Source organism: Kriegella aquimaris, from assembly GCF_900103215.1.
Lineage (GTDB): Bacteria > Bacteroidota > Bacteroidia > Flavobacteriales > Flavobacteriaceae > Kriegella > Kriegella aquimaris.
The window spans coordinates 1-115,343 of sequence record NZ_FNGV01000001.1; the positions used below are offsets into that span (position 1 = coordinate 1).

General features: G+C 38.8%; 93 protein-coding genes (1 of these 93 running past the window's edge). 55 read left to right on the plus strand and 38 right to left on the minus strand.

What is annotated here, in order from left to right; translation table 11 throughout:
* Positions 1-245: 245 nt before the first annotated feature.
* The 22 genes from BLS33_RS00005 to BLS33_RS00125 all read left to right on the plus strand — a co-directional run bounded on the left by BLS33_RS00005 (position 246) and on the right by BLS33_RS00125 (position 25,251).
* Complete coding sequence (locus BLS33_RS00005) at positions 246-701, plus strand: toxin-antitoxin system YwqK family antitoxin (RefSeq protein WP_089884006.1); 456 nt, start codon at positions 246-248, stop codon at positions 699-701.
* Positions 702-978: 277 nt separating this feature from the next.
* On the plus strand, positions 979-1,755 hold the full coding sequence (locus tag BLS33_RS00010; RefSeq protein WP_089884008.1) for a ThuA domain-containing protein: 777 nt from the start codon (positions 979-981) through the stop codon (positions 1,753-1,755).
* A gap of 497 nt (positions 1,756-2,252) precedes the next feature.
* Positions 2,253-3,059 carry a class I SAM-dependent methyltransferase gene (locus BLS33_RS00015; protein ID WP_089884012.1) on the plus strand — a complete coding sequence of 269 codons (807 nt, stop codon included), beginning with the start codon at positions 2,253-2,255 and terminating at the stop codon, positions 3,057-3,059.
* A gap of 119 nt (positions 3,060-3,178) precedes the next feature.
* Positions 3,179-4,114, plus strand: a complete 936-nt coding sequence (locus BLS33_RS00020; RefSeq protein ID WP_089884014.1) for a YHYH protein — start codon at positions 3,179-3,181, stop codon at positions 4,112-4,114.
* Between the two features lie 68 nt (positions 4,115-4,182).
* Positions 4,183-4,815, plus strand: a complete 633-nt coding sequence (locus BLS33_RS00025) for a LysE family translocator (protein WP_089884016.1) — start codon at positions 4,183-4,185, stop codon at positions 4,813-4,815.
* 509 nt (positions 4,816-5,324) lie between these two features.
* On the plus strand, positions 5,325-6,002 hold the full coding sequence (locus tag BLS33_RS00035; RefSeq protein WP_089884021.1) for a hypothetical protein: 678 nt from the start codon (positions 5,325-5,327) through the stop codon (positions 6,000-6,002).
* A gap of 331 nt (positions 6,003-6,333) precedes the next feature.
* A complete protein-coding gene (locus BLS33_RS00040) occupies positions 6,334-7,986 on the plus strand; it encodes a S41 family peptidase (protein ID WP_089884023.1) in 1,653 nt (550 codons plus the stop codon).
* Positions 7,987-8,217: 231 nt separating this feature from the next.
* Entirely contained in the window at positions 8,218-8,694 is a 477-nt protein-coding gene (locus BLS33_RS00045) for a GNAT family N-acetyltransferase (protein WP_089886104.1), read from the plus strand.
* A gap of 102 nt (positions 8,695-8,796) precedes the next feature.
* The gene (locus BLS33_RS00050; protein WP_089884025.1) at positions 8,797-9,447 is read left to right on the plus strand and encodes a peroxiredoxin-like family protein; all 651 of its coding nucleotides are present in this window, start codon (positions 8,797-8,799) and stop codon (positions 9,445-9,447) included.
* Positions 9,448-9,613: 166 nt separating this feature from the next.
* The gene (locus BLS33_RS00055; protein WP_176801290.1) at positions 9,614-10,687 is read left to right on the plus strand and encodes a ligand-binding sensor domain-containing protein; all 1,074 of its coding nucleotides are present in this window, start codon (positions 9,614-9,616) and stop codon (positions 10,685-10,687) included.
* Between the two features lie 299 nt (positions 10,688-10,986).
* Positions 10,987-11,304 (plus strand): hypothetical protein, encoded by a 318-nt coding sequence (locus tag BLS33_RS00060; protein WP_089884029.1) that lies wholly within the window; start codon positions 10,987-10,989, stop codon positions 11,302-11,304.
* A gap of 138 nt (positions 11,305-11,442) precedes the next feature.
* Positions 11,443-11,829: a hypothetical protein gene (locus BLS33_RS00065; protein WP_089884031.1), complete on the plus strand. Its 387-nt coding sequence runs from the start codon at positions 11,443-11,445 to the stop codon at positions 11,827-11,829.
* A gap of 398 nt (positions 11,830-12,227) precedes the next feature.
* Positions 12,228-12,635, plus strand: coding sequence for a nuclear transport factor 2 family protein (locus BLS33_RS00070; protein WP_089884033.1), 408 nt, complete (start codon positions 12,228-12,230; stop codon positions 12,633-12,635).
* 711 nt (positions 12,636-13,346) lie between these two features.
* On the plus strand, positions 13,347-14,540 hold the full coding sequence (locus tag BLS33_RS00080; RefSeq protein WP_089884038.1) for a M23 family metallopeptidase: 1,194 nt from the start codon (positions 13,347-13,349) through the stop codon (positions 14,538-14,540).
* Positions 14,541-15,276: 736 nt separating this feature from the next.
* Positions 15,277-15,585: a putative quinol monooxygenase gene (locus tag BLS33_RS00085; protein WP_089884040.1), complete on the plus strand. Its 309-nt coding sequence runs from the start codon at positions 15,277-15,279 to the stop codon at positions 15,583-15,585.
* A 60-nt stretch (positions 15,586-15,645) separates the two neighbouring features.
* Positions 15,646-16,518, plus strand: coding sequence for a helix-turn-helix domain-containing protein (locus tag BLS33_RS00090; protein WP_089884042.1), 873 nt, complete (start codon positions 15,646-15,648; stop codon positions 16,516-16,518).
* 98 nt (positions 16,519-16,616) lie between these two features.
* Entirely contained in the window at positions 16,617-18,134 is a 1,518-nt protein-coding gene (locus tag BLS33_RS00095) for an alkaline phosphatase D family protein (RefSeq protein WP_218129515.1), read from the plus strand.
* A 376-nt stretch (positions 18,135-18,510) separates the two neighbouring features.
* The gene (locus tag BLS33_RS00100) at positions 18,511-19,239 is read left to right on the plus strand and encodes a hypothetical protein (RefSeq protein WP_089884046.1); all 729 of its coding nucleotides are present in this window, start codon (positions 18,511-18,513) and stop codon (positions 19,237-19,239) included.
* 523 nt (positions 19,240-19,762) lie between these two features.
* Positions 19,763-21,259, plus strand: coding sequence for a TIR domain-containing protein (locus BLS33_RS00105; protein WP_089884049.1), 1,497 nt, complete (start codon positions 19,763-19,765; stop codon positions 21,257-21,259).
* Positions 21,259-21,894: a primase 1D-like protein gene (locus tag BLS33_RS00110; RefSeq protein WP_089884051.1), complete on the plus strand. Its 636-nt coding sequence runs from the start codon at positions 21,259-21,261 to the stop codon at positions 21,892-21,894. Before BLS33_RS00105 ends, BLS33_RS00110 begins: the two co-directional genes overlap by 1 nt.
* A 797-nt stretch (positions 21,895-22,691) precedes the next feature.
* Positions 22,692-23,783 (plus strand): glycosyl hydrolase family 28-related protein, encoded by a 1,092-nt coding sequence (locus BLS33_RS00120; RefSeq protein ID WP_176801291.1) that lies wholly within the window; start codon positions 22,692-22,694, stop codon positions 23,781-23,783.
* Positions 23,784-23,973: 190 nt separating this feature from the next.
* A complete protein-coding gene (locus BLS33_RS00125; protein ID WP_089884058.1) occupies positions 23,974-25,251 on the plus strand; it encodes an alpha/beta hydrolase family protein in 1,278 nt (425 codons plus the stop codon).
* A 115-nt stretch (positions 25,252-25,366) separates the two neighbouring features.
* On the opposite strand, the gene BLS33_RS00130 is transcribed toward BLS33_RS00125, so the two are convergent.
* The 7 genes from BLS33_RS00130 to BLS33_RS00160 form a co-directional block, all read right to left on the minus strand.
* The gene (locus tag BLS33_RS00130) at positions 25,367-26,920 is read right to left on the minus strand and encodes a hypothetical protein (RefSeq protein WP_089884060.1); all 1,554 of its coding nucleotides are present in this window, start codon (positions 26,918-26,920) and stop codon (positions 25,367-25,369) included.
* Between the two features lie 17 nt (positions 26,921-26,937).
* On the minus strand, positions 26,938-28,344 hold the full coding sequence (locus BLS33_RS00135) for a neutral/alkaline non-lysosomal ceramidase N-terminal domain-containing protein (RefSeq protein WP_089884062.1): 1,407 nt from the start codon (positions 28,342-28,344) through the stop codon (positions 26,938-26,940).
* 10 nt (positions 28,345-28,354) lie between these two features.
* Positions 28,355-29,476 (minus strand): sialidase family protein, encoded by a 1,122-nt coding sequence (locus BLS33_RS00140; RefSeq protein ID WP_089884064.1) that lies wholly within the window; start codon positions 29,474-29,476, stop codon positions 28,355-28,357.
* A 232-nt stretch (positions 29,477-29,708) separates the two neighbouring features.
* The gene (locus BLS33_RS00145; protein WP_176801292.1) at positions 29,709-30,665 is read right to left on the minus strand and encodes an alpha/beta hydrolase; all 957 of its coding nucleotides are present in this window, start codon (positions 30,663-30,665) and stop codon (positions 29,709-29,711) included.
* Positions 30,666-30,706: 41 nt separating this feature from the next.
* Complete coding sequence (locus tag BLS33_RS00150; RefSeq protein WP_089884069.1) at positions 30,707-31,726, minus strand: polysaccharide deacetylase family protein; 1,020 nt, start codon at positions 31,724-31,726, stop codon at positions 30,707-30,709.
* Between the two features lie 2 nt (positions 31,727-31,728).
* The gene (locus BLS33_RS00155; RefSeq protein ID WP_176801293.1) at positions 31,729-32,649 is read right to left on the minus strand and encodes an alpha/beta hydrolase; all 921 of its coding nucleotides are present in this window, start codon (positions 32,647-32,649) and stop codon (positions 31,729-31,731) included.
* Positions 32,630-34,024 carry a PhoPQ-activated pathogenicity-related family protein gene (locus tag BLS33_RS00160; RefSeq protein WP_089884073.1) on the minus strand — a complete coding sequence of 465 codons (1,395 nt, stop codon included), beginning with the start codon at positions 34,022-34,024 and terminating at the stop codon, positions 32,630-32,632. Before BLS33_RS00160 ends, BLS33_RS00155 begins: the two co-directional genes overlap by 20 nt.
* 392 nt (positions 34,025-34,416) lie before the next feature.
* On the opposite strand from BLS33_RS00160, the gene BLS33_RS00165 reads away from it, so the two are divergent.
* Complete coding sequence (locus tag BLS33_RS00165; RefSeq protein ID WP_143017545.1) at positions 34,417-35,691, plus strand: hypothetical protein; 1,275 nt, start codon at positions 34,417-34,419, stop codon at positions 35,689-35,691.
* Positions 35,692-35,752: 61 nt separating this feature from the next.
* On the plus strand, positions 35,753-36,403 hold the full coding sequence (locus BLS33_RS00170) for a hypothetical protein (RefSeq protein WP_089884077.1): 651 nt from the start codon (positions 35,753-35,755) through the stop codon (positions 36,401-36,403).
* Between the two features lie 77 nt (positions 36,404-36,480).
* On the opposite strand, the gene BLS33_RS00175 is transcribed toward BLS33_RS00170, so the two are convergent.
* A complete protein-coding gene (locus BLS33_RS00175; protein WP_089884079.1) occupies positions 36,481-37,332 on the minus strand; it encodes a glycerophosphodiester phosphodiesterase in 852 nt (283 codons plus the stop codon).
* Between the two features lie 9 nt (positions 37,333-37,341).
* On the minus strand, positions 37,342-38,190 hold the full coding sequence (locus tag BLS33_RS00180; RefSeq protein ID WP_089884082.1) for an AraC family transcriptional regulator: 849 nt from the start codon (positions 38,188-38,190) through the stop codon (positions 37,342-37,344).
* 139 nt (positions 38,191-38,329) lie between these two features.
* Here BLS33_RS00180 and BLS33_RS00185 point away from each other — a divergent pair, with 139 nt between their 5' ends.
* The 4 genes from BLS33_RS00185 (at position 38,330) to BLS33_RS00200 (ending at position 44,165) form a co-directional block, all read left to right on the plus strand.
* The gene (locus tag BLS33_RS00185; RefSeq protein ID WP_089884084.1) at positions 38,330-39,241 is read left to right on the plus strand and encodes a dihydrodipicolinate synthase family protein; all 912 of its coding nucleotides are present in this window, start codon (positions 38,330-38,332) and stop codon (positions 39,239-39,241) included.
* 80 nt (positions 39,242-39,321) lie between these two features.
* Positions 39,322-40,800: a sodium:solute symporter family transporter gene (locus tag BLS33_RS00190; protein WP_143017546.1), complete on the plus strand. Its 1,479-nt coding sequence runs from the start codon at positions 39,322-39,324 to the stop codon at positions 40,798-40,800.
* 56 nt (positions 40,801-40,856) lie between these two features.
* Positions 40,857-41,846 carry a Gfo/Idh/MocA family protein gene (locus tag BLS33_RS00195; RefSeq protein WP_089884088.1) on the plus strand — a complete coding sequence of 330 codons (990 nt, stop codon included), beginning with the start codon at positions 40,857-40,859 and terminating at the stop codon, positions 41,844-41,846.
* Positions 41,847-41,912: 66 nt separating this feature from the next.
* Entirely contained in the window at positions 41,913-44,165 is a 2,253-nt protein-coding gene (locus BLS33_RS00200; protein ID WP_143017547.1) for a ligand-binding sensor domain-containing protein, read from the plus strand.
* A gap of 82 nt (positions 44,166-44,247) precedes the next feature.
* Here the strand turns inward: BLS33_RS00200 and BLS33_RS00205 are convergent, their stop codons facing one another.
* Positions 44,248-46,227 (minus strand): FG-GAP-like repeat-containing protein, encoded by a 1,980-nt coding sequence (locus tag BLS33_RS00205; RefSeq protein ID WP_089884092.1) that lies wholly within the window; start codon positions 46,225-46,227, stop codon positions 44,248-44,250.
* Between the two features lie 406 nt (positions 46,228-46,633).
* On the opposite strand from BLS33_RS00205, the gene BLS33_RS00210 reads away from it, so the two are divergent.
* Together BLS33_RS00210 and BLS33_RS00215 are read left to right on the plus strand one after the other, a co-directional pair.
* Positions 46,634-48,838 carry a hypothetical protein gene (locus tag BLS33_RS00210; protein WP_089884094.1) on the plus strand — a complete coding sequence of 735 codons (2,205 nt, stop codon included), beginning with the start codon at positions 46,634-46,636 and terminating at the stop codon, positions 48,836-48,838.
* 104 nt (positions 48,839-48,942) lie between these two features.
* Positions 48,943-49,806 (plus strand): glycerophosphodiester phosphodiesterase family protein, encoded by an 864-nt coding sequence (locus tag BLS33_RS00215; protein WP_089884095.1) that lies wholly within the window; start codon positions 48,943-48,945, stop codon positions 49,804-49,806.
* A gap of 112 nt (positions 49,807-49,918) precedes the next feature.
* Here the strand turns inward: BLS33_RS00215 and recG are convergent, their stop codons facing one another.
* Positions 49,919-52,024, minus strand: a complete 2,106-nt coding sequence (recG, locus tag BLS33_RS00220) for an ATP-dependent DNA helicase RecG (protein ID WP_089884097.1) — start codon at positions 52,022-52,024, stop codon at positions 49,919-49,921.
* 80 nt (positions 52,025-52,104) lie between these two features.
* On the opposite strand from recG, the gene BLS33_RS00225 reads away from it, so the two are divergent.
* Together BLS33_RS00225 and BLS33_RS00230 are read left to right on the plus strand one after the other, a co-directional pair.
* Complete coding sequence (locus tag BLS33_RS00225) at positions 52,105-54,192, plus strand: M1 family metallopeptidase (RefSeq protein WP_089884098.1); 2,088 nt, start codon at positions 52,105-52,107, stop codon at positions 54,190-54,192.
* A 1-nt stretch (position 54,193) separates the two neighbouring features.
* Entirely contained in the window at positions 54,194-55,102 is a 909-nt protein-coding gene (locus tag BLS33_RS00230; protein WP_089884100.1) for a patatin-like phospholipase family protein, read from the plus strand.
* A 73-nt stretch (positions 55,103-55,175) separates the two neighbouring features.
* Here BLS33_RS00230 and BLS33_RS00235 read toward each other — a convergent pair whose 3' ends face one another.
* A complete protein-coding gene (locus tag BLS33_RS00235) occupies positions 55,176-55,694 on the minus strand; it encodes a DUF7935 family protein (protein WP_089886106.1) in 519 nt (172 codons plus the stop codon).
* Positions 55,695-55,938: 244 nt separating this feature from the next.
* On the opposite strand from BLS33_RS00235, the gene BLS33_RS00240 reads away from it, so the two are divergent.
* The gene (locus BLS33_RS00240) at positions 55,939-58,992 is read left to right on the plus strand and encodes a PVC-type heme-binding CxxCH protein (protein ID WP_089884102.1); all 3,054 of its coding nucleotides are present in this window, start codon (positions 55,939-55,941) and stop codon (positions 58,990-58,992) included.
* Positions 58,993-59,060: 68 nt separating this feature from the next.
* On the opposite strand, the gene BLS33_RS00245 is transcribed toward BLS33_RS00240, so the two are convergent.
* The 4 genes from BLS33_RS00245 to BLS33_RS00260 all read right to left on the minus strand — a co-directional run bounded on the left by BLS33_RS00245 (position 59,061) and on the right by BLS33_RS00260 (position 63,325).
* Complete coding sequence (locus tag BLS33_RS00245; RefSeq protein WP_089884105.1) at positions 59,061-59,831, minus strand: hypothetical protein; 771 nt, start codon at positions 59,829-59,831, stop codon at positions 59,061-59,063.
* Between the two features lie 31 nt (positions 59,832-59,862).
* Positions 59,863-61,470: an FMN-binding glutamate synthase family protein gene (locus tag BLS33_RS00250; protein WP_089884106.1), complete on the minus strand. Its 1,608-nt coding sequence runs from the start codon at positions 61,468-61,470 to the stop codon at positions 59,863-59,865.
* 74 nt (positions 61,471-61,544) lie between these two features.
* Complete coding sequence (locus tag BLS33_RS00255; RefSeq protein ID WP_089884108.1) at positions 61,545-62,819, minus strand: amidohydrolase; 1,275 nt, start codon at positions 62,817-62,819, stop codon at positions 61,545-61,547.
* Between the two features lie 8 nt (positions 62,820-62,827).
* Positions 62,828-63,325, minus strand: a complete 498-nt coding sequence (locus BLS33_RS00260) for a DsrE family protein (RefSeq protein ID WP_245731224.1) — start codon at positions 63,323-63,325, stop codon at positions 62,828-62,830.
* 188 nt (positions 63,326-63,513) lie between these two features.
* Between BLS33_RS00260 and BLS33_RS00265 the strand changes: the two genes are divergently transcribed.
* From BLS33_RS00265 to BLS33_RS00305, 9 genes are all read left to right on the plus strand, one after another.
* Positions 63,514-65,841: an ATP-dependent helicase gene (locus BLS33_RS00265; RefSeq protein WP_089884112.1), complete on the plus strand. Its 2,328-nt coding sequence runs from the start codon at positions 63,514-63,516 to the stop codon at positions 65,839-65,841.
* 37 nt (positions 65,842-65,878) lie between these two features.
* A complete protein-coding gene (locus BLS33_RS00270; protein ID WP_089884113.1) occupies positions 65,879-66,451 on the plus strand; it encodes a Crp/Fnr family transcriptional regulator in 573 nt (190 codons plus the stop codon).
* 320 nt (positions 66,452-66,771) lie between these two features.
* A complete protein-coding gene (locus tag BLS33_RS00275; RefSeq protein WP_089884116.1) occupies positions 66,772-67,020 on the plus strand; it encodes a hypothetical protein in 249 nt (82 codons plus the stop codon).
* Between the two features lie 72 nt (positions 67,021-67,092).
* Positions 67,093-67,473 (plus strand): VOC family protein, encoded by a 381-nt coding sequence (locus BLS33_RS00280; protein WP_089886108.1) that lies wholly within the window; start codon positions 67,093-67,095, stop codon positions 67,471-67,473.
* A gap of 28 nt (positions 67,474-67,501) precedes the next feature.
* The gene (locus BLS33_RS00285) at positions 67,502-67,936 is read left to right on the plus strand and encodes a VOC family protein (protein WP_089884119.1); all 435 of its coding nucleotides are present in this window, start codon (positions 67,502-67,504) and stop codon (positions 67,934-67,936) included.
* Between the two features lie 13 nt (positions 67,937-67,949).
* Positions 67,950-68,234, plus strand: a complete 285-nt coding sequence (locus BLS33_RS00290) for a DUF6958 family protein (RefSeq protein ID WP_089884121.1) — start codon at positions 67,950-67,952, stop codon at positions 68,232-68,234.
* Positions 68,235-68,255: 21 nt separating this feature from the next.
* Positions 68,256-68,795 carry an SRPBCC family protein gene (locus BLS33_RS00295; protein ID WP_089884123.1) on the plus strand — a complete coding sequence of 180 codons (540 nt, stop codon included), beginning with the start codon at positions 68,256-68,258 and terminating at the stop codon, positions 68,793-68,795.
* 93 nt (positions 68,796-68,888) lie between these two features.
* Positions 68,889-69,569: a hypothetical protein gene (locus BLS33_RS00300; RefSeq protein WP_089884125.1), complete on the plus strand. Its 681-nt coding sequence runs from the start codon at positions 68,889-68,891 to the stop codon at positions 69,567-69,569.
* A gap of 289 nt (positions 69,570-69,858) precedes the next feature.
* Positions 69,859-70,479, plus strand: a complete 621-nt coding sequence (locus BLS33_RS00305; RefSeq protein ID WP_089884127.1) for an L-threonylcarbamoyladenylate synthase — start codon at positions 69,859-69,861, stop codon at positions 70,477-70,479.
* Positions 70,480-70,531: 52 nt separating this feature from the next.
* Here the strand turns inward: BLS33_RS00305 and BLS33_RS00310 are convergent, their stop codons facing one another.
* The 4 genes from BLS33_RS00310 to BLS33_RS00325 all read right to left on the minus strand — a co-directional run bounded on the left by BLS33_RS00310 (position 70,532) and on the right by BLS33_RS00325 (position 75,854).
* A complete protein-coding gene (locus tag BLS33_RS00310; RefSeq protein WP_089884129.1) occupies positions 70,532-73,099 on the minus strand; it encodes a zinc-dependent metalloprotease in 2,568 nt (855 codons plus the stop codon).
* Positions 73,100-73,278: 179 nt separating this feature from the next.
* Positions 73,279-74,115: an OmpA/MotB family protein gene (locus tag BLS33_RS00315; RefSeq protein ID WP_089884131.1), complete on the minus strand. Its 837-nt coding sequence runs from the start codon at positions 74,113-74,115 to the stop codon at positions 73,279-73,281.
* Between the two features lie 100 nt (positions 74,116-74,215).
* Positions 74,216-75,220 carry a glycosyltransferase family 2 protein gene (locus tag BLS33_RS00320; RefSeq protein WP_089884133.1) on the minus strand — a complete coding sequence of 335 codons (1,005 nt, stop codon included), beginning with the start codon at positions 75,218-75,220 and terminating at the stop codon, positions 74,216-74,218.
* 178 nt (positions 75,221-75,398) lie between these two features.
* A complete protein-coding gene (locus tag BLS33_RS00325) occupies positions 75,399-75,854 on the minus strand; it encodes a type I restriction enzyme HsdR N-terminal domain-containing protein (RefSeq protein ID WP_089884135.1) in 456 nt (151 codons plus the stop codon).
* Positions 75,855-75,880: 26 nt separating this feature from the next.
* On the opposite strand from BLS33_RS00325, the gene holA reads away from it, so the two are divergent.
* Positions 75,881-76,882, plus strand: a complete 1,002-nt coding sequence (gene holA, locus BLS33_RS00330; protein ID WP_089884138.1) for a DNA polymerase III subunit delta — start codon at positions 75,881-75,883, stop codon at positions 76,880-76,882.
* A gap of 2 nt (positions 76,883-76,884) precedes the next feature.
* On the opposite strand, the gene BLS33_RS00335 is transcribed toward holA, so the two are convergent.
* From BLS33_RS00335 to uvrA, 6 genes are all read right to left on the minus strand, one after another.
* Positions 76,885-77,262 (minus strand): DoxX family protein, encoded by a 378-nt coding sequence (locus BLS33_RS00335; protein ID WP_089884140.1) that lies wholly within the window; start codon positions 77,260-77,262, stop codon positions 76,885-76,887.
* Between the two features lie 37 nt (positions 77,263-77,299).
* Positions 77,300-79,555, minus strand: a complete 2,256-nt coding sequence (locus BLS33_RS00340; RefSeq protein ID WP_089884142.1) for an aminotransferase class III-fold pyridoxal phosphate-dependent enzyme — start codon at positions 79,553-79,555, stop codon at positions 77,300-77,302.
* A gap of 97 nt (positions 79,556-79,652) precedes the next feature.
* Complete coding sequence (locus tag BLS33_RS00345; protein WP_089884145.1) at positions 79,653-82,064, minus strand: alpha-ketoacid dehydrogenase subunit alpha/beta; 2,412 nt, start codon at positions 82,062-82,064, stop codon at positions 79,653-79,655.
* A 153-nt stretch (positions 82,065-82,217) separates the two neighbouring features.
* A complete protein-coding gene (locus tag BLS33_RS00350; RefSeq protein ID WP_245731285.1) occupies positions 82,218-85,052 on the minus strand; it encodes a gluzincin family metallopeptidase in 2,835 nt (944 codons plus the stop codon).
* 28 nt (positions 85,053-85,080) lie between these two features.
* Positions 85,081-85,767 (minus strand): LOG family protein, encoded by a 687-nt coding sequence (locus BLS33_RS00355; RefSeq protein WP_089884149.1) that lies wholly within the window; start codon positions 85,765-85,767, stop codon positions 85,081-85,083.
* 72 nt (positions 85,768-85,839) lie between these two features.
* Positions 85,840-88,692, minus strand: a complete 2,853-nt coding sequence (uvrA, locus tag BLS33_RS00360) for an excinuclease ABC subunit UvrA (protein WP_089884152.1) — start codon at positions 88,690-88,692, stop codon at positions 85,840-85,842.
* Between the two features lie 122 nt (positions 88,693-88,814).
* On the opposite strand from uvrA, the gene BLS33_RS00365 reads away from it, so the two are divergent.
* Complete coding sequence (locus tag BLS33_RS00365) at positions 88,815-89,342, plus strand: hypothetical protein (protein ID WP_089884154.1); 528 nt, start codon at positions 88,815-88,817, stop codon at positions 89,340-89,342.
* A gap of 62 nt (positions 89,343-89,404) precedes the next feature.
* On the opposite strand, the gene BLS33_RS00370 is transcribed toward BLS33_RS00365, so the two are convergent.
* Positions 89,405-90,241, minus strand: coding sequence for a TIGR03915 family putative DNA repair protein (locus BLS33_RS00370; protein ID WP_317039816.1), 837 nt, complete (start codon positions 90,239-90,241; stop codon positions 89,405-89,407).
* A complete protein-coding gene (locus BLS33_RS00375; RefSeq protein ID WP_089884156.1) occupies positions 90,238-91,503 on the minus strand; it encodes a putative DNA modification/repair radical SAM protein in 1,266 nt (421 codons plus the stop codon). Before BLS33_RS00375 ends, BLS33_RS00370 begins: the two co-directional genes overlap by 4 nt.
* 97 nt (positions 91,504-91,600) lie before the next feature.
* Between BLS33_RS00375 and BLS33_RS00380 the strand changes: the two genes are divergently transcribed.
* Positions 91,601-92,356: an XRE family transcriptional regulator gene (locus BLS33_RS00380; RefSeq protein ID WP_089884158.1), complete on the plus strand. Its 756-nt coding sequence runs from the start codon at positions 91,601-91,603 to the stop codon at positions 92,354-92,356.
* Between the two features lie 6 nt (positions 92,357-92,362).
* Here the strand turns inward: BLS33_RS00380 and BLS33_RS00385 are convergent, their stop codons facing one another.
* The 3 genes from BLS33_RS00385 to BLS33_RS00395 all read right to left on the minus strand — a co-directional run bounded on the left by BLS33_RS00385 (position 92,363) and on the right by BLS33_RS00395 (position 95,138).
* Entirely contained in the window at positions 92,363-92,791 is a 429-nt protein-coding gene (locus BLS33_RS00385; protein ID WP_089884160.1) for a GNAT family N-acetyltransferase, read from the minus strand.
* Between the two features lie 83 nt (positions 92,792-92,874).
* A complete protein-coding gene (ggt, locus tag BLS33_RS00390) occupies positions 92,875-94,557 on the minus strand; it encodes a gamma-glutamyltransferase (RefSeq protein ID WP_089884162.1) in 1,683 nt (560 codons plus the stop codon).
* Positions 94,548-95,138, minus strand: coding sequence for an acyl carrier protein phosphodiesterase (locus tag BLS33_RS00395; protein WP_089884164.1), 591 nt, complete (start codon positions 95,136-95,138; stop codon positions 94,548-94,550). Before BLS33_RS00395 ends, ggt begins: the two co-directional genes overlap by 10 nt.
* Positions 95,139-95,227: 89 nt before the next feature.
* Here BLS33_RS00395 and glmM point away from each other — a divergent pair, with 89 nt between their 5' ends.
* A complete protein-coding gene (gene glmM, locus BLS33_RS00400) occupies positions 95,228-96,616 on the plus strand; it encodes a phosphoglucosamine mutase (RefSeq protein ID WP_089884166.1) in 1,389 nt (462 codons plus the stop codon).
* 54 nt (positions 96,617-96,670) lie between these two features.
* On the plus strand, positions 96,671-97,408 hold the full coding sequence (locus BLS33_RS00405) for an endonuclease/exonuclease/phosphatase family protein (protein WP_245731226.1): 738 nt from the start codon (positions 96,671-96,673) through the stop codon (positions 97,406-97,408).
* Here BLS33_RS00405 and BLS33_RS00410 read toward each other — a convergent pair.
* Together BLS33_RS00410 and BLS33_RS00415 are read right to left on the minus strand one after the other, a co-directional pair.
* Entirely contained in the window at positions 97,398-98,399 is a 1,002-nt protein-coding gene (locus BLS33_RS00410) for a sterol desaturase family protein (RefSeq protein ID WP_089884170.1), read from the minus strand. The two genes, BLS33_RS00405 and BLS33_RS00410, sit on opposite strands and share 11 nt — an antisense overlap.
* A 75-nt stretch (positions 98,400-98,474) precedes the next feature.
* Positions 98,475-99,371, minus strand: coding sequence for a lysophospholipid acyltransferase family protein (locus tag BLS33_RS00415; protein ID WP_089884172.1), 897 nt, complete (start codon positions 99,369-99,371; stop codon positions 98,475-98,477).
* A 65-nt stretch (positions 99,372-99,436) separates the two neighbouring features.
* On the opposite strand from BLS33_RS00415, the gene BLS33_RS00420 reads away from it, so the two are divergent.
* Together BLS33_RS00420 and BLS33_RS00425 are read left to right on the plus strand one after the other, a co-directional pair.
* The gene (locus BLS33_RS00420; RefSeq protein ID WP_089884174.1) at positions 99,437-100,087 is read left to right on the plus strand and encodes a rhomboid family intramembrane serine protease; all 651 of its coding nucleotides are present in this window, start codon (positions 99,437-99,439) and stop codon (positions 100,085-100,087) included.
* 158 nt (positions 100,088-100,245) lie between these two features.
* Positions 100,246-101,904 carry an LVIVD repeat-containing protein gene (locus tag BLS33_RS00425; protein WP_089884176.1) on the plus strand — a complete coding sequence of 553 codons (1,659 nt, stop codon included), beginning with the start codon at positions 100,246-100,248 and terminating at the stop codon, positions 101,902-101,904.
* Positions 101,905-101,979: 75 nt separating this feature from the next.
* Here the strand turns inward: BLS33_RS00425 and BLS33_RS00430 are convergent, their stop codons facing one another.
* Together BLS33_RS00430 and BLS33_RS00435 are read right to left on the minus strand one after the other, a co-directional pair.
* Positions 101,980-103,110 (minus strand): TlpA disulfide reductase family protein, encoded by a 1,131-nt coding sequence (locus BLS33_RS00430; protein ID WP_089884178.1) that lies wholly within the window; start codon positions 103,108-103,110, stop codon positions 101,980-101,982.
* Positions 103,111-103,216: 106 nt separating this feature from the next.
* Positions 103,217-103,711 carry a hypothetical protein gene (locus tag BLS33_RS00435; RefSeq protein WP_089884180.1) on the minus strand — a complete coding sequence of 165 codons (495 nt, stop codon included), beginning with the start codon at positions 103,709-103,711 and terminating at the stop codon, positions 103,217-103,219.
* Between the two features lie 97 nt (positions 103,712-103,808).
* Between BLS33_RS00435 and BLS33_RS00440 the strand changes: the two genes are divergently transcribed.
* Complete coding sequence (locus BLS33_RS00440) at positions 103,809-106,721, plus strand: FAD-binding and (Fe-S)-binding domain-containing protein (protein ID WP_089884182.1); 2,913 nt, start codon at positions 103,809-103,811, stop codon at positions 106,719-106,721.
* Here the strand turns inward: BLS33_RS00440 and BLS33_RS00445 are convergent.
* Entirely contained in the window at positions 106,710-107,567 is an 858-nt protein-coding gene (locus BLS33_RS00445) for a UDP-2,3-diacylglucosamine diphosphatase (protein ID WP_089884184.1), read from the minus strand. The genes BLS33_RS00440 and BLS33_RS00445 overlap by 12 nt on opposite strands.
* A gap of 189 nt (positions 107,568-107,756) precedes the next feature.
* Here BLS33_RS00445 and aroC point away from each other — a divergent pair, with 189 nt between their 5' ends.
* The 4 genes from aroC to BLS33_RS00465 all read left to right on the plus strand — a co-directional run bounded on the left by aroC (position 107,757) and on the right by BLS33_RS00465 (position 112,009).
* Positions 107,757-108,821, plus strand: coding sequence for a chorismate synthase (gene aroC / locus BLS33_RS00450; RefSeq protein WP_089884186.1), 1,065 nt, complete (start codon positions 107,757-107,759; stop codon positions 108,819-108,821).
* 64 nt (positions 108,822-108,885) lie between these two features.
* Entirely contained in the window at positions 108,886-110,211 is a 1,326-nt protein-coding gene (locus BLS33_RS00455) for a dicarboxylate/amino acid:cation symporter (protein ID WP_089884189.1), read from the plus strand.
* Positions 110,212-110,343: 132 nt separating this feature from the next.
* Positions 110,344-111,213: an alpha/beta hydrolase gene (locus BLS33_RS00460; protein WP_089884192.1), complete on the plus strand. Its 870-nt coding sequence runs from the start codon at positions 110,344-110,346 to the stop codon at positions 111,211-111,213.
* Positions 111,200-112,009 carry an alpha/beta hydrolase gene (locus BLS33_RS00465; protein ID WP_089884194.1) on the plus strand — a complete coding sequence of 270 codons (810 nt, stop codon included), beginning with the start codon at positions 111,200-111,202 and terminating at the stop codon, positions 112,007-112,009. Before BLS33_RS00460 ends, BLS33_RS00465 begins: the two co-directional genes overlap by 14 nt.
* 3 nt (positions 112,010-112,012) lie before the next feature.
* On the opposite strand, the gene BLS33_RS00470 is transcribed toward BLS33_RS00465, so the two are convergent.
* Both BLS33_RS00470 and BLS33_RS00475 read right to left on the minus strand, forming a co-directional pair.
* Positions 112,013-112,435: a thiol-disulfide oxidoreductase DCC family protein gene (locus tag BLS33_RS00470; protein ID WP_089884197.1), complete on the minus strand. Its 423-nt coding sequence runs from the start codon at positions 112,433-112,435 to the stop codon at positions 112,013-112,015.
* Between the two features lie 21 nt (positions 112,436-112,456).
* Positions 112,457-114,265: a tetratricopeptide repeat protein gene (locus BLS33_RS00475; protein ID WP_176801294.1), complete on the minus strand. Its 1,809-nt coding sequence runs from the start codon at positions 114,263-114,265 to the stop codon at positions 112,457-112,459.
* A gap of 398 nt (positions 114,266-114,663) precedes the next feature.
* On the opposite strand from BLS33_RS00475, the gene BLS33_RS00480 reads away from it, so the two are divergent.
* A protein-coding gene (locus tag BLS33_RS00480) for a thiol-activated cytolysin family protein (RefSeq protein WP_089884203.1) crosses the window boundary here: on the plus strand, positions 114,664-115,343 show its beginning. Its footprint extends 874 nt past the window's final position; 680 of the gene's 1,554 nt are visible here — the first part of the coding sequence; the start codon lies at positions 114,664-114,666; its stop codon lies beyond the right edge, outside the window.

Consider the following 115,343-nt stretch of genomic DNA (forward strand, 5'->3'; position numbering starts at 1 on the left):
GTGGTGGCCCAAATTTAGTTTCCGTAGGCTTCCAAAGGAGTGACGAAAATTTTCATGCTGACAATGAATATATGCGTATTGAGAGTTTCAAGAAAGGTCAGCGTATATACGTGAACCTGCTTCATGCATTTGTGAATCAATTGAATGAATAAATACTACTTATAACTAAGTATATGAATTCATAGCACCCTACGGGATGCAACGATTCATATACTAACCGCTACTTACAAATTAAGACCAAGATTATGGAAAAAACATTTTTACTAGCATTTTTGACCTTTACATTCTTCACTTACGGACAAAAACCGGAATTAAAAACCTGTGATTGCAATGAATTGACAATGAAAGGTAAAGATGGAAAATCTGCATTTAAAGATAAAGTCGCCTTTACAGGAAAGTGTCTTACAAACAACGTTGATGGAATTGTTACGAAAGAACTACATTATTTTAATGGTCAACTAAATGGAGAAACAAAAAACTTCCATATGAATGGAAAAATTAAAGAGGTTATTATGTACTCCGGAAATATGAAACACGGAAAATATATTCTGTATAGCAAAAACGGAAAACCACTAATCGAAGGGACTTATAAAAATAAATTGAAAGATGGAAAGTGGAATTACTATGATAAAAATACTGGGAAAATGAATAAAACAATTGACTTTGAATTTGGAAAAAAAACAGCAGGTAACAAAGCTTAAAATTCATTGCCTGCGGATTTTCTTTGCAGGAAATCCGAGCAAAAAGCTAACTTCGGGGTTCGGCTGCTCCGAAGCGTCGGGGCTTCAGACAAATCACAGCAACTAATCTTATTTGAACACGTTGGGATGGAATATTCACAAGGTTTTAAATTGAGAGACATGAAAGGCAAAATATTTAAAGTCTAATTATAGAAAAAAATCAATTCGAAATTGATAGTGATTAATTGGAGGGCAATAAACCTTTGATTACCTAGTAACTATAAAGAACTTTAATTTTATGAATCAAAAATTACATACACTATCATTTAAATATTTGTTGGTACTAATTGTATTCATACCTATTTCAATTTTTGCGCAAAAGAATAAGGTTTTAATTGTATCCGACACATGGCCTCAAATGGATGTCTTGGCAAACGGCTTGATGGAACATGGTTATGTCATCAATAAAGTAAACGAAGAAGAAATTGAATCCGATTTATCAGGTTTTGACTTTGTTTTCATGTATATTCATAAAACACACGCTCCCAGAACTGAACGCGCATTAATTGATTACACGATGAATGGTGGGTCATTAATTGTTCTACATCATGGTATTTCGTCTTCAAAAATGAAAAACCCCCAATGGCTTGACTTCTTAGGTATCGAATTATATCCAAGAGACCATAAGCAATACCCATGGAAGGTATTGGCTAATTTGACCTATTCCATGGTGAATTTGTATCCAGAACATTTTATTACTAGTAATGGGATTAAATATGAAAAAGTCACCACATTTAATTCTGAATATGATTCAATTTACGATGGGGTATTTAGTTCTTTTCAACTAATAAATACGGAGTTGTTTTTGAATCAACGTTTTAAAGATAATCAAAGAACAGTTTTATTTGGTTTTAGAACTGAAGATGGATCAAGAATTCAACCAACTTCAGGTTGGTATAGTCAAAAAGGTAAAGGAATGGTATTTTATTATCAGGCCGGGCATGAGGTATCAGATTATACAAATCCGAATTTCTTAAAGATTTTATTAAATACCCTGGAATGGAACCCGAGTTGACAACAGACCCAATGGATTAGCATATTGGAAAAAGATCTTGGTGAAATTTTTTTAATGAAACAACTAATTAATTTTTTGAAAAATAGCTCGACTTTCAGAACTGTATTATTTATTACGGCGCTGTACCTCGGAGTTTCATAGTCTTTGGAGAAAAAGTAACAATTTCAGAAATCATTACTACGCTTTTAGTTTTCTTATACTTTGTCTGGAGTTTTCGAAAAAAACCAAGTAAAAGAAATAAAAAAACGCACTACAACAAGGTGTAAGCGGAATTACGGCGTCCCTACGCTTCGGGAAGACTGTGTTCGAATCCACTCAGAGTTGCTAACAACCGTGCTAGAACAAAAATTAACACATATTAATCGGGTTACGGTTGTGCGACACCGTTGTACTCGATCTCACATGAGAGGTAATCCTTTTTATAGTTACCTTGCTATAAAAACACGCTAACTTGATACGTTCCATTTCAATATAGTGTTAACACTTTTTACTAAACTATGCTCACCAATATTTTTGCTTTCTTTCTTAAAATTTCTCCACGCCTGAAGCGGGCGGTTTGGAAGAAACTATATCAGTATCTGGCAAAGAAGTATCCAACAGGGGAGTGGACGTATATGAACTACGGTTACGAACCCGGTAACCAATCGATTCCAATCCCACTGAACGCGGAGGAAGAGATAGACCGGTATATGATTCAGCTATACCACCATGTGGCAACGGCTGTCGATCTTAGGGATAAAGACGTATTGGAAGTCGGTAGTGGACGGGGAGGAGGTTCATCGTACATCAAACGATACCTAAAACCAAAGACCATGACCGGAATTGATTATTCTAAAAACGCAATCAAATTCTGCAATAAACAGCATTCGGTAGAAGGATTGACCTTTATTCATGGTGATGCAGAAAACTTGGCGTTGGCTAATGAAAGTGTAGATGCGGTTGTGAATATCGAATCTTCACACTGCTACGGGTCCATGAAAAAGTTTGTGGAGCAAGTCTACCGCGTGCTCCGTCCTGGCGGGCATTTTTTGTTTGCCGACCTACGTCCCTCCGAACAGCTTGATGAACTTGATAAGACTTTCAGTGCTGCAGGATTTAAAGTGCTCAAAAAGGAATTGATTTCGAAAGAAGTGGTCAATGCAATGGATGCAATTCACGAATACAAGTTAGAATTCTTTCAAAATATGGTAAAAGGCTGGTTAAAAAAGCCGCTGAATGATTTTGCAGGGGTCAAGGGGTCGAACATCCATAAACAATTGAGTAATGGTGAGATGGTTTATTATCATTATGCGTTGAAAAAATGATGAACTGCGGCTTCTTTCAACGTGTTTGTATAGCTGCAGTATTAAATTGCAGAAGATAACCAAAACGTTGGCTGCAATTTACAAACCGGCTGTCAACCTAAAAGTTTAAAATAAATCAAATGAAAAAAACAGCTCTTTTGCTTCTTATCACAATCATTTTCTCTTGTAAACCAAATAGAAAAACGGATGAAAGTGTAAAAACAATTCCCGTAAACAAAGCATATTTTATTGCGGAAAATAGTATTGGACAGATAACGGAAGAAAAGATTGACCTAAACGGAGTTGAAACCTTGTGTTATATAATCAAAACACACTCACAGGCTACAGAACACCCAATGGGACCTTGGTGTCCAACTCACATAGAAGACGGGAAAGAAAAAGCAGGCATTTGGTTTGAGAATGGAAAAGTCTATGATGTTTCAGGGCATTTTATTGCTGAATTAGATGAGTTTTATAGCGATGAAAAGTGGAAATTATACAAGGAAGATGGTTCTATAAAAGTCACAGATACGAAAGAAGGATGTTTGGCAGCAGCAAAACCAGATGTAGAAGAAGCATATAAAAACCACTGTGTGGAATGCTTGCCCGAATATTTTAAAAACCAAATAACCACATTTACAATCCCTGTAAAACCGATATATCAAAATCCTCCTCAAAGATTTGGAAGAGGTGGAATTGGAATTGCTTTTAACGGAGTAAAATTTGACCCACCAGCACCGACCGAAGCCATATTGGCGGCGCATACGATTGCGCCATTAGATGACCACGGTGGACACGTAAATCCTCACGGTGGATATCATTACCACGCAGTTCGAGGTTCAACAAAAGAAATTGAACAAAATGAATCCCATTCACCAATGATCGGTTATGCGATTGACGGATTTGGAATCTACGCAACAGTAGATAAAAACGGAAAAGAGGCTACTGACTTGGACGAATGTGGTGGGCATTCAGACGAAATAAGAGGATATCACTATCATGCTGGCGAGTCTGGAGGCAATCAAATTATAAAATGTTTACACGGAATTCCAGGGAAAATTACAGTTGCAGAGTAAACATTACATGCTAGGTTTCGAAAAAAACCGTTATGTACAAGCCGATAAAAAGTAACTAATAAATACAAATGAGCGGAATTGAAAACTTTTTAGGATTTTTATTAGCGGGAATCGTTATGAACTTGACACCCGGAGCAGATTCGATTTATATAATTACGCGTAGCATTGCGCAAGGGAAAAAAGCCGGTATATATTCGGTACTCGGAATAGGAAGCGGAGCTATAATCCACATCATACTTGCTGCGTTCGGCCTATCGGTACTATTAGCCAAATCAATACTACTTTTTAATATAGTAAAATGGACCGGGGCTGCTTATCTGATTTATTTGGGCGTTAGAATGTTTATTGATAAATCTAACTTATTTGATAGTCAAAAAACTGAATTTAAGAAAGTTGATTTGTGGAAAATATATCGCCAAGGATTTCTGACTAATGTGCTGAATCCGAAAGTTGCTATCTTTTTTCTGTCGCTGCTACCTCAATTTATAAAACCTGAATACGTAAATAGTGCCATCCCTTTTCTAATTCTAGGGGGCACCTTTTTGTTAACGGGAACAATTTGGTGTTTGTTTTTAGCGTACGCCGCCTCTTTTATGACGCAAACTTTTCGAAGTAATGACCGAATTGGAAGAATAATGAAAAAAGTAAGCGGATCCGTATTTATTGGATTAGGACTTCAGCTCTTATTTAAAAGAAACTGACAAAAAGCAAGCACACAACACGTTTTAGTAAATAGCACCTACAATCAAATTAAAATACCGAAGCGCAGTTATGAGCGATGTAAGCATAAGTAACGCAATGATTGTTATCTTGATCTGTCATTTCGCAGTCCTAATAATCGGGTATAAAATGCGAAAAACAATGGTATTGATTTCTTATATAAATGCGGTTATGGTGATAGGTATTTTAGTTTTTTGGACTATCAATAGTCTTCCTATAAAACAACCTAACTTTGAGTTTAGAGAATTATTTGTAATAGGTCTGGAAGTTTGTATTTTAATATTCGCGCTGTACTCCATTATAGGTTTTTATAATAAAACTCTTGTAAAAGCCGTAAACTATATTGGTTTTGGAATTCATTTATTAGCGACCACGGGACTGCTTTATTATTTAGCGACATTCAAACTTAATAGACTTTTTTAACGCTGAATTACACTGGTGTATAAATAGCAATAGTGATGATAAGCATTACCATAAAACGTGCCTACTTATGAAGGTTTTTGAAATTAATATATTGATGCTACTACTTGCATTCATTCCATTTTCAGGCTATGCGCAATCAGAAAAGAATATGATCAACGATTCCCTTATAATACCGCTGAAAACCGGAAAAAACCCTAGTATTCAATTGGAGACATTGGTCATAGAACCTGTCAATCTATTCATTCAAACAACTCCAACAAATAATGCCTCTCCGCATATCCAATTGGAATTAAATGTAATTGAAGACACTAGAAGATATACTACTTTTCTGTGGCAATATGAAGCGTCTAACGGTAGAGAAAAAATAAACTATCCGAAAGCGTATCAAAACTACGCTTTCAATTTAAAAACTAATAAAGAGGAGGTAAAGTTGGTTGTTGAAAAATTAGCCTTCGGAAAAGCCATGTTTATTGATTTAAGACAAACAGCGGTTATCGGAAACCTATCCATTTTGTTTGAAGATTATATAGGAGAATGGTCAGTTGATGCCAATGGAAACCAGACAGATGCCTTTAATACCTATACTATTTTGTTATCGGAAGATGGGGTACAGAAGTCCATGTCGTTTATGTCACTAAATAAACAAGTTGAAAAGGAATTATCGATTGTATGGAAAGATTATAAAATTTTGATTTTGGAAGATTCTGAAAAAGCATTAAAGCTAATGGTGTTTAAAGGCGATTAAAAAACTTACGAGTAGTAACGACACCCAAAAACAATTCGGGCTTCGGCTTTCATCATAGGGTTTGTGTATTTTTATAAATTCCAAAATCTTTAGACCCAAATCGTTGGGATTACTTTAAGCAGGGAAAAGAAAACACAGAACAAAAAGAGTGTGCTATATTAGCGGCGCAAAGCAAATGCTAGTTTGCTACCGTATTGTTCATAATTAATCGGTTTGTAACAACATTGGCAAATTAAATTCAATCATTTAAAATTTTCCTAATTGGAAAATATTTAACATTCTTCGAATTAAATATATGTTCTTTTGATAGCTTCTCCAACTCAAAAATCATATGAAAAAAACAATACTCTTTCCAATAGTTCTATTGATTTTTACACATTCAATAGTCGCCCAAAATGAACTTACTGAAATTGAAAAACTGGCAGCAACCGCCAAAATTTGGGGCTTTTTAAAATATCACCACCCACAAGTAGCTGAAGGGAACTACAATTGGGACGAACAACTATTTGAGACTTTGCCAAAAGTTAACAGTGCTACAAATATGGAGCAACTATCTCAAGTTTATTTGAATTGGATTGAAAGTCTGGGAGAAGTTAAGCCATGTAGAAAGTGTAAACCTAAAAACGATGTTCAATATTTCGATAAAAACTTCGATTTGAACTGGTTGAATAATGACCAATTATTTACAACTCAACTATCTGAAAAACTAAAATATATAGAAGATAACAGGCATCAAGGGAAAAAGCAGTATGTAGCATATTATAGTAATAAACTTAAAATTGCTGATTTTACTAATGAGCTTGATTATAAAGGTTTCGATTGGCAAAATGAAAATTTAAGGCTACTCTCCTTATTCCGTTATTGGAATATGATCGAGTATTTTTTCCCATATAAATATCAAACAGATATGTATTGGGGCGATGTTTTAAACAAAATGATTCCGAAGTTTTTAAATCCGAAATCAGAAACGGATTTTCATCTTAACATGGTCGAATTAGCCGCTAGTATCGATGACAGCCATGTGAGATTTGATACCCAAAAAACATACCGCTATTTTGGTCATTATTACCTTCCTGTAAAATTTAAGCTAATAGATAACAAAGCTATAGTCACAGGTATGTATAACGATTCTTTGGCCAGAATAAATGATTTGAAAATTGGGGACATTATAACAAAAGCCAATGACAAAACGATTGAAACGATATTTCAAGAGGAAGAGAAATATATCATGGGTTCCAATACCGCTAGAAAAAGATTAAATGCCAGTTACTATATTCTTAATGGCCCAACTGATTCTTTAAAAATCGAGGTGATAAGGGATGGTACAACAGCTACAAAATCAATAAAAAGATACTTATATAGAGACTTCAATTACAAAGCTAAAGAGGAATCAGAAAAGTATAAAGTACTAGAAGGAAATATTGGTTATGTCGATATTGGAAAAGTTGAACTTAAAGAAGTTCCTAAAGTAATGGAGGCTTTAAAAAATACCACGGCCCTAATTTTCGATATTAGAAAATCAACGGGGATTACACCTTATTATTTTGCTAACTATATTACATCGCAAAGTAGAGATTTTTACAAAGTAATAGAACCTGACCTTGATTATCCGGGAAGATTTATTTGGACTAAAACATATCAGAGTGGTACTAATGGTAAATTAAAATATACCGGAAAAGTTATTTTGTTAGTGGACGAAAATTGTCAAAGCCAACGTGAGTTTACGGCAATGTGCCTACAAACCGGTGACAACGTCACCACGATAGGAAGTCAAACTTCTGGGGCTGATGGTAATGTTTTATTATTTAATATGGTAGGTGGTTTCAAAACGCAAATATCTGGAATAGGAATTTTTTATCCTGATGGCACGGAAACCCAAAGAAAAGGAGTGAAAATTGATATAAAAGTAAAGCCAACGATTGAAGGCCTTAGTGCTGGAAAAGATGAAATACTGGAAAGGGCAATCGAGTTTGTGAATAAATAAAAATACGGTTACCAACAGTACCTATAGCCAATAGGGTGAAAAAAGCTAAATTTAACGGTTGGGTTTATTTCCTAAGTCCGTCGTCCCGATAACCATCCGGATTGGCAATTAAAAAAATAAAATAATTAAAAACCAGACCCAAAGCTTAGGGGCTGACTACCTGTGCAGACGGAAATGAAAAGTTTCCTCGTCCATAGTTAGTTGCAAGCAAGAAAAGACCAGCAAATACATATGAAAATTGAGCTATTATCACAGAACCAGAATTGGCTACCCACAATTGCAAAATGGTATATTGAAGAATGGGGACCAACAAAAGATGCCGAAGCGACTCAAAAAGAAATTCGAAAACTGCAGGAGTACCTCAATGAAAAAAAGGTGCCCTTGATATTGGTAGCTTTTGAAAATGATACGTTGTTAGGCGCTGTTCAGCTTAAAATTCATGAAATGAATATATATCCTAACTACAGGTACTGGTTGGGAGGCGTTTACGTATCTAAGCATCATAGAAATAGAGGGATAGCGAAGGCCCTTGTTCTTGAAGCAATCAATAAAGCAATAGAATTGAATATCGACAAACTATATCTTCAAACAGAAAACCTAAGCGGAGGATTATATAAAAAGCTTGGTTGGTCAGCGATTGAACAAGTGAATTATAATGGTGAAGAGGTATTAGTAATGGAAAAAGAAATAGCAGCCAAGGGGAAATAAGGTCAAAAGCGATTAGGTAAGAAGGGTCATTAGATGAAGCAAGTGATAAAGAATTCCACGCTATCAACTTTGACATAAAGCTAAAGTACTTAAAAGAAAAATATGAAAAATTTAAAAGAACAAACTGATACCAAAATTGCAGCGGGCCGACAAGCTAATCCCGATTTCATGAAAGGCGTTGATGATATTATTAGCAAGGCTAAAGCCTTCCAAGAGGGTGGTGATGCTATTAAAATTGGCCAAAAAGCTCCTGGTTTCGAACTTCCTAATCCTGAAGGAAAACCGATATCGTTGGATAGCTTGTTAGACAAAGGTCCCGTGGTTGTCACATTTTATCGTGGTGATTGGTGTCCGTACTGTAACTTACAGCTTAGGGCCTTGCAAGCCCGATTAGGTGATATTCATGCATTAGGTGCTACATTGGTTGCCATCAGCCCACAAGTACCTGATGGATCGATGACAAAAGATGAAATTAGCGAAATTGATTTTATAGTCTTGTCTGACCAAGACGCAAAAGTAGCTTCACAATATGGCGTTGCATGGCAAGTGCCAGAGTTTTTAAAAGAGCATATGCGCGTAGATCGCAATCTTGAATTAGAAAAAATCAATAATGGAAACGGCAGTGTTTTGCCAATTCCGGCCACCTTTGTATTAGAACGTGACGGGGTAGTCACATGGCGCTATGTTAACGTTGATTATAGAACACGTTCAGAGCCTGAAGAGATTATCGAGGCCTTGCAAAATCTGTCTTAAAGATTCACCTAGTTAAAGAAATTGATTTTTTTGTGTTCATCAAAAACGATTCAACTTCATCGATAACATCGTTTGTTAAAAACAAGTTGTTTTATGTCGTTGAAATACAGAATGTAAAATAAACTGATGACAACCAAGTATGTATTTCATGCAAAAAAAGGAGTTGATGATTAAAATTAAACTTATTATAATATGTATCCTGTCTTTTCCCATATACTCCTGTAGTGAACAAAAAAGCAAGAATGAATTACAAAATGTAACTTCAGAAACAGACTCAGAACCCATCCGATCAAATAAAAAAAGTTTCGATAAGAGCTTACTGTCCCCTGATTTTAACGATCAGATAAATCAAGTGGTAAGAACAGTATTTCAAGACAGTAAAAGAAATATATGGTTTGGAACAGAAAGTGGAGCTTTTAAATTTAATGGTGAGTTACTTATTTACATTAGTGATATTATAAGTAAATCTGGAAAAGGAGTAACCATTAAAGATATTACAGAAAGTAGGGACGGTAAAATATGGTTTGGGCATACAGCTGGTATTAGCAGTATTCTTGGGGAATCAGTTACAAATTATTATGAATCAGATGGCTTAATAAGTAACGATGTTTGGTGCATTACTTCCGATACCATTGGAAATATTTGGATTGGTACCAAGAATGGAGTTTCTGTATTTGACGGACAGGAATTCTCTAATTTTGAACTACCCGAAGGAATAATTGATTCAACCGTTGGCGTATCAAGTACTAAAATGGTTCATAGTATAAAGGAAGATAGTAAAGGTACATTGTGGTTCAGTTCTAATGCTGGGCTCTTTTCGTATTCGAATGATATGCTCATAAATGTCACTGAAAAAGCGGGTATTCAAACTAATTTCGTCAATGAAATATTCGAAGATAAAAAAGGAGAATTATGGGTTTCAACAAAAAAGGGATTATATAATCTAAGTGGAGATAAGATAAAGAATATAACAGAAGGTAAAATTAAAGATGGAAAAGGTATAGGCAGTATTGCAGAGGATAAAGACGGGAATATATGGTTCGTTTCCAATCAACATTTTTTATACACGTATGATAGGGAAAAACTAATCGAATATCAAAAATCAGAAGTAAATAAAGGACCGGTAATCTTTCAAATTTATAAAGATCAAGACGATAGACTTTGGTTTGTCGGCTATGGAGGTACTTATCGATTAGAAGATGGAAAATTTATAAATATTACTAAGAATGGTCCCTGGTAAAAAAAGATAAGAACCCAGAACAATGTACATATATAATAGCGGTTCAAGTGATAAAAACGAAAGCATAAACATAAAATTAAGGTCAGAATAGATAAGTTTTACCGATACAGCAAAATCCGTAAAAGGTTACAGATAAGCGCTTTTGGCTTTAAAATATATGTAGATAAAGGTGCGCTAAAATGGGGATATTTATTTACTGCTTTTTTTTAGGAACAATTGGTATCTTCGTCGTATAGGGTGTACATATCATTGATCGGATACCCCCGTTAGCCGTAATTATCACTGATTAATAGAACATAGTGACTAAAAACAAGTTTAGTGGAAAACTAGGAGAATTGATAGAGAGGGCTGAACGTGGAAATGAAGAAGATGTCGATTATGTAATTAGCCATCTAACTGACGATTCTACTTTAGCAATGACTCGTTATGTCGACTTTGCTTTAAGCTTAGTTGTAAATAGAAAAGGAATTTTACGTTTAGAATATTATTTATTTAATGGGACACTTATTCAACGTAATTATTGCTGCTTGTTTTTTAACAGAAGATTAGATTATGATCTTGTAGATCAAGCATTCAGAAAAGGATTAATAGATGAAATTCAAGCATTTTCAAGATAAACTAACCTACCCAAAACTATTGATATTAGGAAGAACACAGCTAACACTATGTAAAAGCATTAAAACGACTTTTGACATTAAACGTTATAGGTATTCGCAACTTAAACATTCATCTATCTTAAATTAAATATTTGCACTATGAAATACGGACTATTGCTATTCGTACTTACTTTATTGTGCTGTTCCAAAGATGATAAACAAAGTCTGACCTCTTCTGATTTAAAGGGAAAATGGATTGAGACTGAAACTCGAAAGGATACTTTGTTTTTTGAGTCCTTGGACAATTTAGATTTCATGAATTTGAACAGGGGAAAAGAACTAAGAAATGGGAATTTGTTGCCTAAACCTAAATCAGGACCCTATAGATATAAACTTTTAGAAGAAAAAATATCTTTAAATTGGGTATTATCCAGTGATTCCAGCTTTAATGACTACTATTTGAAGGTTATTAATAATAGATTGAATATTGGAAATTTTTATGGTTCGACATTAGGCGAAACCTTGACTTTTGAAAAATTGGATTAAAAACTCCGTTGATAAGTACATGAGGACTTCATTAGGAGCAACTGTTGCGCTTATGGACTTTTTACTCCGTCGAAATACTCGACTAAAATTAAGGTTTCATGCTTACTCGGGCGTGTCACGACTAATAACAACAAAACCTATGAAGTAATGCGGGCCTAGAGTTCAATTCCAAGTTTTGTCTATATTTATAAAGGTGCAAAATCTTTCCTTAGGTTTACAAATGAAAATATAAAAGCAATACCATAAGCTTTAGCTTCGTACATAGGCAGAAACGAAAAATTTCCTTGCTTACGAACTGCGCTTAGTTCAACATTTGTATCTCACAAAACGCTATTGAGAATTAAAAAATGGGAAAGCCGAAAACCGACCAGAGTAGGCACTAAATAACAATTAAAATAATGACATCTGAAAAAAACATTCAAGTAATTAACGCTTTGTACAACGGGTTCTCAACTGGCGATATGCCATCTGTTCTGGGTTTAATGGATTCCAAAATTGAATGGAACGAAGCCGAAAGTAATTCACTTGCAGTTGGTAATCCCTACATTGGTCCAGATGCAATTTTAGAAGGCGTGTTTGCGCGTCTTGGAGCGAACCACGAGCATTTTGGTTTACAAGAGGTAAAAGTCCATGGCATGAGTGACAACATGGTCTTGGCTACGCTACGATATGATGCCAAAGTAAAAGCAACCGGAAAGAGCTATAATGCACAGGCCGCACATTTGTGGACGCTTAATGACGAAGGAAAAATTACTGCCTTTCAGCAATATGTAGATACCAAGAAGATGGCAGATGCTGAAAAGTAATTTTAAGGGCATCGACTGATATGGGATTAAAAGAATAACAAAAGCACAACAAGGTATATGACGTTTGTGCCCGGCAAAAGTTGGGCACACCGCATATACAAGCCTTTGGCGACATGCTGAAAAGGACGTTTAAGAACAATTGCTCTTTTGTGCTTAAATGAAGGTAGTTGCGGGTTCACTACTTTTAATTTTCTTGCGACACTATCTAAGTACACAAAACCATTGTAAGCAATTCTCTAAATTGTAACATCATGACATAGATATCGTTTTGCAAGCATAAAAAGAAAACCTTCACCAATAAATCAATACCCTCCGAATCAAATTCCTTTTCTCTTCTATCATAGGAATTACTATTGTTAGGGTTTTTGAATGTGGAGACAGCTATCAAGAACAAAAAGTTGACCCCAAATAGATTTTGAAAAAGCAGCAGCAGACCATGATGGGACCACATACAAATTGGGGGCCATTTCGAGTTTATATTAGTGGGCTTCTGAATCCTTTGTAAAGCCATTCATCATAGTAATAAATGTGCTTCATAGTGATGAATTTAATAAAACAGTAGAAAATTAAATTTTTTGTACATTTTAAGCAAGGTTATAATCTTGATGAATTCGAGAAATATTTCAGTCTATTTCATTTATCGACCTAACCCACGGAATTTTTTTCTGACTTATTTATGTTAAATTGCTCATAATACTAATAATCAGCGACATGAAAGCAAAAACTCGTCTAACTACGCATTCTTTTAGCAACATATTTATCTCTTTGACATTGGTTTTTATTTTTTCATTCTCCACATGGAGTTGTGGCAAGGATGATCCAAAAGAACCCATGAAAGAAGAAATGGAAGAAGAGATGGAAGAAGAGGTGGGATATAATTATCCGGAAGGTAAAATATTCTTCGACTTCCCACCCATGGATTTAGATGGAGCTTATTTTTATGAACCTATGGGATTTATGGGGGTGTTCCCCCAGGATCATGGTGGCTTTATTCACTTTGAATATGGGGTCGATGAACCAACCACGCCAATTTATGCAATGGCTGATGGTGTCGTTACAGAACTAGGGGCCAGTGGAGGTGATTTATTCATGACCGTGAAGTATAGTACAACCATAAGTGGCAAACTTGGTCATGTGGGTAGATTTGCTAATTTTATATTGGATCAAACAGAGCCAGTAATAGAAGGTAGCCCTCTAGATGTTGAAATTGAAGTAAAATCAGGGCAGATTATTGGCTACATCTCGCCATTATCAGCTTTAGATATTGGCATTCATGATTTAGAAGTGGCGGATAGTAAGTCATTTTGTTATCCAGAATTGGCCTATTTTGAAAATTTATATGCTGCAGACATTTTTGATTACTATAAGGACGAGAACCCTGTAAAAGCAGAATTTTTGAGTAAAAATGTTAGAGCACTTCCTCCCTATGGAGGGAAAAATGACTTTGACGTAAAAGGAACAATCTCTGGAAATTGGTATATCAAGGATAAATTTGAAGGCAAGGATCAGGCTACCAATTATTTTGCAATCGGATATGATCATATATATGCACAAAGAATTGCCCTTCTCGATGGATTACCAGCCCATGATCCTGATATAGCTAACACGTACTCACATTCGTGGATAAAAGGTAATAATCCCAAACCTGAAGAAGTTAATGTTGCATTTGGAATAGTTAAATATGAATTAATTCCAAAACGCCATGTAATTAAAAACCCTGATGGAACTTACGAATTATACGCGCTTGATACTATTGATGATCAAATACCAAGAGGTGTCCTTTTAATGCAAATGCTGGAACCGGAAACCATGCAGCTCGAATTTATTGCAGATAAGACCGCAATGGAAGTTGACGGATTTACTGGTAATCAAAGAATATACGTTCGTAAACCTGATTATGAGTAACTATTGATGTGCCCATTCTTGTAAAATAAGAATAAGAATACCCTGAGTCCATCATCAATAAATAATTATGGAGGTTTAAGTATGATTTTTGTTTACTGACACTTTTTAGAGAATTCCTTTTTTATACTGTAACCAGAGAATAAAAATGTCAAAATTCTTTCTGATTTCAATGCTATAATTGTAGCCAACTATGAATCAAAAACCGAAGGTACGAACACCGCTTTTTAGACAAGACTAAAACGGGCCTGTGAAAAGGTAGGAGCAAAGCCAATGTTGTCCAATAATGTAGCCTATAAAAAGCCTATCCCAGTTCTTTAAAGGTACCATTTAACAACAGGAACACCTATTAGTGAAATCTAAAAAACAGATAAGATTTACAGATACAGCAAAATTTCCAAAAAGAGTACAGATAGGCGCGTTTGGCTTTAAATAAATGCAGATAAAGCTGCGCTAAAATGGGGATATATATTTACGGCTCTTTTTTAGGAACAATTGGAGTCTTCGTCGTATAGGGTGTATATTATCGATAATCATATACATGTCTTATGTGCAGTTCCTCAAACAAATAAATCCTGTTCATTCCCGATAGTAATCTTAAAAAAATTGAGTTGAAATAGATACTTTTTTTGATTCGTCACAGAAAAAAATGTCCATCATTAATCCTAAATTGTCTATTTTCAGAAAGGGCCCTTAGCTATAGTTTTGCTGTATTATTAATCATTAAAATAATACAAATATGAAATTCGCATTATTAGTAAGACTAAAAGCAAAAGCAGGAAAAGAGCAAGAAGTGGCAAGCTTTATTACAAACGCACTACCACTAGCCATTGATGAACCAGATACAATTACTTGGTATGCTATCAAAATTGATTCTTCTACTTTTGGTATCTTCGATACTTTCCCTCACGAAGATGGAAGACAAGCACATTTAACAGGGAAAATTGCTAACGCACTTATGACAAATGCACCTGAACTTTTAGCTGAAGAGCCAACAATTGAAAAAGTGGAAATATTAGCCTCAAAAAAGCAGATGCGTGAATTTTAAATTTTTAACTGAAGATTAAGTAACTTAACTTAATCTTCAGTTATTTAAATTATTTTTAGAGTGAAAATTAAGACATCAACACTTGTCAATGAGACAAATGGAGAGCTCGCATTTAAACTATTTTCATTTAGTGATGATAGTAATTTTGACCATATACAAAGGCATAATTATTATTCTATTATACTTATTCTTAAAGGTGAGCTTCAGTTACAAATAGAACTTGAAAAATATACAATTTCTAATAAAACAGTTATTTGTATTTCACCATATCAGCCCTATTCCTTAAAGCCTGTTAAAAATGTTTCCGGAATCGTATTAAATTTTCATTCAGACTTCTTTTGTACTTATAAACACCAAAATGAGATTGAAACAGAAGGAGTCTTATTTCATAATATTTTTGGAGCCCCCTTTTTCAATCTATCAAATGAGGAAACACTTCTGAATATTATTACTCAAATGGAATTAGAAATAGCACATAATAAAATGGGACAACACGAATCACTTGTATCTTATTTGAAGATATTTCTTATTTCAATCGTAAGAATAAAAAAATCGGATACAAATAGTTCCAAAATAACATCTAAAGAAAATAGTAAACCTCAGATTTTGCAATCATTAATATATTCTATTGAAGCAAATTATAAGGAAAAACATACGCCAAAAGACTATTCGGAAATTTTAAATATTTCTTCTAGTGTATTGAGTAAACTAGTTAAAGAATATTTTAACAAAACATTGACCAAGTTAATAGTACAGCGAATAGTTGTTGAAGCAAAAAGAGAACTATATCTTACATCAAAATCTGTAAAGGAAGTGGCTTTTTTACTCGGATATGAAGATGAATATTATTTCAGTAGATTTTTCAAAAAACAAGTAGGAGTCTCTCCTAATGTTTATCGTAAAACTGTTGGTTTTGCAAAGGAAGAAAGTTGAAAAAAGCATATAACACGCTGTAAAATTAACGGCCCAAAGCAAGATTACAAATAAAGGCCACAAATCACACACCTATCGTAACCACCAAAAACCACAACATGCTAAAACCAATTTTAAGAACCCTACTGATCACCACAGTACTAGTCTCTTGCCAACCCAAGGTTAATGACATTTATCTAGGACAAGGAATAATGGCTGGCGAAGCCACTTCAACAGCTGTAATCTTGCAATCGAGATTAACGGTCTCTGATACCTTGATTAACGGTGATCTGACTGGTAAAGAAGGGATAGCAAGATTTGAAATCGCTACGGAGGCTACTTTTGACAATCCCATGTATTCCGATTTCGAGGAGGCGCGAGCTGCGAATGACTTTATTATTAAAAAGAAAATTGAAGGTTTGGAGCCCGGAACCAAATATTACTATCGGCTTCAATTTGGAACGGACAAGAATGCGCTTTTTGAAAGTGAAACAGCAAGCTTTAAAACCTTGCCCGGACCGAATAGCAGTACAGAAGTTTCCATGGTTGTCGTAACGGGTATGAACTACTATCATTTCTATTTCGGAAAATATGAAGAAGCCAATGCATATTCAGGCGATGACAAGAGTCAAGGGTATCCGGCATTGAAGGCCATCAAAGACCTGAACCCCGATTACTTCATCGGTACAGGCGATAACGTTTATTTTGACCATCCCTATAAGAAAAACTTTGACAGGGCGGTTAAAGCCGGAAAGAATCCGAATCCTGGAAGATATCAGGGGATGGAAGTTGTCGATGAAGCAGGTATGCGAAGAAAGTATCATGAACAGTTTGCTCAACCCAGGTTTCGCGAACTTTTTAGCAGCGTGGGAACCTACTGGGAAAAAGACGATCATGATTATCGATTCAACGATGCGGATCCCTATCAGAAATTTCCCATATCCCATGAATTGGGGATTAAGAATTTTAAGGAGCAACTGCCTGTTGTGGATCCAGATGACATAAATGCGAAGACGTATCGTACACATCGTATGAACCAAGATCTTCAGATATGGATGTTGGAAGGTAGAGACTATAGAAGTCCGAATAACATGAAAGATGGTCCCGATAAAACGCTTTTAGGAACCGAGCAATTAGATTGGCTAAAGCAGACCTTACTAGAGAGTGATGCCAGTTTTAAGCTCCTCATTTCTCCAACGCCCATGGTGGGGCCCGATGATGCTTATAAAACCGATAATCATGTAAACCATGAAGGTTTTAGGCACGAGGGTGAAGCCCTATTCCAATGGTTGGTTGACAATGATTTCCTTGAAAAAAATCTGTATATCGTATGTGGCGACAGGCATTGGCAATACCATGCCATGCACCCGAGTGGCATCGAAGAATTCTCTACCGGCGCCTTGGTCGATAATAATTCGCGCGCTGGGCGCCTAGCGGGTGACCCCGATTCGACGGATCCCGATGGGTTGATTAAACAATTCTATATTCAAGGGGATGCCGAGGCTGCGAGTGGTGGCTTTTTGTCGGTAACAGTAAATAGGGAAAAAAGTACGCCAATAGCATCTTTTCAATATTATGATGAAAAAGGGAATTTATTGTACGAGACAAAAAAAGAGCAGCAATTAAATAACAAATAAAACGGGCATTCGCTGGGGAAGATGATGAACAGGCCTATCTTCTTGAAAATGCAAGCAAGTACTAAAAAGTTAGGACAAGACGGCTGCACATTCTCGATCAAAAGCGGAATTAGTACGATAAAAAAGCACCCACTACGGAATTCCGTAAGACAAGTTTAAAAAAAGTCAGGAGCTTTACCAATACAGCAAAACGAATAAGAAAGACCAAATATAAAAGCCGTTAGCTATAAATAAGCTTAGAAAAAGGTGCCCTAAAATGGTGGTTTAAATGTACGGCTCCCATTTACGCGCATTCGTTATCTTAGTTATATAGTTTGTATATAATCAATGGTCATGTACAATTGTTGTACATCATTAAAAAAACATTCCGCTAAATATGAACATTCAAAAAACCAATCATCAACTACTCGAATTATATAAGAGTAAATATCCAAATCTTTCAAAATCGCTGACCGAAAAAAATAAGTCTTTAGAACATTCTGATAAAGCAACAAATCCACTTCTGCTAAAAATTGATGAGAAATATGCGAATGCGAATTTCAAAATTATGTTTTTTGGACAAGAAACAAATACGTGGCTTGGTGAACAGAATAATGGGGAATTTTCAGGTCAAATAGAACCAGTTTATAATCTTTATGAAGACTTCTTTTTAAGTGATAATTGCTATTCTTACGGTGGACAATTTTGGAACGGCGTCAGCCGAAGTGTTCAATTAGTAGAGCAAGAATTAAATGAAAAAGTCGGTGTTGTTTGGAATAATATAATTAAGGTTGGGAAATGTGGAAAGGGCGCCCCTTTCGCAAGTATTCAAGAAATACAATTTGAACATTTCAACGTGTTTAAGGAAGAAATCGAAATTTTAAAACCTGACTTGTTAGTTTTCTTTTCTGGGCCAAATTATGACAGCCAAATCAAAAAAGCGTTTGGAAAAATAGAAAATATAACAGTTGACGGATTTACTGAAAGACAACTTTGCGAAATAGAAATTCCAAATTTAGTACGAGCATTTAGGACTTACCATCCAAATTATCTATGGCGAAATGATATTAATAAATTTCTTCAACCGATTGTAGCGCGGGCAAGAAGGATTTGCATTAACGTATAACAATAATAGGCCTATTATTTGCTAAACCGAAATGTTCGAGCACTTTTTCAAAGCCCCCAAATTTTTAAATTTTGTTTTCAAAACTGAATAGAAAAAACAAAACAAAAAGCCCTGCCCCATTTTTTAAGGCACTATTTAGCAACAAAAGCACACACTACGAAATTCCGTAATAAAGGTTTATAAAAATTAAAGAAATTTACCAATATAGCAAAACGACCTCAAGAGAACAGGATGGGAAACTTCGGATAAACTCCTCTAGTGTACGGCAAGTGTGTTAGTCACTAAGATTTGTTATCTTAGTTCTTATAAGTGGGAAGGCATTTATAATAAGAATAGAAAGGCTTCGTGGTTATTAGGAATGACTAGAAATTATTTAATGTATTGTTAATTTTAGAAAAGCTGAAAACCTAAATCAAACAGTCAATATTACGCAATATATTAATAGCAAAGCAGATGATATGAATAAGTACTACTTTTAATACTATTATTGTTAGGCGCTATTTAAAATCAAATTCTGAATAACATGACTAAGCCAAGAATATTTATTGGATCTTCCAGAGAACAGTTGGTTACAGCACACGCGGTCAATCAATACCTTAATAATACATACGCATTTACAACACTATGGGATAACTCAGTCCCTCCTGGAGATTATGTTCTACCCGCCCTATACAAAGTGTTTAACGACTATGATTATGGAATCTTTATTTTTAGTAAAGATGACATACTAAATATTCGAGGGGAAGCATTCAAAACTACAAGGGACAATGTACTTTTTGAATTTGGAATGTTTTTAGGAGTTAATGGACTGAATAACGCTTTCATCCTATGTCCAGATGATTACTCCTCATCAGGTGGCAGAATCCCTTCGGATTTGTTTGGTTTAACTTTAGCAACTTTTGATTCGAAAAGACCTAAAAATGAGTTAATTGATGCTGTTAGCTCGAGTTGTCAGACAATTCTAAGTAAAATTCAAGAAGAGATTGAGCAGAAGAAATCTGAATCGAATGCTCTTATAAGTGGTGATCGAACTTATGATATCATTACGTATGAAGGAGAATTACTAGCGCGTATAGTAGAAATCTTATCAAGTGCACAAAAAAAAGTTGTCTTTGTTTTGACAAAAGATGAAAGACATTTTCTTTTTGATACCATCATTTCTGTACTATATGCAAGAATTAGAGGCGTAGAGATACAAGTTCACTATTATCCGATAACCGAAAACTACAAAACATCATATAGTATTGAATTATTTAGACAACTCGGCTGCAATGTAAAAGAATATGAAGAAGGCATTGAGCCTGAAAACGTAATTTATTTGGGTGATCCTGAATTAAATGATTTTTCGAGATTAATAATTAAACAACAGAGATATTCAAGGAAAAATATCCTAGGTTACTTTTATAAAGGAGTTTCACATTCTCACATTATTCATTCAATTTATGAAAAGATCGAGGACATTAAAGAGATAGACGCCTATACCCCAAAGATTGTAGAAATTGGAGAGGGAAAATTAGCGGAAATCATGAATGAAGTACCGCTGTATTTACAAAATAATTGCAAATTTTCGATGGAAAAGGTATTAGTGAGTGAAACATACCCTCTATCAACAAACCTTATTCGAGAACATAAAATAAACCAAATAGATTTATTAAATAAACTCTACTCAAAATTTGATTTTGAATTATATCAACTGACTGCAATTGTTTTAAAAAATGGAGAGCAACATTTAATAGTGCCACCCGTACTAGAAGTTCATGACAACAAATATATTATTGCAGAGGGTCATACCAGGTTGTTTTTGCAACAATCAAATAACGAAGGTGTGTGGTGCATTGTAATAAGAGGAATGAAAACTGCTCCAATATCTCCCACTACAACTTGGTCTAAGGTAGAAATAGCACCAATGGGAGCAATTAGAAACTTTAAGCCCAATCAAGATTATATGTCTAGACTAAGAAAAATAGAAAAGTACCTTCACAAAGGTCATTGGTACGAGGAAATTAAAAAATTCAAGTAATGAACAGTAATATTTTTGAAGACCATCCGATACGATTGATTATTGATTTAATTAAAAATAATATCATACCTGAAAATTCATTTCTAAATTTTAGTAGACATATATACTCATATAAAACTCAGTATGAAAAAAGAGAGTTATTTCAAATAAAGGCTTCTGAATTATCTCAGGAATGGTTCTTAAATGAAATCAATAAACTTGAACCTGAATGGGAATTAACGTTTCATTCTGATGTTAGCCTAATTAATGACGAAACTAAATTCCTGCCTCTAATTGATTTTAATATTGAAAACATGGATGAAGAAATAATTGACATAATTACGGATAGGTTTTTAAAACAAAAAAAGCTTAGTGATTTCCAAGATATTCTACATAATCTAGAAGTGTTTGAATCTGGTAGCTCCTACCACGGATATGCAAAAAGAATTGTTACTAAAGACCAATGGTTTAAGTTCACTATAGCAATTCTTCTTCTTAATTATACCAAATACAATTTAACAAATAATATAATAGTGGATACGAGATGGGTTGCGCATCGTTTACTTTCAGGCTATACTTGTTTAAGGTGGAGCAACAATTCTAATACAAAGAGTAAATTACCAACATTTTATAGAACGGGAATAATAAGAGGTTAACTTAACTTCTCCCGTTAAGTTGGCCAGTTTAAAATTTACAATCACTCCAAATCTAGAATAACTGCGATAAGGGCGTTATAGATAAGTATTCCTGTTTTTGGTCCTAGCGAATCTTGGGCAATATTTTAAGTCTTAAAAAGTTCATAAACTATTGAACTAACAAATAGTCTTTTATATGACCCATGAAAGTATACTCCTATTAATTGTGGGTATAGTCGCTTGGATAGTTAAACGTTCGATTTTTAATTTAAAGCGTATTCGCCGTCGTAATTATTATCGGAATGTGTACCTTAAGTCTGACGCGTGGAAAAGGAAGCGTTTTCTAGTACTCAAACGTGATAATTGGAAATGCGTTTACTGTGGTGGCCACGCTACGCAGGTTCATCATAAAAAATATGCGAAAAAAAATATAGGAAAAGAGCCTATAAAATGGTTGGTCTCAATATGTGTACCTTGTCATGAAAAGCGGCACAAATAAAGGAGGGGATAAATAGGTAGCATTTTAACTTCAAACCAGTAGTTAAAAGCTAATTTTCGATGTTCTGCACCCGTTTAATATTGAATTTCCTATCACTCAAAATTTTGAATAACCGCAACACGCTCTTTAAGTTTCTTTAAATCAGAACTGTTTAATGGTACAAGAAGAATAAAGAAAAACAGCTAATAAGACCTTTAATCATTTACTTGAAGCTAGCCTAAATTTAAATTCTTACAGATATCCCCTTCATACGCTTCATTTTTTCTAATTTAGGTGTGTAACCACTCACCGGATGATATTTACAATAAAAAGTAGGCTAGTGTATTCAAGCATTCAATTAACAGCCTTTGCCGTATTACTGCTTATTTCGGCATGTAACCCAAAGGAGAAACTACCCAACCAAGAGCCCCATAGCGCAAACGAAAACACGCTTACAAAACAGTCACGAACTTTTAATGTGCTCGATTATGGCGCCGTAGGCGACGATTCTACAGATAATACCGAAGCGTTTTCGGCATGCCTAAAGGCAGTTGTCGCTGCTGGAGGGGGGCGAATGTACCTGCCCGATGGCGTTTATCGCGGCAGTATCGTGATTCCACCGGTTTCTAAACCACTACCCAGTTGGATCACCGTCGAGATCGTAGGCGAAAGCGAGCCGACACCCGTATTTGGTACGATCGGGTCATTTCCCTTACAGAATAACGGTACGATCGTCAAAAGCCTGTCGCAAACGGGTCCTGCGGTTATTTCCGCCAGCAGTTCCTCCAACGCCCTCTATGCCGAATACTCAGCGGTCAATGTCATTATTAAGAACCTAGACGTACGCACTTATGATAATCCGCGTATCGGCGGTATCGACTTGCAGTACGCCATGCAATGTAAGATCACAAACGTATTTATCAATACCGGCGTCTATAACGTGCAGGCTTCCAAACCCAGTCATGGTACGAGCGGCCTGATCACGCCGGCCTGTAACAACGCTGCATTGACCATCGTACGCGACCTGGTCGTGACCGGCTATCATACCGGTATTCTGGTGAACGAACATACAGACGGAGACAACATCAACCTGGCCTCCAATCTGAACGGTCTAGAATTTGTCTTCGCCCATCATGCCTCGCGCTTTGGTAGGGTAGGGGCGCAACGGTGCACCAATGCCATTACGGTTACGGGCAAGCACGGTTTTTCCATCGAACAACTCGACATGGAAATTGCGGGGAAAGACCAGACCGACAGCAGTAACGCATGGCAGGCAACGGAATTTAATATCAATGACCCGAAGAATTTAGGGGCGGGCGATATCAACTACTGGGTGGTTGAAGGCAATGTGGGTGCCATTGAGGCACTTTCACGAAACGGTGGCGCTTCGATACGGGCGCGGCGGATCGGTTCAGCGCAGGCTGCCAAATGAACCTAACGGAATAAGCTATTAAGATACAGCGGGCAAATACGCAACCAATGCGATCAAAGCATAAAACACGGCCGAGGCCCGAGTAAAATAGAAAGTTGTAGCCTAGTAAAGTTTATTATGATGTAACAGTTGAGCAAGCCACAATCGGCTACTATTATATACCAAACGGTATCATTTGATAAGTATAAGGATGAAGCAATTCGGAATTTTAGTCCTATTATGCTTTGCGTTACCGGTTAACGCACAATCTTTTATTGGTCAGATCAATTACGGAAAATCTGTTATTCATTACCAGATCAAGCTGACCCAAACCGCGAACCGTACCAATGCCTTTTTCTCCAGCGTCGCGATGAATGCGTATGAAATTCCTTGTCAAAATACCACCTTCGAAAAAGACACACTCGCGTTTTACGTAGTCAGTGATTATTATACCTACGCCTACCAATACCACAAACAAAATAAAAATCTGAAAGGCCACTTAAAAGTCTACGCGAATGAAGATGAGCGCTTACTGGACACTTTTGAAACCGAATTGATTCAAGAGAACAGCACAGAACGAGATGCCGTTAATAAACAAGAGGTAAGCTTTACGTCCAATGGCTTAAAATTGTATGGAACGGTATGGAAACCTCAAAAATCCAAACAAATGGGTTTGGTTTTCGTGACCTCTTCCCAAGGAAATGACCGTAGCGGTGCCAATACCGAAGCTTCCTATTTTACAAAGCTTGGCTATACCGTTTTTAACTACGATAAACGAGGTACGGGAAAATCAGAAGGCAATTGGCAATCGGCAACATTGGAAGAACTATGTTCGGACGATAGTACTGCCATTCGCTATTTTGCGAAAATCACGAAGCTTCCACTTGCTAAAATTGGAATAAAAGGAAGTAGCCAAGGCGGTATCAAAATACCGTATATCTTAACAAAAATACCTGAACTCAATTTCGGAATTTCAGTAAGTTGCCCGAGTGGAACGCTCTTGGAGAGTGATCTGAACCATTGGAAAAACATGCATTTAGATCGGATTGGTCCAAAAAATATAGCTTTGGCCCTTAGAGTCCAAAAAGCAGCATACGATTTCTTGGCAGGTAATATAAGCTATAAGCAAATGAACGCGATTACGAATACCTATGCACATCATGATTGGTTCAAATACATCTATATTCCTGAAGAAAATATTCAAAAAGACGCAAAACTTAACTTTAGTGGACTGCCGTATTTCAAAAAAATCACGCAGCCCATACTCATAGTGCAGGGGCTATCGGATAATGTAATCCCAAAGAACAGCCATAATCTTATTGCAAAGGCCTTACAACAATCGGCTTCGAATACCCATGACATACTAACTTTAGAAAATACGACGCATGCAATGACCTATTTAGATCAAGAATTTCCCTATTTTCAAACGCTGAGTCCAAACTATTTGCCAGCGATAGCAAAATGGTTGAATACCATTGAGAATCAATAAAAGGGCTTGCTTGAATAGATGCAACCATTCAAATCTTAATTCGGGAACTGTCCCGTTAAAGAACGTTTGCGGTAGCGTGTAGCGAAGTACCAATCCAATTTTATATTATCAACTACTACAAATCTTGAATCACCTCGATAAGCGCATTATAGATAAGGGGTCCCGTTTCAGGTCCCAACGAATTTTCCTCCCCGTAGGTATCCTTTTCGTCATTATATAAATACGGTTTTCCGGTATCCCACTCACTTTTCGGAATGATATAGCCGATCTCATCGTTAGAAAGGCCGAGGTAAAATTTGTATTGGTCTTTTATTAAATCTTGTATCGGGGGAATTTCCATCGGTTGAATATCGAATTCGCGTCCCTCGGGCGCCTCGATGCCCCCAAAAACAATCTCTGGATAGATTTCTCCGGGAATACTAACAAACAACGCAGGGCCAATGCGAATAGCACCAACTTCGGTTCTGGTCTCAAAGTATTTGGGCATTCCCATTTGTATCAATCCGATGCCACTGGCGATTTTAAACGCAGTATTGTCTAAACGGGCATTTAAAGTTTTGGCACGTACCGAAATCGTGGAGGTGGCTACGGTGTCTCCTTTTTGTTGCAATGCTTTTAGCGACATGAGTGCAATATGATCCCCCAAAGCCTTTGTTTTCTCGTAGGTAGGCTCGGCATATTCCGTTCCGGTATAAGGGTCTTGAATCGAAATGGAGGGGTGGGGTGCCATTAAGCCGCCGATAACCCCGGAAAAATAGATGGCGACTCCGCCCAAGCCTTTTTCTTTTAATTCGCTACCGTTATAAACCCCGTTTTCAATAGCTTCCCGAACATAATGTGGAAAATCGGAACTGATCAATAAATTCTGGCTCCATAAGGTTTCAGGATGGTTCGACCAGTTGATCAGCGTACCCAGGGTTTGGTCGTTTTCCGCATCCAATACCTGCATCAGGTGAATGCCAGTTGCTTTAACAATCGGTTTGCGAGTGTCCTTGATCAATGCCGCATCGTCGCCGGAAAGGTCTTCTGCAAAGACCAATTTGGCAGGGCGTATTTTTTCCGCCGCTTCGACAACAGCCTTCACCGTTTGTTCTTTTACATATTCCATCATTTCGGGGTTCACCCCGGAATTGAACATGTTTTCACCCCAAATGCCGATCAGATCGTTACTTTCGTGCGTGTGGGTCGATGAAAGCAGCACATAATCAATACCGAGTGCTTCCGGTATGCGTTTTCTAATGTCGACCACATCGCCATGCAGAAAACCGATGGCATCCATAGAGATCATGGCGATTCTACTTTTTCCGTCATCCAAAACCATTACGCGCGACCAAACATCGTCGTGCACGCCTTGGGCAGGTTTGGCATTGCTCATCCCCGCGATCCAAAAAGCGTCGAACTTGCCGTTATTGTTGATATCATTATACGAATCACCATCCTTTTCATTGTATTTGTTGTCGCCATTGGCATCGTTCCAAGTATCTACAATGGTGGGGGTTATGGCTCTTTTGGCAAATCCCGCTTTTAAGATTGCCGGATCGGTATTCTCCAATTTGATATCGAGACTATAATCCGGATTTCTATCGCGCCAGTTGTAGACAAAGAGTGCAGCGACCAGCACAATGATCAGTAGGATCAAAATCCCTAGTACTTTAAAAAACTTCTTCATTTCTGATTTTTCTTAGATTATAGCCTTGAGTCGGTAAGGGCATTGGCCAATTTGAAGTTTAATTCCATCAAATAGTCGCCCATACTGGGGCCGTACCAGCCCATCAACCGCGCTTCATAGGTGTCGTAATAATAATATTTTTGAGGAACGATATAGCCTAAATATTGGCCGTTAAAGCTCGTTAAAGCCGAATTATATCCTTTGAGTTCCAGGGCATTCTTCAGATCGATACCGTATTCCCCGCTCAATTCGTACGGCATGGCAATCCAAATAAAATCATTCAATTTAATGCCTTGAAGATAGATAGATTTCATTTCGGTCAGCAATTGGCTTCCCATAAAAGGAGAAAATCGTCTGCGATCGGAAACATAAAAGGCCTGAAGTTTCGGGATCTCCAATTCGGTGGTCGCAGCGGCCATGACCAGCGTTGAATCGTAGACCATTTGGTTAAGCAATACTTTGGCGGAGTCGGCCAAGGTCTCCCCAACATATTGTGCTTTTTCAAATTTTTCGCCTTCGCCCTTGTTCGTGTGACTTCCGACGGTTCCTGCAAAAAACAGGGCCAAATCCACGCCATTTCGCTCCAGACTTCGTTGAAAATACCCCGGGTAATCGCCACTGTATTTATCGTTCCAAGTAGCAATAGTGGTGGCGTGAGCCGCATACATTGCTATTGCCGCATTTTTTCCATTATCCTGAACTATCGAGAGCATGTTCAACTTATCGTTCAGTCTCCCGGTTTCTCCAATAATGCGATTACGTACCAGATTGGGTACGTGTTTATAGCCAGAAGCTATTTTTGCGGGGCGTTTGTCATTTAAAGCTTGTCGTATAAGTTGTGTGAATTTGTCGCTTAACCAGCGTACTACCTCGGGTTGAAAATCACCGCCGAAACTCTTCCCTACAAATCCGGGAATACAGTTTCCGATACTCGAATGCGTATGGGTGGCCCCGAAAAAAAGTGACTTTCTTGAAATTTGGTCCTTTAAATTTTCCTCCACTTCAAGCACTACGGCCTCAGGGATCAAAATCATATCGGCACTGACAAAAACAATTTCTTTTCCTTCGACTTCGACGGCAACGGCCTTTGCGAAGATAGAATCGTGGACGCCAACTGCGATTTGACCGTCACCAAAACCGGCCATTTTTATGGTGTTGAATTCTCCCTTTTTAGGGTCGGCCACACCTTTGACGACCGTAGGTGTAATGTTGGTTTTGGCAAAACCGGATAAAAATGGACCGTCGACCTCAATTTTATTATGGATCGACGAATCCATTTTTTTTATGGTATTCTGGTAATAGGATGTTTCAAAATAGGGGGTGGTATCGATGGTACTGGTCGAAGCATAGAAAAGCAGCATTAATAGGAGGAACACTGTCCCAAAAACGCGAATCGATCTGCGTTGCCACCTTTTTGTCTTCATTAATGTTTCATCAAAGTTTCTTTGGATCTATAACAATGTATTTAACCGTTTTTCGGTTCCATGTATACACAATATGTACCATGCCGTCTTCTGCCTGAATAACGGTAGGATAAGAGTATTCTTCGCCTTCTTTATCGGTGTTTTCCCGTAACGGTTCTAAATCTAAAACTCTCTCCCAATTTTCTCCATCGGTGGAAAGTCCGATACTAAGCGGAACCCTGTCGCCCCAATCTTTACCGGTCGGATTATAGACCAAAAGCTGTCGCCCGTCTTTTAGCGTGACGCCATCGACACCGGAGTTGGGATTGGGTAGCGATGTGGCGGTCATTTTATCCCAAGTCTTCCCGTAATCGTTGGACCAGTTTTGTGATACTACTTCGTTTTTTGTACGGCTTAGCAATTGTAACTTCCCATTACCATAATTTAAAACAACAGGTTGAATGGCCCCGAATTCTTTGGGATCGTTTAATGGTCCTGAAGTGGTCCAGGTTTTCCCCATATCGGTACTGGTTTCCAAATGGATTGTCCAATCCCCTGATTTTGTTTCCAAACTCGAAGGCGAAAGAATCGTACCATCGGCAAGTTGAATAGGCTGATTTTTTATAGGTCCCAGAATATCTTCCGGAAGATCGATAGGTTCAGACCATGTTTTACCATCGTCATCCGAAGTCATATAAAGTCCCCACCATTCTTGCGGACTAGGTCCTACTTTGTAAAACAAATATAAAGGCGCTCCTTTGGGTTTGAACAAAACCGGATTCCAGCAAGGGTAGCGCGTGGTTTCATCTTGAACCCCGTTTACAACTTCAACAGGCGTCGACCATGAACCGTTGGTTTTCCGGGAGACCCAAATACCCACATCTTTATTCTTTTCCTCTGTGCCGCCAAACCACGAAGCGATAACAACACCATTACTGACTTCGACGGTCGAAGCATGACACTCAGGGGTTAAGGCATCTTCCATTTCATAAACGAATTCTTGCGTAACTACGGCAGCATGATCTATGGGTTGCACCTCTGGTAATTTGAAGGTTTCTTCTTTGGCGTCTTCAGTATCTTTAGCTTCATCTTTAGCTTTATCCTTACAGGATAATATAAATAATACGCAGGCAAACAAAGGTAAAAATCTCATAGTTCTAGGTTTAAATGTAATTTATACAAATTAAACTTTTTTAATGGTATAGTGCTAGTCATATATTATTTAAAATACATTAAATATTAACTTTAAATTGGAATAATTGTAATAAAATCGGATATAGAGTTAGAATAATTGAAATTTAAACCTTGTGGTTCTTTGCCTTGAATCGTTTAATCGGTGCTTTCCAATTCGTAATTAAGATACTCGGGTCGTCAGGGAGTGACTGCTAGGGTTTTGAAATATATTTTTCAAAGAAGGCATCCATATGGTATTGGGCATAGGCATTTACCTTTACGGAAGCATCCATGGTATGTGGCCAACCTTCCAGCAAATGATAATAGGAAATTGCCCCTGCTTTTTGAAGGGCCGCATGCAACCGATCGGCTTGTTCATAAGGCACCAATTCGTCAAGCGTACCATGAAAAGTAAGTATGGGCGGGGCTTGCTTTGAGACAAAAAATAGGGGAGAAGCCTCTTTGTATGCTGCCGGAGCATCAGCATAGCTTTTTCCGATCAGTGCGCTAACGGAGGGATTGTTTTTGGCATAATCCGTTGTGAGATCGGTAGGGCCGTAAAAATTGACAACCGCTTGAACGTTTGATGACAAACTATCGGCAGCAGCGTTTTCCTGAGTATTTGTAAAAGCGTTCATCATGACCAGATGTCCGCCAGCGGAGCCACCCACCGTGGCCACCTTATTTTTGTCAATATGATAATCGTCCGCGTTTTTTTTGAGCCAAATTATGGCATCTCCTACATCTTCAATCATTTCGGGGTACGTGACCTTCGGGGTAAAGCGATACTGCACCGTTGCGGTAACATAGCCTTTCTTTGCATAATCGACCAAGTACCTTAAATAATCTTGCTTGTTCCCTTTTTTCCATGCGCCGCCATGCACGAAGACGATCAACGGCGTATTTTGGGCCATAGTTTTTGAATGATAGATATCCAATTTAAGATGGGTCGAATCGACGGTCTTGTAAGTGACATCCTTGTATTCCTTGAGGTCGCTGGGAACGGGAAATTCGCTTTCGATTAACTTTAGCGCACCGGTAGCATAGGCAATCTTAAGGGTGGTATTACTGGTGTACCCATCAGGTGGTACCGATACATCATAAGGTTGGGTCTTACATGCTGTTAAACAAGTGATTATAAAAAGGGCAGTTATACATTTTTTTACCATGATCTTAGAATTACGCATTGCTATTTGAAATGCTGTTCGCCTTATTCAAATCGCTTCATGATTTCCTGCCAATTGGTAAAGATGATGCCCTCATCCTTAAAAAATTGAATAAGGTCCGGGTCAGAGAACATCTGCGCTTCCCAAGACCGTTGTTGCCAAGAATTTGTTATCGTCTTTAAATTTTCGGTCAATACAGAGGGATGAAAGATGATTTCGGTCAGTCCGGGTTCCAAAGATCGGATCAATTCTTTAAAAGCGCCAACTTTCTCTTCGTAGGTATCAGCTTTGGGGGCACTGGTGAAAAAATCCAATTTGGGAAGGGAATAGCCTTCGACCATTTTAACCACACTATCATCCAAGGGGTAACCCTTGCTTCGAAATGCAGCCAATACTTGAGGTTTTGATAGGTCTATGATATTAGCAGGAATACCATATTCTTGAGCTACCTTGATATAGGCTTTTACATAACTGGGGTCACCGAACAATGTTCCCATATGGGTGTCTATATGATCGGGGCGATGCCCCCAAGCGATGGATTGTTCGATTTGGGACCTTATCTCTTTTTCTACTTCGTCTGCCGAAGCATGTTGTACCACTTGCATGACCGAATGCCACATCATTTTGTCTTCGTCAAGTAAACCGGGTACCTCATTAGGTTCCGTCACAGTACCCCATCGATAGGTTTTCCATTCGCTGGTCAGGGTAAGGTGGAGGCCAACATCCATTGCCGGGTTGTCTTTGGCCCATGTAATAAATTCTTCGGCATTCGGGCAGGGAATCATAACCGCGGCAGATTGAATGACCCCTTCGGTCAACTGTTTTTCAGCAGCCGTATTCGCTTCAGGGCACATACCGATATCATCGGCATGAAGCATGATGACTTTTTTTCCGGCCGGCCAACCCAATCGTTCTGCCCAGGTACCAGGAGCTTCTTTAGTTTCTTCCATGGCCTGTTCTTTCTGAGCGGTTTGAATTTCGTTCTTTTTCTTTTCGTTGCAACTGCTAAAAAGAATGGAAAGACACAGCGCTGCCATCCCTTTCATTAGATGTGATTTTTTCATTTTTATAAATATTTATTAAACCAGTTTAACCCATCTCCATAGATGATTTCAAGCGGAGCATCCCGATGTTTGGCATCATACCAAATGATTTCTTTGGGCTTCTCGGCTTTATTAAAAAGCAATTTACTCATCATCGGAGGTACAATTTCGTCATTTTTCGCATTTAGCATTAAGAACGGACGCGGAGCAATCTTCTTTACGAAATTCAAAGGCTCGATGATGCTTACAAAATCCTTTGCATCTTGTGAAAGCGCTCCCGCTTCATACAGCAAGTTCATCTGGCCTCCGGCCAAGACAATTATGGGCACCTTTACGCGGTCTTCGACACCACAAAAAATTGTGCCGATTATGCCACCCAGACTAATACCGTAATCACCAATTCTATCGGCGTCGAGTTCTTTTCGGGTTTCGATGAAATCGACCGCTCTTCGCAAGTCAAAAACGGTTTGACTGATAACATCTCGAGCCCAGTATTTGTGTTTCCCTGTTAAATCGAAATCGTAGACATCACCCTTTCGGTCTCCGTGATTGCTAATATCCAATCGCAATACGGCATAACCGTTCTTTAAAAACAGTTCATTTCCGAAAGCGACGTAGTCCACCGCTTTATGGTCTCCCAGACCGTGCATTAATATAATAACAGGGAGGGGGGTGTCCACGTTTTTCGGAAGACTCAATAATGCGGTCACCTTTTTGTCATGAACGCTTTTGAAAGATATCGAGAGTACCTCAAAATCAGCAGTATCGTGAATAGACCGGACCGAATCTTTTAGCGGTACGGCGGTGTCATAATCATAATATTTAGTAACAGGAAGGCTTTCACTGGTATCGTTGGCCACAACAAAGAAGCCAATGCCTACTACAGCAAGAATACCTATACCTATCGTCCAATTTCGAAGTTTTTTAGAGAACTTCATCGTCATCGGCCAAATACATTCGTGTGCTCTTGGTGTAAGTGCCGCCATTCGGGTCGGCATATTCCATATCGATATAGAACGCTTTGTATCCTGATTTTGGAAATTCGATTTTCTTAACAGTAGTTTCTCCGTTCGCTGGACCAATTTTATTGGCACTCCAAGTCTCGTCCCTGAAATCGCGATCGTCAGAATCTGCAGACCATAAATACACCGATTTCAAATCGTCGGAATCAGAGGTTACCGAAAGTGTAGCCGATGTGTTATCGGTGCTTAGTTCGTAATCGAGATCGGTATACGGTTCTTTTCTTAACGTGTGGCCCCAAAAGGCACTCAACGATTGTAAAGCCTTTTCCCCACCATCAAGATTATGACCCGCATTTGGGGTGTAGTGTATGTAGTTTTCTCCGGGAATATCCTTGATGTAATTCTTCACGGCGTCAACGGGCCAATATTCATCGTTTGTTCCGATAAATATAAGTTTGGGCATGGTCAGTTTTTCGCGATAGGAGTAGGGGTCGATCATTTCGGTGAGTGCATTTCCATCTGGTGTATTCACTGTTTGTGGAATTTCCAGTTTAATATAATCATTGATCTGTTCGCTGTAGGCATTCCAAGCGGTAAGGTGATAATCTAAGCTTACGGGCATATTTAGAACGTCGATTACCATGGGGCCGATAGCTTCCACACGCTTATCGCTTGCCCCGGTCAACCAAGTTGTCCAACCTCGTTTCGAAGCTCCTGAAACGGTGAAACGCGTAACGTCTTTTTGTAGTTTTTCTTTGGAGAATTCTTGTACGGCATCCATAGCCCGAACCGCGCTCTTTACCATAGGAAATAACAAAGGCCAAGTAGGGTCTTTATCGTTTTTATAGTTGTGCAACGTATAGGAAATAAGTTGATCTTCAACCAAATCACCGCCATATAACGGCTGCATGGGAACTTGTCGCACTATAGATACAATAGCCTTGTTTTTTTGTGCTATTTGTGCCATTGCCGCCGATTCGCTGCCATTTTTTTCTTTGGTTTTCCAGTTGGGCATGCCATCGGTCAAGCTTCCTCCTGTGATAAATAGCAAAGAACCATCATAAGAGACTTCTTTGGGTACTAATATGGTCAATTGATGTTTCCACGTATGCTCCCTCCATTTTTGGGAGGTCAAGAGTAAATCGTAAGCAGTTACATCGCCAATCTCAAAAGTGTCTTTTACTTCCCAATCAAAAGCATCGTCTTCGATGTCGAGATAGCTTTCCAAAGCATTTTCTGGGGTTACAATTTTTTCTACCGGAATATCTTCTGCTTCGGCAGTATTTTTTTCATTGTTTCGGCAAGAGGTGAAAATTAGGAGAGGAACAAGTAGTAAAATCGAAAATGATTTTTTCATAGTGGGAGTATATTTAATGTGGTTGTCTCAAAAATAGTTAAAACACCGAAATTCGTAACATCACTTCTGATTTTTTTAAGAGAAAGACATGAAGTGTTGATTTTTAGCAGGTTGAAGTAGGGCTATTACTACCGTATTGAATCCCGTGTAGATTTTCATTGAAATTCCGATACGATTTGAAATCCGAAAAATCGATAACTTTTGATTCTTCGACAAATAGAAAAGTATTAATGTATTTATAGTAAGATTCACGAAATTTTTTAATCACCAATGATTTAGTTTTGAAAGTTTCAGAGCTTAACAAACTATGGGCCTACAATAGTTTTTTATGGCCAAGATTAAAAAATTATTAGCTAGAAGGGGCATAGCGGCAACGCTAAAACAACGATAAAATGAAAATAAGCAATCAGATTTTAGGAATTTTAATAGTGGCAATGTCACTGGCCACCGCATGGGCGATTAGAGGGCAATTTGGTCATGAACAAGGGGCTGCCTGGGCCGGTGCTATAGGTGGTCTTGCACTGGTTTTGGTGTCGAAAAGAAAAGATTGGTACGATAAAATGGTGCTCGTAGCGCTAGCCTCTGCCTTGGGGTGGGGCGCAGGAGGTATGATCAGTTACGGAATAGTGGTGGGTTACGGTCGCGCCGATAATTTTATAAATGTTTTTTATGGGCTGGGAATGCTTTTTGTCATTGGGTCCCTATTCGGTTTGTTAGGTGGAGGTTTGGTCGGAATGGTCCTCGATTCGACAGCAAAGAAAAAGGTGAAATGGGGAGCTTTGATTTCAGAAATGGTAGCGGGCGGTTTGATCTGCTATTTCTTTCTTGTGGAACAGATCGGCATCAAAATGACCCCCCCACGTTCGGAGGCTTGGGCGTTCATTTTTGGGGCAGGCCTGGCCATGTTATGGCATATGGCACGTGAAAATAGAAATTCACCTATCCGAACGGCCATTTTTTCGGCATTGGGCGGAGGTTTTGGTTTTGCCTTTGGTAATTTTCTGCAGGTTATTGGCAATACTATGGAAATACCGTTCAATATGTGGAATGTAATGGAGTACAGCATCGGTTTTTTCGGGGGCTCAGGTATGGCCTATGGGGTATTTAGCTCCAAGTGGCCCATTGATGAGACGAAAGTTAAAAACTGGACAAATAGGGCAGCACTATTTGTTCTTGTAGTGTTTATTCCCTTAATTGTGTATCGCGAATCGCTTTCTTATGAACATCTGATCAGGCGTTTGGGGGAAATTGCATCACTAGAGTCGGTAGCGTTGACCAGTACAACGTTCGTCGCCATTCTATTGGTGGTTGTAGCGGTATTATTATTGTGGAAATTAAGTGACGGACGGTATAAAAAGAAAGATGTCGCTTTCTTTCTTTTTGTTTATCTATCAACCTATGCTATATTGAGTTTTGTGGTTAAAGGGGTATTTGCCGGAAATATGGATTTAAACCATCAGTTGTATGTCGTCAATATTGTTTTAATCTTTGCCATCTTCAAGAAAGGAAGGTGGACGTGGTTTGAGTCGGTATCCGAGAAGGTGAACATTAAAAAATGGACCATATTATTTGTAACGATTGTTGTTATTATAGCCATTCTTTCTTTGATCGCAGCCAATTTTCATGATGGACTTCATGGGGCACACAATCGGTTTCCGGTGGACTAAAATTTAATGTCCTGAAGTTATATAATAGAACATTCGCTTAAAAATTCCATTATTTCAATAAATGAATAGTATATCCCCCAGAAAAGAGCTTGCAGGACCGATAATTCTTGTAACAACACTTTTATCGATTGGTTATTCCATACTTCGTTATAACGTTGTGGGGGATGTGCCATGGAAAGAAGTTCCTTTTTTTATTCTAAACAAAGGTATTTCACTCGCCGCATTGATTCTCTTGACACTTAACTTTTCCTTAGGTCCGTTGAAGAAATTGAACGTACGGATAAATGAAGAATTACTTGATGCTAGAAAGTCGTTAGGCGTCGTCGGCTTTATTCTTGCATTCGTCCATTTGATCATTAGCGTCGCTATTTTGAACCCCTCATATTACCCGGTATTTTTTTATGATGAAGGAACACTAACGACTAGGGGAGGGCTTAGTTTATTGGGCGGTGTGCTTAGTTTTGTTTTTTTATGGATTTATTATGTCAGTTTTAAACAAGACCTAAAAAAGCAATACAAGATTATAAGAATTATTACATCTCGTGAAGTAATAATGACGGTCTTGTTTTTTATTGGGGTTCACTTATTCTTTTTTAGCTACCCCGGTTGGGTAACCGTACACAAATGGCACGGAGGGCTACCGCCGATCAGTTTGATTTCGTTTATCGTTTTTTTAACGGGCTTAGTAATCAACTTAGTAGGCAGAAAGTAGTGCTAACTACTTTCTTTGGCCATGATGTATTGACCGCTCAATTTATTAGAAAGATTATTGCGATAATTGCTGCGGCATTAATTAGCCCGCGCTATACCTATGTTTTCGGCAGCTTTCATCATTTCTTCCAATTCATCGGTGAGCACAAAGTCAACACCTTTGTTGAGTAGGGCGACGCCCTCTTCGGGACTATTGCTATAGAAGTAATTTATTTTTATAGCATGACTTCTTAATTCATCCAGATCTTTAACCAAATTGTTGTCATCGCGTCTCGATAAGAGTTGTATGGCCGTAAAATTTCCTTTGACGGTATTCTTAATATATTTTTTCCGTTTCCGTGGCCTTTCCATATTACATAGCATGACATCGGCACTTACTTGTTTGACACCTTTTGCGCAGACTGCATTACAGGCAACAATCGATTGGTGGGTCCTATTTTTCTCGATAATGGTTCTGGCAACGGCCGCTCCCAATTCTTTGCCCCCTTTTAGGTGTACGTTGAGCCAAATTGTTTTCGGGAACACATCGAGTGCTTCAGCTAACAATGGTACGCTTTCTCCTTTGAAATCCGCTGATTTCCAACTGCCTGCATCCAGCGTTTTAATTTCATCCCAGGTAAGGTCCTCGACTAAACCTGTGCCATCTGTTGTTCTGTCAATTGAGGCATCGTGCATGATGATCAATTTTCCATCTTTGGTCATTCTCACGTCGAATTCGATCATTTGGGCTCCGAGTCGAACCGCCTCTTTAAATGCCGAAATGGTGTTTTCAGGATGTGTTTCGCGTGCGCCCCTATGCGCGCAAACACCTCTTTCAGGAAGTTTAGGATTTTCGCTTTGCCCTGAAATAGCTACGGGGAAAGCGTATGAAGTTTGAGTTAAGAGAATGAAAAAAAGAGCGATTCTTTTGAACTGATAAATTGCAGTCATTGTATGCTGTTATCTGAAATTTTTACGGTAATCAGATGGGGTTTTCCCCATACTGGCCTTAAAATAATGGTTGAAGTTGGCCAGATTATTATAGCCACTCTCGAAACAAATCTGAGTAATTTGTTTATCGGTTTCGGCCAATAGTTTTGCGGCGATTCCTACCCGAACATTTTTTACGTATTCCATAAAGGTCAGGCCTGTTTTCTTTTTAAAGAATCGACAGAAAGAACTTGGGGCCATATTCAAGACGGAGGAGGCTTCTTCAAGCTTTATGCCTTCCTGTATATTTTGAAAAACATATTCGTAAATTTTATTGATTTTTTCAATATTCTTGGAGAAAACCGATGATTGGTGCATCGGGTTCGATAGCTTTTCGCGATCCTCGATTTTAATTAGATTATTGAAAATTTTCAATAATCCGATATAATATTCCAATCCTTGACTTTCTGACATTACGGTTAGAATATCCCGTATTTCAGTATCATTTTCAACTTTAAAGCGAATTCCCCTATTGGATTGTTTAAGTAAGGCTACCACTTTTTCAAGCTCTGGCATTTTAAAAAAATCGGAATTGATAATATTTTCCGAAAAGTGGGTTACGATACAAGTGGGTGGTTCATTGTTTTCGGCATCGAGCAGCTCCCAACAGTGGGGTAAATCGGGGCCTAAAAGAACTAAATCTCCTGTTTCAAAGCCGGAAATATTGTCTCCTACAATTCTTCGTCCCGTGCCAGAGGTAATATAATTTAATTCGAAATTTTTATGCGAATGTATTCTGGCATTCGAAGAGAGGGGCAATTTTCTTGATATAAAAGAGTGATTATTCGGAACAAATATTTTTTCAAAAACGAATTCCATGTTTTAGTATTTTAACTCTTATCGTCAATATTACGTAATAATTTTGATATACAGGGTAATATAACATAAGATTTAAATAATATTATTGTGGCGTATCGCTTTCATTTAAATTTACTTTGTAACCTACTAAAGAAAAATCATGAGTTTAGAATTAAAAGGAATTATCCCTCCAATGATTACACCACTGACCGAAAATGGTGAATTAGATGACAAAGGTTTGAGAAGACTTATAGAGCATTTGATCTCTGGAGGCGTACACGGTATTTTTTTATTGGGAACAAATGGGGAAGCCCCCAGTTTGACCTATGAACTTCGTAAAGAGCTTATAACAAAGGCATGTGAATATATAGCGGGTAGAGTACCTGTTCTTGTTGGCATAACAGATACTTCTTTTGAAGGATCGATAGCCATGGCCCAGCATTCAAAAACTGCAGGTGCCGACGCTGTAGTTATTGCGCCACCCTATTATTTTCCGATTTCACAAGACGAAATGGTAGATTACCTTGAGAGCTTGGTGCCTGAACTGCCCTTGCCTTTTATGATGTATAATATGCCGAGCTGTACAAAATTACATTTGTCGGTGGAAACCATTAAAAAAGCAAAGGAATTAGGTGCGATCGGTGTTAAAGACAGCTCTGGGGATATTGAGTACCTCTATTCCCTTATTGAGGCATTTAAGAACTCACCGGAATTTGCTATTATTGTGGGAACCGAAGCATATTTGCCCGAGACCATAAAACGTGGTGGCCATGGGGCAGTTGCTGGCGGTGCTAATTTCTTTCCGGCATTGTTTGTAGATCTTTATAACGCTTCGGTAAATAACGATGTCGTAAAAATTGAAGAATTGAGCCAAAAGGTGAAACAAATTTACGATACGATATATAGCGTTGGTAAATATGAATCAAGGTATACAAAAGGAACAAAATGTTCTTTGGCCGTGATGGGAATTTGTGAAGATTATATGGCACTTCCGTTACGGAAATTTGAAAATAAGCAACGCGAAGAAATCAAACAGTATATTGAGAAGTTCGACAAAATCAGTATGATATAATAATGTAAACCCCTTTTGACCGGAATGCGCGCTTTTTGGAAGCGCATTCTTGGTCTGAAGCCAAACCAAACCCATTCAAAATGAATTACCAACTCGGAGCAATTGATACGGCCATTCTAGTCGTCTACGGACTTATTATGATAGGAATGGGTGTTTATTTTTTAAGAAAGACCAAAACTTCTGAAGAGTTTATGGTGGCAGGTAGGGGCATTCCCGCTTGGGCGGCCGGTATCGCCGTTATGAGTGCCTACACAAGTAGTATCTCCTATATTGCTGTTCCGGGAAAAGCTTTCGATTCGAATTGGCATCCCTTGATATTTGCACTTACCGCGCTTCCGGTGACCTGGTTCGTAACCAAGTACGTAATTCCGCATTACCGTAAGCATAAGATTATTTCGGTATATAAATATCTGGAAGAAAAAATTGGGGATTGGGGTCGCGTATATGCGTCACTGTCCTTTGTTCTTTTTATGATAGGACGAACGGCGGTAATCTTATACCTCTCGTCATTGTTGTTAACTTCTTTTATCGATATCGATATTCAAATGTTGATCTTGATTATAGGTGTTTTGACCATTGCCTATACGCTGATGGGGGGAATGGAAGCGGTAATATGGACAGATGTTATGCAATCTGTAATTATGATTGGGGGGCTTGTCTTTAGTGCTTATATTTTGACGACAGAGGTCTTTTCAGAACCTGATTTTCTGATTCAAAAAGCATTCGATGCCGATAAGTTCAGTTTGGGCGACAGTTCATTTTCATTGAGTAGCCGTACCATTTGGGTCATGATTATTTATGGGATAACTGAAAATATAAGAAACTTAATGGCCGATCAAAACTATACGCAGAAGTATAGTTCGGTCGCCACAGAGAAGAAGGCAAAAAAATCGGTTTGGATTGCCATGCTTATCTACTTACCGTTGACCATTATATTCTTGTATATAGGTACGGCCATGTTTGCCTTTTATTCCGGCTCTGCCCATGTTTTGGATCCTTCCATTGTAAAGGGTGATGAAGTGTTCCCATTCTTTATAGCCACTGAATTACCAGTTGGGCTCAAAGGCTTAATTATAGCGGCCATTCTTGCAGCATCTATGAGTACCGTAGATTCTGCTTTGAATTCGTCTGCGACCGTATTGTATCTTGATTATTATAAAAAATATTTTAGACCTAATGCTACTGAGAAGAGCAGTATCAATTTCCTGCGCATAACTACTGTAGTTTGGGGCTTTCTCGGAATCCTTTTTAGCCTTTTATTGATCAATGCAGAAAGTGCCCTTGATATTTGGTGGCAAATTTCCGGAATATTTGGTGGTGGTATTTTGGGCTTGTTTTTATTGGCCATATTCAATGTGAAAATCAAACGGTCTCAAGGCATTATTTCGGTTATTTTTAGTATCCTCATAATTATTTGGGGAACATTTTTGAGAGAATTACCCGAGAATCTCAAATGGCTCGAGTGTACTTTAGACCCTATTATCGTAGGCGCCGTGGCCACTGCAGGTTTAATCATGTTGGCGTTGGTTTTTGTACTATTCAACAAGAACAAAAAGTAAAACACTTTAACTAAATATATAAGGTAGCCGAATTTTATAAGATTTATTAGAATAGCATGGGAAGAATTAAATGGGGCATATTGGGTACGGCGACGATAGCCATGGAACAGGTTGTTCCCGCAATGCTAAAAAGTGAATTTTGTGAAGTGGTGGGTATCGCTTCACGAGGTATTGCCAAAGCGGAGAAGGCTGCCAAGCAATTTCAAATCCCGAAGTTTTACGGTTCTTATGAAGACCTGCTCAATGACGGAGAAATCGATGCAGTGTACATTCCTTTGCCTAACCATTTGCATGTAGAATGGGCTCTCAAAGCTATGAAGGCGGGGAAACATGTTTTGGTGGAGAAACCGATAGCTTTGAGTAGTCGGCAAGCCCAGTACTTAAAGGAGGAAGCCGAAAAGTACCCGGATCTTAAAATTATGGAGGCTTTTATGTACAAATTTCATCCACAGTGGATAAAGGCTAAAGAACTCATCGATCAAGGAGCAATAGGGACATTAAAAACGATACAATCTTCCTTTTCTTTTTTTGACGACGACCCGAACAGTATTGTAAATAAAAAAGATTTTGGAGGTGGGAGTTTGATGGATATCGGATGTTATCCCATTTCAATTTCACGTTTTTTGTTCGATGCCGAACCTAAAAGCGTAATGGCGTCGATAACTTACGATGCAAAGACTGAAGTAGATATTCTAGCTTCCGGAATTCTCGAATTCGATCAAGGCAGTTCGACTTTCTTTAGTGCAATTCAATTGTTCGAAGGGCAACAGGTTCGGTTGTTTGGGACTACAGGAAGCATTGAATTCCAAATACCCTTTAATCCACCCGCTGATCAGGTTGTAAACCTATCTTTGGTCAAAGAGGAAGATGAAGAGGTGATATCATTTGATATCTGCGACCAGTACACCTTACAGGTCGATGCATTTTCAAAAACCATACTAAACAATACCACCGTACCTTTCGGTATCGATGACGCTGTCAAAAATATGATTGTTATCGAGAAACTTAGGGAAAGCCATGACTTGGGCAAGCGCATAAGTTTATAGGCTCTGGTAAGGTTTATATACCCTAGTTTACTCCGAAAGGACAAACTTAATCTAATACGCAGAGTTATGAGGGTAGTTTATCTTTTAGTGTCTTGTCATTTGCTATTTTCTTGTAATCAAGGTGCCAAAGAAACTAAGGCATTGGCAACCGAGTCTTCGGTTTATCAAGATGTACCCTTTGATCAAGAATACCACGAGGGCTTTTTGGTCAATGGAAATAGTCCTGACGCAAATAATATAAGAGCCATATGTGTAGGTACCGATACCAATATTTGGATTGCGACAAAAGCTGGTGTATATCGAAAAAAAGAAACTTCCAAAGATTGGCAACTAATGATAACCGGTGCGGACCAAGGTCCGGCCTATGATGTTGCTGTAGATTCTTCAGGAACCATATGGATGGCGACATGGAATGCCGTCTACGCCTATAAATCTGGAGAATTAGTAAAAATGGATGGGCCAAAACCGCCCATTGCAAAGATTGTTTGTGCCAAAGAGGGAGTCTATGCCTTAGGGCCACATGGCACTTGGCTGTATGCCGGGGATACATGGGAGAAAAAAAACTTTGATTCTGCCAGAAGTATACGTGCTGCCCTATCGGACGGAAGAGGGGGGCTGTTGATTGGGACAGATGTAGGACTCTACCACTGCAATGATAAAGAAACGAAGGTCTATCAAAAGAATAATGAACTCGTCAGCGCTTATGTAAAAGGGCTGGATTATGATAATCAGGGTCAATTATGGGTTGGGAGCATGGGGGGTATTGCAATTCGCGATACTACTCAAAAAATCGCGGAAAAGTTGCCCGAAGATGGTATACCGAATGCCAATATCAATGTGGTCAAAAAAGCGCCCAATGGCACCATGTGGGTCGGTACGAATTACGGCATTACGCGATTTAAACCAGGGGAAAAGGCATATTCCGTTCGCTTAGGTAGGCGGTGGTTGATGAATAATGAGGTAAGGGATATTGCTTTTGACAATAATGGAAATGCGTGGGTAGCCACCGCGAATGGAGTCAGCGCCATTAAGAATAAAGAAATGACGCTTAAATCCAAAGCAGATTTCTTTTATAAGAAATTGATACAGCGTCACGTTCGGGAACCCTGGATTGTAGGTAGATCCAAATTGACAATACCCGGAGATTCGACTTCTATTGTTCCTGAAGATGATGATAATGATGGGGAATATACGGCAATGTATTTGGCGATGGAATCGTTTCGATACGCGACAACAAAAAATCCTCAGGCAAAAGAAAGAGCTAAAAAAGCATTTGATTTTTTACACTATTTACGTGAAGTGACAGAAATTGATGGCTTTTTTGCACGAACGATAATACCGATTTCTTGGGAAGAGTCACACGATATGAACCGTACCTATACGGATCGGGAATTGGCCGAGGAACTGATTGAAAACCCACGGCAAAAGTCGGTAGAACAACGTTGGCATATTTCAAAGGATGGAAAATGGAAATGGAAAGGAGACACCAGCAGCGATGAACTTTGCGGCCATTTGTTCGGTTACTATTGCTATTATACGCTCGTAGCGGATAGCGAAGAAAAAAAGCGCGTAGCCAATCATTTCAGTAAAATCATGGATCATCTGATGGCGAATGACTTTAATTTGATAGGCGTTGATGGTAAACATACAAAATGGGGGGTATGGTCACCTCAAATGTTAAACCATGATCCGGAATGGGCTTCCGAAAAAGCGTTGAATTCCCTAGAACTACTCTCCTTTTTGAAATTTACATACCATATCACCCAAGACAAAAAATATCAGCACGAATATTTAAAATTGATAAATGAGGAAGGGTATCTTGAGAATGCCAAAATGCTGCACCATACCAACCCTGCGTGGGAAACATATTTCGACATTTATATGGCATTGTATATTTATCCTCCATTGATAACGTATGAAGATAATCCCCAAATTCAAAAGGAATATAAAGACCATATGGATCAATGGTTTGAAAAGAACAGGAAAACGAATAGTCCCCTAGTTAATTTTACCTATAATTATCTTTCGGGAGGTAGTGATGAACTTGATGCTTCCATTGCTTTTTTAAAGGATGCGCCCTTAGATTTAATCGATTGGCATATTGATAATGGCAAACGGGAGGATCTAAAAGTGGTCAGGGAACCTATTTTAGAGGAACTGCAAACAGCATTGCGACCTCCAAGTGAATCGCGTGCGGTACGTTGGGACAATAATATCTATGAGGCCGTAGTCGGTAACCCTTCACAAGAAAAGGAACCTGTGTATTGGCTTTTACCCTACTGGATGGGGCGCTACCTAAACTTGATAGAAACAGAATAAGCGGACATGTCCGCTTATTCGTTGTTTACTATTTTTTTAAATGGCTATCGGTAAGCCATAATGAAGACTTTTACCTTTTCAATCAATCATTTTTCCAGTAATAAAAATAACCGTCCTCGGCGCCAAGAAGCAAATCGGGTTTTCCTTCATTGTCCCAATTAACCAGTGTCGGGTTTGTAGTATGGCCCGCTAACTTTTTATCCGATAAATCACCCTTAAAATTAAAAGTTACCGTTTTTGACTCCGCATCTTCCCCCATGTTTTCAAGAAGTCCGGCGTTTATTCCATTAATCAATATATCAACATCCCCATCATTATCCCAATCGCCAAAGGCTAATTTTCTTCTTCCGCTGGAACCATATTTTTCGGCATTTAACCGCAACGGCCCGTTGATTGAATCTACCAACTTATTTTTGCGATCAAATGTACCATTGCCGGAACTAAAAATGCGTTGCCCCGGTCTTAGCATAAGTCCATTTTCGCTTTTATACCGTTCGTAATAACTTAAATAACCCTCCGTATCCAAAACTATCAAATCCGTCAAGCCATCTTTGTTCCAGTCTATGGCTGTAGGGGTGGTTCTCCATTGTGTAGCCAAGGTATTTGGTTTGGGATCCCACCAGTACCAGTCCGGTTTTGGCGTTTCGCCTTCCCATTGCACCTGAATTGGCTTTTCAGCAGCAAGTTTGGGGTTCCCTTTTGTGCCTATATTTTCGTACCAAACAACTTTTCCCCAGATGGAGTTTAGAATAATATCCTTCAAGCCATCGTTGTTCCAATCTTCTACTGATAAAGTGGTGTAACCCCATTTAGCCTCGCAGGGACCTTGAATGGAACCACTTTCGCCAGCTTGGATCCTGATTGTTTCATCATCGGCGGACAATAATTTTGGGGCGTCCCATTTTGGAGTATCCTTTCCGTCTAGGTTTTCAATAAATGAAATATATCCTGCGGAATTCCCACAGATAAGGTCTTCATCACCATCATCATCCCAATCGGTACTAAAAGGAGTGACCAGTGCACCGAATTTTACATGTTCCGCTTTTTGCTGAAAGTACTTTGGGTCGTTAAAAACGGGCATGCCATTCTTGGTTTTACCTGTATTTTCAACGAAAGCCACCCGACCATCTTCGTCACCGACAACCAAGTCGATGTCGCCATCCTTATCCCAGTCCAATGAAACGGGCAGGATCATTTCCAAATCCATGGCTATGGTTCCTTTGTCATTTTCCAAATATTTGCCTTTGGCATATTTTGGTTTTTCGCGTGTACCGATATTTTCGAACCACGTAAATTTATCCATGAATTCCCCACAAATAATGTCCAAGTCACCATCATTATCATAGTCGTCAAAGTTTGGGGTAGGGGCTCCGTAGACATCAATAGGTTCTCCACCTGCAAGAATCTTATCTTTTAATTCATAGATGCCGTTTACGTTTTCGATCAGATAAACGAAGCCATGAAGCGGTCCGTTGGTCCAAACCCCATTTTCATCAAAGGCATTGTCCCATCCGTAATCTTCGCCATCCTGAATTCCGACAATAATATCCAAATCGCCATCATTCTCATAATCGACATATTTCCATTGATTGAAGCGAATTTTATTATGCAATTTTCCAAAAGCATCTTCAGGGTATAGTGCTTCGGATGTACCGGCAAAAGTATTTTTAAAGTCTTTCAATTCTTCCCCAGGCCGCAAAAACCGGGGCTCGCCATCAACATACGATACTTGAATGTGTTTTACGGGATCATCGCTAACTTTAACGGCGGGAGCGAAAACCGGAAATGAATCACCGCTTGTGTTTTCGAAAAAGAAAATTCCGTTGAAAGGCACATCACTACAGGAAACCAGTAGATCATAATCGCCGTCATTGTCATAATCCATAGGTAGTGGCGAGGCCCATAACCCTACACCAAGATCTACGGTTAAATCAGGATTGTTATAGGGCAATCTTTCAAATCGGGCACTTGGGGCTTCCGCAAGGTTTGAAGGTTGTTTTTGTTCTTTGCACGAGCAAAACGCCAACAGGCCTGCCAGAAAAATACTTTTTGTTACATTCATAATACTTCAATTGTACGACTATTAATAAAAGACTTGAAGAATGTAAATCTAAATAATAAAGCACAATATCGTTCCATCATTTTTGATCATAATACATAGAATATTTGCATTTATTTAACTTGTTTAATACGTTTTCGCCAGTATAAATATCCCCTATAAGTACTTTTATTCAGTAAAATAAATATTTGAATAATTACTTTTAAAATTTTATAATAATTTTAAAATGTTGTTAAACAATGGTTTAGTGGTTATTTGTGATGGTTGTTCAAGACGCTTTTACCATAACTTAATCTATTGATTAGGAAGGATTAAGAAAGGTTAATATACTATATGTATTAATCAAGAATAGTGAAAGGAGTCCGTTGCGATAGATTTAATTTTATCGCCGACATAAATATCATGTATTATGAAAAATTTGCTATTAACTTTTTGCCTTATCATATCACTTACAGCAACCGCACAACGGTATTCTGATCAAGCGTATTTACAAGATCGAGCAGAGAAATTCGATTTAAATGAAGAAACACAGAACATAGCGCTATTGCAAATAGCCAGTGATCGAAATAAAGCCATTAAAATACTTTCCGAAAATGGGTTGCTGCATCCTTATGAAAAAAAAATAAGAAAAGATTTTGAGTATCGACCGCTTACCGATATGCATATTGTGGCCTTAAGTAGGTATCAAGAGCAATTCATATACTTAACAGACAAGGCAGTTCTGAGTAATGCTTGGGCCGGTAAGTTCTATATCGATCATGGTATACAAAACCCTAAAGGGATGGCCATTGGAGCCGACTTCTTGACCTTGGTGGCGGGAAACAGCGAATTGCGTGTATTTCAGAACGGACAAAAAATTTGGAATACTTCTGTAAACAATTTAAATCCGATAGCACTGGAATATGATAAAACTACCGGTCATTTTCTTATACTCACCGAAGATGCCCTTTACCAACTGGACTTGACGCTAAAAACAATGGAAAAGGTATATGACGGCTCTAACTTAACCGCCATGTGTTATTACAATGACGAGATTGTTTTGGGTACTAAAGACGGAATTCAATCTTTGAACCGTAAAACCTTTGCGTTGAACAAATCGAACCAAAAACTGCCTTGGACGGAAATTACTAGCCTGAAAAACATTCGTGGTGCTTTATGGTTTGGATCGACCAAGGGAGCCTTCAAGCTTCGCAGTGACGGAAAATATGATTACTATGCTTCAAAACGTTGGTTGGTAGATGATCACGTAGTTGATTTGGAAAAGGGTCCGGACGATACTGTTTTGGTCTTGACTAAAGAGGGTATGAGCAAGATTAATTTTGAGCCAATGACTTTGGCACAAAAGGCCGATTATTTTCAAGAAATTCAACGGTCTCGTCATATTCGATACGGTTTCACTACAGATTTGACCTTACAAACACCAGGAGACCTTTCTACGGGATATAATCACGATACCGATAATGATGGGCTCTGGACATCAATGTACCTAGCAGGTGAATTGTTTAGATATGCGGTGACAAAATCGGAAGATGCGAAACTAAATGCTTACGAAGCATTTGAAGCCATGGAAAGGTTGACAAGCCTTCCCGACCTAAAAGGGTTCCCGGCAAGGTCTTTTGAAAGGGATGGATATGAGATTGGTCTTCATGCCAACGGATTTTCAGGAGAATGGTACAAAAAACATGTGGAAGAAAACGGAAGAATTTGGCGTTTATCAGATGATGAAATTTGGCGTTGGAAATCGACTACGAGTAGTGATGAGTCATGCGGACACTTTTTTGTATATGCACTTTTTGCTGAATTGGCACCTGATAAAGCGTGGAGAGACAGGGCAATACATCAAATAAAAATAGAGATGGACCATATTATGGACAACAATTGGTATTTAGTCGATTGGAATGGAGAGCCTACCGCCTGGGGCAAATGGAATCCGAAGTACGTGAATAGTTTTCCTACCAACGTAGGAGATCGTCGATTGAATTCGACGCTTATCTTGTCTTTCTTGCAAACGGCATATCATTTTACAACAGACGAAAAATATAAAAAGGCAGCCGAAAAACTGATACGAAAATATGGATACGATGAGAATGCAAATCGGCCCGCTACAACAATCGGTTTTGTAGAGGGCGAGGATTTAAGTGACAAGTGGAATCATTCCGATGATGAAATGTATTTTTTAACGATGCCTGGTTTTGTTAATTATTCTTTTTCTGAGGAACAAAAAACGGCACATTTTAATACCGTAAAAAGTCACTGGGAAGTAGAACGATCTGAAAAGAACCCACTGTGGAATTATCTTTTTGCCCTTTCCGGAAGCAAAAATATCGATAGTGAAGAATCTGCCTGGTGGTTGCGCGAGTTTCCAATGGATCTTATCGATTGGAAAGTGGACAACAGTCATCGTAAAGACTTGACGAAAATAGAACCGAATTTCAGAAGCCAGACGTATTCGGAGGTTTTGCCCGGAGATGAACGAACGTTGCATTTGCATAATGGGGCCTACAGAAACAACGGTGGAAGTGATGGAAATCGCGAGTATGCTCCCTATATCTATCTATTGCCATATTGGGCCGGTAGGTATGTTGATGCAATAAGTGCACCTGTACCTAACTAAAAAGATGTCTGGTTAGAAGAACCTACTTATCTACAACAATCAGTTAAGAATATTTTATTAGGTATTGTATTACCGACAAAACACAATCTAAATAGTAACGAAGAATGAGATTTATAAAGCAAGTAGTCGCTCTAATCGTCCTTTTTGTAGGACTCGCATGTTCAAGTACCAAAACGGCAACGGATATTGCAACAACCCTGACCGAATTTAAAAACCCAGCTTCCAAAACTATTTTGGTTGCAGCGCACCGTGGCGCCCACATGGGAAATTTCGAAAACTCTATTGCTTCTTCCTTGCGTGCCATTGAATTGGGGGTTGATATTATCGAAGTTGATGTGAAAACAACAAAAGACGGTCACCTAGTATTAATGCACGATAGTTCTATCGATCGTACGACTACCGGAACAGGCAAAGTTGAAGACTTGACCTTGGCAGAAATAAGGACTTTCAAATTAAAGGCCCCTTACGGCAGAATAAGCGAGGAATCGGTACCCACTTTTGAAGAATTTTTAAAAGTGGTTAAAGGAAAAATAATGATCGATGTCGATATGAAAACCGATAATGTCAAAGGAATTTTAAAAGCAGTTCATGCACTAGGAATCCAGAAAGATGTGTTTTATTTCGATAATGACTACGACCAATTGGACCTGATCAAGCAATTGGATAAATCGGCACTGCTTATGCCTCGGGCCTATTCTTTAAAGATGGCCGATTCTGCCCTTGTAAAATTTGCACCACCCGTGGTACATATTGATTCAAAATTTAATACAAAAGAGGTTGGCGATTTGTTGAAAAAGAACAACGCCCGAATTTGGATCAATACATTGGGGGAAAAAGATGCACATATACGATATGGCAGTGGGGAAGAAATGCTTCAAGAGCTTATTAAACATGGTGCTAATATTATCCAGACCGATGAACCCGAAATGCTTTTGGAACTTTTACGCTATAAGGGGTTGCACAAATAAAAACTTGAATAGTACTTCTGGCGTAGCGTGTTTATTCCTATTGCTTTTTCACTTGAGGTGAATCTATATAACCTATTTTAAATCAATATTTTGGTAATTTATTTGAAGTTGCCTAACTGATATACGTCCAAATATTTTTATGTTTCACCAATTGTGCATAGGTATGTCTAATCACCAAATTTTCAGGTTTTTCCAAAGAAGGGTCAGCCTTTAATATTTGAAGCGCATGGTGCCGTGCCGTGTGTAAAATATCATTGTCTTTTATAATATCAGCAATTTTTAGATTTAGAACACCGCTTTGTTGCGTACCCATCAAATCACCCGGTCCCCGAAGCTTTAAGTCAACATCTGCAATCTCAAAGCCATCACCGGTGCGTACCATAGTCTCTAATCTTGTTTTGGCATCTGATGATAATTTATGTCCTGTCATTAAAATGCAATAGCTTTGTTCTGCCCCACGGCCAACACGCCCTCGTAATTGGTGTAGTTGCGATAATCCGAACCGTTCTGCGCTCTCGATGATCATAACCGATGCATTAGGTACGTTTACACCCACTTCGATGACCGTAGTTGCCACCATGATTTGCGTTTCACCTTTTACGAAGCGCTCCATTTCATAATCTTTATCCGCAGGTTTCATTTGACCATGAACTATCGAAATCTGATAGTTAGGTTGTGGAAAGTCGCGGACGATACTTTCGTAACCATCCATTAAATCTTTGTAATCCAAAGCTTCCGATTCTTGAATCAATGGGTACACCACATAGATTTGCCTACCTTTATTAATTTCATCCCTAATAAACCCAAAAACCTTTAGTCGATTCGAATCAAAACGATGTACCGTTTTTATCGATTTTCTGCCGGGAGGGAGCTCATCGATGACTGAAATATCCAAATCGCCATAGAGACTCATGGCCAAAGTCCGCGGAATAGGAGTGGCGGTCATAATCAAGATATGGGGTGGAATTTCATTCTTATGCCATAATTTTGAACGTTGGGCCACCCCGAAACGATGTTGCTCATCTACAACGGCCAACCCAAGATTTTTGTATTGGACTTTGTCTTCCAGAAGGGCGTGGGTGCCAACCAAAATGTGTAATTCACCATTTTCCAACTGTTCGTGTATAAGTCTGCGTGCCGATTTTTTTACGGACCCGGTCAAGAGCGCACAGTTTACGTTCATACCTTCAAGTAGTTCTTTGATACCATTGAAATGTTGGTTCGCTAAAATCTCTGTAGGAGCCATTAAACAGGCCTGAAAACCATTGCCAATGGCCAAAAGCATGGTCATCAACGCTACAATTGTTTTGCCCGATCCCACATCGCCCTGAAGCAACCGGTTCATTTGAGCATTGCTGCCTAAATCAGCCCTTATTTCTTTGATAACCCGCTTTTGTGCACCGGTAAGATCAAAAGGAAGTCGGTTACTATAAAAGTCGTTGAAGGGTTCGCCAATCTGGTCGAAGTTATAGCCCTTTATCTTTTGTTTATGTGATAGATTTTTAGAAATCAATTGCAGCTGAATATAGAACAGTTCCTCAAATTTTAAACGGAACTGCGCTTTGGCAAGCAATTCTTGGTTTTTCGGAAAATGAATATTAAACAGTGCTTCACTTTTTGAAATTAATTTTAATTCATGCAAGAGACTTGGCGATAAGGTTTCTGTGAACTGCCCCTTGGTTTCGATAAACAATTGCTGCATTAACTTATTGGTCACACGGTTGGTAATGCCTTTTGCAGCTAGTTTTTCAGTAGAAGGATAAATCGGTTGCATAGCAATTTTCAGACCTTTTTCATGCGTGGCAAGCAATTCCATTTCGGGGTGTGGCATAGAAAATTTACCACTGTACCAATTGCATTTTCCAAAGATGACATAAGGTGTGTTTAATTTCAGATTTTCGCGGATCCATTTTTGTCCCCGAAACCAAACAAGTTCCATTTCTCCCGAATCATCTGTAAAAGTGGCAACCAAACGTTTCCCTTTTTTCTGTTCTATGGTCTTGATATGAATAATTTTGCCCACGAGCTGAACCTCGGCACTACTTCGTTGCAGTTCCCGTATTTTATAGTAATGTGTCTTATCGAGATAACGGTTCGGAAACAAGTTTATCAAATCTTGATAGGTGCCAATACCCAATTCCGATTGCAGCGTTTCTGCCCTGTTCGGGCCGACGCCCTTGAGATAGGCAATGGGGGTTTGAAGGTAATTGGCGTTCATGCGACTAAAATAGGAGTTACCCCATACAACTGCAACAAACTAAAATGCTAAATTTGAACGACAAACCATTTTATTTGTAAATGAAATATTTCTGTAGCAGTTGTTTTTTCCTTTTTTACATATTTATATTTGGCCAGCAGCAGCCTAAAGTAGACTTCTTACATGCGGAGGTATCGATTGTTCCCCTACCTCAAGAAAAACAAATCAAAGGTCAGGTCACTTATGAATTTGATGCCCTAAGTGCGGTAGATTCCGTTTTTCTGGATGCAAAGAATATGCATTTTCAATCGGTGCGCCTCAATGGTAAAGAAGTGAAATTTTCCAATGATGGAAAAACAATATCCATTAAGAAATCATTTAAAAAAGGGAAGAAATATCGATTGCTATTGGATTATACGGTGAATCCGAAGCAAACCGTTTATTTTTTAGGTTGGGATGACTCTATTACTGGCAATGAACAAATATGGACACAAGGTCAAGGGAAGTATACCAGTTATTGGTTGCCCAGTTTTGACGATATGACCGAAAAAGTAGTGTTTGATGTGAGTATCACCTTTAGTAGGGATTACCAGGTCATTGCCAATGGGAAACTCATAAATACGGAAGACAATTCACTGAAAGATACTATGAGGGTCTGGTCTTACGACATGATTCAACCTATGAGCAGTTATTTATTGGCCTTTGCTATCGGTAACTATACCAAACAAGAGTTGACGGCTACAAGTGGTATTCCTATTTTAAATTATTATTATCCAAAAGATAGTGCAAAGGTTGAACCGACCTATAGATACACAAAACGCATTTTTGATTTCTTGGAAATGGAAATCGGAGTACCCTATCCATGGCAGAATTACAAACAGATTCCTGTAAGGGATTTTTTGTATTCAGGTATGGAGAACACAGGAGCGACTATCTTTTCAGATGGATTCGTAATCGATTCCACTGCCTTTGTAGACAAGAACTATATCAACGTCAACGCCCATGAACTAGCACATCAATGGTTCGGGGATTTGGTCACTGAAGTCGACGGCCATAGCCATTGGCTGCATGAAGGTTTTGCTACCTATTACGCCTATTTGGCCGCAAAGGAAATTTTTGGTGATGATTATTTCTATTGGAAATTATATGAAACGTTATTGGAGTTGCAGGCTTTGGTCGATAGGGGAGATGCCCAAAGTCTTAATGATCCGAAGGCGGGAAGTCTTATTTTTTATGAGAAGGGCGCATGGGCTCTATTTATGTTACGTTCCCAAATTGGGGATGCCGCTTTTAAAAACGGAATACGGAACTATTTGAACAAGTATAAGTTCAAAAATGTGACGATTGCCAATTTTCTTGAAGAAATGGAACGTTCTAGCGGTGAAAATTTGTCCGCGTTTGCGAACGATTGGATAAAAAACGTAGACATTCCTTTGGCGGCGGCAAAAAAGCGTTTAGCGGACGCCTCCACCTCTTTGAGTTTGCTTTTTGAAATGGAAAAGGACTTAAAAGTTTCAAAGGATACAGATTTTGACTTTTCAAACTATTGGAATCGTTCCAACTCTACTAAATTCAAAGAGCATTTAGTGATGAACTATCAAAAGCAACTTCCAGATGAAATCATAAATCAAGTGCTAAACTCGGAAGACATCCTTGTGAAAAAGGGGTTGGTTGCCACAGTTCAGGATATTAAGGTATACCCCAAAGCAAAAATTGAAGCTTTTCTCCATGAAAAAAGTTACCTTTTGATTGAAAATACCCTTGGTAAATTATGGATGGCTTATCCCGATGATCAAAAACGATATTTAGATGCCACTAAAGACATTACTGGACTACCCAACAAAAATGTACGATTGTTATGGTTGACCTTGGCCATATTGACCAATGATTATGAAGGTCGTAATACCCAACTGTATTTTGACGAATTGAGTGGCTTTACAAGTCCGGAATATTCATCAGAAATACGAAGGGGAGCATTTGAGTACCTTAAACAAGCCTTTGGGTTTACCGAAACCAACCTTTTGGATTTAATTCAAGCATCGACGCATTATTCATGGAGGTTCAAGAAATTTGCAAGGGATTTATTAGATGAATTATTAAAAGAAGAAGTGTATAAAGACCGTATTATCGCATTGACCGGGAAACTAAACCCTGAAGAAAAGCGTTATATTGACACCAAATTAAAATAGCATGAGAGCATTGGTCATTTCAGGTGGAGGAAGTAAGGGTGCTTTTGCAGGCGGCGTTGCGCAATACCTTATTCAGGAACTCAACCATAAATATGACATTTTCTTAGGCACTTCGACTGGAAGTCTGTTGATATCCCATTTAGCCCTCGGTAAAATTGAAAAAATTAAAGAGGTATACACTTCTGTAAACCAAGATAGTATTTTTAGTAATTGCCCGTTTGTCATTCAAAAAAAGCACGGGGTCGACAATATTGCCATCAACCATTGGAATGTATTTAAAAATTTCTATCATGGCAGTAAGACTTTTGGGGAGAGCCATAATTTACTAAAACTAATTAAAAATACCCTGACGTTCGATGAGTTCGAAGTGCTAAAAAAAAGCCATAAGGATATTGCTGCTGCGGTATCGAATTTGTCACTCAATCATGTGGAGTATAAATCGATTAATGATTTTACGTACGAGGAATTTTGCGAGTGGATATGGATTTCATGTAATTATACTCCATTTATGTCTTTAGTAAAAAAGAACGGCTGTGAATATGCAGATGGCGGGTTGGGCACTATGGTACCAATAGAGGAGGCTATTAAAAGGGGCGCGACCGAAGTAGATGCCATTATTTTACAGACCGAAATCACACATTTCAATCGTATGCCTTCGAAAAACGCATTTTCACTGTTGACAACCATGTTCAGTTATATGCTTGATAGAATCGAACAACAAAATATTCGAATCGGAAAGTATGTGGCAAAACATAATAATGCCATCATCAATTTTTATTATACCCCGACGGTATTAACAACAAATTCGTTGATTTTCAATAAGGAAAAAATGACGGCTTGGTGGGAGAGTGGTTATAATTTCGCAAAGTATAAGAATACGGAATTAAATCAAATAGATCCCGAAATCTAAAGGAATTTTGAATTGAAGTATAAAACTGGAATGAACAGAAACGAGTATTGTAATGTTCGCTTAATCGAGGCAACTACCAAAGTTCCCCGATTTCTTTCTTAACAAAAGCTAGTGCAGTGGCCGAAGGTGATGACTTATCCATTGTTTCGGTCAAAACATCTTCCCTAAGTTTATCTGCCGAGTCGGTTTCACTCATTCCGGCTTTTCGAATCATTTGTATCGTGGCACTCTTTGCTGCCTTAATAACGTTCCAACATTCATCCGATAAATAAATCTGCTGTGAAAGGTTATGCTCGAACTCATTTTCGATGGTTTTTATCAGCAATTGTTCGTAAGCACCCTTGTCAGAAGTTTTGGGGGCTACCCGAACCACAAGACTTGGTATAGATATCCGTTCTAAAAATAAGGCCATGCGTTCATAGGCTTGAAGGCGAATGGGCAACGTACTTTGTTGTGTATCCTTATGAAGAAGAAATCGTCGTCGACCCTCTTCATTGTTTGTGTGCAATCTAAAAAAATAGAAGGCTATAACCCCAGTGATTATGGTTGGTATTGTATAAGCGAATAGTTGTAAAATTCCTTCTCCTGTCATTTTTGATGGTTTGATTATTGGTTTAGAACGACCCATTTTTAAAAAAAGTATTCGATTCTTAAGAATGAAATTAAAATGATATTAACATTCGCTACAGCAAAGGGTTAATAAAGTGGTCTAAGTAAAACAAACGATTGACCAGATTCAGAAGAAATATCTGCCGTCTTGAATACGATACCCAAGACATGCCATTTTTCCCTACTTTTAGAATCAAAATACAACAAACCTTTAATTTAAACCAACCATGCGTACAATTTTCAAATTGCAAACACTTCTGTTTTCGTGTTTATCAATTTTAGTTCTAAACTCATGTAAACAGGAAAAGAAAGACTCCGAAATTGATTATTCTTCTTTTTCGGAACAAGACAAACGTAAACCTGAAAATGCCCTTGCCTCAATGGATATAGCAGAGGGGTTACAACTTGAATTATTTGCTTCCGAGCCCATGGTAGTAAATCCTACGAATATGGCTATTGATGCCAGAGGACGAATTTGGGTCTGTGAAGGAAGAAATTACCGCCTTTTTGCGAATCCTGACAATACATATGACGATAAAGGAGACCGTATATTGATTTTAGAAGATACCGATGGGGATGGCGTGGCCGACAGCTCTAAAGTCTTCTATCAGGGCAAAGACGTCAATTCTGCTTTGGGTATTGCCGTACTGGGTAACAGAATAATCGTCTCGGTAAGTCCAAATGTATTCGTATTTACCGATGAGAATGGAGACGATGTGCCCGATTCAAAAGAAATTCTTTTTACAGGAATTGAAGGTGTCGACCATGATCATGGTGTTCATGCCTTTGTATTCGGTCCAGATGGCAGATTATACTTTAATTTCGGGAATAATGGAAGACAGCTAAAGGATAAAGCTGGAAACATCATTAAAGATATTCACGGAAGAGAGATTAGTAATACGGGCAACCCCTTTCGAGAAGGTATGGCGTTTCGTACCAATTGGGATGGGTCTCAAGTGGAGGTTTTAGGAAACAATTTCAGAAATCCTTTTGAATTGACAATAGATTCGTACGGAGGTCTATGGCAATCAGACAATGATGACGATGGCAATCGAGGGGTTCGAATCAACTTTTTAATGGAAAATGGCAGTTACGGTTTTAAAGATATGTTGACGGGACAAAACTGGCGAGAAAGAAGAACAGGCTGGCATGATGAAATACCAAAACGACATTGGCATTTGAACGACCCGGGCACCGTTCCAAATCTGTTGCAGACCGGTTCGGGATCTCCTTGTGGCATTATCATATATGAAGATAAACTGCTGCCTGAAATATATCAAAACCAATTAATTCATGCCGAACCGGGACACAATGTGGTGCGTAGTTACATAGTCTCAGAAAAGGGAGCCGGTTATGAGGCAAGGATTCAAAACTTGGTAAAAAGCCAAGATGATTGGTTTCGACCTGATGATGTAACTGTAGCACCTGATGGGTCGCTTTTTATTTCTGATTGGTATGATGGGGGAGTAGGTGGCCATAAGGCCGAGGATATTTCACGAGGAAGAATATACCATTTGTCCACCAAAAAGGGCTATCAACCCGTGAGATATGATTTTAACACTGGAGAAGGGGCCGCAGAAGGACTTTTATCCGATAATATGGATGTCTTTTACCAATCGTGGCAAAAACTCAATGCCATGGGAGAAAACAGTGAACCGATTTTAAAGCAATTGATAGCCAAAGGTGGTACTTCAAAAGCACGGGCGCTGTGGTTGGGCGTGAATATATCTGCAAAAGCCGATGTGTATATGGATATGGCGTTATTAGATGGAGATAGTAAATTTAGAGCTCAAGGCGTACGGATGGCAAAATTTGCGGCTGACGGTGCTTCACTGGAGGGTTATCTTGAAAAGGTAGTAAATGACCCTTCACCCCAGGTACGGCGCGAAGTTGCCATTGCGCTTGCGTATTTGGGTACACCCAAGGCAGCGCAGCTTTGGGCAATTTTGGCGGAACAGCATGAGGCCGGTGACCGCTGGTACTTGGAAGCCTTAGGCATTGGTTCGGATCAATACCCTGATCTTTATTTTAATGCATGGAAGAACAGAATCGGTAATGATTGGATAGATGCCAAAGGGAAAGACATTGTTTGGCGTGTTCGGGCCTCTGAAACGGTGCCTATGTTGGCAGAGATAATCAAAAACGAAAACGTTTCAGATGAAAGGTTGCCTTCTTATTTTAGAGCATTCAGTTTTAAAGAGCATCCTAAAAAGAATGCGATTCTCATGAACTGTTTGACGACGGAGCATCCGATCGGCAAAAAATTGAAAGCATTGGCGGTTGGGCAGTTGGATAAAGATTTTGTAAATAATTCCAGAAAGAATACCCAAGTGGTTAAAAATATTCTACCGCAAATCGAGGGAACACCGGAATGGTTGATGACCATTCAGAATTTAAAGCTTAAAGACCAGAATCAGGCTTTGTTTCGAGTTTTATCTAAAAGTAACATAGATATAGACCTTAGAAAGGAAGCGGCCGATGTGCTGTTCGATTTTGGGGGTAAATCGTTGGTTCAAGACTATCTTCAATCAGAAGTGCCAGAATCTAACAAGATGCAACTACTTGGGTTGCTCGGAAGCATTAGAAGTACCGATGCCGTCGATATATTAACAGAAAGTCTTTTTAGTAAAAATCTCTCACTTCCCCTAAAGCGCAATATCGTTGAGGGTCTTGGAAATACCTATGAAGGGCAACATAAATTGTATGATTTTCTAAAAGCGGATCAATTGGATAATGCCTATAAAAAAACGGCGGTCTTAAAATTAATGAGTAGTCGAGATAGCCTTATTCGCAATAGTGCGCCCAACTTTTTAGACGAAGATTCAGTTGGCGACCTCGATATTAATGCTTTGGTCGAGCGTACAGGGAACTCGGATAAAGGAAAAGAGATTTATAGTATGTATTGCAGTGCCTGTCATGTAGCTGGCGAAAGTGGAATAGAATTCGGACCATCACTTTCTGATATTGGAAACAAGTTGTCGAAGAACTTTTTGTATTCCAATATTATCGACCCTAGTGCAGGAATTAGTTTTGGCTATGAAGGTTATACCCTAGCAATGAAGGATGGTAAAACGTATACCGGCTATATTCTGAGCAGAACAGAAGATGAACTTACCTTGAAAATGATGGGAGGAACTCAAATTACTGTAAATTTAAATGATATTGATAAATTAACGGCCATGGAAAAATCGTTAATGACCGAAGGCTTGCACAAGGTTATGAATGAGGAAGAAATGGTCGATTTGGTTGCGTATTTGGGAACGTTGAAAACCGAAGGATAGCATAAAATATCAGCGGTATTTAGTTTAAATATCCTTTATAGCCCATATCAGGCTATAAAGGATATTTTTTAGTGGTTGTTTTTCATATTCTCACGAACGGTCAAATAGAATTTTTCAAATTGCGGATGTAACCGGAAGTTGATTCCTTCCGTAAAATTGCCGTCTTTGCTGACAGCGGTAATTCTTTCAGGTGCAATCGAAAATTGTTTTTGAAGAATGCCCCCCAAGGCTGCCGCTTGTCTAATGGCTAAATCCAGTTCGCCCGTCATACTCAGTCCCTCGATCATGATACTTATATTAGGATTGAGCGATAAAATATTCGCTATTTTCCCCAAGAGGTCGTTGGCTGCTTCCGATACATCCGATTTGGCACCATCGCCAAAAAGAGTTGTAAGCTTTTCCGAAATTACCACCGCTCCTTGATTTACTGAAATTTTGGCGTTCTCACCAAGGGTTTGCTTGGCATTGGTCAAAATAACGACTGCAGTCGAATCATTACGGGCAATCTCATCTTTGATGATTTTTAGTTGGGCTTCTTTTTCCTTGAGACTCTCAAGGGTATTCCCAATGCTCGAAGATCTTTTGTTCGAAGCTTCGGTGAACATTTTTAAATTTTGCAAAAGCAATGTGTTGGCATCACGCAATTCTGAAAGTTGCGATTCAGCGGCTTCCATTCGGGCAAGACTGGCCTTTTCGCTCCTTTGAGTACTGAGTAGCTCATTTTGAATGGAGTCACGGTAGGTTTTTATACTTTCAATTTCTGCTATAAGATCACTTTTCCGCTGCGCATGAATAAAAAGCGGGACAGCTAAAAGGATAAAAAGAATAGTTTTTTTCATAAGGGACAAATTTTATAATAGACTATTTTATTTAATTTTTGACAAAACTAACATTTTCATCCACAACGTTGGTCGAATCGAGATGTTGTTTTCCACCTAAATGTTTACAATCACTTAGTCTTTGCATACCCTCAAAGGGTACTTTTACTTTGTTATAACCATAAGTAGAGGCCAAAGATTTGTTCAGATCGTTGTCATCAACATTCACTTGAATATCATCCATCGTGTATTGACAAGGGTGTTCATAACCAGAAGCATGGGTGATTTCTAAAAACTCCTTTCTAAAAGTTTGGAAATATTGGGCAAGACGATCCGACTTTATAGGTACGTTGATTCCGTTTTGTAACCATTTGCTTTGAGTGGCCACACCCGACGGACATCGGTTGGTATGGCAAACCTGGGCCTGTATGCACCCGATGCTCATCATCGCCTCACGCGCTACATTGATACAATCGGCGCCCATAGCAAAGGCCATGGCGGCTTTTGCGGGAAACCCTAATTTACCACTTCCTATAAATACAATTCTTTCGGTCAATTCTCTTTTCTGAAAAACCTTGTATAGACTTGAAAAACCATAGACCCATGGTAAGGAAACGTGGTCGGCAAATGATGGGGGTGCGGCTCCGGTACCGCCTTCTCCACCATCAACGGTAATGAAATCAGGTCCCTTGTTCGATTTAACCATTAGGTCTGCCAGTTGTTCCCACTGGTCTAACTTGCCTATGGCCCCTTTGATACCTACGGGAAGTCCCGTGGTCTCCGCAATATCCTCTATAAGTTGCAGTAACTCTTCGATACTATTAAAAGCTGAATGTGTCGAAGGTGAAAGCACATCTTTTCCAATCGGGACACCGCGTATTTCGGCAATTTCACGTGTAATTTTAGCAGCGGGCAACACCCCACCTTTTCCTGGTTTAGCACCTTGTGACAATTTAATTTCGATTGCTTTGATGCACGGGTTATTTTCGGTCAAACTTTTTAATTTGTCTAGCGAAAAATTTCCCTCTGCCCCACGTACACCAAAATATCCGGTTCCAAAATGGAAAATAACGTCTCCACCCTGTTTATGATAGGGAGAAAGCCCCCCTTCACCTGTATTGTGGTACGCACTTGATTTTTTCACACCTTTATTCAAGGCTTCTATTGCAGCTGCCGATAACGAGCCAAAGCTCATTGCAGAAACATTAATAACCGATGCAGGTCGAAAGGGCTTCTTCCTTTTATTATAGGCGCCCATAATCTTGGCACAGGGGAGGAAGGTTTTATCCTTGGCATTAGGATGGTCATCAGGCACTTTGTAGGCCATCATCTGATTTTTGACGAAAATATGCTGATGGGCATAAATATCCCTGTCCGTTCCAAATCCTTCGTAATTATTTTCTTTTTTTGCAGAGGCATATATCCAGCTACGTTCAATACGGTTGAATGGGAGTTCTTCTCGATTATTGGATACAAAATACTGTCGCATTTCAGGGCCAATACTTTCCAAAGCGTATCGCAGGTGTCCGACAATAGGGAAATTATGTGAAATGGTATGTTTTCGTTGAAAAAAGATATCGCGAATTGCGACAAAAACCAGCACAAGAAGTATCCAGGCCCACCACGGAATATTTTTAATAAAATCTAATAATTGTTCCATAAAGTATATATTACGCCCATCCACATACTTTTGGATGATATTGCATGTACATCAACAACTGTTGGCGTCCTTTTTTATTGTTTTAGATAGTTCAAACTCATCTCGGTCAAGGTTTTGACGCCCAACAACATTCCGCTTTCATCAATTATAAAATCAGGGGTGTGATGGGGGTAGGGGGTTGTGTTTTCTGGAGTCATACCACCCAAATAGAAAAAGAAACCTGGGATTTCTCTCTGAAAATAGGAAAAATCTTCCCCACCCGTGGATGCCTTTCGAAGTTGAACGTTCTCCGACCCTGCCACTTTTTGCATAATTGGCAGCATTTGTTCTACCAAATCAGGGTCATTATAGGTAATGTCGGTATTGCTCTTGATTTCAATTGTCGCATGTCCGCCATAGGCTTTCGCAATATCCGGAACCATTTCTTGCATTCGATTGGTAATCAATTTTTGCATGTCGTAATCTAAAGTACGGATGGTACCTATCATTTGGGCACTTTCGGGAATGATATTGAACCGAACCCCACTTGTGATTTTACCGACACTGATGACTGCCGCTTCATTGGTAAGATCGGTTTCCCTACTGATAATTGTTTGTATTCCGTCAATAATCTTCGCACTTATAAGAATGGGATCGATGCCTCCCCAAGGTTGTGAACCGTGTGTCTGTTTTCCTTTAACATCAATGACAAAACGCTGTACGGCGGCCATCATTCCACCGGACTTGTAGCGTATGACGCCAACCGGAATGCCAGAATTGATGTGCAGCCCGAAAATGGCATCGACATCAGGATTTTTTAGTACGCCTTCTTTTATCATAAGCAGGGCACCGCCTTCCTCTCCCGGCGGCGGACCTTCTTCCGCAGGTTGAAAAATGAATTTTATTGTGCCTTTAATTTTATCCTTGTTTTTGGCCAGTATTTCCGCCACACCCATCAGAATGGCAATATGCGTATCGTGCCCACAAGCATGCATCACACCTACCTTTTCTCCTAAAAATTCAGAAGTTACGGCTGATTTAAAAGGCAGATCGCTACGTTCGGTAACGGGCAAAGCATCCATGTCAGCACGAAGGGCAATGACCTTCCCGGGTTTATTTCCTTTTAAAATACCCACAACACCCGTGTGTGCTACCTTAGTCTGAACTTCAATACCCAAATCGGTAAGGTGATTTGCAATTATTTCCGAAGTTTTAAATTCCCGATTACTCAGCTCAGGATGCTCATGGAAATACCGGCGCCATTCAATTACCTTACTTTCAATAGCTGTGTATTCCTTTTCTAGATTTTGCCCTTGGGTTTGAAGAGTACATCCTAAAAGAAACGCTGCCAAAATCACCAATGTTCTCATGTGTCTATTTAAAATTTAATCAATCTGTAGTTATCGTCCTGTAGTTGTATCAAAGCAGTCATAGCGGAAAGAGACAGTTGTACGCCTTTTATTAAATCTTCTTTTAAAAAGCCCTCAGAGGAAAAAGTTTGTCCGCAAAAAATAATTTCGACTCCTGCACTCATTAAATCATTCAATAATTTTTCATTCGGATTTTCTACTCCGCATTTAGCCATATAGGCTTCAGACAAAAGAAGGTCTTTGGCAGCTTTGCCATGTACTACCAATGCAACTTTCAATTGCTCCAAGGGTACACCGTTTTGTGCATGCATGTTCAGAAACCTTGCAGCAGTCCCTATACTTGCGTTTAGTTGTGAGTTATTATTGGGGGAGTACGAGATATCAAAAACGGCTTTATAAGTTTTGGCGGTATTTACCTTAAAATCTAGATTGTCTACTTTCCATACGCTGCCATAGTCTGCTATAATAGGACCACTTTGTTTGGTTTGTGCAAAACTGTGTGCCATTAGCCCCAAACATATTAGCGTTATAAAATTCGATTTCAAAGTAGTTTGGTACATACATTTGGTTATTTAGAAGCTAAATATATTCAAAATAGGTGCAATGACAATTTCATTGTTCATAAATCTAAATGAGATGATTTCTACATAACCCGAATTATGGCTAAATTCACAGTCCAAAAAAAACGAAGCGGTTGAAGAATTTTATAGATGAATTGAATGAGGCGCAAAAAGCTCCGGTCTTGCATAAAGATGGACCATTGATGGTTATCGCCGGTGCGGGGTCTGGAAAGACCCGAGTATTGACCTATCGCATTGCCCATTTGATGGCCCAAGGTGTAGATTCCTTTAATATACTGGCATTGACTTTTACCAATAAGGCTGCACGGGAAATGAAAAAACGTATTGCCGACATTGTGGGTAGTACAGAGGCAAAAAATCTGTGGATGGGTACTTTTCACTCCGTTTTCGCCAAATTGTTACGTTTCGATGGCGATAAGTTAGGGTATCCCAGTAATTTTACAATTTATGACACCCAAGATTCCCAACGCTTGATCGCTTCGATAATCAAGGAAATGGGGCTCGATAAGGATATTTATAAATACAAACAGGTACAAAATCGTATTTCTTCCTACAAGAATAGCCTTATTACGGTAAAGGCTTATATGAAAAACCCTGAGCTAGTTGAAGCCGATGCCATGGCCAAAAGACCGCGCATGGGAGATATTTATCAGAATTATGTAGACCGCTGTTTTAAGGCAGGGGCCATGGATTTTGATGACCTTTTGTTGCGAACGAACGAATTGCTGAATAGGTTTCCAGAGGTTTTGATGAAATATCAGGATCGGTTTCGTTATATATTGGTCGATGAGTACCAAGATACGAACCATTCACAATATTTGATTGTAAAAGCATTGGCAGATAGGTATCACAATATTTGCGTAGTGGGTGATGATGCCCAAAGTATTTACTCTTTTCGTGGAGCCAATATCAGTAATATTCTCAATTTTCAGCGTGATTATGAAAATGTAGGCATGTACCGTTTGGAACAGAACTATCGCTCTACCAAGAATATCGTTAATGCCGCCAATTCGATTATCGAAAAGAATAAGAACCAATTGGAAAAGGTCGTCTGGACAGACAATGATGAAGGCGCACCAATCAAAATACACCGTAGTGTTACCGATGCCGAAGAAGGTAGGTTTGTCGCTGGTTCGATTTTCGAGAATAGGATGCAGCTACAAATGCCGAACAATAATTTTGCCGTATTGTATCGTACGAATAGCCAATCAAGGGCTATTGAAGATGCGTTGCGCAAGAGAGACATTCCTTACCGTATTTACGGTGGGCTTTCTTTTTACCAACGAAAAGAAATCAAAGATGTACTATCGTATCTCCGTTTGGTAATCAATCCGAAAGATGAGGAAGCCTTAAAGCGAATTATCAATTTTCCCGCCCGTGGCATAGGTCAAACTACAATCGATAGACTTGTTGTTGCAGCAAATCATTACGGTCGTTCAATTTTTGAGGTAATGGAAAACCTCGACAAGATCAATTTGAAAATCAATTCGGGTACCAAGCGTAAATTGGAAGATTTTGTGACCATGATCAAGAGTTTTCAGATTATGAACGAAGGGACCGATGCGTTTACCTTGGCCGAGCACGTGGCAAAGAAGACAGGCATTCTTTTGGAGTTTAAAAAGGATGGTACCCCAGAAGGTATCGGTAAAATGGAAAACATTGAGGAACTGCTCAATGGTATCAAAGATTTTGTGGAAGGCCAAAAGGAATTGGCCGATGCTACGGGTGATATCGGAGAATTTATGGAAGATGTTGCCTTGGCAACCGATTTAGATAATGATACCGGTGATGATGACCGGGTTGCATTGATGACCATACATTTGGCTAAAGGATTGGAATTCCCCTATGTTTATATTGTCGGGATGGAGGAAGATTTGTTTCCCTCGGCTATGAGTATGAATACCCGAAGCGAATTGGAAGAGGAACGTAGGTTGTTTTATGTCGCATTGACGCGTGCCGAGAAACAGGCTTATTTGACCTATACCCAAAATCGGTACCGTTGGGGAAAACTCATCGACGCCGAACCAAGCCGTTTTTTAGAGGAGATCGATGAAAAATATATAGAAAACTTAACTCCCATCGAAAATACGTATCGGTATAAATCATTGATCGATACCGATATTTTTGGAGATGTGGACAAAAGTAAATTACGACAGAACAAACCTGTCAGCGCAACGCCTCCCAGTACACAAAAACCCAACCAAAACCAACTTCGTAAATTACGTAAGTTAAAACCTCAGTTAGCCGAACCCGTTGGCAACACAAATGCTGTCGACCCCAATCTTGGAGAAGGTTCGTTGGTCAACCATACCCGATTCGGTCGTGGAGAAGTTCTGAAGATAGAAGGTATTGGCAATGATAGGAAGGCCGAGATAAAGTTTGAGAAAGGGGATATTAAAAAATTATTATTGCGATTTGCTAAATTGGAGGTATTGGAGTAGTTTGTAAAAGGAAATAACGAGTTTATAAATAACCAAAATGAATTCCTTAGAACAAGTCTACAGGCATCCCCTGCTTTCCCAAGAAGATTTAAAAAACATCATCGATGTACACAAGCAGGTTACTTATACCAAGGGTGAATTTCTACTTCGCGAGGGTCAGATAGCTAACGAATATTTGATTATGGAAAGTGGATTGATGCGCTCCTTTGTCCATAATTTTGATGGCATCGACATTACCACCAATTTTTTCTCCGATTGTGATGTTGTTATAGAAGTTTCCTCACTTTTTCAACGTATACCAACAGCCGAGAACATTCAGGCATTGACCGACTGCGTGTGTTGGAAAATAGATTTTGATAGTTTTCAGAAGCTATTTCATGCTTTGGAAGGTTTTAGTGAATGGGGCCGTACTTGGATGTCGCAAAGCTTATTCGAGTGTAAACAACGATCTGTGTCCATAATCACTGATTCGGCCACACAGCGCTACCTCACCCTATTAGAAACTCGTCCGAAAGTAGTTCAACAAGCGCCACTAAAACATGTTGCGTCATATCTTGGAATAACGGATACTTCGCTGAGCAGAATACGAAAAGAAAGTGCTAAACTGTAATTATTATTTCTTGTCATAGGGCAAGAAATTCTCCCTCTTTATTCTTTATTTTTGATTGAAGCGCTAGCTGTGACGCCTATGCTTGTCATTCGTTGAAAATCAGCATGTAAAAAAAGCAAGGTGCTATTCTAGCGGTTTTTGTAGTTCTGAATCTTGGATTAGATGATTTTGAAAGCACAGTGGATAGGCTTATTCAGAAAAGAATTATTTACAAAGATTAAAAGGAGTTCAGGACTAATAAAATGGCGTTCCCCCTAATGAAAATTTGTTGGTAGCATGGCTTACATATCATTTTTATGGTATTCAATTGGTCTTAATACATGGTAGAAGTATATCGCACGAACATAAGAGACGAACGGCAGGCTGATTTTCTAGTAAAACGATTGCAAGAGAAATATCCGACTTATAAAATCAACTTCGATCTTGAAGACTGCGATAATATACTTCGGGTCGAGGGTAAAGAATTATCTGCACAAACTGAGCATATCTGTGGTATTCTCGAAGATTTTGGTTTTAAAGCCATCATCTTGGAGGATATACCTAACGAAGTAAGTAATGGAATTGAATAAGAGCAGTATTACCGATAATCTAAACCAATTATAGTTTATCATTTTTAATTTAAAAAGTCAAATACAATGGAAATGAAAAACCCGGTAGGATGGTTCGAAATCTATGTCGATGATATAAAACGGGCCCAGAAATTTTATGAAACAGTATTCCAATTAGCCCTAACAGAATTGCTGAGCCCCACTCCTGAAGAACCGCTTCAGATGTTGGCATTTCCTTCTGACATGAAAGAATTCGGATGCTCGGGAGCCTTAGTCTATATGGAAGGTTTTAAGTCTGGTGCCAACAGTACCATCGTTTATTTTTCTTGCGCCGACTGTAAAGTCGAGGAAGACAGGGTCGTGGGAGCCAATGGAACTATTTTTAAACCCAAAATGGCTATAGGCGAATATGGCTTTGTCAGTTTAGTCGTCGATACCGAAGGAAACATGATTGGGCTCCATTCCTTAAAATAAACAAACTTTTAAATTTAATATTAGAACTATGGCAACAATTAATCCTTACCTAACATTTTTAGGCAACTGCGAAGAAGCATTTACTTACTATAAATCCATCTTTGGCGGAGAATTCGATTATGTAGGCCGATTTTCCGAAATGCCTGAAGATCCGAATTATACCTTATCTGAAGAGGATAAACAGAAAATCATGCACATGTCGTTGCCTATTAGCAAAGAAACTCGTTTAATGGGAAGTGATACCGCTGGGGAATGGGCAGGCAAAACTATTGTAGGAAACAATATATCCATTTCTATAACCGCACAGACAAAGGCCGAAGCTGATCAACTGTTCAATAATCTATCGCAAGGAGGAAGAATAACAATGCCCATTGGTGAAACTTTTTGGGGTGATTATTTTGGTATGTGTACCGATAAGTTCGATGTCAATTGGATGGTAAGCTTTAATCCAGACCAGAAATAAAGAACGACGTATTATGACCAATGATGATAAAATCATGACCCTCCATCCGCAAGGCAAAACGGGAGTTAATATTTTGAAGAGAAGGTATGACATAATCAGGAATTTTATAATTGATACTATAAAAAATCATACCGAAATCACATATCAAAATCTGACCGATCTGGCCGTTGAAAAGCTATCGAATTCTTTCGATGGAAAGGTCGTCTGGTATATCGTAACCGTCAAATTAGATTTAGAAGCACGAAATATAATTGAACGAATTCCAAAAACGAGTCCGCATAAATTGAGATTGAAATAAATAAATATAAAAACCAACGTCATGAAATACCTGAAAAAAATATTGATTGTAATCGCAATTATCATTGCGATACCCATGATTTTGGCTTTGTTTACAAAAAAGGAATATGCAGTTGAAGAAGAAATTGCAATAAATAAGCCTAAGCAAGAGGTTTTCGAGTATATCAAGTATTTAAAAAATCAAAACGAATATAGCAAATGGGCGACAATGGATCCTGAAATGGAAAAATCGTTTCGGGGAACCGATGGCACTGTTGGGTTTGTATCTGCCTGGAAAAGCGATAATAAGGATGTAGGCTCTGGTGAGCAAGAAATTCTTAAAATTGATGATGGAGAACGTATCGACTTTGAACTGCGCTTTTTTGAACCTTTCGAATCCACCGAATCGGCCTATATGACAACCCAAAGTCTATCGGATAATCAAACCAAAGTCAAATGGGGTTTTAAGGGGCATATGGATTACCCGATGAACCTGATGTTACTTTTTATGGACTTTGAAGGAATAATAGGAAACGATTTGGCCACCGGATTGCAGAACTTAAAGAGAAAGCTGGAAGAGTAGAAAAGTGGGGGCAATACCTCATTTTATAACTTTTGAATAGATAGTATACGTTCCATCCATTTAATGCTACTCTATTATTAATCCAATAAATTGATGCTCGAACTTCCTTTTTATATTTATTTCATCTTTTCAGTAGCAGTGTTTTTTACTTTTATGGTATTTCTTAGCGCTGCAAATTATGGTAGAAATGTCTTAATTGTAGTTTTCTCTTGGGTAATGATACAAGGACTTTTGGCCTATTTTGGATATTATTCGGATATCAGTAAAGAGCCCGCTAAATTCCTTTTAGGCGTTCCGCCAACACTGCTGTGCATTATAGTTTTATTTCTTTCAAAAAAGGGAAGATTATGGATAAACACGTTGAACTTAAAAACACTGACTTTGGTGCATATTGTACGTATTCCTGTGGAAATCGTGTTGTATTGGCTGTTTCTGTTTGAGAAGGTTCCTGAATTGATGACCTTTGAGGGCCGTAACTTCGATATTTTGGCTGGGTTGACGGCACCGATCATTTATTATTTTGGTTTTGTAAAGAAGAAGTTAGATAGAAAGTTTATTGTTATTTGGAACGGATTAGGTTTGCTATTATTAATGAACATTGTTATCAATGCTATTCTATCGGCACCGCTACCTTTTCAACAATTTGCTTTCGACCAGCCTAATATCGCTATTTTCTACTTTCCTTTTATTTGGTCGCCAATTTTTATAGTCCCCGTAGTTCTTTTTGCCCACATGGTAGCTATTCAACGGTTTTTTAAAAAAGAATTATGGTAATCATTACGAGAACGATTTTAAAAAATCAGTTTGCTTAGAATTGTAGGGGGTCACGTTCCCGATAGCTATAACTTTATCTGCTATTTTGTTCGATGGGATTTTGCTATATTTCTTCTTTTAACTGCAAGAATGACGACATAGGATAGAACGATGATTTTTGAACACACCGTATCAAAAAATTACATTATTTTTATAAAAGGTTAGAAGGCTTGAGAGTCATTAACCATTATCGGTTTAAGAGATACTTATTAACTGGTATGAATTAAACCACATTTTTGTTGGTAATCAAATGGCAGAATTAATTAAGATATACGAAGAGAACCCTAATCCAAAGGAAATTGCTAGGGTAGTTAAGGTTCTACGAAAAGGGGGGCTGATAATTTATCCTACCGATACGGTGTACGGACTTGGTTGTGATATTACCAATTCTAGGGCACTCGAGCGAATAGCACGGATAAAAGGGGTTAAGCTTGCTAAGGCGAATTGGTCGTTTATTTGTGCTGATTTAAGTAACCTTTCCGATTACGTACGTCAAATTGAGACTTCAACGTTCAAAGTATTAAAGCGGGCATTACCTGGGCCGTACACCTTTATTCTACCCGGAAACAATAATCTTCCGAAAGACTTCAAGAAGAAGAAAACCGTAGGGATTAGAGTACCTGACAATGCGATTGCCAAGGCGCTGGTCGAAGCTTTGGGTAATCCGATAGTTTCAACTTCTATTCGTGATGAAGATGATTTATTGGAATATACCACGGACCCCGAATTGATTTTTGAAAAATGGGAGAACCTTGTCGATGTCGTAATCGATGGCGGATATGGCGATAACGTAGCTTCTACGATAATCGATTTATCTGGAGACGAGCCAATTGTTGTTCGGGAAGGAAAAGGGAGCTTAGATATCTTATAAATACTTCCGTAGCTGTAATTAATTTTCTTGGATTACCACAACGTAGGAAGGTTTATTCATTCTCTTCCGCTTTTATCGAAATATCTGGGTTTGCGGGTATATAGAAGTTCGGAGGGTCTTTTAATTCTCCAATAACCTCATCAATTTCCCTTTTAAGGTATTGCAAGTGTGCTTTCGTCATTCTATGCGTTATGACGGGAATCGTTCCTTTTATTTTGCGTTGCAATGAGGTCAAGTTATCCAAAGCAAGGGAACGAACATCAGTGTTCGAAGTATATCCCTCTGAAAGTTTTGCTAAAATACCTTCGACTATGCCTTCGGCTTCACTAGGCTTGTAAAGAGTAATCATATGGGCCACATATGCCTTTTGTATTTTTCTCTGGTAGGCGGTTGTTGAATAGAATACGTTCATATCGCCCCAAATTAATTGATTTAAGTCATCTAGATACTCCTCTGGGGCATATGTATCTTCATTGGTATACCGTTCTGCAATAAATGTCATTCGACTCATTCTACTACCTCCGATAAGATTGAGCAGAACGCTTTCCATTGTTTTGGTAATCGATTCCTTTGATTGAGGAGAAGTGGTTTTATTAAGTATTTCGTTGTTTATCAACCACTTGGGTTCCTTTAAAATGTTGTTGTTCAAGAAAACCAGAGCTTCCTTTTGCACACTTTTGGGAACGGGACAGTATACTTCACCTTGCTCCCCGACAGTTTTGGGAGTAACGTATATACCACCAATATTTTTTGACACATGAAAAAGGTAATTCTCATATTGTTTAATAAGGCTTTGGTATACTTGGTCTAGACTAGAATAATCATCACTGCTCCTGTTTTTCGTCCATTCGGTCAAGTGCGGCACAATACGCTGCAGGTTCATAATTCCATAAGTACTGGCCACCATTGCATTGTCTCCAAGATCTTCACTTTGCGATCTGGGGTCAAAATCACGCCCTTCGCCACCAAACCATAAACGAGGATTGTTAGAAACACTGTCTACAACCCATTGATTTAATAATTCCTTTTCAGTTTGACTGGAGATACCTTCAGGGATTTTACCGTAACCCCATTGTATGGCCCATTTGTCATAGTCACCAATTCTAGGCATCAAATCTTGTGATGGAATACTATCTTCAGGCTGTGCTACATAATTAAAACGAGCATAGTCCATAATCGAACTGGTGTGACCATTTTTTCGCAACCACTCCGCATCGCGCAGTTTCTCTACCGGTGTAGCATAGCTGGCTCCCATATTATGGCGAAGGCCTAAAGTGTGACCGACTTCATGCGAGGCTACAAACCGTATTAATTCTCCCATTAGCTCAGAGTCAAATTCCATATTCTGAGCTCTTGGGTCAACAGCACCGGCTTGAACCAGATACCAATTATGCAACAAGTTCATTAGATTATGATACCATCCGATATGGCTTTCCAGAATTTCACCACTTCTTGGGTCAACAATGTTGGGCCCATATGCATTTTTAAAAGGAGAGGCAAAGTAGCGTAAGACCGAAAACCTCGAATCTTCCAAGCTCATTGAGGCATCGTCTTTGGGCCATTCTTTACCGACTATCGCATTTTTAAAACCGGCTTGTTCGAATGCTTGTTGCCAATCGTTGATTCCCTGAATTAGATAACGTCTCCATTTTTTCGGTGTAGCGGGGTCTAAATAGAAAACAATTGGTTTCTTCGGAGTTACCAATTCCCCATTTTTCCACTGCTCCATATCCTCAGCTTTGGGTTCTAACCGCCATCTGTGAATATAGGTGTTGCGATCGACCTGCTGCTGGTCGTCCTCGTACTCCAAATAAGAACTTGCAAAATATCCAACACGGGGATCGTACATTCTTTTTTTCATTGGTTTCTTTGGAAGCATTATAAACGAGTTGTTGATTTCCAAAGTAACGACTCCTGATAAAATTGCAGCGGGAAGTTCTTTTTTCCTGTTTCCCTTACTTGCTTTTGCCTTATAGGTTTTGACCGTTTGTACTTCTGTATTTAAAGGGAAAGAAGAAATCCCTAGAATATAGGATTTGTCTTTTTCAATGCTAGAAAGTCCGTAAGAGTCTTTTTGTGGACTACTTAAAGCCAATAAGGTATTTTCACTGTTCAAGAAATCAGTGACTTCGATAACGGACGAATTTTCATCTTCGTTTCTAGTAGCAATTTCAAAGGATTCAAGAATAGGGGTAACGTTTGAATTGTTTACCGCTTGAGAAATTTCGTTGTCTTCACTGGCCATGCTTACCAAAGTGGAGACACGCAGAAAAATTTTGTTTTGAGGTCCTTTTTCGAAGATAATAGTCTTTTCGCCAATTTCTTCGCCACCATAATTTCGAGAACCGGCGGGAGTTTTTATAAATCGGGTTACTACTAAGATTTCACGATTTAATATACTATCGGAAATCTCAAAAAAATACTTGTCATTCACATTATGAACCGAAAAAAGCCCTTTTTGGGAAATGGCTTCCTTAGGTATGATTTTGTCGTATGACTTGGCCTTCGAAGTTTCTAGGGTCAGGTTTGCAGGTTTAGAACTAGAGCCATTTATAGATCCTACGACACCGCAGGAACTAACAAGTAATAATGCCCCAATTATTCCAACAAACAACCTCATAATTTAATCAACGTTTTATTCGAAAATATAGTATTTCTTTTTCTGTTATCTTCTGTCACATGAAAATTGTGTTAGAATATAGCTATCATAATGGTACTTTATATTTTAGATGAAACAAAATTTTTGTACAAAAAAACCGCAATGTGGTGGTTGCGGTTTTTCTGGATGTTAAATTTTGTTTAGTTAATCTTAGGGTCTTTCATACCTTCTTCGATCATACTATAGAATTGATCTATTTTCGGAAGAACTACGATTCTGGTTCTTCTGTTCTTAGATTTTTCAGTCTGGGAAACAGGAATGAACTCAGCTCTACCGGCAGCCGTCATACGCTTTGGATCAACATTATAGTCATTTTGTAGAATACGTACTACAGCAGTAGCTCGTTTAACACTCAAATCCCAGTTATCCAATAAAACACCGCTTCTGTAGGGCACATCATCCGTATGGCCTTCGACCATAAATTCAAAATCGGGCTTGTTGTTGACTACTTGTGCAACTTTTCCTAAAACTTCCTTAGCACGACTCGTTACATTGTAACTACCGCTGCTAAACAAAAGTTTGTCTGAAATTGAAACAAAAACAACACCTTTTTCAACACTGATTTCGATATCCTCATCATCAAGATTGCCCAAAACACCTTTTAAACTCTGAACTAGCGCTAAGTTGACAGAATCTCTACGTGTAATTGCATCTTGCAATTTTCTTATAGTAAGATCTTTCTCTTGAAGGCTTTCCAAAGATTTCTCCAAGTTTTCGGCTCCCTTTGTTGTTAAGGTAGTAAGGTTACCCATGTTATTTATCAATTCTTGATTATTTGCTTTTAAAAAGGCAATTTGATCTTCTAAAGTTTTCAAACGCGTATTCTCCTCCAAACAATCATTTAATTTGACAGTGGCGGAATTCAATAAATCCTGTGACTCTTTATGCTTCGCTTCTAGGTCAGCAAATTTCTTTTGCGAAACACATGAAGAAAGTAATAATGTCACTCCTAAGCATCCTAAAAATATTTTTCTCATAATAATAATTCTGGTATTAATTGTTTTTACTTGATTTTGAAGCTTGTTGATTTGTGCCGTAAAATTATATAAAATGACAGGCCATAAACATGCAAATTAGTTAATCTTTTACTAAAATGTTAAATTTATTTATATGATTTACGAAATAAGACCATACTATGGATTTTGTAACATAGTACTTTAATATAAAATTGGCTTTTTCACGCTTTTTGTACATTCTTCTAAAATTTTTATAAAAGCTAAGATGCGCACGTAAAATGGCTATACAATGATTGAATTTAAGTTGAAAAAGAAATCGTAGTGCAGCCACCCCATCTAGCAATAATCGTATGGCTATTATTAGAAAAGCTTTGCGCCTAGGCAAGTTTTTAGTTATAGAAAACAATGAATTCCTAAAATTTAAAAAAGTTTTTTTCGGATTCATATTGCTAAGCGTCGAACCTCCCAAATGATATACCTTGGAAGTACCGACATAATAAACCTTATGGCCTTCATTTTTAGCGCGCCAGCATAAATCAACTTCCTCCTGATGGGCAAAGTAATCTTCATCAAAACCGTTCAAGCTTTTAAAAACGCTACTTTTTATAAACATACAAGCGCCGGTAGCCCAAAAAATCTCTCGAATGTCATCGTATTGCCCTGAATCTTGTTCCAAGGCTTGAAAAATACGCCCACGACAAAAAGGATATCCCAACTGGTCTAGAAATCCACCTGCGGCACCCGCATATTCAAAGTAATCTGGTCGCATCAGGTCTAGGATCTTCGGTTGAACAATTGCTGCATCGGGTAATTGTTGAAATGCTTTTTTAATGGGGTCCAACCAGTTTTCTGGTACTTCGACATCAGAATTTAATAAGCACAAAATGTCGGCTTCCACTTGTTTTAGAGCTTCGTTATAACCTTGGGCGAAACCCCCATTGGTAGCGTTTTGAATAATCTTGACCGATGGATAGTTTTTCCTTACAAATTCAACAGAGCTATCTGTAGATGCGTTATCTGCCAAATATATATCGGCGTCACCAGAATATTCGACTACCGAGGGAAGGTACCTTTCCAAAAGTACCTCCCCATTCCAATTAAGTATAACAATAGCTATTTCTGACATAGAAGTACACCGTCTTCTTTCCGGCTTTTCGAGCTCTTAATTTTTAAAGTCGACAAAGTAATGAAATAATTTAGAATAGATCGTTGCCGTTGTGATATGAATTATAAATCAACTTAGTTTCTAATCCTGTATTTTAAGTCGCTTGATCGAAAAGTAAGTAAGCACTGATTTGAAAACCTTAGCGTACTCGACGCTTATAGTCTGGTATTTGCCTTAAAAACGTATATTTTTTGTGGGTAGCATCTATTTCACAATAAAAATTTTGAAGTCCGTTGGTCACCATAAGGTAGTTGGCATTCAATTTTAGATTATACTGGGCAATTTGATCAAAAACATTTTGTGTAACCTGTATTGACGGAGCTTTACATTCAACCAAAATATCAATACTACCATCAGATTTGAATACGACAATATCATATCTTTTTATCAACCCATTAAAAGTCAGCTGTTTTTCGACGTTAATTAAACTCTTCGGATAATTCTTGTCAAATAGCAAGTAATGTAATACATGTTGTCTTACCCATTCTTCGGGTTGCAGCACCACAAACTTTTTACGTATAAGGTCAAAGATGTAGGTCTTATTTTCGCTATTTTTGAAACGAAATTGATAAACTGGAAAATTAAGGGGCCCCATGCCGCAAATTTGAGGATTTTTTTTTGATGGATGAAGTAGGAAAAATATTAATTGACATTAAAAATGGGAATACAAAGCCCGTTTATTTCTTATGCGGAGAAGAAACTTTCTATGTCGATGAAATTACCAGACATATTGAAAAAGAAGTTTTAACCGAAGAGGAGCGGGGTTTTAATCAGGTGGTTCTGTATGGCAAAGATGTTACCATTGATGATATTATAGGCAACGCCAAGCGTTATCCCATGATGTCGGAAAAACAAGTGGTTATCGTTAAGGAAGCGCAACATTTGTCACGAACTATAGAAAATTTAACCTCTTATTGCGAAAATCCGCAACCTAGCACTGTATTGGTTATCTGCTACAAATACAAGAAACTCGATAAGCGAAAGAAACTGCACAAGGTTATAAATAAAATTGGCGTTGTATTCGAAGGGAAGAAATTATACGATAACCAAGTTGCAGATTGGATTCGGAAAAATTTAAAATCAAAAGGTTTTACCATATCCCATAAAGCAACGGTATTATTAGTAGAATTTTTGGGTACCGATTTAAGTAAAATTGACAACGAATTAAAAAAATTACAACTTGTACTCCCTAAAGAATCTGAAATAACCCCAGAGGATATAGAACAACATATTGGTATCAGTAAAGACTATAACAATTTTGAACTTAAAAAGGCTATTGGAGAAAAAGACATTTTAAAGGCCACGAAAATCATCAATTATTTTAGCCAGAACCCAAAAGATAACCCATTTGTTTTAACGGTTACTTTACTTCATTCTTTCTTTTCTCAATTGCTGCAATACCATGGGCTAAACGACCATTCTCCTAAAAATGTAGCTAGTGCACTTCGAATCAACCCCTATTTTGTAGATGAATTCCATACCGCGGCCCGTAATTATCCAATGAAAAAGGTCAGCAATGTTGTTGCAAGTCTACGAGAAATGGATCTGAAAGGGAAGGGAGTAGGAGCCAATGGCATCTCGCAGGCCGATTTGCTTAAAGAGCTATTAGTTAAAATAATTTGATATTATTTTCTGTCCACACTGTACCTACCAGGTCCTAATAGCATAATTACAATAAAAAAGGTCAAAAACAATAATGCCTTTTCCTTTGTTCCTATAGGGTCTGATGCATGAACTATAAAAGTGGCGACCAACATTGTAATTGCCGGGGGAACCGCTGTCCATCTTGTTTTATAACCTATAATGATAAGGACCGGACATACAACTTCTCCTATTACGGCCAAGAATAAAGAGGGTGCCGCACCAATACCTATGGGGTCACCAAATTCAAAGTTTCCGGCGATTAAGTTTTGAAACTTGGGAATACCATGGGTCATCAATAATAGCGATGGCGCAATCCGTAATATCGCTAGTCCAATGTCTTTTAAGAGGGAATTTCTCATAAAGGGGGTTATTTGTTAATTAAAGTAGTAAAAGTATCTAAATTTTTAATAAATATTCAAGTATTGTCTGCATCTTATCAATTAAAATATCAGAATCGTTTTTTGAAAAATAAAGGGGTGGTTTAATTTTCAGTACATTGTTGTAAGGTCCATCTGTACCAATCAAGATATTTTTCTCACGGAGGTGATTTTTGACCTCGTTGGCCAATTTGGTATTTGGCTTTCCTTCTTTATCCAGCATTTCTACTCCTAGAAAGAGTCCACTGCCCCTTACATCGGCAATTTCCTGATAAATGTTTCCCAATTGTTTCAGTCGATCCTTCAAATAATCACCTACTTTTTTGGCATGATTTTGCAAATTCTCCTCTTCAATAACTTCGAGTACAGCTTTTCCTATTGCACACGAAACCGGGTTTCCACCAAAAGAACTAAAAAACTCCATTCCGTTGTCAAAACTTTCGGCAATTGCAGTTGTAGTAACAACGGCACCGATCGGATGCCCGTTGCCCATCGGTTTACCAAGAATTACCATATCAGGTATCACATTGTACATTTCATAGCCCCAAAAAGCATCACCCAAACGACCGAAACCCACTTGAACCTCGTCACTAATGCATATCCCACCTTGTTCACGTATAAGCGTATATACCCCTTTCAAATATCCTTTGGCTAGGGGTACTTGACCTCCACAACCTATCATGGGCTCCGCAATATATGCGGCTATTTCCCTGTTATTTTGTTCAATTATGCTCTGGACTTTTCCGGTAAAATAAGTACCGGCCGTGCCATCATCGTCAAAACCCGACCCAAAGACTTTGGGCATAGGAGTTTCAATAACATAGTTCTGTTTGCCAGCCCCACCTTTGTGGTGGTACTTGTAATGGCTGATATCTATACCCATTCTTGTATTGCCATGATACCCATGCTCCACAACCATAATTTTATTTCTTTTAGTGTGTGCTGTTGCTAATCTGATGGCCAAGTCACTGGCCGCGCTACCGGAGTTCACAAAGAAAATTTTGTTCAGATGTGACGGAAACTTGGCTAACAGTTTTTCACTATAGCTCAAAAGTTCGTCATATACATAACGGGTATTGGTGTTTAGTCTTGCCATGGTACGCTGGCCGGCTCTTACTACTTTGGGGTGGCAATGACCCGTTAACATTATATTGTTATAGGCATCGAGAATGGTATGGCCTTGGGTATCATACATGTATTGAAATGCGGAACGGTGCATTTGAATAGGCTTATCGTAGCTCAACGACAAAGCGCCGCTAAAATGTTCTTGTCTTCGCTTCAATTGCTTTTTCAGCGGCGGTGCTTGTTTAGAGGAAAACCCTACAGCATTACGAAAATAGGTTGTCGCATAAATTGGGCTAATGGATAACCATTTATGAAGCAATGACCATGCTGGTCTTTCGCTTACCGTAATGTATTCGGAATTTGGTTTTACCGTTTTTGTGTAAGCTGAATTGCACACACTTATACATAGTCGTGCTGCCACCAAATAATATATGACTTCCACTTCCCGCTCTTCCAAAGGAAGAATTTCGTGATACGCCTTTATTATATTTTCCGCGACTTTTAAAGGTTCTTCTTTGTCCATCATCACATAGGTTATCGCTACAACCAACTCGTTTATTAACCAAGAATGGCACATGTCACCGAAATCTATGATTCCTGATAGGTGTCCATCATTTGTCAAAACGTTCCAATCATTGGCATCGTTATGAATGATGCTTTTTCTTAGAAGATGTTGTACAGGACGGATGTTTTCGTCATACTGTAGAAAAAAATAATCCACCAAACTCTTGTCTTGACGGTCTGGAATATACTTCAAATAGGAATAGTTCGTAGAAAAATGTTGAAGATCCCATTGCGTTTCCTTTGCTTTTAATGCGGGATTATAGGTATTTAAAAGCGCCTTGTCCATCTGGCCCAAGAAGTGACCAAAAGAGCTTAAAAGGGTAGGAGTGTGTTCAACATCGCCGAGAAAATTACCTTTAACAAAGGATAATAATCTGAAAATGGAATCATTCTCAATAATTAAAAACTCATTTTCATTGGAGGCGATGGGTGTGGGGAAATCATAATCCTTTTGAGAACCTAAGCGCTCAAGAATTTTATTTTCTGAACGCAGAAGTTCTAGAACCTCGTGGTTAAACGTATACTTTTTAAGAACAAATAAACCTTTGACACATTCAATCTTGTAATTTATACTTTCATATCCTTCTAAATGGGTAATAGAAGCTGTGTCTATGGAAAAGTGCTTTTTTAATATTGCATTGATCATCCCCTGTTTATTGAGCCGTTTTCATCTCAAATATAGAGCAATTTTATGGGTGTGGCGCCACCTTAAAACAGGGTGTTTGGAAAATTTTAATTAGTAGTTATCTAAGTTTAGGATAATCGGAAGGATTGGCTTCGTGGATTATGGCATACACTTTTTCGAAGATATCTTCGGCATTGGGCTTTGAGAAATAATCACCGTCAGTGCCATATGCTGGTCTATGTGCTTTCGCGGTCAAGGTTTGCGGTGCACTGTCAAGGTATTGGTACCCCCCCTGTTTTTCTAAAATTTCATTGGTCAAATAAGCGGAGCACCCTCCTGGCACATCTTCATCGATAACCAGCAATCTGTTTGTTTTCTTTAAACTTTTTACGGTATCTCCATTGATATCGAATGGCAATAGGGTCTGTGCATCGATCACTTCTGCATCGATACCTACTTCAAGCAGCTCTTTGGCCACCTGCATTACGATTCTTAGGGTAGATCCATAGGAAACTAATGTTATATCACTACCGACTTTTAATGTTTCTACCACGCCAATGGGTGTATAGTATTCTCCAAGGTTATTCGGCTTTGGTTCTTTCAGGCGGTAACCGTTTAAACTTTCAATGACCAATGCTGGTTCATCGCTTTTCATTAGCGTATTATAAAAACCGGCAGCTTGAGTCATATTTCGAGGTGATAAGATATATATACCCCTTAAAATGTGAATAAGGCTGCCCATGGGCGATCCTGAATGCCAAATACCTTCCAGTCGGTGACCCCTTGTACGTATTATTAATGGCGCTTTTTGCTTTCCTACAGTTCTATATCGTAAGCAAGCCAGGTCATCTGTCAAAGTGGCCATAGCATAGAAAATGTAATCGAGATACTGAATTTCCGCGATGGGGCGAAGTCCGCGCAAAGCCATACCAATACCCTGACCTATAATTGTTGTTTCACGAATACCGGTATCAGCCACACGATGTTTCCCGTACTTTTTTTGAAGCCCTTCCAGCCCTTGATTTACATCGCCGATTGCTCCGGTATCTTCCCCAAATACAAGCATTTCAGGGTATTTGGCGAACAACTTATCAAAATTATCACGTATGATAATTCGACCGTCGACATTGGGTGCATTAGGGTCATAAGATGGTTCGACAGGGATAATAGCTGTCGCCCTATTTGATTCCTCACTGTATAGATTTGAACTATAACGTGGTTGAGTCTCCGCTATAAACTGGTCTGCCCATCTCATCAATTCTTGCTTTTCAGGGGAATCGTTGCCAAGCAAGTATCGTAGCGTCTTTCGTGCAGCAACCAATAGGTCTTTTTTAATAGGTTCATCTATGGCAATGAGATCGTTTTTGATTTTTGTTATAAACCTTTTGTTCGAACTCTTTTCGGAAACCTTGCCTAAAAGACCAACCAGTATTTTTTTCTTGGCCTTATGTGGTTCTAAATATTCTGACCAAGCTTCTTTCTTTGCCGATCTTACTTTTTTGTTAATCTCTTTCTCTATGCTGTTCAATATTTCTTCTGTGGCAATTCCCGCCTCAAGTATCCACTCTTTGAAGCGTTGATTACAATCATTTTCTTTTTCCCAGTGTAATCTGTCCTCACTTTTATAGCGTTCGTGCGAACCTGAGGTCGAATGGCCTTGAGGTTGTGTAAGTTCGGTTACGTGGATAATGACGGGTACATGTTCTTCCCTTGCAATATCGGAAGCATTGTCATAAGCATGCATTAAAGCCGTATAATCCCAACCTTTAACTTTTAACAACTCATAACCCAATTGTTCGTCATCGCGTCGAAATCCGCTGAGTATTTCAGAAATATCCTCTTTTGTTGTGTGGTATTTAGCGGGAACAGAGATGCCATAGGCATCATCCCAAATACTGATGACCATGGGCACTTGAAGAACGCCCCCCGCATTTATAGTTTCTAAGAACATTCCTTCACTGGTACTCGCATTCCCAATGGTGCCCCAAGCGACTTCATTTCCATTTTTAGAGAATTTAGAACTGTCTACCTCTTTTAAATTACGATATACTTTTGAAGCCTGAGCCAAACCCAATAATCGGGGCATCTGCCCGGCCGTACATGAAATATCGGCGCTACTATTTTTCTGTTTGGTCAAATCTTTCCAACTACCATCTTCATTAAGGCTATAAGTCAAAAAATGACCGCCCATTTGCCTTCCGGCGCTCATAGGTTCCTTTTCTATTTCGGTAGTGGCATACAAGCCATGGAAAAACTGTTTTGGTGTTAATAGGCCCAAGGCCATCATAAAGGTTTGATCTCGATAATAACCGCTTCTAAAATCACCATCTCGAAATGATCGGGCCATTGCCAATTGCGGAAGCTCTTTTCCATCACCGAAAATTCCAAACTTTGCTTTTCCCGTAAGCACTTCTTTTCTGCCTAAGAGACTACAGGTGCGGCTAAGTACCGCAGTCTCATAGTCTTGCATTATTTGGGTTCTGAAATCCTCAAAAGAAATATCATTACTAGTTTTGGAAGATATGTCCATACTTTACGATAATGGTTACAAAAAATCTAGTTTTGGGGGAACTAGTATTTGGTGAAAAGGATTAATTTTCTTGCAAAATTAATAAAATTAAACCTATTTCGATGGCAATAGCTTAATCAATCTTTAATTGGTCAACCTAATTTTAGGAATTTATCAAAACCATTTCCTATTGAACAACCCGATCAAAGTTTTTGGGCTCAACGTAACTACAAACCGTATTTTGGTACCGTAGTCGGGCTGTGAAACTTCCCAGCCATTGTTGGAATAGACGGGAAGGTAAAGCTCAAAATAATCGGTTAATAGATTCAAACGAATACCTGAATCGTATACAAATTTCTCACTCTGTCCCTTATTTTTTACAAAACCTACATCCCCGTACACTTCTATCCATCGCCAAATGTTTGTACTGGAATTAACAGTGGTAATCCAGTCATTGGCGAAACGATAGCGCTCATCTAAAAACGATTTGAAGCCACCTTCGGCAATAACGATTTGTTGGCTAGAAAGACCAGATTCCTCCGAACGGCCCAAATAGCTATAATCGAATAGGTAATCGGTCGGTCGGTCCAATGCGAAACTAAAAAAATTGGGATCTAAATAATCTGTGGTCTTATTGCGCAAAAATTTACCGGCGAAAAACCTTAAATTGAACTGTCGGTTGTTATCGAAAAGCTTTCTGTATTCCCATTCAAACGCCAGTTTTGTAAAATCACTGGCATGCTGTGCATCTACGAACCAAGTTGAATAATCAATAATATCGTTCTTCGAATTTATATAACGTAGATTCAAAACACTGTAATCAGGTGGGGTCTCAAAATCTTCAAGGCTTTCATCTTTATTTCTAAAAACATTTACATACCTAAAATTCAGTACTTGTCTTTTGTTCGATAATAAATCAGATGGACGCCAAGCAAAGCTTACGGATGGTGTAACCGTAGAGTAACGGGAGTTTTCTTGAAAATGGGCTGTCGAACCCCTAAATGAATAATTCGACACATAAAGGCCGCTTTTTCCATGATACTTACGATATGTAAACTTACCGTAACCGACCAATGCTTTTTCTTTTACTGCATATGACGGTGCAAAATCGTAGACAAAAGGTCGCTCTAACAAAGTCTTATTGTATATGCGCATTCCGGGTGTCCAACCGTCATAAATATTAAAACCCAATACGGGTACATAGAATATCTGGTTATAGTAGGGATCTTCGGCATCTTTAAAAAAAGTGAACTTTAGTTTTTTATTGCTTGAAAGAAATCCTTTTAAAGATTTCCAATTGTCGCGTTGATTAAATTCTGGTATTTTCTGGTCATAGTTCAAAACCAACTTGTCTTCGTCATTTTTCGGAATGGTAAAAGTCTTCACCGTACTTATATCAGAAAACCAATATTTTGAGACAACGGAATCATTACTCAAACCAAAAAGTGAAATAGGGGCATCAATTCCAGTTTTATTTTTTAAGGTTACCCTTAAAGAATCCTCTGATTTTACAACTTTTTTAATTTTATAGTCGATTTTTTTATCAGTCGCAATATAGTCGTCAAAAAACCAGTTTATATCTTCCTTGGTCGACCGTTTTAAAATCGATTTAAAATCAATGCTCTTGACTTGGCTCAGTTGATAATGTTGATAGAACGATTTTATGCTGTTATCGACTTTTTCTTTGCCAATGTAGTTGGCCAAGTACGAAAGCCCGAGACCTGCCTTGTATTTATTTGCTATTTTCTGATTGAACTTTATCAGTGAATCGTTTGAGGTTAGCAGTGATTGGTCTAGATTTCTTCGTACCATAAGCATATACAGCATAGGGTATTGTTCGTTGAAATCCATTTTGGCAAGGTGAAAGCTCCGAATACCCCAGACCTTCGATAACTTACCCAAGAGCTTCTGATCGGGATAATTTTCCTCAACATAGGCAATCATCAAATAGTTGGCAATGGCATCAGACAACCATTGTTCCTTTCTGGGATCTAAATACATGGTTTCTTCAAGGATATTGATCAATGCCGTTTTGAGAAATTTCATTTCAAATTGGAACTGCTCTTCGTAAGGCCTAATAAAGGAGGGCAGCTGGTTGATGCCGTACAACTTATTTTTATCATAATCGATTTCACTGACCAGTAACTTGGTATGCGGATAAGCTCCTAAGTTTTTGAATATAAAATTGGTTACTTTATTTATTGAAAGGCCTTGGGGTACCTTGCCGTATTTTGAGGTCTCAATATCTGTTACGACCGTCAAATGTTCGGTTACGTGTGTTTCGAACCTTTTTTGTGGACTCAAAATTATTTCACAGTTTTTCTGTTTTTCTCCTTTTAATTGGGCTTGTTGGTCATTAGAGAATGGAGAACTGCCTAATACCCGAAAATTGGAAGCTAGGAAAAGACCAGTGGGATAGCTGAAATTAACCGTGGTGTTTGTAACATCGGTGTATAAGTCTTCCAGGTTTTTGTTAGAGTACAAATGCCATTTACCGTCGTAAACTGCTGGAGTAAGATACCAATCTTTAAGATAAAAATTGCCTCGGGGCCCATAACCATAGGGAGTAAATTTATTCGAGGGTAATTTTACGGTGTATGTGAAAAATATTTTTTGCTCTTCGCCGGGAGCAAGTCGTTTGTTGAGCTGAACTTTAATAATATCCTGCCCGGTAGCCCGTTCCCATCGAAGTCCTCGATAGGCATTATCAACAGCACTTACGATTTTTGTATAGCCACGTTCTTCGTCTTTGGCCAAGTGTAAACTCTTTCTATATTCTTGGGCAAACCGCTTCGCAAGACCGGTATTCTTATTGGAGTAGGCATGAGACCAATCATTGAAATAAATGGTTTCTAATATATCGTCGGAATGATTTTTATAGATAAACTCTTGTTGAATCGTGATTTCTTTCGTCTCACCGTCCAATTTAGCGGTTATGATATTTATATGCTGGGCCACAGATGTAGCCCCACCCAATAGAAAGAACAGGGAGCAGAATAAGCCGTGCATGTATATCTTTTGCTTCAATTCGGGGAAATTAAAAATTAGGACTTAAAGACCGTCCTTTATAAAAAGAATCAATAATTTCCACAACTTCTTCCGCCGTATCAGCAATTTTAATCAAATCAAGATCATGGGCGCTGACGTTTCCTGCTTCCAACATAGTATTTTTTACCCAGTCAAAAAGGCCTTTCCAAAAGTCAGAACCTACCAAGATAATCGGAAATTTTTCAATTTTATTGGTCTGTATAAGTGTGATGGCTTCAAAAAGTTCATCAAGTGTACCAAATCCGCCTGGCATAACCACAAATCCCTGAGAATATTTAACGAACATCACCTTACGCACAAAAAAGTAATCAAAATCTAAGCTTTTATCTCCATCGATATATGGATTGTCATGTTGTTCGAAAGGTAAGTCAATGTTTAAGCCTACTGAAGTTCCTCCGGCCAAATGCGCGCCTTTATTTCCCGCTTCCATAACGCCTGGACCTCCTCCAGTTATAATGCCATAACCTGCCTCTGCAATACTTTTGGCAATATTTACGGCAAGTTCGTAATATTCATTGCCTTCCTTGGTACGCGCCGATCCAAAGATGGAAACACACGGACCGATAACACTCATCTTCTCAAAGCCGTTCACAAATTCCCCCATTATCTTAAAAAGGGCCCATGAATCATTGGTTTTTATTTCGTTCCAACCTTTATGATGCTGTTCTTTCCTCATTTGGTATATCTTCTGTTTAAATCTATGTTTTTAAAAATATAAACTTGTCTTTTTTTTTCTTTAAAATGGAATTTATGCTTCCAATCTTTCTTCAGGATACAATTCCTTCTTCAAAAACTCTGCCGTATAACTTTTAGTGTCTTCTGCAACCACTTCAGGAGTTCCTTTTGCAACAACTTTACCGCCGCCGCGGCCACCTTCGTATCCGATATCAATAATATGATCGACCATCTTTATAACATCCATGTTGTGTTCAATGACCAATACGGTATTTCCTTTATCAACCAAACGGTTTAAAACTTCCATTAATACCCTGATGTCTTCGAAATGAAGTCCTGTAGTCGGTTCGTCCAAGATATAAAAAGTATTGCCAGTATCCCGCTTCGATAATTCCGTGGCAAGTTTTACCCTTTGGGCCTCTCCTCCCGAAAGTGTTGTTGATTGTTGCCCAAGTGAAATATAGCCCAAACCGACATCTTGTATAGTTTTTAATTTTCTATGGATTTTAGGAATCAATTCGAAGAATTCAACCGCCTCGTTCATCGTCATATCCAAAACATCTGCGATTGACTTGCCCTTATAACGTATCTCAAGAGTTTCCCTATTAAATCGTTTTCCGTTGCAAGTTTCGCAATCTACGTAGACGTCGGGCAAGAAATTCATTTCTATGACCCTAAGTCCGCCTCCTTGACATGTTTCACAGCGTCCTCCTTTGACGTTAAAACTGAAACGACCTGGTTTGTAACCACGAATAGCCGCCTCGGGGGTTTTTGCAAATAGGGCGCGTATTTCGCCGAAGACCCCGGTATAGGTAGCTGGGTTTGAACGCGGTGTTCGCCCTATAGGGGATTGATTGATGTCGATAACTTTATCAACATGCTCAAGACCCTTAATTTTTTTATAAGGCATTGGTTTTTTCACTCCATTGAAATAGTAGGCGTTCATAATCGGATAGAGTGTTTCATTGATCAAAGTAGATTTGCCACTACCTGAAACACCGGTAACTCCGATCATTTTTCCAAGAGGAAATTCAACGGTAACATTTTTTAAATTGTTTCCGGTACACCCCGTTAGTACAATTTGCTTACCGTTGCCTGATCTCCGTTTTGCAGGAACAGGTATTTCTTTTCTACCCGTAATATAATCGGCGGTTAGGGTATGATGATCTAGCAGTTCTTCAGGTTTGCCTTCCGAAATAATTTCACCGCCATGTCTGCCGGCCCTAGGTCCGATATCGATAACATGGTCGGCGCGTTCAATCATATCACGATCGTGCTCTACCACTATGACCGAGTTGCCAAGATCTCTTAATGCTTCAAGGGATTTAATCAATCTATTGTTATCGCGCTGGTGAAGCCCAATACTGGGCTCATCGAGAATGTAGAGTACACCTACGAGTTGCGAACCGATCTGAGTTGCCAAACGTATGCGCTGCGCCTCTCCACCGGATAATGATTTCGAACTGCGATTCAAGGATAGATAATCCAATCCCACATCGAGTAAAAACCGAATTCTTGTTTTGATTTCCTTAATTATCTCCTCCGCTATTTTTAATTGGTCACCTTTTAGCTTTTTATTTAGATCTTCGAAAAAATCAGCCAATTCGGTAATGTCAAGATGAGCGAGTTCAGCAATGTTTTTCTCCCATATTTTAAAGTTAAGTGATTCCTTTCGAAGGCGTGAACCCTCACAAACCGGACACAGAACTTTGTCCATATACTCTTTTGCCCAACGTTTTATGGATGTGGAGGCAGCTTCCTCAAACTGATTTTTTATGAAATTGGAAATACCTTCATAATCGATTTTATAGGTTCTCTTAACTCCCAAGGTTTTAGAATCTACCTCAAAACTTTCATGACCCCCATTTAAAAGAACATCTAGTGCGGCCTGAGGAATTTTCGAAAGAGGGTCGGTCAACTCAAAATCATAACGCTGCGCAATGGTTTCGATTTGTTTGAAGGCCCACGATTTTTTGTAGGGCCCCAAGGGTGCGATACCACCACCTTTTATAGACTGTTTCTTGTCAGGAAATATCTTTTTTTCATTGACTTCGTATACATGGCCCAAACCATTGCAATTCGAACACATGCCTTTGGGTGAATTAAAGGAAAATGTGTTGGGTTCAGGTTTCGGATAAGAGATTCCTGTAGTAGGACACATTAAGTCTCGGCTAAAATAGCGTGGTTCTACAGTGCCCTCTTCGAGAATCATGAGTACATCATTGCCACTGTACATGGCCGTGTTTATGGTTTCCGTGAGCCGTTTATCCAAATCTTCACTGTCATTGACTTTAAGACGATCAATAACAATCTCAATGTCGTGGGTCTTATAACGGTCGACCTTCATTCCCTTTACAAGGTCTTTAACTTCGCCGTCAACCCTCACTTTAATAAATCCCTGTTTGGCGATTTGTTCGAAAAGTTCGCGATAGTGCCCTTTTCTAGATTTGACAATAGGCGCGAGCACATTGATTTTTTTTTCGACATAGTCGCTTTTGATGAGCTCCTTTATTTGCGAATCACTATAGCTTACCATTTTTTCGCCAGTATTATAGCTGTAGGCATCGCCGGCCCTAGCAAAAAGCAGTCTTAGAAAATCGTAGATTTCGGTTATGGTACCGACCGTCGAACGAGGTGATTTTGAGGTAGTTTTCTGTTCAATGGCGATAACGGGGGAGAGGCCATCGATCTTATCAACATCCGGGCGCTCTAATCCACCCAAAAATTGACGTGCGTAGGCAGAAAAAGTTTCGATATATCTACGCTGTCCTTCGGCATATATGGTGTCAAAGGCGAGGGATGATTTACCACTTCCGGAAAGTCCGGTAATGACCACCAATTTTTCCCGTGGAATGGTAATATCTATGTTTTTGAGATTATGGACACGAGCGCCCTTGACCTCTATATTTTCCTCGTAGTTTATCATTTTTCAAAGCAAAGTTGCAAAGTTACGATTTTGAGGGTTAATAATTAATTGGTGTGCACTTATATCTTTGTTAATTGGAGTGTTAGTTCTAAATTAGAGGCCTTAACTATAAAAAAAATAATATGCAGCTTTTAGGCATAGGGTCGCGCATCGAACATTCTGAATTTGGCAAAGGCGTTGTCACTAACATTACTTCAAAACATTATTGGGTAACTTTTATTGATAAGGGATTGGAAACTATTGATTTGGATTCTGATTTCGAGGTAATTGAAGCAGTGGACGATGATGTCGATACCGTCAGTTTTTCCGAGGTAGAACAGTCGCTTATTACTATTTTGAGAAAATGGAGTGATGCCTCTTCGCTTACCCCAATTGCCGATAAATGGAAAAAAGGAAACCTTGTTCTGGAACCAGGTGACCCCAGCCTTTCCAATAAATCTATTCCCATAGATACTTTTTTTCATAAAATAGTAATGGTTCGTGATCGTATTCGTGTAATGGAACAAAAAATAAATGCCAGCAAAAACCTAGATGATCAAGAAAAAGTTGACCTGCAGCAATACATTACAAGAATCTATGGTAGCCTTACGACTTTTAATGTCTTGTTTAAAAATCAGACTGACAATTTCATTGGCGATAAATCAAAATAACTAATCTTTCATAGCACTTAGTAACCACAACAAAACACAGGAGACAAAAAGGTTGAAAATAATCAAATCGCCTTTTTTTCGCTTAAATATTTCCAATACCGTTTTGGCACGTGCTGCGTATGTAATTTTTTATTGATGCGGCTTTTGATATTGGTGCTTTTGAAGTAATTGTTCCATAGGGTTTGATAATCGTATTCTTCCTCTAAAAAACGGTCACTTTTTCGAATGCTGTTGGTATATACCTCGGCCATATCGAGCGAAATAAGTTCCATAGACGAGCCATTATAATACAAGCCATATTTACGTTTGATATCATAAATAATCCATTCTTGATCGGCATATCTATTTCGAAAATGTTTGCTTATTAATGGCAAGACATTGAAATCAGGGTCAATGTTGGCAAAATAAATCCCATCCTTGGTCAATTGAAACCGAACGAAGGCCTCCATCCGATGTTTTTCGCGGCCCACACTTTTTGACAATTGAGAAATCTTGAGTACCGTTGCATCCGAAAAATCAATATGTACGGAAGCTTTATTTACGAACATCTTTTGAATATAATGAAGTAGCATTAGTTCAATACCTTTTTTCTCGCTTAAAAAGGCAAAATATATGTTCTTAAGGGCTTGCTGATTTTTTGCCTGAATACCCTTCCATACGCGTTTAGCCTTTTCATTATTCGTGTAGACTCTTTCGTTATCCGCAAACAGGGCGTTTTGAACTTCTCCGAAGCGTTGAATATCGGATACCGTTATTTTTTCCTCATAAACCTTAAACACGGCAGTTAAAAACCCGTTGAAACTACCATCATAAGTCAATATTTTGGATTTTCCGAATACCGAGCCCTGATCTTTTACCAAGACATCCATATCTTTTCCGATTGTATTGTAGTGTGTCATGAATTGAAAAGTTTAAGTTGTGAACCAATAAGACTTCTATATTTACTTGTGGAATGTTGTAAAATCATCCCTTTAATTTTTTCTGCTGGCAGATCCCTATATTCCCAATGACGCGAATCGCAAACAATGAAATATCGAGCGCGATTAATGGCAATCCCTATTCTTTTTAAATGCTCCCAGTTCAATCTGCGAAACTGCCGCGCATTCAAGATTTTCGCGACCGATTGCATGCCAATACCCGGAATGCGCGCCAACAACGATTTATCGGCACGATTAATATCAACAGGAAAAAGATCTAAGTTTCGCAGTGCCCAACCAAGTTTAGGGTCAATATCCTTATCTAAATTAGGATGTTCACTATTTAATAGTTCTTCTACTTTAAATCCGTAAAATCGCATCAGCCAGTCCGTTTGGTACAATCTATTTTCACGTAATACGGGCACTTGAGATCCTATGGAGGGTAGACGGTTATCGTTGGCTACTGGTATATAACCTGAATAATATACCCTTTTCATGTGATAAGCTTTGTAATAGTGATTGGCGGAATACATGATATCTCGGTCCGATTCGCCTGTGGCTCCCACAATCATCTGGGTACTTTGACCTGCCGGAGCGTATCTTGGGGTAGTTTTAATGATTTTGCGTTCATCATTATACTTTATTATCTCATTACTTACCTTTCGCATAGGTTTGGTGAAATCTTCATGTTTCTTATCCGGTGCTAAAAGTTTTAAACCCGAGATAGTCGGAATTTCGATATTTACTGAAAGTCGGTCGGCATAAAGCCCAGCCTCATACATGAGTTCATCACTTGCACCGGGAATGGATTTCAAGTGAATATATCCGTTGAAATTTTCTTCCAATCGTAGTTTTTTGGCTACGGCGATCAAACGCTCCATGGTATAATCGGGATTTTTAAAAATCCCTGAACTAAGGAAAAGTCCTTCGATATAATTTCTTCTATAAAAATTAATGGTCAGGTCAACTACTTCTTGAATCTTAAAAGCAGCGCGCTTAATATCATTACTCTTTCGTGTTACGCAGTAGGCACAATCGAAAATACAATGGTTGGTGAATAAGATTTTTAGCAACGATACACAACGACCGTCTTCCGTATAACTATGACAAATGCCCATAGCACTGCTGTCACCAAGACCATTGTTGGTGTTTTTACGATTACCGCCACTACTAGCACAGGAAACATCATATTTGGCGGCATCGGCCAAGATGTTCAATTTTTCACGAATGCGTTCAAAAGACATATGAATTGGTATATAATCCAAAAATATGGAAATATTCCTAATTATGGAAATATTCCTATTAAATTTTGGATATATTCCAAAATGTGTATATTTGGATATGGAAAATGAACTTACGCTCAAGCGGTTTATAGACATTCGACGTGATTTGGGATACACACAGGCTGAATTTGCCAAGTTGTTGGGTATTTCAAGTACCACTGCCGATATTGAACGTGGCCGCACCAAATTGTCGGGAAAAGTCGTAACAGAACTATTGAAACAGTTTAAGATTAATCCATTATGGTTGTTCGGGGAAAGCGAGCAACAATATTTGGAGACTTCTAGGGTCAGTGTAATACCCAAGGTGGTGACTGTTGATTCTCAGGAAAGAGAAAATATGGTTTTGGTGAATGCCAAGGCCGCGGCAGGATATCCCCAAAATATTCAAGACACAAGTTGGTACCAACAGTTGCCTGCCTTCGATTTTCCGATACCGGAATTCCGAAACGCCACCTATCGTGGTTTTCAAGTGGAAGGGGATAGCATGCTGCCCAATTTAAAACCTGGGGAATGGGTTTTGGCAAAGGCTGTTGAAAATATTGATGAAGTGAGCCCCAATAAAATGTATGTAGTGGTACTTCAAGATGCCGTTCTGGTCAAGAAAATTGAAAAACGACCCAACTCAAACAATGTGACGTTGATTTCCTTGAACGAAACATATCCTCCATATGAAATCAAACCTTTTCAGATTCAGGAAATCTGGCAGGTTAGTAGTAAAATTACTTTTGGAGTCGATGCAACGACCGAAAAGGGACTTTTGCGACAGTTACAGGAATCAATGGAAGAGTTGAAAAGCCAATTAAGGCATAATTGAAGCGAATCAACCTACTTTTAAAGTATAAAGGCCACTGTTTTTGAGTTGAAAACCTAAGCTTTTGTAAAGAGCTATTGCGGGGAGCCGATGGTGGCCCGAAAACAAGAGAATTTCATTCAGTTGTTGTTTTTTTCCTTCTTTCAATAATTTTTGCATCAGTTTCTTTCCTATCCCCTTGCCCCGATGATCGGTAGACACGACTACATCCTCAATCATTCCCTTGTGGCCTGATATTACTTTGTAGGTAGCCATTGCCGCCATTCCGATAATTATATCGTCTTCCTTACAAATAGCAAAAACGATCGTATTGTCTGGCACGAGTACTTTATCGATAACCAACTGATTTATATCAGAATTAAGTTGATTGAAAAGGGAACGAATCTGTTGTCCGATAATTGGTGTTAGGGCCGATCTATCAAGTGTTTCAATGGTCATATGCTTTTACTAAAATTTATTATAGTGCGTATATAAATTGGTCCATTAATGAAATGCTGTAACTCCTTTTCTTTATGCAAATCTTAGTAACCGACTGCGGTATCGTCACCACGACGGTCTGCGCCCCCTTCTAGACGCCCATCTGGTAATACACGAATGGCATCTACCTTCCCGATAATCGGGGTGCGATCTTCATTAATGATATAATCTTTTTCCTTAAGTTCTTGAATCAGCTCAGGAGAGAATCCGTTTGGTTCGAAGGTGACCACATCGGGGAGCCACTGATGATGAAAGCGTGGTGCGTTTACGGCATCTTGCATGCTCATATTAAACTCATATGCATTCAGTATGGTTTGGGCAACGGCGGTAATAATAGTCGACCCGCCGGGAGTGCCCACTACTAGCCATAACTTTCCGTCTTTCTCGACAATAGTTGGTGTCATACTGCTCAACATTCGTTTTTCTGGGGCAATACTATTTGCTTCTGCTCCAACGAGTCCGAACATATTCGGAACACCTGCTTTAGCGCTAAAGTCGTCCATTTCATTATTAAGGAAAAATCCGAGTTCATTAGAATATAGTTTAGAGCCGTAACCCCCGTTTATGGTTGTGGTGGCCGAAACTGCGTTTCCGTTAGCGTCAACAATAGAGTAGTGGGTAGTCTCCATACTTTCTAAAACTTCTACTTGGCCATGCGCCACTTCTGAAGATGCCGCCGCCTTATCAAAAGAAAAATTTTGCATGCGCTCTTTCAAATATGGTTCGCTCAACAATTCTTTTAAAGGAATAGCTACAAAATCAGGATCTCCCAAAAAATAGTTGCGATCGGCATAGGCTCTCCGCGAAGCTTCCGTGAACAACTGTATGGTTTTGATGGAATTATGTCCAAATTCCGAAATATCATAAGGTTCTATCATTTTTAGAATCTGGTTGATCGTAAAACCACCGCTACTGGGTGGACTCATGGAGATAATTTTTAAATCCTTATAATTAAAAACAATGGGTTCCCGCCATTTCGCTACGTAATTTTCAAGATCATCTTCTGTAATATAGCCTCCTCCTTTTTGTACAAAGGCAGCCAGTTTTTTTGCGGTTTCACCTTTGTAAAAACCATCACGGCCATGCTCGGCAATACGTTTCAAAGTATTGGCCAAGACGTCATATTTAATGGTGTCACCAGCTTGACAAGCAATCGGAAAAGCTAGGCTATCACCGTTGACTGCCAACATTACTTCTCGATAACTTGCCAAACGGGCAGCTTGCTTTTGGGTAACGACTACCCCTTTCTCTGCCAATTGTATTACAGGTGCCAGTAAATCTTTAAAGGGTAAACTTCCAAATTTTTTATGAACCTCATAGACTCCGGCTACGGTTCCCGGAACTCCGACGGCAGTAGCCCCTTTAGTGCTCATATCAGGAATTACATTTCCCACCGAATCGAGATACATATCTTTATGGGCGGCCAAAGGAGCTTTTTCTCGATAGTCTAAACCACCGACTTCTCCATTTGATTTCCTATATACCATGAATCCGCCACCTCCCAGATTCCCTGCGAATGGGTAGGCAACGGCAAGGGCCATTTCGGTCGCCACCATAGCATCAAAAGCATTGCCCCCTTTTTTAAGAATTTCAGTGCCAATTCTAGAGGCTTCCTCGCGCGCCGAAACGACCATGGCACTTTCCGTGACCAGCCCTGTTGGTTGGGCAGGTTTTGTTTTACAACCTGTTAATAGAATGAACAAGAGAGTTAGCGCTGTTATTCGCATAATGAGATGTACTTTTGTTTGGAGTAAACGGTTAATTCTTCAAAGAATGAGGCAAATTCCTTTTCAAATTTATCATAATGTTCTTCGAGATCGACAATGGCGAAATTCATCTTTGAGCGGTTCTTTGTTCTACGGTTCATGCCTTCCAATACACGTGCTATGCCGTCTAACTCGGCATAGCTCAAAATCCAATTATCGGTAATCATGTAAGGCATCATACGTTGTACATTAAGTGGAAGAACCGAAAAATTATCTTCCAGTAAATCGTAGAAATTATCCACAAAAAGGGGCAAGGGTACAGGGGAATAATTTGCCCAATTCTTGGCAAGAAAGTGATCATAAAAAATATCCACTATGACCCCACTATAATGACTGTAATTTTTGTGGAGTCGCTTGGTACTCTTACGTACAGTGGGGTGCGCATCGGTAAACGTGTCTATGGCGCGGTGTAATATAATCCCTTTTTGAATAGGTAAGGGTAGGTGCTTATATTTTTTGCCGCGTACACTATCTGCTATAAAATTGCCGATAGTCACTTCCGCATGGTCGAATGATAAAAAAATATGCGCCAAATAGTTCATAGAATATTGAAAATTTAAATATCGAAAATACTAATAAGTAACTTAAGGTTAACCTTAGACCTGTATATTTGCAAAAACTTTTCAAATACATGACACTAATAAAATCAATATCAGGCATACGTGGAACAATTGGAGGGAAAACCAACGATAACCTTACACCTATAGATACCGTTAAATTTGCTGCGGCATACGGTACGTGGCTAAAAGATTATTCTAAAAAGGATAAATTGAAAGTGGTTGTCGGTCGTGATGCTAGGCTCTCAGGTGAAATGATTCAGAATTTGGTAGTTTCAACACTTGTCGGCCTGGGTATTGAAGTAATCGATTTAGATTTATCTACTACGCCCACGGTAGAGATAGCAGTGCCTTTGGAAAAAGCGGATGGAGGTATCATATTGACGGCGAGTCATAACCCCAAACAATGGAACGCCTTAAAGCTTTTAAACGAAAAAGGAGAATTTTTAGATGCTGCCCAAGGAGCCGTAATTCTCGAAATTGCGGAAAAGGAAGAGTTTGATTTTTCTGAAGTTGATGATTTGGGTTCAATAACAAAGAATGACGCTTACATCGACATACATATCGATGAAGTCTTAAATCTTTCTTTAGTTGATGCCGAAACGATTAAAAAGGCTAAGTTCAAGGTAGTTGTCGATGCAGTGAATTCAACGGGGGGGATTGCAATTCCGAAGTTATTGGAGGCATTTGATGTAGAAGTGATAAAACTCTATTGTGACCCTACTGGACATTTTCCGCATAACCCGGAACCTTTGAAAGAACACTTGGGTGATATCTGTGATTTGGTGGTCAAAGAAAAGGCTGATTTTGGTATTGTTGTAGACCCCGATGTTGACCGATTGGCTTTTATCACCAATGACGGTGAGATGTTCGGCGAAGAATATACATTGGTTGCATGTGCAGATTATGTTTTGGGGAAGACCAAAGGAAATACGGTGTCAAACCTGTCTTCCTCAAGAGCTTTGCGTGATATCACCGAGAAACATGGAGGAACGTATGAAGCTTCCGCCGTTGGGGAAGTGAACGTGGTTACCAAAATGAAGGAGAATAAGGCTATTATTGGTGGCGAAGGCAATGGGGGTATTATTTATCCAGAAAGTCATTATGGCCGTGATTCCCTGGTTGGCACTGCTTTGTTTCTTATGCTGATGGCGGAGCGTGGTGGTACCGTTAGGGAACTTCGTGATAGCTACCCTGGTTATTTCATGAGTAAAAAGAAAATTCAATTAACCCCAGGTTTAGATGTTGATGGTATTTTAACGGCTATGGCCGACAAGTATAAAAATGAGGATATCACTACTATCGATGGAGTTAAAATCGATTTCCCTGAGAATTGGGTTCATTTGAGAAAATCAAATACGGAACCGATTATTAGAATTTATACGGAGGCAAAAAGTCAATCGGAAGCCGATAACTTGGCAGATAGAATTATTGAGGAAATTAAGGCCGTTGCAGGTATATAAGCTATATAATTGAAAATGCGGAAGGTTCTGATAATTCTCTTTTTTGGACTGTTCATGAGTGAAAGTCAAGCTCAATCGGATACGTTGCGGGTGATGAGTTTTAATATTCTTCATGGAGCTACCGTAAAAAATGATTTTAACCTTGACACGATTGCGGGTGTAATAAATTCATATGACCCGGATCTTGTTGCTTTGCAAGAAGTTGATTTTAAGACGAACAGGGCCAAGAAATACGATTTACCTACGGAGCTGGGATATCGTACGCACATGGCTTCTTTATTTGCAAGGGCCATGTATTTCGATGGAGGGGAGTATGGAGAAGGAGTGCTTTCTAAATATAGCTTTATCAGTACCGAGAATATCGCCCTTCCACATTTACCAAATTCAGAACCAAGAGCGGCAGCGGTAGTACGGGTCAAAACAAAAAAAGGAAATATCATTCAATTTGTTGGAACCCACTTGGACCATCAAAAAGAAAAAAATGATAGAATCATGCAGGCCAAGGCCTTGGTGAAACATTTAGAAAAATCACAGTATCCTACGCTGCTTTTGGGAGATTTGAATGCCGAGCCAGATAGTGAAGCTATAACTATTATTAGGAAAGCTTTTACCAAATCGGAAATTGCAGAAGCCCAACAGGGCACGTATCCCTCAATAGGTCCCCATAAAAAAATTGACTACATTCTATACAATCAGCCCGAACACTGGAAAGTTTTGGAGTACAAGGTTTTATGCGAGAATTATGCTAGCGATCACTGTATCGTGATGGCTACTTTGGTTTTTACGCCTTGATCTTTACTTTTTGGGAATTAAAGTAGTTGGCGCGTACAATTTTTGCAGTTTTATGGTCACCCTCATGATGCCATCCTGGTGGCATTACAAGATAAAGTAGTTTGTTTTTAATTCCTGGGGCATGCCAAACATCTTTGGCCAGGGATACAATCTCACCAAAATATACATCCATAAAGTTACCCGAATTCATTTCACGGGTGATGCCATACTCGATTTTTACATCTTCTTGTTCTTCTTGATAGGTTTTAAAAACCCTGTCCCATATATTCAGAAGATTACAGAAATTAGTATCCATGTAAAGGGGGTTTCTCGCGTGGTGTACTCTGTGATGTGAAGGGGTAAGCATGAATTTCTCTAAGAATCCTAATCTAGCGTTTTTCATTAAGTTTTCACCCACATGGATAAAAGCACCGTAGGTTCCGTCAATGAACATGATTACAAAGAGCATTGTAGGCTCAACGCCCGCTAAAATACAAACAGTGGTTCTTATCGTATCGGCATAAGGTGCTTCAAGAAAAAAATGGGCATAAGTCACCGATAGATTCATTTCTTCAGGGGCATGATGTGTAGAGTGTAGACACCAAAATAAGCGAACCTTGTGGCCCCAATAATGATATAAAAAATGACCGAACTCCCATACGATATACCCATATATAAACCAATACCAGGTAAAACTGGTCTGAAAAGGAGCCAAGGGCTGAAAAAATCCAATAATCCAGGTTACCATCGCAATAGCGATAAAGCGACCTACGACCCGATTAAATATATAAATGAGAAAATTTACTTTGTATACTTTGGAGTGAGGTTTTTTATAAATTAAACCTAACGTCAGTTCCAAAAGCACCAAAAAAGGAATGATAGGGAAAATAAAGGCCGTGAAACCTTCATAGGTTTTCAACGCGGCATAGTTTCCCGTTTTTAAAATTTCCCAAGCCTGGGAAATTCCTAGAAAGCCGATTACTTCTTGATAAATTGTTTCGAGAATTTCCATAAAACAGGTAGCAATATAACTTTTTTTTAGAAAATGCAGGTAATAAAAGGGCTAACCTGAACTAAAACGATATAGCTAACTTTGCGATTTAAATTTTTCAGGAACTTTATCCCGGTGTTTCCATCGTCGATGTGTCCAAAGGTAATACTCCGGTTTTTCCCGAATCTGCTGCTCGGTCAAGCGTAGAAACTTATCGGTAATTTCATTTTTTTCCGTGTTCTTTCCCTCGCGGGTAATAGGAATAAAGGTGGCTTCGTAAAAGCCCCGCTTTACTTTCGAGACTTTTAAAAACACCACGGCCAGATTTAATTTACGCGCTAGTGATTCCGCGCCATTATAAATCGGAACGGTAACCCCCATAAACTCACTCCAATACTGGGCACGGCTCACCTGTGGTGATTGATCGCTTACCATTCCATAACCGGACTTGATTCCGTTCTTTTCGTTTTGTATTACCGTTTTAGGGGTTTCTGAAGTGGTAATCAAAGTGGTGTTCCATCGAGCCCTGACCTTTTTGATAAAGGCATCAAAATATTTGTTTCCAATCTTTTGATAAACCGCATACCCCTTGGTGTCAACATAGTTATTTATGCTAACGTTCCATTCCCAATTGGCGTAATGGGCGCATACGACCAGAACTGTTTTTTCTTTTTCGATTTCCCTAAATTCTTCCAGATTTGTTATATGATACCTTTTTTTTACTTCTGCTTTCGATAGATTCATCGTTTTAATCATTTCCAAGAACATATCGCACATATGTTTATAGAACTTTTTTTGAATGTTTTTGATTTCATCCTCCGATTTTTCCGGAAAAACTAATTCTAAATTCGCCCGTACAATTTCTTTACGATAACCGATAACGTGGTAAATCAAGAAAAACACAAAATCCGAAAAGCCGTAGAACATACGATGGGGCAATATGGAAATGAGCCATAAGAGCGGATAAACCAAGATAAAAACGAGTAGCTGCATGTATTCATTTATACTGAGCAAATATAGCTATATTTGGTGCCAAACATAAAATAACTGCTTTAACTATGTATAATCTTCATATGGCCACGATCGCCATTATCGTAGCCAATGTGCTAGTTTCTTTGAAAGGATTTAATGACACGTCTTTTTTTGAACGATATAAGTTCGGTATCGGCCCTATAAAAGCTGGACAAAAAGAACGAATGTTCACTTCAGGGTTTTTGCACGTCGATTTGGCGCACTTGTTTTTCAACATGTTCACGCTTTATTTTTTTGCCGATGTTGTGATTAGCTGGTTTGGACCCGGAAAATTCATTGCCATTTATTTTGTTAGCTTATTGGCAGGAAGTCTGTTGGCCCTTTTCTTTCATAAAGACGAGCCTTATTATAGTGCCGTTGGTGCCAGTGGTGCCGTTACGGGTGTCTTATATGCGGCCATACTACTGCAACCCGGTATGGATCTCATGCTCTTTTTTATTCCTATCCCTATTCCAGCCTATATTGTAGGTATTGGGTATTTGCTGTATTCCATTTACGGAATGAAAAGTAGGAGTGGCAATATTGGTCATACGGCTCATTTCGGGGGCGCTATAGGTGGATATGCCGTCACCTTACTTTTTAAACCTGATTTAATATTTACGGAAACACTGATGGTCATTCTTTTGGCCATTCCCATTGTTATTTTGATTGTTATGGAGAAAATGGGGAAAATTTAAGTTCTCCATACAACCGACTTAAGTATCGCTTTAACGAAATATGTTCCATACAGGCTAATTTAGCTGTGTTTTATCGAAGAAAGTAGGTTTGATATATACGCTCTACCTAATTTTGTCGTTACGTTAGAACCCAAATCTAACTGGTAAACCTACTTATTATGAAAAAAAGAGTTTTTATAGCTTCTGCTATTTTAGGCCTTGTGGCATCTTGTAGTGACGAAACAACTGTTTTTAGCGATCCACAAGATGATGTTCAACTGGAGAGCAACCAACAAGTGCTGCAGAACAGTATCATATACGACAATGCCGGTGTTCTTGATATCTTTGAAGATGACACATCCACTGCTGGAAAATCAAGCAAGGTAGTAGATGGTGAGCAAGCCGGTGATTATCCTTTGACATTGGTAGCTCAAGTCGACCCACCTTCTTATTCAGGGGCGACAAACCTTACGGCATCGCATGTACATGTTGATGGTAACTATGCCTATGTTTCCTATAACACAGTTGAAGGTGGTTATGCCGGAGGTATCGATATTATCGATATTAGTGATCCGAATAATCCCACGGTAACTTCTCGACTAAATTATAGTAATGCCGATATAAATGCCATCAAGTATGAAAATGGTTATGTCTATGCTGTCGGTGGTGTAGATGCTGAAAAGTCGGTTTCAGCAACATCAAACTCTTTTGTTGCACGTATTGCCGCCTCGAATGGTCGACTTGATATAGACGCCGGAATAACCTATGGTTTTCAGGAAGGATATAATGCTACGGATGTGGAAACAACTTCTGATGCAGTAATCGTAACTAGCGGAAAAGACGGTTTCTTGACCTCATATTCTAAGAATAACATTGAAATACAAAGTGAGGTCCCCTTTACCGATTTACGTGCAGTAGCTGTCAATAATGGAGCTATAGCCGTATTAGATGCTAGTAAGGGCGTTAGCATCTTAGATGATAGTTTTCAAATGATAAAGGAAATTGCGATAGATTCGGATTTTGGTGACAATACCAAAAGAACTTTGGCTTTTTCAGGTGATAACATTGTGGTTTCTGAAGGGTCAAAAGGCGCAGGTATCTATAGTGTATCTACCGGATCGCTGATAGAATATGTTCCCATATTTACTAACCCTGAAGGCGTAGATAGTGGAGACGTTGTGACCAATGCGGTTGTGATAAATGAAGATGTGTTGCTTATGGCTAATGGCGGGGCCGGTCTATGTTTGTCTGAAGATCAAGGTGACAATACCACTTTGGTGGGAATCATCGAATTGGAAGGATCAATAAACTATGTAGAATCAAAGGGTGATTATATTTTCGCAGCTTCTGGAAAAAGTGGACTGCAGATTGTAAAATTAAATAGGCCTGATGAAAGCCTAACCAATAGATGTGCATCATTATCTTACTATTCGGGAAGTTCAAGCTTGAAAATAGATGAAGGCCAAACTAGGGAATATAAAGGTGCAAAAAGATTTAGAAAAATAGAAGTTGATGGTTCTTTACTGTTGTGTGGCTCTTGGACCGTAAGTGGCGAAGTTGCAATCGGAGATAATGGTTTATTTGAAATGAATGGAACATTGGCAGTCGGTCGAAACAACTCAGTCGGTCAAAACAATATAGATAGCATCGTTGTTGGTAAGAACGCCACCTTTCGTGTTGAAGGCAATTTATCAGTTTATGGTAATTTGACTTTGGAGGAAGGAGCAATTATTGAATTTATCGGAGATGCTTCAATTGTCAACGTTTTTGGAGAAGTCAACAAAGCTGACGGAGCGGAAGTTTCAGGTAATTTTATTGATATTCAAAGCAAATTCTAACTGAACTTAATATAAATGAAAATGCCCTGGAAACATATGTTTCCAGGGCATTTTCATTTATATAATTAGCAACTACTATTGCAGCAGTTCGGCGACCTTTTCCTCCAAAGCATTTCCTCTGAGGTTTTTTGCTACAATAATACCATTTTCATCCAATAGAAAAGCAGCGGGTATAGCGTCTACATTGTAGAGTTTGGCGATTGCATCGTCAAAATAGGCAACGTTGGAAACATGGTTCCAGATTAAACCATCATCTTCAATAGCCTTTTTCCAGTCTTCGGCTTTCTTATCCAAAGAAACCCCGATTACGTTAAGACCTTTTTCATGATATTTTTTGTAAACTTTTACGATGTTCGGGTTTTCTGCACGACAGGGTTTACACCATGCTGCCCAGAAATCAACCAATGTTACTTTGCCTAATGCATCATTTAATGCTAATTCTTCTCCACTTGGGGTAGGGGCCGAAAAATTAGGGGCCTTGGCGCCAACTGCCGAACTTTTGGCACTTTCATCCTTGGCTTTTAATGCTTCCAAGTTCTTCAATATATCTTTGGCAACTGTCGTTTCCTTGATTTCAGGAGAAAGTCCGTCATAAAGTTCCTGAATTTTATCCGTAGCTACCATTCTTGATGCCATGGCTCTATCAATTAACAATACCGAAATTAGTCCGGTCGGATTATTCTTTATATAATCCAATTCAAAATTTTTGTATTCTTCTTGAAGCTCCATCATCTCATCACGTAAAGAATTGATCAATACCGTGTCTTTTTTCATGGCGGCACCCTGAAGGTCACCTTGAACACTTTGAGCCCGCTGTGAAATGGCCAAAGATTGCTCCATATAATCTGAGAAAAGTTCGTTTTGTGGGGTTCCTTCTAGTTTAGCAAGGCCTAAGCTATCTTTTTGTGCGCTAAGTTGAATTTCTCCATCTTCGATAATAACCACCATGTTTCCTGGTAGTTGGTCTACAAAGACATAATGCAGTTCTGGAGTTCCTGCCTCGCCGGTAAAAGTAAATTTCCCGTTTTGTACCAAAGCCGTATCAATATCGACCAATTGTCTTTCTTCTCCCATTTTTCGAAGGAAAACTTTGGTGTCATTTTCAAGGTCGCCGGTCAAAGTTCCTGCTATGGTGTAACCATCTTTTTTATCACTGCAGCTAACGATGGCCATTAATGTACAAAGGGAAATAAAAACTTTTTTCATCAAATTATTTTTTTAGATCTGCAAATGTAGTTATATAAAGGCACATAAAAAAAGTCCTTAACATTTACATGTAAAGGACTTTTGGTAAAGCTATACTTCTTTTTTTTTAAAATTGGTACCGTATACCCAAGGCGATATCGAAATCGAAACTGTCTGAAAAGCCGTCGTAGCCAACTACGCCTATTTCTGGCCTAAAGTCTAACGATAACAATAAGGGGAAGTCGAAATTATATTCGATACCGATATCTCCGGCAGCGAATACAAACAAACCACCATCTGGTGTATCATTCGGCCTAAGCGCAAAATCGACACTGCCCAGACCTCCTCCGGCCCCATAATACCAGTTAAAGCCTTGATCGATACTATGCACCCATTGATGTAGGGCCGCAAGTTTGAAGGCATCATAATAACGGCTGTCCCTCCAGCCCAAATCGAGTTCCAAGCGTGTATACCTACCCAATGATTTTTGATACGAAATCTCGGCCCCAAAACCATCACTGTCACCCAATCGGAGTCCAAGTGCATGGTCTGATATTTCTTGGGCGCTGGCAGAAATCGAAATAAAACAAACCGCAATAGCAAATAGTTTAAAAATTTTCATAAGTGTTGTATTTCTGTTTTTAAATTTAAAAAATGGCACATTAAGACACCTTGATAAAACAATAAAAACTTAATTTAGCCGTCAAAATTGTTTCGACTTGCTTAAAAATTTACTAAATCGTCTGGCTGATAGGTTTGAAGGAGAACTACGAACGGATACCCTGACCACCACTCTTTATGCCACAGATGCGTCTGTCTATCGCAAATTGCCAATGGCCGTTGCATTCCCAAAGAATACTAATGACATTAAGTTATTAATTGAATTTGCCACGGCTCATAAGGTAGGTCTTGTTCCAAGAACAGCAGGTACTTCTTTAGCGGGTCAGTGTGTGGGCGATGGAATTATTGTAGATGTTTCACGCCATTTTACTGAAATTCTAAATTTTGACGAAGAAAAAAAACAAGTCACCGTACAACCCGGGGTCATACGGGATGAATTGAATCTATACTTAGCGCCATATGGCCTTTTCTTTGGTCCCAATACATCAACTTCAAACCGTTGTATGATTGGAGGTATGGTAGGAAATAATTCTTCTGGTACTACATCTATACAGTATGGCGTAACAAGGGACAAGGTCGTCTCATTAAAAACTATTCTTTCCGACGGAAGTGAAGTGGAGTTCAAAGCGGTATCCCCTGACGAATTTAAGGCGAAGTCGACTGCAGATTCATTTGAATCATCCATTTACAGAAATATAAATAAAGAGTTATCAGACAAAGAGTTACAAAAAATTATTTCTAGTGAATTTCCAAAGCCAGAAATTCATCGTAGAAATACGGGGTACGCAGTTGACGAACTTTTAAACAATCGTATTTTTGGTGAAACTCAGGAAGATTTCAATTTCTGTAAACTCTTGGCAGGAAGCGAAGGAACCCTCGCTTTTACCACCGAAATCACCCTGCAATTAGCCGAGTTGCCGCCAAAACTTTCTGCTATGGTGGTTACACACTACAAAACTTTGGAGGACTGTTTAATCGATGTGATTCCCGTCATGCGACATAATCTCCATACCTGTGAGATGATGGATCGAGTCATTCTCGATTGCACAAAAAATAACAGGGAACAATTAAAGAACCGTTTTTTTGTAAATGGTGACCCGGCTGCATTATTGCTGTTGGAAGTAAAAGCGGATAGTGAAACTGATTTAGAAGGGCAATTGAGCGAATTGAAAGCGACAATTCAAAAATCGGGATTGAGTTATGCACACCCTGTTCTTAAGGGTAATGAGGTGAACCAAGCGATTGAACTTAGAAAAGCCGGACTTGGACTTTTAGGAAATATGGTTGGTGATCGTAAAGCGGTTGCATGTATCGAGGATACGGCGGTTGCTCTTGAGGATTTAAAACCATTTATTCTGGAGTTCAGTGCAATTATGAAGGGGTATAACCAAAACGCTGTTTATTATGCACATGCGGGAGCAGGGGAGTTGCATTTGCGACCTATTCTCAACTTGAAGAAATCTGAGGATGTTTCCCTTTTTAGAGACATTACCACCGATGTGGCAAAGTTGACAAAAAAATATAGAGGATCTTTCAGTGGTGAACATGGTGATGGTATCGTACGCGCCGAGTTTATTCCTTTAATGATAGGGGGGCAGAACTATGAATTGTTGCGACGGATAAAATCATATTTTGATCCGAACAATATATTTAATCCTGGAAAGATTGTGGATGCTTTTCCTATGGATGAATCCCTACGTTATGAAATCGATCGCGTAGAGCCTGTGATTCCGACCTTATTGAATTTTTCGGATAGTGAAGGTATTTTAAAGTCTGCCGAAAAATGTAATGGTAGCGGTGATTGCAGAAAAACAGAAAAAATGGCAGGGGCCATGTGCCCAAGTTTTCATGCCACAAGAAACGAGCAACATACTACGCGGGGTAGGGCCAATACCTTACGCGAATTTTTGACGCAGTCCGAGAAACCGAACAAATTTGACCATAAAGAGTTGAAAGAGGTTTTCGACCTTTGTCTTAGTTGTAAGGCCTGTGCTTCGGAATGCCCGAGCAATGTCGATATTGCCACTTTAAAAGCAGAGTTTTTATATCAATATCAAGAAACCAATGGCTACCCGTTGCGAAATAAATTGTTTGCCTATAACACGAAACTGAATCGTTTGGGTAGTAAAATGGCAGGTATCACCAATGCGGTATATGATTCTTCCCTTTTGGGTGGATTGTTGAAGAAATCGGCAGGGGTAGCACCAGAACGAAGTCTGCCAAAAGTTTCAAGTTTTGATTTTGGTAAACATTTACAATTATTTGACAATCAAAATAATAAGTCAAGACAAAATGTAGTTCTCTATATTGATGAATTCACGAATTATCTTGATGTTGATTTAGGTAAAGATGCAATCGAAGTATTGACTAGATTGGGTTATCAAGTGGAACTTTTTTATGCAGAAAGTGGTCGTACCTATCTTTCAAAAGGATTTTTGAAACAAGCAAAAAAATTGGCGTTGAAGAATATAACGCAATTAAAAAAGTTCGCTGATAAAAAGGTGCCTGTTATTGGTTTAGAGCCCTCGGCGATTTTGACTTTTAGAGATGAATACAAGCGTCTATCCGATGATGCCGATACTACGAATGCAATTGCTTTGAATTCGTTTTTGATTGAGGAGTTTCTTAGCTTGGAAATACAGAAAGGAGAACTGACTTCAGATTTGTTTACCAAAGAAGCTCGACAGGTTAAAATTCATAATCATTGCCACCAAAAGGCGTTGAGCAATCAAAAAGTGACCTTTGATGTATTGAATCTTCCTGAAAATTATTCAGTTACTATAATTGCCTCTGGATGTTGTGGAATGGCAGGTTCTTTTGGTTATGAAAAAGAGCATTACGAGGTAAGCATGCAAGTTGGGGAGCTCAAATTATTTCCCGCTGTTCGAAAATCTGCGGATGATATTGTTATCGCGGCGAACGGGACTAGTTGTAGACATCAAATTTATGATGGTACTAAAAGAAAGGCCTTGCATCCGATAACGATTTTTAAAAATGCGTTAGTCGATTGATTCCTTATCCTTATTTTTTTTCTCGACTGGAGCGGATATGGAAGCAATCAATTCATTGATGTCCATTTCCTTTAGTTCCTCATCCACAAAAAAGGGTAAAAGCTTGTCTTGTTTGTACCTATAAATTTTCCAGCGTTTAAAGGAATATTCCAAGGCAGTTAGGCTTTCAATCCAATCACCTGAATTTAGGTAAGTGCAACTTCCTCTTTTAGTCGTATGAACTTGCTTTTTCGGTTGATGTATGTGTCCGCAAACCACATAATCGTATCCGTGTTCAATCGCCATACGAACTCCCGATTCCTCAAAATGTTGGGTGTATTGTTCAGCCTGACTTGCACTTTTTCTTATTTTTCGAGATAAGGAATATCGTTCTTTTCCCAGTTTTATAAGCACCCAATTAGCCCACCTATTAACCAGAATAAGCAGATAATAACTATAACTGCCTAATTTTGCCAACCATTTAGCATTTTGAATAGGTAAATCAAAAACATCACCATGAAAGAACCAGGCCTTTTTGCCATGTAATTGTAATACCAACTTATCGACCACGTGCAGATTACCCATTGAAGTGCCACTAAATTTTCGGAGCATTTCATCGTGATTACCGGTAATATAAAACACCTCGGTGCCCTTTGAAGCCATGCTAATGAGTTTTCGCAATACTTTCATATGGGAAGGAGGAAAGTATCGCTTTGAAAACTGCCAAACGTCAATAATATCACCGTTCAATATAAGTTTTCCAGGATTTATACTGCTTAGATAGGAGAGTAGCTCGTCTGCACGGCTCTCCAATGTACCAAGATGAACGTCGGATATAACGGCTATTTCTATTTTTCTTTTTTTCATCGGGCAGTTTACTACAAATTAAGTCATTGGTAATAAGATAGATGTGAAGTTTAAATAAATAAAATGTTAAGTGAAGTTAAGTTTTGATTAAGTCTATAGCCTTGTGGACTTTAATATTAAATGGTCGGTTTTGGTTTTGGGGATTTTAAAAATTACCTTTGACACCTTTAATAATAAGCAGAACCGAACATGGCCGGAAATACATTTGGACACCTTTTTAAATTGACCACTTTTGGAGAATCTCATGGCAAAGCCATTGGTGGGGTATTGGATGGCTGCCCGGCAGGTCTTGAACTCGATTTCGAAGCGGTTCAAACAGATTTAGATCGAAGAAAACCTGGGCAATCGGCCATTGTAACCCAAAGAAAGGAACCGGATACAGTAGAATTTTATTCCGGGATTTTCGAGGGTAAGACTACAGGTACGCCAATTGGTTTTGCTATTCATAATACCAATCAAAAATCGAACGATTATTCGCATATTCGAGATTCTTATCGCCCATCACATGCTGATTACGTGTATGATCAAAAATATGGCTTTCGTGACTATCGTGGCGGTGGACGCAGTTCTGCTCGTGAAACGGCCAGTAGGGTAGTGGGCGGGGCTATCGCCAAACAATTTTTGCAGGGTATAGAGATTAATGCTTTCGTCTCGCAAGTCGGAGCTCTGCAATTGGAAAAGGCATACGATGAATTGGATTTCTCTTTAATAGAATCAAATCCTGTGCGCTGTCCCGACCCTGAAATGGCGCAAAAGATGGAAGATTACATCAAAAAAATAAAAAAAGAAGGCGATACCGTCGGAGGCGTCATTACCTGTGTTGCCAAAAATGTTCCTATCGGTTTGGGAGAACCTGTCTTTGATAAACTACATGCAGATCTTGGAAAAGCGATGCTATCGATTAATGCTGTGAAAGGTTTTGAATATGGTAGTGGTTTTGAAGGGGTCAAAATGAAGGGTAGTGCGCACAATGATCAATTCAATACCGATGGCACCACCAAAACGAACCATAGCGGGGGTATACAAGGCGGGGTGAGTAACGGAATGGATATTTACTTCAATGTTGCTTTTAAGCCTGTTGCAACCGTTATTCAACCTTATGAGACCATTGATAAAGAAGGCAATAAGGTGATGACACAAGGTAAAGGTCGGCATGATCCCTGTGTAGTTCCACGCGCTGTGCCTATTGTTGAGGCCATGACCGCTCTAGTTCTTGCCGATTTTATGCTTCTTGGTCGGGGATCTAAGTTGTAGTACACTTTTTAGCGGTTCTAGTTGTAATTTGTTATATTGATCGAAGAAATCTAAGAAACAATTTATGAGGAAAATGGAGCTGCATTGGAAGATTTTGATTGGGATGGTCTTGGGCATTTTGTTCGGGTTTGGCATGACACAACCAAGCTGGGGCGAACAATTCGTTGCAGATTGGATACAACCTTTAGGTACCATTTTTGTCAAACTGCTCAAGTTGATTGCTATTCCCCTTATTCTGGCCTCATTGGTAAAGGGAATCTCTGATTTGAAGGATATTTCCAAGTTCAGGAACATTGGTCTACGTACCATAGTAATCTATATCTGTACGACCATAGTAGCGATTACTATCGGTCTTGTTTTGGTCAATATCTTGCAGCCTGGGGAAGGTATCTCAGAAGAGACGATAACAAAGCTCACCGAAACCTATTCCAATGATAGTGGGGTTACTTCGAAACTGGAGGAAGCCTCAAAACAAAAAGATAGCGGACCCCTCCATTTTTTGGAAGAGATGGTGCCCGATAATGCTATTTTTGCCTTGAGCAATAATAGCTTGATGTTGCAAGTGATTTTCTTTACTATTTTTCTGGGTATTTCAATGCTCTTGATAGGGGAAGAACGCGCCAAACCCTTAAAAGATTTTTTTGACTCCCTCAATGATGTGGTGCTCAAGATGGTCGATTTGATCATGTTATCTGCACCAGTCGCCGTATTTGCGCTGCTGGCCAGTGTTGTGGCCTCCTCGAGCGATCCTGAGTTACTCGTTGCCCTTCTCAAATATGCAGGAGTAGTGGTTCTGGGTCTATTCTTGATGATTGTTTTCTATTCGATTGTCGTAGCCTCGTTTACCAAATACAATCCACTTACATTTCTACGTAAAATCAGTCCGGCGCAATTGTTGGCATTTTCAACTAGTTCGAGTGCGGCAACACTTCCTGTTACTATGGAACGTGTAGAAGAGCATATCGGCGTAGATAAGGAAGTTACAAGTTTCGTACTCCCGGTCGGAGCAACAATCAATATGGATGGCACAAGCCTTTATCAAGGCGTTGCTGCCGTTTTTATTGCGCAGGCCTTGGGGTTCGAACTTACCATATCAAGTCAATTGACCATAGTACTTACTGCATTGTTGGCTTCTATTGGTTCTGCAGCGGTACCTGGTGCCGGTATGGTGATGCTCGTTATCGTTTTGGAGGCTATTGGTTTCCCCCCTGATAAACTGGCCATTGGTTTGGCTCTTATTTTTGCAGTGGACCGACCTTTGGATATGTGCCGCACCGTTGTGAATATCACAGGTGATGCAACTGTTGCTATGATAGTAGCGAAATCGGTTGGTAAAATGGGAAAACCCAAAGTTGAAAATTGGGACGATCACTTGGATGAAGTAAAGTGATAAATTTGTTGTGCCACACGCCTTTGGTTACATTGTTATTATCCATTCTTCCGAAAGTAACGAACTGCTTTTAAGTGAAATAGAATAGGCTACTTAATTCTTTTCGCTAATTTAGAGTATCTTTAGGTAACTATGTGGGGTATTGTTCTCTTGGTGGTCTTCGTCCTCTTTGTGGCAATGAATGTCGCCACATATTTTCTGCAAGAACGTTTTATTTTCAAACCCGAAAAATTACCGGAAGATTTTGAGTTCAAATATGCCAATCAAGTTTTTGATGAATATAATATTGAGATTGACGAAGGCGTCAATTTAAATGGGGTTCATTTCAAGGTTAGGGAACCCAAGGGTGTCGTTTTCTATCTTAAAGGAAATTCCAGAAGTTTAAAGGGATGGGGGAAGTTCGCCATCGACTTTACCCGTTTAGGTTTTGATGTGGTGATGGTAGATTACCGGGGCTTTGGAAAAAGTACGGGTATCAGAACAGAAAGCGGAATTAAAAGAGATTTGCAATATGCGTACGACGAACTAAAGAAACAGGTTGATGAAAAATATATAATCCTGTATGGTCGGTCATTGGGCTCTGGCTTTGCCACCAAATTAGCATCGACCAATAATCCGCGTATGTTAATATTAGATGCCCCTTACTATAGTGTGAGTCATATTGCTAAGCGTTTTTTGCCATTGATGCCCATGTCGTTGGTACTTCGTTTTCCTATCAAAACCTATAAATGGATTCAATATGTTCAATGCCCGATAAAAATTCTTCATGGCACCAACGATAAACTTATTCCTTTTAAAACGAGTATAAAACTATCGAAAATAAAACCTGAAATTACGCGATTGTATCCTGTCATCGGCGGGGGGCATAACAATCTTCATACATATCCGCAGTTTCATCGATTTTTAGAGGAAATATTGCACGCAAAGTTGCCCAAAGAAATTGATCCCGAAAATAGTAGCCTGAGTTTTAGAAGAAAAAAAATTAAGCATGCAAAGGCTTAAAATTTTATTTTTAGGTTTTATCACATTATTAATTACTTCAATAGGTATGTTATATTTTTTTCAAGAAAGACTGCTTTTTAGAAGTACTAAACTTCCTCAAGATTATTCCTATCATTTTGATACCGACTTTCAGGAGCTTTTTTTGACGGCTGCAGATGGCGCCGCTCTTAACGGAATCCATTTTAAACAACCGAACCCAAAGGGTATCTTGCTATATTGTCATGGAAATGCCGGAGCTTTGGATACTTGGGGAAAGTGGGCGGAAGAATTATCGAATAGATATAACTACGACGTAGTTGTTTGGGATTATCGAGGCTATGGAAAAAGCCTTGGTAAAAGGCGCCCTGAACGTATGCTTGATGATGGTATGTTATTTTATGAGTATTGCAAAAGCCACTTTAAGGAAACCGATATGGTTCTTTTTGGACGGTCATTGGGTGGATTCTTCGCTACGCATTTGGCTGTGAAAAATAATCCGCTAAAGGTGATTCTGGAATCGACCCCTACGAGCATTTTAGGAATTGCCGAAGAGCAGTATCCATTTCTTCCATCAAGGCTATTACTCAAATACCAGTTTCAAAACGATAAGAATATCGAACGTATCACAAACGCGTCTACCTATTTTATTCATGGCACCCATGACGATTTGGTACCCTATGACCATCAAAAGAAGCTTTACAAATTATCGGAAGCCAAAGTCAAAAAAGCCTTTGCCATTGACGAAGCAAACCACAACGATCTTGTAGCGTTTGATACATATTTTAAGGTCTTGGATGAAATTTTTGAAAAGTTATGAATACTACAAAAATTTGGCTTTCAATTCGGGCGTGGGAATCATACATTGGTCTTTTTTACCATACCATCGATACCGATTCTTAGCAATAATATCATATACGATATTTCTGATACTCGTGGGTATCCATTTAAATACGGTAAGCGCCGACCAACCCCCTCCGATTTCGTTACAGATTTCTAATGCAGCATCCGATTTCGTATAATAAGCAACCCCAGGGTCGATTAGAATAATAGAATCTAATTCGGCAGTATCAATATTTCGCTCTGCCAATAACGATTGACCTATTTCGCTTTGTAAAGCGGCATAGCGAAAAATGTCTTTTTTATCATGCCTGATGACGAATTGAACAGAACTGTTGCACAGGTTGCAGACCCCATCAAAAAGTATTATTTTTTTATTTGTTTCCACCTGACAAAGATACACCATGGCAATTGAAACTTAAATGATTTAAAGCCTATTTAAAAAAGTAGTTAAGTCGATTTCCTTATCCAATGCGAGCTTCTTCTTTAATCGATATTTAGACTTTAAGATACTATCGGGCATTACATTAAACATGGCCGCGATTTCTTTGGTGGAAAGATTCATACGTAAAAAGGCCGCCAACCGTATTTCCTTTTCGGTTATATCGGCATAAACAGTCTTTAATTTTTGATCAAAATCGTTATGAACGTCAGCGAAATAGGTTTTAAAGACCTCCCAGTCCTTATCTTCGGCGTTCTGTTTCTTTAATAACATCACGATACGCCGAAACTCTATTTTAAATTTTTCCGGAGAATTTTTCAAGCTTTCCAAATTCTCCTTTAGTTCTTGAATAAAAGTATTCTTTTGTACGAGATGCAGGGTTTGACTGGCCAGTTCCTTCTTTTTATGTTCAATCTCCTGTTTGTAGATTTCTTCTTGTTTTTCACGGGCTATTTTATTCTTTTTCATGCGTTGGCGAAACCCGAAGAATAGCAATCCGGAAACGGCAAGCAACGAAAACATACCACCGGCAAAGAGACTTTTGGTCAACTTGTCTACCTTGACTTTTTCATTCAGTGTTTTTATTTCTTCTTCATGAAGCGCTAAGGCGGCTTCTTTTTTTTCGGTTTCGTATATGGTCTGCAACTCACTTAATTTAGTGGCCTTTTCGACATTATAAATACTATCGTTTAATTGCTTGAATTCTTCTTGGTAATACAGGGCTTTTTCTAAATCGTCGGTGCTTTTGTAGATCTTAGAAAGACTTTCATAACCGCGATTTATATTGTCGAGGATTTCGGCATCTTTAGCTATCTGAACTCCTTCAAGGGTGTTTTTTAGTGCAGTATCATAAGTGTTAAGTTCAAAATCCGCTTTTCCCAAATCGATCAAATTCGATGATTCGCCCATTTTGGTTCCAATTGAGCGCGATAGCTCCAAGGCTTTTGTAAAATAGCTTTTAGCGGCTTGGTTGTCTCCAAGTTTTAAAAGTAAGTGGCCATAATCATTGAGTGCGATTCCTTCCAATGAGGGGGCATTGATCACCAAGGCAATTTTTATGGCCCTATCTAAATAGTGCTCGGCACTATCTTTTTGCATCGGTTTTAAATTCCTGAATAGAATACCTAATTTTCTGTAGGCGATTGATTTATAATACTGGTCATTGGTGTTCTCAAATAATTTCATGCATTGTCTATAATAGTCTTCCGCCTCATTGTAATTACCCATACTTTCATAGTTATCGGCAATTTTGATTAAAGCATCTCCATATCGCGCCGAATCGTTATGTTTTTCAAATATTTTTGAAGCCTTAATGGCATTTTGTAGTGATAATATGTATTGTCCTTTCTCAAGATAGATTCCCGAAGCATGGTCATAAATACTACCTAGGCGAAGGGTGTCATTTATTTCGATAAATTTATTTTCGGCCAATTTATTGTAGTGAAAAGCACTGTCGTAAAGTCCCTGTGCTTGATGGTTGAGTCCAATGTTGAAGAACATCGAACCCATCATTCTTTTACTATTGTGTTTTTCATATATTTTCAATGCCCTTAAATATTCGCTATTAGAGGCCGAATAGTCAGATAAGTACGAATAGGCAATTCCCAATCTTTGATGGCCGCTTGATATTCCGGTGTCATACTTCAATGTATTTGAGAGTTCGATCATTTCCTTCGCATATTTTATGGCGCTGTCTACATCACTATTGATTGTAGCCCGCCATAAATCAACCAAAATATAGACGGAATTGGTGTCTTTTTTGGCGCTTTTGAATACTGAAAGTAAACTATCCATCTTTTTTTGATTCGAGCCGTATTGCGAAAACCCGATTAGAGAGCAAAGTCCAAAAGTTAATAGAAGTAGTGTAGTCTTTGGTTTCATCTTGGTCTTTGGTTTAGATTTCTAAGATAGCCAATATATCATTTCATGAAAAGGTGTCATCCGAATGGTAAAAGTTGTTTGTCCATGAGGTGTCCATCCGTTTTGTACTATAAATAAGATGAAAAATGGTTTTAAAGTGCTGAATTTGTTGTGTTTATGTATTTATTGTGGTTCTTGTAAAATTTGTCATGTCCACATTCGGTAAGGGTAAAAATCCATGGAGATGTCCATACTTTGTCCATGCCCAAAATTAGGCGAAGGCGTGTTTCACGGTTAGTTTTGAAGTGTTGAATCCTAAAAAACTTTAAGTCATGAAAGCATTTTCCAAAAAAATCAAAATTATTACGAAGCTCATTTTTATTTTTACAATGGTGGTAAATTTGTCCTGTAGTAAGGATGACGATGAAATTGATAAAGGCCAGGGCACTGACTTCAACGCCCAAGTTGCGCAGCTCCAATTTTTTGATCAGCCTGACGAATTGAAAAGCCCTGAAGAACTTAGTGAATCAAATCCAGAACGGGACATTAAAGACACTTCACTAGAATGTTATGTTAAAACATTCAAAGCAGCACCGGGATATGATGAAATGCTCTCCTTGGACCCTTCGACGGATGTTATTTTTCCGGGTGCCCTGTTGAAAGGAGAATCGATACCAACGGGAGAATATATACCCATTACCGCGAATAGGGCGCCCATTACCTTATCCGCTTCATTAACTAATATCAGTGGAAGTCCCGTTGTAGAAATTGTAGATCCCAAGCTTTCAACTGTGAGGGAAGGCATCAAAACTATTCTTGACCAAGAAGTTACAGGAGCTACTGGGGCACGGTTAAATTTTGAAGTGATCCAAGTATATTCTGAAGAGCATCTTAGTATTGCTTTGGGTGTTAATTATAGAGCAGCGGGGCAGAGCGTTTCAAGTTCATTCAACTTTGACCAATCTACATACAAAAACAAATTCGTATTAAAGTATTTACAAACCTACTACAC

Excerpts from the sequence above, each read along its gene's own strand:
- BLS33_RS00050 (WP_089884025.1), top strand. The coding sequence starts at position 8,797 with ATGAAAAATTTAAAAGAACAAACTGATACCAAAATTGCAGCGGGCCGA.
- BLS33_RS00460 (WP_089884192.1), top strand. The coding sequence starts at position 110,344 with ATGTGGGGTATTGTTCTCTTGGTGGTCTTCGTCCTCTTTGTGGCAATG.
- BLS33_RS00210 (WP_089884094.1), top strand. The coding sequence starts at position 46,634 with ATGAAAAATTTGCTATTAACTTTTTGCCTTATCATATCACTTACAGCA.
- aroC (WP_089884186.1), top strand. The coding sequence starts at position 107,757 with ATGGCCGGAAATACATTTGGACACCTTTTTAAATTGACCACTTTTGGA.
- BLS33_RS00255 (WP_089884108.1), bottom strand. The coding sequence starts at position 62,819 with ATGAGAACATTGGTGATTTTGGCAGCGTTTCTTTTAGGATGTACTCTT.
- BLS33_RS00435 (WP_089884180.1), bottom strand. The coding sequence starts at position 103,711 with ATGAAAATTTTTAAACTATTTGCTATTGCGGTTTGTTTTATTTCGATT.
- BLS33_RS00380 (WP_089884158.1), top strand. The coding sequence starts at position 91,601 with ATGGAAAATGAACTTACGCTCAAGCGGTTTATAGACATTCGACGTGAT.
- BLS33_RS00095 (WP_218129515.1), top strand. The coding sequence starts at position 16,617 with ATGCTAAAACCAATTTTAAGAACCCTACTGATCACCACAGTACTAGTC.
- BLS33_RS00280 (WP_089886108.1), top strand. The coding sequence starts at position 67,093 with ATGAAAAACCCGGTAGGATGGTTCGAAATCTATGTCGATGATATAAAA.
- BLS33_RS00340 (WP_089884142.1), bottom strand. The coding sequence starts at position 79,555 with ATGATCAATGCAATATTAAAAAAGCACTTTTCCATAGACACAGCTTCT.
- BLS33_RS00010 (WP_089884008.1), top strand. The coding sequence starts at position 979 with ATGAATCAAAAATTACATACACTATCATTTAAATATTTGTTGGTACTA.
- BLS33_RS00270 (WP_089884113.1), top strand. The coding sequence starts at position 65,879 with ATGAATTCCTTAGAACAAGTCTACAGGCATCCCCTGCTTTCCCAAGAA.
- BLS33_RS00325 (WP_089884135.1), bottom strand. The coding sequence starts at position 75,854 with ATGGGGCCCCTTAATTTTCCAGTTTATCAATTTCGTTTCAAAAATAGC.
- BLS33_RS00025 (WP_089884016.1), top strand. The coding sequence starts at position 4,183 with ATGAGCGGAATTGAAAACTTTTTAGGATTTTTATTAGCGGGAATCGTT.
- BLS33_RS00320 (WP_089884133.1), bottom strand. The coding sequence starts at position 75,220 with ATGTCAGAAATAGCTATTGTTATACTTAATTGGAATGGGGAGGTACTT.
- BLS33_RS00300 (WP_089884125.1), top strand. The coding sequence starts at position 68,889 with ATGCTCGAACTTCCTTTTTATATTTATTTCATCTTTTCAGTAGCAGTG.
- BLS33_RS00190 (WP_143017546.1), top strand. The coding sequence starts at position 39,322 with ATGAATTACCAACTCGGAGCAATTGATACGGCCATTCTAGTCGTCTAC.
- BLS33_RS00425 (WP_089884176.1), top strand. The coding sequence starts at position 100,246 with ATGAAAAAAAGAGTTTTTATAGCTTCTGCTATTTTAGGCCTTGTGGCA.
- BLS33_RS00385 (WP_089884160.1), bottom strand. The coding sequence starts at position 92,791 with ATGACCATTGAAACACTTGATAGATCGGCCCTAACACCAATTATCGGA.
- BLS33_RS00455 (WP_089884189.1), top strand. The coding sequence starts at position 108,886 with ATGAGGAAAATGGAGCTGCATTGGAAGATTTTGATTGGGATGGTCTTG.
- BLS33_RS00470 (WP_089884197.1), bottom strand. The coding sequence starts at position 112,435 with ATGGTGTATCTTTGTCAGGTGGAAACAAATAAAAAAATAATACTTTTT.
- BLS33_RS00395 (WP_089884164.1), bottom strand. The coding sequence starts at position 95,138 with ATGAACTATTTGGCGCATATTTTTTTATCATTCGACCATGCGGAAGTG.
- BLS33_RS00350 (WP_245731285.1), bottom strand. The coding sequence starts at position 85,052 with ATGCACGGCTTATTCTGCTCCCTGTTCTTTCTATTGGGTGGGGCTACA.
- BLS33_RS00290 (WP_089884121.1), top strand. The coding sequence starts at position 67,950 with ATGACCAATGATGATAAAATCATGACCCTCCATCCGCAAGGCAAAACG.
- BLS33_RS00070 (WP_089884033.1), top strand. The coding sequence starts at position 12,228 with ATGACATCTGAAAAAAACATTCAAGTAATTAACGCTTTGTACAACGGG.
- BLS33_RS00110 (WP_089884051.1), top strand. The coding sequence starts at position 21,259 with ATGAACAGTAATATTTTTGAAGACCATCCGATACGATTGATTATTGAT.
- BLS33_RS00205 (WP_089884092.1), bottom strand. The coding sequence starts at position 46,227 with ATGAATGTAACAAAAAGTATTTTTCTGGCAGGCCTGTTGGCGTTTTGC.
- BLS33_RS00160 (WP_089884073.1), bottom strand. The coding sequence starts at position 34,024 with ATGAAAAAATCATTTTCGATTTTACTACTTGTTCCTCTCCTAATTTTC.
- BLS33_RS00415 (WP_089884172.1), bottom strand. The coding sequence starts at position 99,371 with ATGCAGCTACTCGTTTTTATCTTGGTTTATCCGCTCTTATGGCTCATT.
- BLS33_RS00185 (WP_089884084.1), top strand. The coding sequence starts at position 38,330 with ATGAGTTTAGAATTAAAAGGAATTATCCCTCCAATGATTACACCACTG.
- BLS33_RS00065 (WP_089884031.1), top strand. The coding sequence starts at position 11,443 with ATGAAATACGGACTATTGCTATTCGTACTTACTTTATTGTGCTGTTCC.
- BLS33_RS00240 (WP_089884102.1), top strand. The coding sequence starts at position 55,939 with ATGCGTACAATTTTCAAATTGCAAACACTTCTGTTTTCGTGTTTATCA.
- BLS33_RS00200 (WP_143017547.1), top strand. The coding sequence starts at position 41,913 with ATGAGGGTAGTTTATCTTTTAGTGTCTTGTCATTTGCTATTTTCTTGT.
- BLS33_RS00285 (WP_089884119.1), top strand. The coding sequence starts at position 67,502 with ATGGCAACAATTAATCCTTACCTAACATTTTTAGGCAACTGCGAAGAA.
- ggt (WP_089884162.1), bottom strand. The coding sequence starts at position 94,557 with ATGCGAATAACAGCGCTAACTCTCTTGTTCATTCTATTAACAGGTTGT.
- BLS33_RS00150 (WP_089884069.1), bottom strand. The coding sequence starts at position 31,726 with ATGAAAAAATCACATCTAATGAAAGGGATGGCAGCGCTGTGTCTTTCC.
- BLS33_RS00275 (WP_089884116.1), top strand. The coding sequence starts at position 66,772 with ATGGTAGAAGTATATCGCACGAACATAAGAGACGAACGGCAGGCTGAT.
- BLS33_RS00145 (WP_176801292.1), bottom strand. The coding sequence starts at position 30,665 with ATGGTAAAAAAATGTATAACTGCCCTTTTTATAATCACTTGTTTAACA.
- BLS33_RS00260 (WP_245731224.1), bottom strand. The coding sequence starts at position 63,325 with ATGGCACACAGTTTTGCACAAACCAAACAAAGTGGTCCTATTATAGCA.
- BLS33_RS00135 (WP_089884062.1), bottom strand. The coding sequence starts at position 28,344 with ATGAAGACAAAAAGGTGGCAACGCAGATCGATTCGCGTTTTTGGGACA.
- BLS33_RS00430 (WP_089884178.1), bottom strand. The coding sequence starts at position 103,110 with ATGAAAAAAGTTTTTATTTCCCTTTGTACATTAATGGCCATCGTTAGC.
- BLS33_RS00250 (WP_089884106.1), bottom strand. The coding sequence starts at position 61,470 with ATGGAACAATTATTAGATTTTATTAAAAATATTCCGTGGTGGGCCTGG.
- BLS33_RS00085 (WP_089884040.1), top strand. The coding sequence starts at position 15,277 with ATGAAATTCGCATTATTAGTAAGACTAAAAGCAAAAGCAGGAAAAGAG.
- BLS33_RS00015 (WP_089884012.1), top strand. The coding sequence starts at position 2,253 with ATGCTCACCAATATTTTTGCTTTCTTTCTTAAAATTTCTCCACGCCTG.
- BLS33_RS00370 (WP_317039816.1), bottom strand. The coding sequence starts at position 90,241 with ATGACACACTACAATACAATCGGAAAAGATATGGATGTCTTGGTAAAA.
- BLS33_RS00375 (WP_089884156.1), bottom strand. The coding sequence starts at position 91,503 with ATGTCTTTTGAACGCATTCGTGAAAAATTGAACATCTTGGCCGATGCC.
- BLS33_RS00125 (WP_089884058.1), top strand. The coding sequence starts at position 23,974 with ATGAAGCAATTCGGAATTTTAGTCCTATTATGCTTTGCGTTACCGGTT.
- BLS33_RS00345 (WP_089884145.1), bottom strand. The coding sequence starts at position 82,064 with ATGGACATATCTTCCAAAACTAGTAATGATATTTCTTTTGAGGATTTC.
- BLS33_RS00105 (WP_089884049.1), top strand. The coding sequence starts at position 19,763 with ATGACTAAGCCAAGAATATTTATTGGATCTTCCAGAGAACAGTTGGTT.
- BLS33_RS00420 (WP_089884174.1), top strand. The coding sequence starts at position 99,437 with ATGTATAATCTTCATATGGCCACGATCGCCATTATCGTAGCCAATGTG.
- BLS33_RS00055 (WP_176801290.1), top strand. The coding sequence starts at position 9,614 with ATGATTAAAATTAAACTTATTATAATATGTATCCTGTCTTTTCCCATA.
- BLS33_RS00295 (WP_089884123.1), top strand. The coding sequence starts at position 68,256 with ATGAAATACCTGAAAAAAATATTGATTGTAATCGCAATTATCATTGCG.
- BLS33_RS00215 (WP_089884095.1), top strand. The coding sequence starts at position 48,943 with ATGAGATTTATAAAGCAAGTAGTCGCTCTAATCGTCCTTTTTGTAGGA.
- BLS33_RS00445 (WP_089884184.1), bottom strand. The coding sequence starts at position 107,567 with ATGAAAAAAAGAAAAATAGAAATAGCCGTTATATCCGACGTTCATCTT.
- recG (WP_089884097.1), bottom strand. The coding sequence starts at position 52,024 with ATGAACGCCAATTACCTTCAAACCCCCATTGCCTATCTCAAGGGCGTC.
- BLS33_RS00405 (WP_245731226.1), top strand. The coding sequence starts at position 96,671 with ATGAGTGAAAGTCAAGCTCAATCGGATACGTTGCGGGTGATGAGTTTT.
- BLS33_RS00225 (WP_089884098.1), top strand. The coding sequence starts at position 52,105 with ATGAAATATTTCTGTAGCAGTTGTTTTTTCCTTTTTTACATATTTATA.
- BLS33_RS00235 (WP_089886106.1), bottom strand. The coding sequence starts at position 55,694 with ATGACAGGAGAAGGAATTTTACAACTATTCGCTTATACAATACCAACC.
- BLS33_RS00165 (WP_143017545.1), top strand. The coding sequence starts at position 34,417 with ATGAAAATAAGCAATCAGATTTTAGGAATTTTAATAGTGGCAATGTCA.
- BLS33_RS00175 (WP_089884079.1), bottom strand. The coding sequence starts at position 37,332 with ATGACTGCAATTTATCAGTTCAAAAGAATCGCTCTTTTTTTCATTCTC.
- BLS33_RS00100 (WP_089884046.1), top strand. The coding sequence starts at position 18,511 with ATGAACATTCAAAAAACCAATCATCAACTACTCGAATTATATAAGAGT.
- BLS33_RS00305 (WP_089884127.1), top strand. The coding sequence starts at position 69,859 with ATGGCAGAATTAATTAAGATATACGAAGAGAACCCTAATCCAAAGGAA.
- BLS33_RS00355 (WP_089884149.1), bottom strand. The coding sequence starts at position 85,767 with ATGAGGAAAGAACAGCATCATAAAGGTTGGAACGAAATAAAAACCAAT.
- uvrA (WP_089884152.1), bottom strand. The coding sequence starts at position 88,692 with ATGATAAACTACGAGGAAAATATAGAGGTCAAGGGCGCTCGTGTCCAT.
- BLS33_RS00130 (WP_089884060.1), bottom strand. The coding sequence starts at position 26,920 with ATGAAGAAGTTTTTTAAAGTACTAGGGATTTTGATCCTACTGATCATT.
- BLS33_RS00335 (WP_089884140.1), bottom strand. The coding sequence starts at position 77,262 with ATGAGAAATTCCCTCTTAAAAGACATTGGACTAGCGATATTACGGATT.
- BLS33_RS00005 (WP_089884006.1), top strand. The coding sequence starts at position 246 with ATGGAAAAAACATTTTTACTAGCATTTTTGACCTTTACATTCTTCACT.
- BLS33_RS00195 (WP_089884088.1), top strand. The coding sequence starts at position 40,857 with ATGGGAAGAATTAAATGGGGCATATTGGGTACGGCGACGATAGCCATG.
- BLS33_RS00040 (WP_089884023.1), top strand. The coding sequence starts at position 6,334 with ATGAAAAAAACAATACTCTTTCCAATAGTTCTATTGATTTTTACACAT.
- BLS33_RS00180 (WP_089884082.1), bottom strand. The coding sequence starts at position 38,190 with ATGGAATTCGTTTTTGAAAAAATATTTGTTCCGAATAATCACTCTTTT.
- BLS33_RS00315 (WP_089884131.1), bottom strand. The coding sequence starts at position 74,115 with ATGAGAAAAATATTTTTAGGATGCTTAGGAGTGACATTATTACTTTCT.
- BLS33_RS00245 (WP_089884105.1), bottom strand. The coding sequence starts at position 59,831 with ATGAAAAAAACTATTCTTTTTATCCTTTTAGCTGTCCCGCTTTTTATT.
- BLS33_RS00020 (WP_089884014.1), top strand. The coding sequence starts at position 3,179 with ATGAAAAAAACAGCTCTTTTGCTTCTTATCACAATCATTTTCTCTTGT.
- BLS33_RS00365 (WP_089884154.1), top strand. The coding sequence starts at position 88,815 with ATGCAGCTTTTAGGCATAGGGTCGCGCATCGAACATTCTGAATTTGGC.
- glmM (WP_089884166.1), top strand. The coding sequence starts at position 95,228 with ATGACACTAATAAAATCAATATCAGGCATACGTGGAACAATTGGAGGG.
- BLS33_RS00045 (WP_089886104.1), top strand. The coding sequence starts at position 8,218 with ATGAAAATTGAGCTATTATCACAGAACCAGAATTGGCTACCCACAATT.
- BLS33_RS00140 (WP_089884064.1), bottom strand. The coding sequence starts at position 29,476 with ATGAGATTTTTACCTTTGTTTGCCTGCGTATTATTTATATTATCCTGT.
- BLS33_RS00035 (WP_089884021.1), top strand. The coding sequence starts at position 5,325 with ATGAAGGTTTTTGAAATTAATATATTGATGCTACTACTTGCATTCATT.
- BLS33_RS00465 (WP_089884194.1), top strand. The coding sequence starts at position 111,200 with ATGCAAAGGCTTAAAATTTTATTTTTAGGTTTTATCACATTATTAATT.
- BLS33_RS00310 (WP_089884129.1), bottom strand. The coding sequence starts at position 73,099 with ATGAGGTTGTTTGTTGGAATAATTGGGGCATTATTACTTGTTAGTTCC.
- BLS33_RS00155 (WP_176801293.1), bottom strand. The coding sequence starts at position 32,649 with ATGACGATGAAGTTCTCTAAAAAACTTCGAAATTGGACGATAGGTATA.
- BLS33_RS00170 (WP_089884077.1), top strand. The coding sequence starts at position 35,753 with ATGAATAGTATATCCCCCAGAAAAGAGCTTGCAGGACCGATAATTCTT.
- BLS33_RS00230 (WP_089884100.1), top strand. The coding sequence starts at position 54,194 with ATGAGAGCATTGGTCATTTCAGGTGGAGGAAGTAAGGGTGCTTTTGCA.
- holA (WP_089884138.1), top strand. The coding sequence starts at position 75,881 with ATGGATGAAGTAGGAAAAATATTAATTGACATTAAAAATGGGAATACA.
- BLS33_RS00410 (WP_089884170.1), bottom strand. The coding sequence starts at position 98,399 with ATGGAAATTCTCGAAACAATTTATCAAGAAGTAATCGGCTTTCTAGGA.
- BLS33_RS00080 (WP_089884038.1), top strand. The coding sequence starts at position 13,347 with ATGAAAGCAAAAACTCGTCTAACTACGCATTCTTTTAGCAACATATTT.
- BLS33_RS00475 (WP_176801294.1), bottom strand. The coding sequence starts at position 114,265 with ATGGATAGTTTACTTTCAGTATTCAAAAGCGCCAAAAAAGACACCAAT.